This is a genomic window from Pseudomonas sp. NPDC087817, assembly GCF_044742875.1.
GTDB lineage: Bacteria > Pseudomonadota > Gammaproteobacteria > Pseudomonadales > Pseudomonadaceae > Aquipseudomonas.
Map to the genome: position 1 here is coordinate 251,312 of NZ_JBIUVJ010000002.1, position 97,985 is coordinate 349,296.

Consider the following 97,985-nt stretch of genomic DNA (forward strand, 5'->3'; position numbering starts at 1 on the left):
CAACGGAGGTGTGGCCGAGTGGTTTAAGGCAACGGTCTTGAAAACCGTCGACTGTAACAGGTCCATGAGTTCGAATCCCATCGCCTCCGCCATCTTATGTACGACAAAGCCCTGATTATTCAGGGCTTTGTCGTTTCTGGCTGTTGAGATTTTCGCTGAGCTCACGGAAGCGTTACAAAACTTTTTGATACGCGTTACAAAACTTTCTGGCTTTTCTCCCTTCTCTGGCGTCCTGCCAAACGTAAAACACTCTTCATGTAACACGGTGCTAGGCTGGGCTCTTTCACGGAGGAACGCCCATGCCAAATTCCGATCTGCTCCCTTCCCTGCTTTACAAAATCAATGAGAACCAACTCGCTCTCGAAGCCGCCATCATGGAGCTGACGAACTGGGTCGAGCAACGCGGCTCTGCGGATGTTGCCGAGAACGTCCGGGGCGCCCTTTGGGCCATCGACAAAAACGAAGAGTTCATCAAAATGAGCTTGGCCGTTTTGATGGCCCCCGACTGACTGCTTTCGGCAAGAACAGTCTTAACGCCTGGCAATTTCGGCTAATCGCGGTCACATTCCCGATGGAGCACTCGGGCCACTGATCAAGTAGGTAGGTGCATCCTAACCGCTCGATGCAGCGCATCCAGATTCCATGGCTTGCGCAAGAAGCAAGAGTGGTAAGGCATCACTCATCAGGTACGGTTTTATCACCTTATGTGAGGATGACTTGCAGTGATGGCCACTGTGACCCGATCAGTCGTGCCAAATTCAGCCCGTCCATTGTGCTCAGCATACAGACGTCGGTCATTACCAAGTCGATTGAACATACGATCTCGAGAACAGCCAGAGCTTCATTAGCGGACCAGAGGCTTATCATAGATATAGCAGAAAAATCAGAATCGTCTGATGTCGATTCGAAGCTGGTATAGATAGCCTACCTACCGATTTCAGACCGTACGAAACGTCAGCAGAAACACACAATCTTTAATTAACGCCAATAAATCAACTGGAATTTAATCTCACCTTAACCACAGACCGCCTTATAGAAATGCAAGAATACAGGCAAAAATCAGAATAGAATCTAGAAAGCGAATCAATCTCTAATGATGCGAAATAAAACACCACTTTTACTCTTCGTAACATGTCTTTTCGCGTGCTGCTTAGCCAATGCCGCGAACTGCACCCCCTACAATTCATTTAAAACACAAGAGCTCAAGAGCGCAATTAGCAACATTAAACTTGACATACCCCAAGATACTCCTGAAGGTACAATTATCTATGAGCAAACGATAGGTACCCTTGGTAACTCCGCCTATTACAGATGTCTCACTGCATCCAACTCGGGCCTTATTGCGAACCCATCTTTCAGCACTCACGTAACACCGGGGCCATTGTTTGCTATTCCCGGCACTGGTCTATCCTGGTATATGAAGGGGTATGGTGGATATAAAGTACCTTTTTATGACGAAAATATCGAGCGCACAACAGGAGACTACGTATATAAGTTCGGAGCGACTTATGTATTAGGCCTAGTTAAGACAGGCGCAATCCCGTCTAATACCAAAGAAATTAATGGGCTTCTCGCCTCATATAGACATGGCGGCCTGGACATAATGAAATTCTACGTCAATATATCCATTACACACCAATCGGCCTCCTGCAGAAGTCCAGACATAAAAGTCAATATGGGTAGCGACTACACTGTCAGCGATATTTACGAAATCCCGCCTAAAGTACCCTTCCACATAGCTTTGCTTGATTGCCCTAAATCCATCAACAAAATCCACTATACATTCAAGCCAAATACCCATGTTATTGATGCCAATATGGGTATTGTAGAGTTGAGTAGGGAGTCCTCTGCCCGCGGGCTTGGGCTTCAGTTATTTAACGATAACAATCAGCCCGTCGCACTCGACAAAAATCAGGTATTCACAGACAACACTGGCAACGCTGGAGGAAGCTTTCAGATTCCACTAAAGGCGGCATATTACCGGATTCCAACTCAATCGCTCGAGCCTGGAACGGCAAATTCAAGTGTTACCTTCATCATGAGTTACTTTTGAATACCACGCTCAACGGCGCACTGAAGAATTGAATCCTCCTTACCAACAGAGCGCAACCAATAGTGATTCTAGAAGGGGGTCGAATCCCTATCCAGACTTTGGAAGTTGGCTGGCCCTAATGTCGTGGGGATGCTGCAAACGCATTGAACCTATCACCGCTTACAGTTCTACACTGAACTCACTGAGGCCGACGCTTTCGGCAAAGCGCCCCACCGCGGTCAAGCTGGCCCAACTGCCCAACTGCGCAACGGCTCACGCCGCGAGCGCACCGGCACCCAGCGCGCCCCACTGCCGCCCAAGCGAATCGACAGGCCCCAGTCGGGGCCACCCTCGATCCTGGCCACCAGGCATTCGCGCACCGCGTGTTGTTCGACCAACGTGCGCAACACCTCTTAGTGGATGCCTTCGCCGATCACTGTTCGTGCTCCTGACGCCGCGCCGTGGCTGCTGCCTCGAAGATCTTATACAAGCCTTCGATACTGGCCGCGTTCAGCACCTTGACCGTCGCCAGGCCCAGCACAAAACCGTCGGCACGATCACTGGCGCGAAACAGATCGTCTGCCGTGTGCGCCAGTTCAATTTGGTGCAGAAGTTTCAAAGTTTGAACCTCCACCGCGTTCGGCAGGTTCAATGCAGACAGTGCCTTATTCATGCTGACCCTCGTTCGATTCCGCGCTGTTCGCTGGTGGCGCAAACCCCTGCTTGCCAAATTCAACATCGATCCACAGCCAGCCGCCCAGCGGTTGGTTGCAGGCGCAAATGATCTGCCACTACACCATCAAATGGCAGACAAAAAAAGGCCCCCACACCGGGATCGGGTGTGGGGACCGATCGAATATAGGCTGGAATTCCATGTATCAGTCGTCCAAGGCCGCTATCGGCCAGAAGCTGCCGGTCACCAAGCGGCCGCGCGAAAAAGAAGTGAACAGTCAAGCCTTTATCTGATGCCCTAATGCAGGTCATTTCTGTCGCAATCAGCCAGCCAGGGCTATTTCTGCGGAGCTTTTGACTGAAATCAATCGCAGCGGCTGTAGAAAGCATAAAAACAGTTATTGTATTTTTCAACGGCTACACTTATACGTTAGTAACGTTAATTAACTATCTCTTCTAGATGGTGTGTTCTCTTAAAACAACTCCCCTCCATTCAATCCTATTAACGGAATTTTTATGAAGATTGAAATTCTTAAACAGGCAGTTATGGATTCGCGAGATGGCATCACGATCTCCGATAATTTTATAGACGACAATCCGCTGATTTTTGTAAATCCTGCTTTTGAGCGTATGACCGGTTACTCGTTTGAAGAAGTCACTAATATTAACTGCCGATACCTACAAAAAAACGATCAAGAACAGCCTGAACTTGAAATTATTCGCAACGCCGTTAAACAAGGTGAGTACTGCCTCGTAACCTTGCGAAACTACCGCAAGGATGGAACGATGTTTTGGAATGAGCTAAGCATATCTCCAATTTATGATGCAAATGGAGTTGTAACCAATTTTTTAGGCATACAAAAAGATGTAACAGCTCGCATGCTAATACAACAGCAACTTCGCGACGAGCATCGATCTCTCGAAGAAATGAAAGTACATTTTGAACAACTATCCATAAAAGATGGACTGACAGGAATTTACAATAGACGTTTTTTTGATACGCAATTCGAAATTCAATGTAAAATTGCATGTCGCAACAGCGACTCGTTGACTCTTGCCATGATCGATGTTGATCACTTCAAGTCATACAATGATATTTATGGGCATCAAGCTGGCGACGAAGCGTTAATACGTGTCGCTGATAGTTTGAATAAGTCTTTCCAGCGAGGCTCTGATTTTGCAGCCAGGTATGGCGGTGAAGAATTTGTAATTCTTTCCAATGGCATGACGAAAGGCCAGTCAGCTCGGCACGCCGAAACTCTATGCCAACTAGTGCGAGACTTGAGAATACCGCACTCCGCTTCCAACACAGGATACTTAACTATAAGCATTGGTTTTTCAGTACATAAATTTGGTCCACTGCACCCGTATAACGTACTACTGGCCCGAGCTGACAAGGCGCTCTATATAGCTAAAGAACGGGGTAGAAACCAATGTTTTAATCTTTAGGTTCTGTACGGAATTCTGGAAAAAATGGCTGAATTCAACTTCATATCGCCCGAAAGGCCTGTTTGGGGGTCAACCAAGTCCGTATGCGACCGGCAGCAATCGGCTAATCGCGGGCCATTAATTAAAGGCGCTTTTTCCCGAAAAGCACCATTCAAAAATATCTGAAGCACGACGCGCAGGCACCGACCTCAAGGACGATGTAGCCCTGTCGCATCCCGCCAGTACATGGTTTGTTCGAACTGAAAGCTAACTAGAAAGAAAGCTGAACAGGACTGAGATATTGATTGGGCGACTTTTCCCAAATCTTCCATAGCCGACTCTCCCTCTGGCTCAGGCCCTTTAATTCTGATGGTACAACGCACAGCGACAGGAAAGTCGATACCCATTGTATTCTCAGCATAAATCGTGGGACCACCGAAGGCGTCATCGGTACTTAATTTAAGTCCTGAGCTAAATTCAGCGTATAGCCCATCTTCTGTTACCTCGACTTTTCGAGCACCAGCATTCTCAAGGGCATTGCTCAATGTCAAAATTGTGAGCGTACTATCAGCTTCCAAGCACAGATCAAGACTCATCAATCCTCCCTTTTTCCCGCTGAACACTTGCACCAAACTTGAATGCGGTCGTCGCGACAGTCTATTTGACTAGCGGTATGAATGCCCGCTTCTGGCCGAAAGCAGTCTCATGGCTACAGTTCGTCGCTTCATCCTCGCCCGCAAGTCACACCTCGATTACTGTACATACATACAGCACTTGTACAGCGATCGTTTTCATGAATTTCGACCAGGCCAAATACCTCCGACTCCAGCGATGGCGCGACACACTCGACGACCAGGACTTCCGCATGCAAAACCCTGAAGGCCACCGGGAAACGCTCCATGAGATGGCCGCAGCTCTCCATGGCGAAGGACTGATTGATCAGCTAGAGCGGTTCGACATGGGTGAAATGGCAGACGCCGCGTATTGGCACGCAGTGGAGGAGTTGCAGAACTCGCCGGGGCAGTACCGCGGAGCGTCGACCTATGACGTCGTGCGGATCGACAACGGAGAGCTGATGGGCACGATCAGCCGCTCTATCTTCGACTTCGCAACGACCGAGCCGCGCGGCGCATCATCTACTTATGACGGCAAGGTTTACTCGGGCCCAGAAGGGATACACCTGAATCTAGGGCTTTCCCGGAATGTCGGCACTATCACGGGGCTGATTTTGGAGATGCACGGGCGGCGGTACCAATTGATCGAGACGCAGCGGATGATCCGCGGCATTTGCCACAACCCCATCGACGACCCGGACACTTACCGAGCGCTGGTTGATGCGGCTCAGATTGCCCAGGAGGACCGGGATCTGCGCGTCATTGAAAAGGTGCGACCTCACATCGAGTCAGCCGCCTTCTGCATCTGCCCTGCCTGCCTCGATCGCTTTGGTACGCGTGACGACTGCACCACATGCACCGGAAAAGGTTTTGTGATGAAGCCGGCGCCAGCGGGTCTACGCTGAAGGAACCATGCGAGGAACGGGCAATGTGCGGACGACTCTCCCAGTACAGTGGCATTCACGATTTCGTGGCGGCGCTCAGCATGCCGAACGCGCTGGTCAACTCGACCGGCGAGCAATCTTTCGAGCGGTACAACGCCGCGCCGACCGCTCAACTCGCCCTCTTCCACCAGGAAGGCCTGTTCCTGCACGCCGACATGGTTCGTTGGGGGTGGCGGCCGCACTGGGCCAAGGATCGCGCTGCACCGATCAATGCCAGGGTAGAGAAAGTTGCCCACGGCCCATTCTTCCGCGCGATCTGGCCACACAGAGCGATCATCGCAATCAACAACTGGTTTGAATGGGTCGACGAAGGCGGTCCGAAGAAGCAGCCCTACCTGATCAGACACCGGGATCAGTCGCCGATACTGTGCGCCGCCATCGGCCAATACCCAAATGAAGAGCATCGCCCCGGCGAGCATGATGGCTTCGTGATTATCACCGCCGACAGCGCCGGTGGCATGGTCGACATCCACGACCGACGGCCGGTGGCATTGTCACCGGAGCTGGCTCGGGAATGGTTGGACCCGGCAACGCCGAAAGAGCGCGCCGAGCAAATGCTATTGCAACTGGGTGAACCGACGGGGGTATTTGAGTGGTTCAAGGTTGACCGGGCCGTGGGGAATGTACGGAACCAAGGCCCGGAGCTGATAAAACCAGTCGACTGAATCAGCCCTTCGTCAGCGTTTTCAGGCGCTCCACCAACGCGGCTTCAAAAATGATGTACAGATTTTCAGCATCGCCGGGGCGCAAAGCACCGCCGGTTTCCAAGCCAAGCACGAAGCCATCTGCCCGTGCTCCCGCCTTCACAGCGATGATCATCGAATCAGCCCGGACAATCTGCGCCAGTAGGCGATCCGCCTCTCGCTGCATCTTCTGGCTTAGCACCACGCCTTCCACGTCATCCCCCATTACCTTCACTACGACATCCAATAAATGACTGCAAGAACTACTGAAACCCAGATAATCGTCATCACGATTGAGTAACCAGCCAGTTGTTTGTCCATTCCACCAGTCATCCAGTTCGAATCTGAATGATGGTTTACGACCGGTGGCATCGCAAGAATGGCTCGGCGCCATCACTGCACCAGGTTCCGTACATACGCCTGGCACGCCTGCAGAGCGATCAGCCCCCGGTCGCCGGTGTCGGTGATGGCGATAATTCGTTGAGCATGCGCTGGGTCAAGTCGGGCTCGTACGGCTGCATGATCCACGCCGCCGGCGCCGGAGGTGGCTGGCACCCCACAGCCTTTGGCAACGTCGGTTGCGTCGAGGAGGACTGACAACCGGACATCAGCAGTGGCAAGGCGATCGCGCAGGCGATTTTGGTCACGTTGGGCATTGCTCATTTTCCTGAAGTGGGTTTGCTCACTGGACGCCAGCCGCTGCTCGAGCGCCAAACGCTTGTCCTGCTCGGCCTGCTGCGCGGTGGCAGCGGCCTGGGTCAGTTGATTGAGGGTTTCGGTTTGCTGCCGCGCCTGCTCAGCCAGCTGCTGGCCGTAGCGCCAATCCTGAAACTGCCAGGCGCTGCCGGCGCCGATCAGCACCAGCGCCAGCATTCCGGCCAATTTCCAAGGCACGACCATCACGGGACATCCTTGAAGAAGACGTGCCCGCCCAGCTTCAGTGTCTGTTTCGCCTTCGCCGCCCAGGCAGGTGCCTTGATGCTGGTCGCGTAGTAGTGCGTCGCTCCGCCGGTGGGATCGGGCACCTTGCCGTCGATCACCTGGTCAGCAGCGATCCGACATTGCGCCAGTTCGCGAAAAGGGATCTGCTTCACGCCGATCAGGAACTGATAGTTCGGGTCGGCCTTGTTCCAGCAGCTGAACTGGTATGGTTTCTGGCACACACCCGCGTAGCCCTCCCCCCACCAAGAATTGGTCTTGCCGTCGTTCACGCGGTTGCGGATCGCCCAGGCCACGGCGACCTGACCGGCCGTACCTTCGCCGCGAGCCTCGCCGTAAAGCGTACGGGCGAGGATGTCGCGGTCTTTTTCGGTTGCAGTCATCACTTTTCTCCAGGCAAAAAAATACCCGCTCGATGGCGGGTTGTTCTCGTTCAGTCGGCGTCAGACCGTTTCTTCGGCGGCCAGCATTGGGGCGGCAATGATTTCGGGCGTAGCAGGCTCGACTGGCCAGGCCGGGGACTCAAACCAGCCCTCTTTGGTGGTGACCTTTCCCAGTGCGTACTTGTAGGCTTTCCACGCTTTCAGGCTGAGCGTCAGTGTGGCGTGCTCTGCCTCGTCTTCCGGAGTGGCATCCCCAGCCTCCGTGCCGTACCCCAGAGTGGCGACTCGATCAGCGATCCGATCAATCTGCACGACGGCGGAAGAGTTGCGGGTGGCAAGCTCCGCCCTTGCAGCGGCCAAGCGCGCGGCAGCGGCTTGCGCGTCCTTCTGGGCAAGGGTTATCAATTTTCCCCAATCGATAACGCCTTCCCGCGCAGGCCAGGGTACTTGCGCAGATGGCGGCTCATCGCTCGGGAGCGGCTCAGGCAAGACCACGGGCCCGTCGGCAACATTCACGAGCGGCACGGGAAATGCCTGAGCCTGGCTGTAGTTCTGTGGAAGAGGAAGAAGCAGGTTCAGCGTCAGCTCGCCGTTCTGCTTGTCGACATCGCCGGCGATCCACATGCAACTGAACGCCCCAACGGGCAGCGTGTCCCCGTCGGACATTCGCGAAAAGTTGAATTGCTCGCCGTTGATGGTCAGCGTATCGCCAGCCTTGGAAACGTCGAGCGTACCGTCCATACGGCAAGGAGACAGGTTAATGATCATTAGTACCACCGCCCGGATGCGAAAAAGTTAAGCCATGCAAAACCGCCAGTAGCCGTCGGGGAGAAGGCTACCCATCCGCCCCACGCGCTCTGCGTCTGCTCCACGTAATTGCCAGCCCACGAAAAAGCTACGCCGCTCGCCGCTGCGATGACTACAGGCAGGCCGACAAAGGCTGCCGGGAAGTTTCCCGGGTAAATCGCCGCACTGTTGAAAACACTGCCGTTCAAGTTACTCACGGCAGTTGTTGACATACGCGTCCAGCAATGAAGAGTTCCGTCAGCGTATTTGATGTAGCTGCCTTGCGCGTTCGCGCCCCTTTCGAGAATCGCACCGGTAGGAATACCGGACGCCTGAGAGACGGTGCCAATGATGTTCGCTCGCTTGTAATTGACGGCATCGGCGGCATAAAGCTCGTCGAAGTTGCTTTGTGTCTTGGTAAACGCGCTACGCGGCGTATCGCCGCCGACGCCTGTGGGTGCAGTTCCGAGATTAATTGTTTGTTTGGCCATGGTTATTTCCGTAATTGAGCGATGTGTCTTTACTAGAATTTCTAGGCAACGGGCTTGGCGTAGACGGCAGGCAATGAAAAGTTAAAGGGGTTATTCAGCGCGGTAGTTGTAAACCAGAGCTGAGAAGCGGCGAAGTCGTAGATTATCCCTGTCCCCCTGCCTATGTTGTCTCCGGATAGCATCCGCATCCCTGCATTGTTGAACAGCAGGTATTCATCGGGCGAACTACTGAACGGCGATGAGTACCAGTTCGTGTAGTAGCCCTGGACGTCTTGGGTGGATTTTACGTAGGTCCAGTTTTGATAGAATCGAGTGAATACTGCGGCCGGCTTGCCACTGTCGAACACGAGTTTCGAACCCCCATCCCACAATCGAAGCCCGAAGGAGGCAGTTGGGGTTGTTGCAAAACCGCCAACGAAGTACTTGCCGTTCGGAGCATAGTTTGAAGGGCCCACGATGTTCATGCCGGTCCAGTTGCCCGCAGAGCCAAGAACGGCGCAGCCAATTGTGACCAAGCCTCCGTTGTTGTTTGGCCTGAGAAAGATCAATGGCGGTTCTTGCGTGGTGATGACCGGGTTGAAGCTGACAGATGCATTACCCGCCCCTCCTGAGAACGTCCCAATTTGAAGAATGCACAACCTGGCGTACTCAGAGTCAATACTGATTATTCCAGCGTCATTTACAACTGACAGACCAAAACCCGCCATCAATACCACCTCATGACTATTAGCCGCATCGCGCTTTTCGAAGTTTTAGATGCGGCGTAGCCCTTGATGAAGTTGCGCACATATACAATTCCGTCCGCCATTTCGGTTTCCAACTGACGATCCTCAGTACCGGGAATGGAAATCGGAATAACCATCGCAACCGCGTTACTGGGGTTGCACCCTGGCACACTAAATTGCTGAGTGGCCGCCGTTTGACCTGAAACAAGCGTGGATAAAACGATCCGCCATGTTGCGGAATCCGTGTTGAACTGGAGAGCCCCATCGCTACCCCAGATTCTTAGTCCATGACTCATGCGTCGAGATCTCCCAGTTGCACACGCTTCACGTTGTTGGCGTCGTAGACCATGATCGCCCTGTTGGTCATCGTCAGTCGTCCGCCTCCCGGTGCCGGGCCGTTGAACTCAAGGTTGCCGGCCTTATCAAGGCGCCAACCTTGCACGCCGGGTATGTAGTTGTCCGACTGCAACGCTTGGCCGATCTTCAGCATCGTGATGCTGCCGTCTGCAATGAACGCGGAGCTCATGAACGTCTGCCCGTTTTGCACCACGAATGGGGCTGTTGGACTGCCGCCCAAGCCGTTCACGACGGCGAACCGATCCGCGCTCACGAGGAACTGGCTCTGCAATCCCGCCGGTCCGTTCTCGATGCCCAGACCAATACCGGCAGCGACGTATCGCCCGTTTGCGTCGATCTGCATCTTCACAGACCACATGGCCGAAGCCTTGCCATCTGCGGCAACCTGCGCCTGACTGACCTGCTGAATCGCGGCGCTGTTTTTGCCCATCTCGACTTGAACGGTATCGACACGCTTGCCGGTGGCGACGTCGCCTTCGATCACCGCGGACTGCAATGACCACACGCCGACGAAGGCTTGCGTCGATCCCGCGTAACCTTCGGTTTCACCCGCCAAAGGCGGATTGACCTGCGCGAATACGCCGTCGACCTTTTCCGAGATCGCATCGACTTCGCCGCTCACCACCTGGATGCGGTTGTTGACCGACCCGGGCAAATCGGCAGGCCCATCAATAAGCTCAATGCGGTCACCCAGGTGTTTGCCCAGCGCCGACTCGCCAATCTGGCCGGAGAAATATTTCTCGTACTCCGTCTGATCCGAACTGGCTTGGCCGTAGACGCCGTTACCCTGCGGATACCAAGGCCCGATGTTGCCGGTTCGATCCACCAGGCGCGCCCAGAAAAAGAAGCTGGCCCCTGCAAGGATGTTTTGCAGCTCGTGCGACGCCTGCGGGTAAGCAAAGTCGCCGAGCTTTATCGCGTCATCCCGCGAAGTCGTTTTGCTGTACCAAATCTCGGTGCGCTGTGTGTCCTCTGCGCCAGGCGGGAAACCCCACGCCATTCTGATGCCGTAGACAAGGCTGGTTGGAGTCAGGAAAGACACCGCCGGCGGTAATCCCTCCTTCCCTTTCAGGTTGGTCAGGATCGAGTTGCGCCAGATCGACGAGATGTCGAACGCACTCACCGCCCGGACGCGGGCCACGTAAGCACCGGCGTAAATGCCGACCACGTCGACGCTGGTCATACCGGTGCGTTGCAGCTTGATCCAGTTGCCACTGTCCTTGCGCCACTCCACGTCGTAACCGACTGCGCCGGGTACAGCGGGCCAACTGATGGTCATGGTGGCCACGGATAGCCCCTGCACAACCGATGAAGTCGAAGACAGCGACACGCTTGCCGGCGCCGGAACGACAGTGATCGGTATCACACTGATTGGACGCTCTTCCAGGCGTGCGCCGGTATCGATGAATGCGAATTTGCTTGGCTCGAATTGAAGCGCGCTGATCTCGTAGTCACCTTCAGTGGTGCGTCTGGTGCGAAGCACGCGATACAGCGGAATCGCCAGATCATCAGCATCGAGCGCCCATTGCAACTGCGGGACCGATGGTTCGCTGTAGGCAACCGTGACGGTCACGGCGCGGCCGTTGACGCTTTGCACGGTGCGCCCTTCGGCTCGGCCGCCCGGCAGGTTGATGATTAGCCGATCGCCGGCCTTGGCCTGGGTATCGCGATCGAGCGTGATCACCCGCCCAGCCGCAGCCGAAATCCGACCGCCGATTTCGCGGCCCGCCAGCAAAGAGTCCGCCACGGGGATGATGTGGCCTGGCAGCGGGATTACACCTTCCATGCCAGTCTTGAAAGAAACGGTTCGATCCTGGTTGTTGCTCAAGATCGCCCACTTGCCGCGGCGCTGCGCCTCGGAGGCGCGGGTGCAGCCAATAGCGCTCAGTTCGGTCGGACGGTCACCGTAGCGGCGCTGCAAGTCCAAGTCAGCAAATGGGATAACGTCGGTGTCGTAGTTGTTCGCCGGGTTGTCGTAGCTGACCAGTGCCCGCGTGTACCGGGTTTTCGCCGAGGCGCTGCCGTACGAGAATTTGCCGTCGATGACGTTTGCCCGGGTGAAGACGTAGTCGAAGTCCTGTGCCCGCGGCATGTCTGCTTGCATCACCAGTTGGCCCTGCGCCCAGTAGGTCATGCCCCGATATATCGCCGAGATATCGCGCAGCAACGACCAGGCATCAGCCTTGCCCTGCAGGTTCATGTCGCAGAGGAAGCGCGGCTCCTGCCCGCCGAGCCCGTTCGGCACCAGCTGGTCGCAGTATTGGGCGATCCGGTACAGCTCCCACTTGTCGACCATGAACGGCTTGATGCGCTTGCCGAGGCCGAACCGGTCTTCGGTGCAGATACCGTAAGTAATCCACGCCGGGTTATTGGTCCAGGCCGATTTCATCGAACCATCCCACGTGCCGGTGTAGGTGCGCAGGATCGGGTCGTAGTTGCTCGGTACCATCCAGCGCCGGGCTTTGCACTTCACCGTTACAGCCGGGATGTTGGTGAACTGCTCGGCGTCGAACTCGATGTAGAGCAGCGCAGTATTCGGGTAGCGCAGCTTCGCGTCGATCACTTCGGTGTAACCGGCCACCAGCATGGTGTCGGCGATCTTGTTGGTGTTCTGGTTCGGCGTCAGGCGGCGCACGCGGATCTGCCAACCAGTGGTGGCGTCCGGCAGATCGATACGACGCGATCGCTCGTAGCGCGTGGTGGTCTTGCCGTCAACCGCGTCCACCAGCACCTGCTGATACGCGCCTCCATCGGTGGCCACGTCGATCGCGTATTCGATGCGGTATCCGCCGACATTGCCCTGGTCATCAGAGCGTTGCAGTGCCGGCCATGCCAAACGCATGCGCACGGCGGAAAGCTGGGTATTGGTGATTGAGCGCACCCAGGGAGAATCGCTGCGCAGTTCGATGTTCAGCGACGTCTCGTTCTCCACGGATGGAATGCCCGGGATGTACGTCTGATCCACCGAGCCCGGGCGCCAGTCCCACTTCACGTTCGGGAAGTTGTAGTTGCCGCTGGCATCGCGGATGGGTGTGTTGTCCAGGTAGATGTCGTAATCGGTCGGGACACTATCGAACTCACCCTCTCCAACGGCGATCAGCAGTTTCGCCAGGTTGGTCGAGCGCAGGCTGTCGCTGGCTTCGGTCGGCGACTTCGGCTTACTGCTGCCGCCCTTCTCGCCGCTGATATCGATCTGTGCTGCTGCGCCCATGCTTTCCTCCAGGCAATAAAAAACCGCCTCGCGGGCGGTGTGGGTGTCCATACAGCGTGGATGAAATGCCAGTAGCGACCACGCGCTGTGGAGTAGTAATTTCCTGACCTCTCACAACCAAGGAGCGGTCATGTCCATCAGAAGTCTCGCGAAGAATTTGCCGAAAGATCCCGACAACTCAGGCTGGGTGCTTGGCTGGGGCGTTATTCAATCAGCGCCTTGGAAGTTCATCGACATCTACGCATCAAAGGATGCTGCTGAGTCTGAAGCCGCGAATCGCGGATCTGGATATCAGGTGGAGTACGGCTCTCACGAACTTGGCACCGACAACTTCATGGGCGGCGTTCAGCCATAGTGTCAGGCTGTTGTACTGAGAACTCGATCTTGCAGTGCCCAGAAATCAGCGAGGCGGTTAGCCCGGGCTTGCCCAAATAGGTGCGCCGGAAGCCATCTGTCGACGAGCATTTCCCGGCGAATCGAAGGCGGTCGATTTCCTGTCCCTGAGACTTGATGGCGACGATCGCTTCGTCGCCGCAAACGACCCCATTCTCGATCCGATACAGGTCGCGAACGGTGATCTGGTAAGTCGAATGGTTGGTCATGCTTTGTCCTCCGCCAGGATCGAGGCTGAAATGATCATTCCACCCCACCGGCGCTCTCCGATGCAGATCGGTACCGGGTTGCCGCTTGCCGTGGTGTTCTTGGCGCTTCCGAAGGCGTAGGACGGTGAGTTTTCTGGGGATGCGCTTTGCTTCAAGCCTGAGGCCTGCGGGCTGAGCATTTGGATCACGCCGCCGATCGCCATAGACGCGCCGGCCGCATACAAAAACGGCGATGCGGCTGCAAACGGAGTGAATGACAGTACATAGGCTGCGGCGATCATCACAGTGCCGATAATGGTCTGTAACCCGCCGGCGCGCTTGCTGCCACCAATCACTGGAACAATGCGGATTTCCCGTGTACCGCCGAGATCGAATCCGTCCACTCCGATGTTTGCGCGATTGCGGAAGATCGCAAACTTCAGTCCAAGGCGCTCCAGTCGTTTAATTTCCTCGGCGAACCCATCAATGGTCGCATTGAGCGCACGGAACACCTCCACGGCCGATCCGCCGTCGAGGAGGAATGGCTTGCTTCGGAAAAACTTCTTCGCAAGCGAGCCGGACAACATGACTTTCGTCATTGGCGTGTAGGTAATTGCTGAGCACATGCCATTCTCCAGGCAATAAAAAACCGCCCGGAGGCGGTCTGTTCAGAGAGTCGTGGGCAGTATGTCGATCTGCCCATCGCCCCCGGTGAAAACTCGGTATTTCTTGATCGCGCCGTCTTTCACGATCGCTTCCCGCTCCACTCGGGCTGCACCCATGGAGCAGATGCCAGAGCCGGTGTAAGCGGCGCCCACTGAAACCGAATCAGGCGGCAGATAGAAAGATGCCTTCTGACCCGGGTCGAGCCTGGCAGCTTGTTTGCCATCGATAAAAACGGCCATTGAACAAAGGCTTCCGGTCTGCCCAGAATCGCGGATGACTTGCAGTGTCCCATAAGCCCCGGATGGCTTGGCCTGGTAGGCCGACAACTGACTGACCGGCGCCTGTTTGGCTTCATTGGAAGGCGTCGGCGAAGTCGCACACCCCGCCAACAGCGCTACCGCCAAAGCTCCTATCAAAATCCGCATATTTACTCCTCTTGGCTTTGCACGCTGAAGGTGCAGAAATAGAACGAGATTTTTTCGTCCTCAATATCCCTCAGCTCGTACCGGATTCGATCCAGACCGTCGTCAATGCGAGTCACGACGAGGTCCATGAATTGGGTTAGTCCGCCACCGAAGCCGCTTAGGTTCAGTGCGCTGACGTCTTGGAAGTTGACCGTCACCGCGCCTGTCTCTGGATCGTCAGAAGAAGACATCGTCAGTGCTAGGCTGTACTTAAAATCCTGCATTTCGACTTTCATTGAGACGACACAGTTGTGCTCGAAGAGAAGCTCGTTTAAACGAGAGACGCCATCCATGCAGGTCACTCCTGTGGAAATCTGGGCAATGTAGAGCACCCGATGAACCGATGCCAAAAGCCCAGCGCAAGACAGGGCTCAGCGATACGCCTCACCTGTGCCTGGTGGGCTCTGACTTCTCCGTCAACAATGAGTCGATGACTCTGCCTGAAGAATCAAACCGCGCGGTGAACGCTTGACTCTTATAGCCGACCCCTAAAAAACCCGACCGAACATAGACCCAGCCAACCATCTTGTTTCCACTTGCGTCTTCGGTAAGTAGATAGGGTGGCCCAAAGCGATTCAGGAGCTCTTCCCGAGTGGTTACCCCTTTGGTTATTTGATCGGTGTCCGAATGGGATATAGGTCGTCCGACGGTCTTGCAAGCCGACAATACGCATACCAAAGCAAACACAAGAAACTGACGCATCAACTGCTTTTTCCGTTTTTGAAGATAGCCTCTCATCATACCGAGAATGCTTGCCCTGGCCATAGATACTGTCCAGGCATCCAGCGTGGATGAAAGGACAGTGGAAGAATTGGATCCATAAGTAGTAGCGTTGTGCCTTATTTTTCCAGAAGGATTGTGGATGGATCTCGCTACTGATTTGCCTAGTTACAAAGATCTGTATCTCCCTGTTCTGGTCGCTCTGGCTTTTTGGGGCTTCAAAAAAGCTTTCGTTCCCGCACAGTTCGCCACGCGGAGAGCCTTCCGACGGTCTCGATGCAAAGAGCTGAGAAAGGCGAAAGCGATTCGTGTCGATGCCTTCGCTGTACAGCGACAGCTTCAAAAAGAAGGCGCGCTTTTTGTAGCTTTCATGTTGTCAGCGATCGTATCGATGGGGATCATGTTAGTCGCGCTTCAAACTACCACTTCAACAAGTCGAATCATTTACCAACTTGTTTACATGGGTCCACCGCTCGCGCTAGAGGTGTGGTGGTTATCGCAGAAAACGTTTGTCGAGACGCTCCTTCAAGAAGCAGGTCGCCTTGGGCATGGTTTCACGAGAACCATCCCCTCCAGATATCTCTCTCTGAGGCGAGCAAAAGATCGCGAAGTACGGCAAGAACAAATCAGGATCGCGAAGAAAACGGCGACCACTTGGAAGCAAATCAAACAATGCTGATTGACTACAAATAACCAGTCCTTTGCCTGCAAGCCCAAGGACTGGGATTGCGCCAATTTCGGCGCGTTTATGACCTGGAGGTCAAATGCAAACTGTGGATGAACGTTTAGCTGCACTTGAGCAAGCTGCCAACACAATTTCGGCCGCGACACTCAATGCCATGGGGGCTGTTATCAAGGCCGTAACCAAGCTTGATACTGTAGATAGGCAAGCCCTGTGGGATGATCTTGAGGGTGCGAAGTCTGTATCAGTACAAAACGGCAATCAGGCCAACTACTTACAAATTCTTTCCCTGTTCCAAAAAAACATTTCCTGATTTTGAGTTTGGCGTCGGCGATCTCCTCGTTGACGCCTTAATGTCTATGCCCAAGCCAAGACCGGCAACGAGCGTATCCCCACGATCGGTGGTTACGATAACGAGTTTCATAGAAATCACTCCCGCGACGAAGTCGCATCATTTGGTTGTCGTGCATCTTTATGCCTGAGAATCAGGCGTGTCCGGTCTAGCCAAGGGCCGCCGAACACAATCACCTCAGACGGGCGCCCATACAGGTGGTGCAGTAGGAACGGCCCGGGGCCGAACGTTTCGGCATCCTCACCTGGCAACGCAGGCTCAGTGCCGAGGAATATCCCGGCGTGGTTCGGGTAAACCGTCCGCCCCACTTCCATCACGATCATGTCGCCGCGCTGCGGCTGGTCGACGCGGTAAAAGCCGGCGGCCTCGTAGTTCGCCTCGTACAGACTGGTGTTGTCCTTTCTCTCCCACCAGCCATCTGCACGCTTGAATGCTTCGAACTCCAGCCCCCACTCGCGCTTGTACCAATCTGCGCAGACTTGCCAGCAGTCCCACGCTCCATGCACGAATGGACGCTTGAGCAGCGGCACTTCGCCGGTGGGCACGACCGTTCTGAGATCGCCTTCCGGCCAACTGAGGATATGCCAAGGCAGCGCGGTGGCCTCACACATGGCCAAGTCGCGCGGCGACGGCCTGCTGGTAGCGTCCGGATGCGAGTGAACCACGCCGATTACTTCGCCGGCATCCTCGGCGGCTGCGTATTGCTCCGGGCCGATCCGAAACTCTTCGTTCGGCTCGGTCGAGACATTGATGCAAGGGAAGTATTGCTGCTTGCGACCGATCGCAAGCAGCAGGCCGCAGCATTCTTTCGGGTACTCCGCTGCCGCGTGCGCTTGGATCGCATTCAAAATGTGCTTTCGCATGTCAGCTCCGTGCGATCAGGGAAACGGCCGGGAAGCCACCAAAAGGCAACGGGTTACCTTCTCCGAAGCGCGGAATGCAGCCTTTACCCAGCGTGGCGTCGCATTCGTCCAGTTCCGGGTTGTCGGTCACTACGCCGTCTTTCGTGACGTACGGACCGGTGTAGCCGCAGTTCGGTCCACGGTAGCCTCCGGTGAGGCACCAGTGGCAGAGCGTTGTCGCCTGCCGGCCGATTGATTCATTGCCGACGTCGCCCGGGCTGGCCAACTCCCAGCTGACCGTCTCCCCGTCTTCGTTCGTTTTCTGGTCGATATACCAGACCTCGATCGTCTCCTGGGTAGGATCTGCCGTTGGGTTGCCGGCGGGGAAGTTCGCCGCGTCGAGGTAAGTGCCCAGCGTGTGACGCATCGTCAGCTTGAACTCGAGCAGATCCTCGAATGCCAAGCACAGCGCAGTGATGCGCCCGTTGACGTTGCCCACTGACAGTGTCGGCCGAACAGCCGTGCCGTCGCCGTTCGACTCGATGCCGTCGATTTGCATCGGCCAGGCGCTGTACTCGTTGCCCTGCCAGTAGATCGCCTTCGCCGGCAGTTGGTCGGCATCGTCGCCGGCGGCAATCAGCTCAGCCGCTGTATGCGGGATCGCGTGACCGTGGAAGCGGAGAACGTCTGCGCCGTAGTCCGTGCCGTCCAATTCAAAGAGCAGCACTTCACTGCCAGGCTCAAGCACCTGGATATCACTGATCAGCGACATGATCGCTCCTAGGGTTGAAAAGCACGCTCGAACGTGGCTGTGAGTTTGAACACGCCCCCACCCATTGGGGTTGGAGCGGGATTTTTACAGGTGAACAGGCCCAGTTGGCCGAGGGGCGTTGTCCAGAGAAACGCCTTGGCGCCGGCGTGCCGATCGAGGAAGTCCATGATCTCCAGCACCTTGGCCTTCTGACCGGTGAAGGTGATCGGATAGGAGTCCTCTTTGTTGTTGGGTCCGTCACCGACGTTCTGCGCATATCCGCCGCCGAATTGGGCGGTGCGCACCCGATAAGTAATCTCAGGTGTGCCGCCGCGCTCGGTTGGCCAAGTGAATTTTTCGATGGCCATCAGCCTCTCCCATTTGTCAGGCGCCAGATCGAACCGCCTGGCTGTAGAGCTCGGGCAATTGCAGTTTCCGCTTCAGTTTTTGCAGCCTGCTGGATGCCTTTGCCGAGTTGGGTCGATGCCTCTTCCGAGACCCCGCCGCCCTCGCTGCCAGACGTTTGCACAGAGACCGCTACAGGGAAGTTGTAAGTATTGCCGCCGCCGGTACCGGACATTGCAGCAAGCGCGGGCCCGCCACCGGAAGTCAGAGGCGTAACGCTACCGCCACTCGCGCCAGTCATGAGGTAAGACCTGCCGCCCTGATTGAACAGCTCTGGCCCCTTTTCATTCACTTCGTAGAAAGTGTTCGGTTCAACACCGCCACCAACAGCACGACCACCACCGAAAGACACGGATGCAGAGCTGGCATCAAACTGACTGCCAAAACTTTGGGCCCCTGCATCAGCCGCACCTGCCGTTGCAGAAGCCGTCGCCCCACCTCCCGTGAAGTAGCTTGTGGCAGCACCCACCAAACTGCTCAGCAATGCCGAACTGGCCTGACGAGTCGCAATCCGCGCCATGTCCGCCAAAATCGACTTGGTGAAGTCGGCAAACGACAGCTTCCCGGTCATGGCGAAGTTGACGATCGCGTCTTCCATCGAGCTGAAGGCGTTGGTGAACAGGCTTTTGGTTTGACCGGCGACATCTCGCGCAGAATCGAGGTAGTTCTGCCACGCCGACGATGCGCCAGCGCTCCAGTCACCTTGAGCCGCCGTCATCTCGTCGTAGTTGGCTTGAACAGTGTCGTGCAGATCCTGTTGCGTGGCTTTCAGCGCCGCCAGCTTCTGGGTGTACTCGTCGAGGTTCATGCCGCGCGAGCCATCGCCGTACTGGTTGGCCAGATCAAGCTTTTGCTGGTTGAAGCGGTCGTCGATTGCGTTCTGCTGATCCGTCAGCCCACGCCCCCGATCACCCTGGCCAAGTCCTGCCGCAGCTCGTTGGCCCTGCTGACGCAACGTGTCGACTTGCTGCTGCAACGCGCTGGTGTAGGTTTGAACGGCCTGCTCCTGCTTCCTCAGCCTGCCCTGTTCATTCTTCGCCAGTACATCGAGCTCGCTATCCGCCGTTTTCTGCGCCTTGACCATATCGGTGCGCGCGTCGGCGATCTTTTGGTCGAGTTGAATGCGCTGCTCGGCAGTAGTGCTGGACTTGGACTTCGCGGCTTCAAGCGCTGCGATCTCCGCCTCGTACGCAGAGGTAATCTCGTCTCGCTCGTTGCCGATCAGCGCTTCCCGCTTCAGCAAATATTCCTGCTGCGAGATCAACCCAGCCTTCTGTGCGGCATCCAGTTGTTTCTGGGTGTTCGCATATTCAGCTTGGATTTCCTTCAGGGCATTCTGCGCCGCGTTGTAACCGGTGAGGTCGACGGCGCCGGCCGATGGTCCCTTCTGATCTTTGTTTTTGTCCTTGATGTTCTGCAGCGTTTTGGCGACGAAATCAGCCTGAACCTTTGGGTCGTTAGGGTTGGCCTTTCCCAAAACCTCAACGTCACGGAGGTAGGCTTTCGTCAGCTTGTCGCGCTTCTCGGCATTGGTCAGGTTCGAGTCGCTGATCTGCTTGAGTCGCTGCTCAGCCTCGACCCCCTCTTTCTGCACCTTTGCACGATCAGCCTCGATCGCCGCGTTTTCAGCGAGCGCAACCTTCCGCTTCTTGAGCTCTGCAAGCTGTTGCTCAAGAAACTTTGTCGAGTTGCTGGATGCCCCCAAGTCTTCGGGGAAAAGCGAGGTGAGAAAGCCACCTTTGCGTTCACCGACGATCTTTTCGAGGTTGACGATCTGGGCGTCGATGGACTGCACCCTGCCGACGTCCAAGATTGAATCAAGGGCACCGCTCGCAGAGTCCTTCACGCCCTTCCAGGCTTTTTCCCACAATCCGAGATTCTGCGTGACCTGCCCGGAGCGTTGCTGAATGGTGTCGGCATAGGTTTTGGTGAGTAGATCGGCAGCCCCGACCGTATCGCCCTGCTCCTTGAGCGCGACGATCTGCGAGTACACCGACGCTGTCAGAAACTGGTATTGGCCGTTGAGTTCCTTTGCTGCCGCTACCGGATCCTTTGCGATCTTGATGAATTCGGCAATGGTTGCATCCACCGACTTGCCGGTGGCGTCTTCCATCGCTGCGGCCGCATCGGCGATTACCTTGAAACTGGAGCCAGCAATAACCCCACTGGCGGCCAGCGTGGTCAACGCTGCCGCTGCCTCACCGGTCGTACCATTCGTTGCGCTGACCTGCTGAGCCAAATTGGCCAGTTGGTCGGCCGATGTACCCGCAGCATTGCCGGTCAGAATGAGGGCCTTGCTGTATTCGTCTGCTTCTTTGCTGCCTTGGCTGTATCCATAGATCAGCGTTGCGGCGGCGGCAGCTGCGATCGCCACCGCCGCTGCCATACCAAGCAAGCTCGCTGATGCACCAGTCACGCTGGGAGTGATCGCGCCGACAGCTCGTTGTGCGTTCTCAGCGGCTTCTGCCGCAGTGTTTGAGCTTTCGGCCAGATCAGACAGGCTTTCGCCCGCATCACCTGCGTTGTTGGCAACATCCTTGGCATTGGTGGCGATACCGGCAAGCGATTCGCCCAGCACAGCTGCGCCAGCACCACCGGTGAACAGCGAGCGGAACTTGTCCCGCAGCGCCTCAAGGGTTGCACCAACACCGCCGAACGAGTCTTTGATCTGCCCACCCTGCTGGATGAGCACCAACAGCGGGTTTTGCCCGCCGGCCAGGCTAGTGAAAATGTCAGTGAATTGCGAAGGAAGCTGCCGAAGCGCAGCCTCGGTTTGTTTCGAGCTGGCACCGGTCTTTTTCAGCCCTTCATCGAAGTCGCCTAGCTTCTGCCGAGAGGCGTCGATTCGAGCGGAGTACTCCCGGAAAGTATCAGCGTCGATCAGTCCTGCAGCCTTGTACTTCTGCAACTGCGCCTGTTGCTGGTCCAGCTTGTCGAGCGCGGCAATGGCAGGATTGATCTTGCCGAGCAGCGCTTGCAGACCTTCGGCCTGAACGCCAGTGGCAGCCGCCGCCTTTTTCGCCGCGTCGGCTTGCTTGTCAGTTGATCCAACCAGCGCATCTGAATCAGCCTTCAGGCGACGAGCGAGCGCCGCCAAACTGCTGGCCGAAGAACCGGAAGCATCCATTGCCGCCGAATTGGTCTCCATGCTGGCAGTCAGCCGCTGGTAGTACTCGCTCGACTCCAAGGACGATTTGGCCATCGCCAAAAGACGACTTTTCGCGTCCTCCGATGACTCTCCCAGCTTCACTTCAGCGGTAGCGAGCTCAGTAGTGGCCGCAGTAGTGGTTTTCAGCCCCTGTGTGGCTTCCGCAAGCGAACGGCCCACCGTCGCCATCAGTTGAGCGGTGGTGTCCTGCCTGGCGTTCAGAGCCTGTAGCTCTTTCACGATTTGCTTGGTGTCACCTGCCATCCCGGTGAGGGCTTGCTCCCAGGCTGAGCCAGTTCGTTTTGCTGCCTCCTCCGCGTCCTTGCCCGCATCGACCAATTTATCCAGGTCGGTTGCAGCCTTGACCGCATCGCCCGAGTCAACCTCGATGCCTAACTGCGCGATAGTGCCCGACATGAGTGCTCCATTACTTTGATTCGCTCATGACGAGCAGGGCCTCGACCTCCATAGCCTGAAGGTCTGGGAAGATCTCTCTGAGTTGTTTTCTGGATGTGCCGACAAAATCGGAGACGTCTCGAAGAGCCGTGTAATCAAGGCCGGTAGCCCCGCCCATGCCCGTGCGCCACTGCGTGGACATGGCGTTAAAGAGCACGAAGGTCGGCCAGTTTTCGGCCAGCACTTCGCACTCTTCCTCGGGAATGTCAGAGATGGACAAGCCGAACGCCGCCAGATCCGCCTCAGACGGCCCAGGCTCGTACATCAGGCGGGCGACCTTCGTCAGTTTCCCAGCCGGACCGCCGAGAAGGCCTTCTGGTAAGCATCGACAATCGCGTCACCGGCGCCGGCCGAGGTTTCCACCAAGGCGCGAATCGACTCGGGGCTCAGCTTGTCTTCAAAGCCCCAGCCCGTGACCAGTTGAGTGACCTGCTCAATCTGCCGTTCGACGTGCGAGTCGGTGATCTCGATCAAGGTGAGATCATCCCCCTTCGCCTTGAAGCGCTCCTGGTCTTCCTTTGCGCTGTTCTGCCAGCCTGCGAACAGCACCGCCAGCTCCTTGCGATCGCGGTACTTGAATTCAAACGGCACCTTGATCGTGGTACCGCCGACGCGAGGAATATCGACGTCGGCTTTGAAGGTAGGGTTTTGAGCAATCTTGAACTTGGCCATGAGTTACACCACCGCTGCATAACGAGTCGGGCGAGCAGCCAGCGACAGGGTGATGGTGCGTGTCATGATGTTGTTGCGGGACAGCGTCGGAGTCGAGGTGATCGACACATAGGCGTTGTAGTAGATGACAGACGCATTAGGCAGCGTCAGGCGCAGCACTCGAGGAGCGCGGTCTTCGTCGGCAGTCTCCACCACAGCCACGTACGGCAGATTCGGATCATCTGCAACGGTGATGGACATGCTGATTGGCGATTTCGTGGTCGGCAACTGACGGTCGTCCGATTCCTCCAAGAAACCGAAGGTCGTGAATTGCTGCTCGCCACCAGAACTCGAGCTATCGGTGATCTGGCTGATTTGCGCCCAACCACTCGCTGACCGCACCGAGCCGGTGCCTGCGCCCGCAGTGTAAACAACGGTGTTAGTGGTGTTGATGCCTTCAAGTTCGAAAGTGCCAACGTCCGATTCCGCCACTCGTGCGATCTTGTCATTCAACCGAGTCCAGCCGGATGTAACGACGACGATGTCGCCATCGGCAAGTCCGTGAGCCGCCGAAGTAGCGACCGCTGGATTGGCGTTGCTGATAGCGGTTACAGGCTTCAGTGCGCTGAACGTCGCAGCGATTTCGAGAATGGAGCCGTTGGGGAGAATTGCGCTCATGGGTTTTCCTCTTTGCAAAAATGACAAAACCCGCTCGACGGCGGGTTCTGAGTTTGCCCAATGGGCGGTTTAGTTGGTGTCGGCCCGGTACTGGAACGACACCGGCACGGTGAAAGTTGTGTTATCCGGCATGCCCGGGCCTTGATCGACTGGTGTCATGGTCACCACCGTCAGCGCGCCCTTCGTGTTCCGCTCGTACAGCGGAAACAGCATCGTAATCTGGTCGGCCAATGCACCGGCCGCGCCCCGGTACTTGCCCGATGGCGTCACAATGCTGATTTGAAAGACGCCGGTGTAAAGCCTGTGGTCGCCGCCGAGCGTGTTGCTCGCGGTGTCGGCCGGCAACGTGTAAGCCCTCAGGTAGGTAGCGTCGGCAACGGGCGTGAAAGCCTCATTTTCGACGACAACCTTCAGCGGTACCGGCAACGCTTTCGCCCATGCAATCAGCCTTGCCTCGTAGATCGAGGCGATGAGGTTATGGCTCATACCTGGTTGTTCCTGATGGCTTCCAGCACGATCTGCTGGAAGCGGGCCACGGTGACGCGGACCATGCCGCCCGGTGCCTGGGTCGAATGCCCGAACTCCAGCGGGATCGCATATCCGAGGCTGTTGGTGATATAGCAGGTATCGCCGGCCTTGAACTCGATCGCGCCGGCAACGATTCGCGCCTTTGATTTGGCTCCGCTCGGGTCGACCTCTTCCGTGGTGGTGCTGTCGGGTGCGCCGATGCTGAACATCCAGTTGCCACGGAACCGGCCACCGACGTAGCCACTTGGCGCAGTGATATCCATGCCGTCTTTCAGCTTGCGCCCTGGCTTCAACCTGCCCGCCTTTGTCAGGTTGGTCGGATCGTTGCGCAAGCCGCTGTTGTGGTCGTCCACCGCCTTGTTGTACTGGCTCGCGACGGCGTTCTGCGCCCAGATTTCAGGGCTGCCCACCGGAGACATGCGGATGACGCTGTTGCCGAGCTCGATGATGATCTCGCGAAGGCTGGCATCGATGGCTTCCGTGGCTTGGGCCGCGAATTCGGCGAGGCTGAGTGCAAAGCTGCCGGACTGGCCGGCGCCCGCGCGGCTCATGATCGCACCTGCAACTCGTAGAGGATCGGCGTTCCGGCGGGATTCACCTCTTTCAACGGCGGCACAATTGACCAGCTGCGCCCCTGAATAATCACCTTATTCAGCAGATCGGGAACCCAGTCCAGCCCCTGCGCGGCGATTTTCAGCTTCTTGTCGCCCTGCTTGATGAGGCTGTTGGTCTGGAATTCCTGACCAGTGAAATCTAGCAGGACGCCTTGGGCGGTCTGCTCGATGGTGGCGCCCGGTGAATCCCCACCTGTTTCTGGATCGTACTCGCCCGGCTCCGTCTTGCTGATGGTCACGGGTTGGCCGAACTCTGTGATCATCTCCAGAGCCATAACGGCCATTTCGTCGTAGAAGGCCATTGTGGCTCCAGATGTGAAAAGCCCAGCTCGATGGCTGGGCAGTTTGAGTTAAAGCTTGAGAGGCACGCTTCGAGCCGTCGCCTTTTTCTCTGGGAACAACTCTCTCCGCTCGTTGAGTAGCAGAGTAGCGAACTGTGCGGCCTTTGAAGCCGCCAGTTTATTTGGCTCGCTTCCTATAGCAACAAGCGAGGAAAGAGCAGCGCTGGCATAAGCATCCCAAGCGTCTTTTTCATCCTGAGTCGGGTGTTTTCTAACTATCTGATGCTCTGCCATATCGACTTCCTTTTTGATGGAGTCGTAAGCCTACGCTCGATTATGCCCGCACCGCAAACAGCCCCCTTTTCTGGAGGTAATCAGCAAACTGAGTGGCGCTCGGCCGATCAGGCGCAGCCGGCAAAAGTCGGCCACTGGTGTTTGGGATGGTCGCGTACTCGCGAGTTACCGCGCCCTCGACACGCTCAAGTGTTACCGCGCCCTTTCGCTTCTCGATCGGGTCGACGTCGTCGGTGTGGATCTCCGCAGCCAGCGCCATTTGCCCGTACTGGATCCGCGCCGGCAGGTAGTTGTCGGGCTTGATCTCGCGGTCCAGCTCAACGCCCCTGCGCGGCCAGGACAGGGCCTGCTCGCTATTGGTCTTCCGCCCTTTCCACGTCATGCCATCCATCGCCAATGCGGCACGACGCAGCAGCGCTTCCTGTGCTGGCACTTCCGCCGGGATGACCACGCCGAACTTCACGGCGTACATGGCCAAGTCTTCGGCGGATGCGTAGCTTTCGGCGTCAGGCTTGCCGGTACCGTCCTCAATGATGAGAGTCATGAATCAGCTCGCTGTGGTGTTCTGGATCGGGCGCCGCGTTGACGGGCACCCGGATTATTACGCCTGCTGAAGATCGGCAACTGCCTTTTCCAGCGATTCTACCGAAGCATTCGCCCGATACGTCACATTGGCGGCGTCGAGCTGCGCTTTGAGGCTCGCGATCTTCTCAGCATTGTCGACGGGCTCCGCTGCCGCCTTGAGGCGTTCAACTTCAGTGCGGAGCAATTCAACCTCGCCCGCCAGACCGTCGCGTTCGCCCTCGATGGTGATGACGCCTTCATGAATGGCCTTCAATGCATCGAACAAGCGGATCGGCAGTTCGCCGGCGCCCGGGTGTTCCAGCTCCGACAGGCCTTCGGCGGCTTCGATCAGTCGCTGGATTCCGCCACGCTCGGCGCGGAGTGTGGCGTTGTCCTGTTCCAGGCTGGCAAAGGTGTCAGCAACATCTGAATCAACTGGCTGGCTGATCAAAGACTTCAACACCGATATTTCGACGCCCAGCGCCTCATAGGCGTCGACCACCTTCGGCCAGTCGCCAATCACAACTGCATGCGTCACACCCGCCTCAGGCCGATCAAAGTGCGCTGGATTGCGGTAACGCTTTTCCGGATCGAAGTCTGAGTTCTGAGTGGAGTAAACCAATTCCATAAAAGTCTCCGTAGCGGCCACTGCTGGCCGCTGTCAGGGCCAGTATCAGCCGCCAGCTGGTGGCGTAGTGGTCAGAGTGATCAGCACGCCAGCAGTCACCTTGTTGCTGTTGGAGTGCTTGACCCAGTTCGCAGCCGAACCAACTGCGGCAAGCGTCGGGTTCGCGCCGCCCGCGGTTTCCTTCCAGCTGTAGCCGAGAACATCGATGTTGACGGTGCCTTCAGCGCGGTAGCCGATACCCAGGTTCTCTTCGTCGTTCACCGCGTACGAGCGGAAGCCGGGGGCCTGAGATTCAGTGATCACCACAGCGTTTGGCAGCAGGCCGAAGATCACATCTGCGGGCGCGGTATCGGTGACCAGCACCGGCTTACCGAGAGTGCCAGGCAGACCGCCGTAGATGACGACACCCGCCTCTTCGTAGACTTTGTTCGCGATCGCCTCGTCGACGATGTCGAAGTAAGCGCTGGAGTGCATGACCCACAGCGCGATACGGCCGAACTTGTCGCCGAACTTGCGCATGCCTCGGGTCAGGGTCTTCTTGCCGTCGGTCTCGATGTTGGCCGATACCACCATGTCAGCGTTGGAGCTGATGGAGGCGCGCAGCGCAGCAGTGGCGTACTGGATGAAACCTTCCAGAGTGGCGTCAGCAACGTCGGCGCCGATGATCTGGGAGAACTCGTCGACCGGACGACCACGGCGCTTGAATGCCTCTTCGGTGGTCTGATACGGACCGTATTTCCACGGCGCCTTGACGCCAACGGCTTCGCCCGCGCCGATCTTCTTCGCGGTCACCTTGCCGGTGGAGTTGACGTCGCGATGCTCCAGCGAGCCGCCGATCTTGTAGAACGAGCGCTTGCGGAAGTCACCTTCGATCAGCTCGTTATCGAGCACGATCGCCCCATTGGACGATGCGTTGAACACATCGAGGTTGTCCTGGACACGCTCCAGGTATGCGGTTTGCGCCTCATCGTTGTAGATGATCAGGTCGCTGTTCACAGTCGTTGCCATGGGTGAATCCCCTTACTTGGGCAATTGCAGGTATGCGGTTTGGCCGTGCTTGCGCTGGTAGTCGCGCTTTTGCTCGGCAGTCATTTCGGAGCGCTTGAATGCAGCCTGGCCGCCACCCCCGCCCGGGGCTTGTGTCCCTGAGGCCCTTGGCCACAGATGGGGTGCGCTTTCGCGCAGGGATTCCGCCCATTCGAGCGGAGTAAGAGGGGTCTTGCCGTCTTTACCGAGGATGACCTGGCCGGATTCATCAACGGCGACCGCTTCACCCTCTTCGTTTAGCGAGAACACGCCTTTGGCGCGCAGGATGATGTCGTCGGTGGCTTCCGGCAGAGCGCCGGCTTTAAGTGCTGCACCGCGAACCGAATCGCCCAGGACTTTGCCCTGGAACTTGGCGGCAAATGCTTCGGCCTTCTCCGCGCGTGTAGTGACGGTCTTCAACTGCTTGTCATAGTCACCGCGCAGGCGCTCGGTGCGGCGGTTGAAGACTTCGTCTACCTTGCCCTCAGTCAGCAGCTTGGTTTCTTCGTCTTGACCGGCCCGGCTAAGCAGGCCTTTGACGGCGTCAATGTCGATGCCCTCGAATTGCGTTTCGAACTGGGTCAGCTTGCCGGTGGTTTCCTTCAATTTGCCCAGCAATTCGGAGTTCTTGGTTTTCAGACCAGATACAGATGTCTCAACGGCAGTCGCGATAGCGGCCTTGATTGCCGGATTGTCCAGGTCGATTTCGTTTTCTTCTGCCACGTTGATGCACCCCTTGGGTATGTGTTGCCCGCTTTGCAGGCATAAAAAAGCCCCGGAGTGTGCCGAGGCTGTAATTCATTCGAAACCGAGGTTGTCAGACCTAGCTCTGCTCTTTTGGCCCATTGATGTGGATACATTTGCCATTAAGTGACAAATCAAGCTGCACCCACCCGAATCCAGCATCATTTGCTGCATCTCTGACTTTCCGTATCAACTCGTCTGGAAACTCAAGTGCGCAATCGTCTACCGGTATTTCTGCCGAAATCCATAGTCTTCCGGACATAGCTCGAAGAGCGTTGACGGTCAGTTCAACCGCGATCCTGGTGCTTCGTTCTATTGCTCGTTCCATATTTGCTGCCTTTCTGTTTGATGGTTCAACAGAAGGCTACCACCTAAAAAACACGTCATTTGGGTGGGGTTTGCATACTTCCTAGATCCCTGCACGCTCGAATGCCAGAGGCTCGAGCCCCTTCATTTGTGCCAGCGTCAGCGGCGAAAAGCTGCGATCAAGCTGCAGCTCTGCGAAGCGCTCAACGGTCAATCCACCCTCCCGGAACAGCTTTGCCCGCACCGGACCGATTGCCACGTCCTGAAACGACGCAGGCTGTTGCTGAAGCCAGTGGTAATAGTCGAGGCTTGCACTGACCTGCCCGGCTCCATCTGCGCCCACCGAAGCCCGGGTAGCGCCCTTGGCGAACATCTCGCTGAGCTTGGTAAGCAGGACGAACGCGGTCCGGCAATTCGGGTGAAACGGTGGGCGCGGCCCGGAATCGACCGGAAATCGGCGCTTATCCATCGACCGACACTGCTGGCTGGTCTTGCTGTCCAGCGTGGCGACCATTTCGACTTCGGACACGATGTCCATGTTGGCCTTGGCCACCTCCATGCGCGCCTGAGACGACACATGCTGAATCGCGGTGTGTACGACAGTGCTGGCATTGCGGTTGGTGGTGGCGAGAATCCCGTCCTTGTACCCAGCTGCCTTGGTGCCGCGAATGTTGCGGATGATCTGGAAGTTCGTCTGCCCCTCGAAGAAGCCCTGCCGTATCGTGCCGGTGACGCGCTCGCGCTCGGCACTGGTCCAGCCCTTGATGAACGACTTCAGCAGCTTACCGCCGCCGGTGCCGCGCACACTGAGAGGATTGGTCAGCACCGCCGTGCGGATAGCCGCTGCCGTTGGCGCGACCACATCCAACGAGATACCAACCGGCGCCGACCGGGCCAGGCTAGACGCCTCAAACTCGGCCTCATAGTTGGCGATATCGATCAGGTCCAGGTTCAGTTGCGAGCTGTAGCGATCGAAGATGCCCAGAAGCAAGCTATCGACCTCCTTGAGCAGCGCCTCCAACCGCTTCACGTTGTACTCGGTCAGATCCGACTGGGTGAGCCTGTCGCGAATCGAACGGTCGATCTCCTTCAGGAAAGGGGCAAACTTGCCGACCTCCCCTGCCTTCAGCTTTTCGAGGAAGACCGCGTGACGAATCGTGGCGTCAAGGATTGCTTGGTTTGCCGCCATCTACTTTGTCCTCGTCATCCAGACCCAAGCCGTCGCCCTGCTCTGCCAGCTCACCGTCGATTTGCTGGTCTGTGCGCTCGGGCGCGATCAGGCCCAACTTACGCAGATAGGCTCGAAGATCCGCTTTGGCGAATCCACCGTTCTGCCAGAGGCCGACCAGTGCGGTGATCATTTGCGGATCAGCCGTCAGTTCCACGAACTCCTGGTTGATCTGGTAAGCGACCTTCGCGTCGTCGACGCCCATGTAGGTACAGCACCACATGATTGCCCGGGTGTACGCCTCGCTGACATTGGCCACGCAGCCCGCGAGCACCGACGTCGATGCGGACTGATCACCGCGTGCTTCGGTCGCCGTCTTGGATGAGAGAGAAGCCACGACCATCCGGGCGCCAAGTTCGATCATCATCTGGTTCTTGTCCGCCATGGCCTCCTTCACCAGTGTGTTCGGCAAAGGCTGGGCGTACCCGAACTGGCCACCGGCAGGCAGCATCATCGGTGCGCGGGAACCAACGTAGACGCCGTTCTTTTCCATCCAGTCGCGCCACTGTTCGTCCAGACCGGAAATCCATGGCTGGGCCTGACCACACCAGAAGACGCTGTCTTCATAGTCGGCACTGTTCCGGTAATGGCCCAGGTTGATCATTGCGATGTCGTACAGCGGCGACTCGTCGATGCTAGGGTCGTTGTTCTGTGCGCCGACGAAGGTGAACGGGATCTCCTTCAGGCGGCCGGCGGCGCCGGTGGGCTTGAACTCCTGAACAACGGCCAACGGCCCGCCATCTTTCGGCCCGGACCGGCGCCAAACACGGCAGACAAAGCCATCATCCTCGAGAGCCAATTCGCGATACTGCTCGATCACCTTGAAGCCGAAACCGTCTTCGATCTCTGGCGACTCGCGCAGCACCACCAAAGTGAGCACGCTGTGCCCGCTTACCATCCCTGTACGCCAGTTGATGATGTCCTCGGCGCAATACGACAGGATCACGGAGTGGCCACCGGCGCCATCGTCTTGGTGATAGTCGACATACAGACCATGCCGTCCAGCCTCAAGCACCTTTTCGAGTGTGCCTTGCGAGTGCTGGTAGATGCTCACACCAGAGCCGTTGGCGTTGTCCTGCAAGTACTCCATCTTCTTGGCGACCGTCAACGTCGGGTCTTTGTGAAATGCCAAACCGAGCAAGCCATTGCGCGTGTGACCGGTGGCGTTCTTGAAAACCGCCCGTTCGCGATAGGCCTTGTTTCGGTCTACGTTCTCCGGCGACTTGTCGTGAGCATTGATGTACGGCAGTCGGTCAACAACCCTGTGCTGACCAGCGCAAACGTCGCGCACGGTTGCCCAGCGATCCAGCACTTCGATGTAGTCCGCCCGCTTGAAGGAGACGTCGTTGCTCATCGGGCGTATCCCATTTTGATAGCGGTGACCGGTTTGATAATCGGGTACTCGCGGTGAATGAAGTAACCGCCGCCGTCGTTGGCGTGGTCGTTGCCTTGGCTCTTGTCGGGCTCACCGTTGGGCGCCCAGATCTGCTGTTCCAGGCCATCGGCGTAGGTCGGGCATGTGAACGGGTTCACAAGGTAACGCCGCTCGCCCTGCGCGTTGCAGAACATGGCGTTCATGGCGTTGATCCGATCCTTCACCGGCGGGTTGGCCGCCGGCGCGATGACCGTGAAGCCTGCCTGCTTGAGCATGGCGATATCGGTGATGCTGGCGTTGACCGACTTGCGCGAATCGCCGGAGGCATCCGGATAGATCCGGATCTCGCAGGTTTTCCGGAAGTCGTTGCCGGTGTGTTCCCAGTAGCGCTCTTTGATGCGTCGGATCATGTCCGGCGTGTCGTAGCCATCCATCAACTCGTCCACGGCGCGCGGCAGGCCCTGCTCACGTTTGACGTGGGTGATCGCCGCCATCTTGCCGACGTTGAAGTCCATGCCGATAAACAGCGGCTCACCGGGCTGCACAGTGTCGAAGCACTGGTTCAGCTTGCGGTCGTAGGCGTGGTAGATCGACCCTGACGTCAGGTTGACGAACTGGCCATTCAGGTACGCGCGGATCAACTGCTCGGGATACGACTCCATCAGCGAGGCGATGTAGTCGTCAGGCAGGTTCAACTCGTTGTCGAAGGTGCTGGCCTGGATCAGCCCATACATCTCCTTCAGCGCCGGCTTGTCGCGCAACTGCTTCACGAACTGGAGAAAGACGAACTTGAAGCCTTCCGGCGTCGTGGTTACGTCAACGCCATTTTTCAGCCCGGGCAGGTTGTAACGCATCCGGGCAATAATCTTGCGCCAGGCCTGCTGCGCCTTGATCGACGTCAACACATCCAGCTCATCGACCAGAGCGTGACCGATCTTGAAGCCGACGATGGTCTGCGGCTTCTCCATGGACCGGCAAATCACAGTGCCGCGATATTGCCGGCCGCTGTAAATGTGAACCTCATGGTTCGCCTGGTTGATCTTGGTCTTCAGCCCCCAGTCGTATGCCACCTCCTCCATCGTGGGATAGAAGATGTCGCGGATCTGCGGGTAAGTCGGCGCGAAGTAGCCAGCATTGACGCCGGGCCACTCCATGAAATGCTTGCTCAGTGCTGAGCATCCGACCCAGGTCTTTCCCGAACCGAACCCAGCAACGAATGCGCGAAACTTGTGAGGCAACAGGAGGAACTGCGACTGCGGAACGTTAAGGCTCGGCATTCGGTTTCCTCGCATCCACTACGTCGACCTGAATGCGCGTCGGGATTGCCGGCTCATCGTCAGGTTCATCCTTCCGGTTGCGATTGACGTAGACGTCACCGACTTCCTTCGCGGCCTGCTCTAGGATCTGCATGGCGAGGCCGATGTTCTTCATCGTCTCGGCCCGCTCGACAAAACGGTTCATTGCGCGCAGGCGATAGGCACGGTTGGCGATCGGGATCTCGGCTGTCTCCTCGCGGAAGCGCTTGCGGGTATCTTCAAAAACCGCCTTCCACTTCACGCCAAGGTCACGGCCAGCGTGTTTCGTTGGATCGTACTGTTCGCACTGCTGGCGAGACACTTCGACGCCGAATGTTTCCTTGACCGCCTGCACTACCTGAGTCGGCGTATCAAAGCAGGCCAACGCCTGCACAATGAAGCGCTTCACCTCATCTTTCAGGGCTGCCATATGGGTTTATTCCGTCAAGGTCCTGTCAAGGATCAGGCCGACTTGAGCAGACAGGTTCCGCAGGCCCTCGATATGTTCAATTTACCCACCTCAGCAGGATTGTTTGCAGCGTCCACCAGCTCTTGCACTTGAGGGCTCGCGCCATAGCGACGCACCACACCGACGAACTCTTCAACGTCGTGTCCGCGCATCTCAAGCTTGGGCAATCCTTCCTGGGTGAACTTGGGTGCGCCGTACTGATCGGTCGCTTGGGCGATGTGGTACAGCTCATGTTCAACCAGTGCGCAGAACTCAGCGTCTGAGCAATCCGCGCAGTAATCGGCAGCCAGGGTGATGATGTAGGCCGGCACGTCGCCGAACCAGTCACGCATCTGCTGCTCCATCCGGGCTTTCTGCCATCCGCCAGCGCGGAACGCTACCTGCTCGGCCTGGCCCAGGACTGTACGACCCTGCCTATTGAAGCTCGACGACGCCCACATGACCCTGATGTCTGCATCCAGTAGGTGGGCATGGTCTTCGTTGTGAATGCTGCCGGTGTCGGCAAGGATCTCGGTTTGGAGCCATTCCCATACTTCGGGGGCTGGCATCAGGCGGGTGCCGAAATCCGAAAGATCGGATAGCTCGACCAATGACGCAGGAGGGCGCGGCCGATTCATACCAGAAGAACCTTTTGAATTCAGAGTTCGCCCCCAAAAGGGGGGCAGATTACCCGCCTATTTGCGAGCCAGCCCGGCCTAATGAGCGCTCACTAACCAACGAGGCTCGAAGGATGAAAAACACAATTTACTTAGTGCTTGCAGTAGCAGTCGTCATTTTGATGATCGCTCCGGAATGTGTGAAGCCCGGGATCGTTGCTTGCCTGCTCAGTAAGCACTGATGTTTGCAACCTCGGCTGGGTAGGCTCGTTCGATCGCCTCCCAGTCGGGTTACTTGGTTGTCATAGGCTTAGTCTGATGCTTGAAATGATGGCTGGATGCCGGTATTGGTGAGGATCAACTCAACGAAAGGAAGCAGGACATGTCGTCATCCATCGCCGAAGCGATCGCTAGCTCGCAATCCGCCGTGATAAACAGCAAGCCTAGAGTGGCCCGCGGCCACGCAGTAGCAGCCGCTCTAGAGACCATTGCAGCGTTCGCAGCAAGCGGGAATACATCTGTGGATCTGGAAAAAGAGTTCTCCAAACTGTCTGCCTACGCCGACAAGGTTCAAGAAGCGCTCGCGGCTAAGTGATTCACCCATGCCGCACTCACCTGCGGCACACCTACCTCGCGTAACCACTCATCAGCAGAGGGAATGGCAGAAGATGCCTATCGAAGAGTTTGGCGGTAAGAACAACTACAAAATTACTCCACCGCTACCACAGCACCTTGAGCACCAACCGATTTACGCAATGCCATACCAACCTTTCGATGGCATGTATCGTAAGAACACTGACGCACGATATCTATCAGTCGGATTGTCGCAATGGGGGCACGAAGATCTATCCCTGAAAATCATGCGCTACAGGGACCAATGGTCACGTCAGTCTGAGGAGATCCCACTCCATAGAGTTATCGATTCGACTGTTTTTCTTGCGAAGGTTTTGCTGGATAGAGACCAGCAAAGCGTAGAGATAGAACGAAATCTTTTTGTAGATCAGCCAGAAGGATTTCGAGTACGAGAGGAATCCGTAGCTGCTACTGACATCCGGAAGTTTGAGGCTTTTTTAGAGAATCACAACGACGAACTGAAAGAACGCTTCAACAAGCTTTTTCAGCTGCTCAGTAGCCTCAAAACACAGGGTAAGCTCTAACTATCCAGTTTCAGATCGCGACACAATTTTCTCGTTCGCGTAACGTGTCGCGACTACTTGGATCGGCGCTCTATACCGCCGGGCGCCTTATCACACCGCATGCAATGCTCACAGTTTAGCGTCCGGCACAGCCAGGCTTTAACCCGCTGCCACCAGATGACCATGAAGATATGGCGCATTCCGGCCAGGGCCAGCGAAACGTGAAGCGTGATCCCGGCTGTGGTCGGGCCCATCATGAAGATGTTCTGCTCCCGGCTCATCACAACGAAACCGCTGATTGCGATCGCCGAATAGATCAGCTTGCCGATTACACCGTCCCGCACTCGACCGCTCAGAACACACCAGGTAGCCCACAAGGCAATCAAGCCGCAGGCGATGGAGTTGATCAGTTCAAGACTCATGGTGGATTGCCTCCCCCGAACCGCTGGCGAATGAGCGCCCAGAGGTCAGCGGCTTTGATGGCTCGGTTGATGGCCGCGAGCAGTGATCCGCCGAAGGTGCCGAGCAGAAAGCCAATACCAGCGACGATCTTCGGCTCGGTCACACCCAAGTAGGTGCTGACCATGCTCGTCAGATACAGAGAGCAGGCAATGCCGGTGACCAAGAAGATCATCCAAGCGCGCCAGTCGGCCAGATCGTCTTTGTGCCACCAACTCGCGACGACAGCGCCGACCAGTCCTGCGATCAGCAATTCGAACCTGTCGATCTTGTCGAGCAGGCGCTGCAATAACTCCATGCGCTCGACTCCGTAGTAGGCATGTAAAAAAGATCTGAGAATTTTTAGACTGCACCCCAGTGCAATATGGGGGTTACCAGATTTGCGCTATCTTGCTCATGGCTCGCAACGAGCCTTTGGAGAAATCACACGGCCACAGTAGCTGGCAGCATTAAATGGAGATTCGCATGACTACAAACATCGAAAAATTTGAAGAGATGGCACACAAAATCTTGAGCTATCTCAAGGCTCAGTTCCCGCTTTACTCTCGTGTAGGCCCAGAATCACTCGGTATTGAGAAATCGAGCGGAACATACTTAAGTGGCGAGTGGGTTGGATCAGAGCAAACTGAAGACGAGCTTTACTTTGCAGCTACCTTTCAATGGTTGAACAGAGAGGGTTACGTCTCTGGTGGAGAGCAAGATGGCTCCATACCTGTAACCAATGCCGTACTGACAGAAAAAGGCCTGGCTCTAGCCAGGCAACCAATTTACATCGGGGATTAAGAAGCGAGCTTGTCTCGCAGAATAATGCGCTCGTCTTTCCTAGCTGTCCGCCAAAGACCTTCTCAACGTCGACGCCCCAATGCATCGATCTCGCTGATCCAGTCTCGCGCTACCCCGAAAGCAAGTATCAGGTCAGGGTGCGCGGGCTGCCGGTGTTGATTCCGTACGTCGCACTATCCGGCTATCGACGTCCAAGCCTCCCCGAGGGCAGCCCTGGCTAAAGGTAAACTTGGGGCATAAAAAAGCCCCGCTCGGTGGCGGGGCCAATGCTAAAGGTGTTTCACCAGTGCCAGCGTTCAGGCACGAAATGCGAGCCTATTAGACCTGCAATTGAACCGATCAGAACCCCCCAGAAATCTGCGTTAAACAATGCACTGGCAGGAATCATCTGGCGCGCCTCCAACAGCAATGCAAAATCTCGCGGGTCAGTTCCGAAAACCACGCGCCAGCCATGCGGCACGATTAGCAGGAACAGCGCGAAGCCCCCAGCAACCCAGTACGGCCAGGCACCATCGAGCCGGAAGTGCTTTTTCGCGGCGAGCATCCCGCCAACCAACAGAAAAGCCCCAAACCCGGTGCAAATGGTTTGCCACAAAAGACTTGCACCATCTACTAATTCAGAAATCATCGAACCCCCGTCAATTTATTGAATACGAATAAAGAACAATAAATTGACGGATGCAGTAATAGCAATACGCCACAAACAAAAAACCCGGCTCAGTGGCCGGGCTCAGGAATCCGCGTGCTTTTCGCGTTACTTGTGCACTATGAGAAAATTACCGTATAAACCCCAACATAGCAACACCTTTATGCCGCATTTTCAGAATTTTCGTTAAAAATGACCTGCCATACAGGCTGCAAAGCCTGAACATCCACTTCTGAAATAGCTTCACGCAGCAAATTCCAGACATCCTTCCAGTCGCGATCCCAGACTTTCGGCTCGATGCGCACACCGTAGAGCTTGAGCATTCCTTCAGCTACTCGCGCCGGCCCCCATTGCTCTCCGCCATGCGCCTCAATCTTGTAGGACTGCAACGCCATGGTGATCATGCAGTGCGCCTTCGCAGCCTTGGCATCTGTCAGCGCGGAAAAGTCGACATCGTTCCAAATCAGCTTCTCGGCGTTGAGCACGTGAACCATCGTCATGCACGGGTGATACAGGTAGTGCCCGAACTGTTGCACCTGGAACGGCAGCGTGTCGATCGCGCGCAGCACTTTGCCGATCATCGCCAAGTGTGCGGCGCGGGCGGTAGACCGGCCAACCGGAGTGCGGCGAGTCTCGCTGATACTGATCCTTTGACGAACGATCTCTATACGCTCCTCCTTGTCATCACCCAGCGCCGCGAACACGGCTTCATGCCGGCGCATGCGGGTGCCCTTCTTCACCGGTGCCGATTCACCACGCTCAATTGCCACAGCGCTGATCGACGCGTTCGATTCGTGCTGAGCCTCAGTCCATACCTGCCTTGCGTTGATCAGTTTCATGCTGCTTCCTTTTTTAGTTCTCTGGTCTTTGCCCGATATTCGGCCTTGATGGTTTTGATTTCTTCGACGGTGTGCTTGCAGGCCGGGTGCGGCCCTTCCAGCCAATCGACCTTTTCCGGGCCGATCAGCTGCGCGAGCGAAAGCCGGTAATTCACCAGGTTGCCGGAGAGGTGCGTGTTGCATGGCGCGCATTGCTTCCACACGTTGAGCGGTTCGAATCGCAGCTCGGGGTTCGCTCCCACAGAGCGATAGTGCCCAGCGTGGTATTGGCCTTCATGGTGGCGACCGCAGCTCACGCAAGGGCGATCGGAATCACGCAGGCGGACCCACTCGTTGAACGCGGCTTGGGCTTCGCGCATGTGCTCCGCCCTGCTCTTCAGCTTCTCCTTACGGACTTTGATCTCGCGGCGCTCGCACTGGTCGATTGCCTCGCGAGCTTTCTCTTGATGACGCGGTGCATCAATTGCCGCACAAGCTGGACTGCAAACCGCCTGCCCCATCCGCGATGGAACGAATGAGGCCCTGCAGGTAGCGACGCGGCATTTCTTGGGCTTTGGCTGCTTCCTTGCGATCGTCATGCAGCCTCCTGGCTCAGCAGATCATCGAAGTACACGCCCTGCTGTGCGAAGCGCGCGGCGATCCGATCGGTGTAGGCAATGCCCTGAGCGCGATTGAACAGACTGGTGACCGGGAAGCCGTCCGGGCCGAAAAGTTTGCAGCCACCCATCATGGCCAGCTTCGTCTCGTATGGCAGGTGACGCATGACGCGGTACCACTCCGCCTGAAACCCGGAATCTTCGTTCAGCAGGATCTGCACGCCGACATGCAACTTGCAGTACCGGCGAGCGTCGGCCTCGTCGCCGATCTGGGTCATCTCTGCGATGCGCTTGTACATCGCAAACCACAGCCGGTTCTGATCGAGAGTGCGGTCCTTTCCCGGGCGCAGCGGTACGACGACGAACTTCTTGTCACGGTACATGGCGCTAAGCTTCGTGATGGCCTCGGAGAGTTTCGCTTGACAGTTCACGGAGATTTTGTCAGCCATGAGAAGCCTCCTTGTTCGGCAATCCTTCGATCAGCTGGCCAAGTTGCTGTGTCAGCCACTCGTTCTCGGCCAGCAGCTCCAGCGCCACCTCCTCCACTGTCTTTTCGCCGAGGAATTCTTGCAGCGCCTCGGTGTTGCGCTTCCACTCAGCACAGTCCGCGCTCCATGAGGCAGCCTCGGCCCAGAGCAGCTTTTGTAATTTCTGTTTGTCGATAGTCATCTGCTCGTTTCCTTTCCTTGCAACGATTCGACCTGTGCGCGGAATCGGCGCAGGCGCAGGTAGGTATCGACTCGCGCTGCTTGAGCTTTTTTCAGTCTCTGACGGGCCTGCTGTTTTTGGTTGTCCTGAACAATCGAACGCACTACTGCCAACTTTTCACGCAACCTTGGAGACGCCTCGACCGCATTACCTGTGAGCAATCCGGCAATTGCCTGGCCGTCGGAAGTAACTGGAGCTATACGCAGATCTGTCAGGTACTGGGCACCAGCCTGATGGGTAATTAGCTGCATACGAACTGCCGACTCAATCGCAGTGACCCTCCGCACTGGGTCATGACCGAGCGATACGTTCCAACTCGTCGGAATCGCTTGCGCGCGAGCCTGGGTCACCAGACGCTCGTAAGCACTCATGAACGCCATGCGAGCCCCTACCTTGTCTCCGACTCGAAGGATCGGCGCTGCGGCGGTCATGGCTTGCTGGATCTCGGTGGTCAACACGACAGTTTCACTCTCATCATGTCCGGACAGGGCAATCGACCATGCTTCGTCCTTACCCGGGCGTCCGTCGGAGGACTGAACCCGCTGCAGAATGTCAGCCATGGCCAGCTTGCCCTTCACCTCGAAACGGCAGGCCTTTAGCGCAGCTTTCACGGTAGGCACTGAGTAAGCGCAGAGGTCTTCCGCCATCATCGCCGCGGTGCCTGGGTTCATTTCCTGACCCATGGCCTCGGCGGTGGCGCAGATCGCAGCTGCGAGCCCGGCAACCTGCTGATCGTTCATTTCAAAGGTATTCATTGCGCTCTCCCGCTTGGCGCTTGGCCAAGACCATTTGCGCGGCCCGCTCGGCGGCGGAGACGTTCGCCTCGGTGCGTTCCATCTGGCGTGCGGTCGTCTCGTTGATACGCTGACCAGTCACCCACTGGGTGTGGTAGCTCTCGGCGTTGGCCAACAGTTCGTTGAGGCTGTGGCACTTCCGCAGCACCGCGGCATCGCTGGTTTTCAGGAAGTGTGCAGCGACGTGGTGAGCGACATCGGCGCCGAGGCGGTCGACCAGTTGGCCGAGCTGGCCACCGACCTTGGCGTTCCACACAGGCCAGGTGCTGTAGCGCTTGCGATAGGCCATGGCGTAGTTCGCCCAGACCTTGAAGGTCTTGCAGGACCGGTCTTTGGGGCCTGGCATGTCGGCGGGAATCTCAACCCGCGGCGCATCGGTGCGATCAACCACCAGCACCAGGTTGCGGGCCGGCTTGCCGGAACCGCTCTGCAAGTCCTGACTGGTTTCCTGATTGGTATCCTGATGATTGGTATCCTGATTTGTCGGAGATTTTTCCGACCCTCGCTCGGATTTTTCTCCGACCTTGCTCGGATTTTTTTCCGGGGTAGATCGGATTTTTTTCCGACCTTCGTTCTTCGGAGGGGTCGGATATTTTTCCGACCCATCCAGTTTCTGGTTCCACTCAATCGCCTTCTCGGTCAGGCGGAACAGCGTGATGTTCGAAGTGCTGGAAAGCTCAATCAGACCGGCCTCTTCCAGGGCCTTCAGCATGCGGTAAGCAGTGTCTGGCTTGTCAGTGAGCAGTGGCAGTTCCTCGATGATCTTGGCCTTGCTCAGCGCGAAGAAGATCCCGTCGTCAGTCTTGATTGGCTTGGTCCAGCTCGGGCAGCCGTAGACGAAGGCGAACAGCAGAGCCTGCTGAGAATTCAGCCCCCACTCCAGCGCCTTCACCTGATTGATCGTGACGGTGAATTGCATATCAGGCCTTCCCGACCAGTTTGGCCAATTCAGAGAAACGATCCACGTACCAGTGAGGCTGTGTCTCGCGGGGGCATTGAGGACTGGTGAGGTTCTTGCCGTAGGCCAGACCCTTCTCAGTCACCGACCAGAAGTCGACCATTTCTTGCTTTGAGTTCTTGCGCTGGAGCTGCTTGAGGAAACCATGGGCTGCCAGCAGTTTGTTAAAGGCTGGTGCGGACGTGCGCAGGTCGAAGTCTTTGATGAGAGCAGTAACGGCCTTGGTCGGCATGGAGGTGCCGCCAGTTGCATCGGGCGCAGCGTCGACGGCGTAGCCAGGCAGGAACTTGGCATCTAGTCCATTGTTGGCGGCGATCTGGGCGAGCATCATCATCTTGCTGGACGCTGCCGGTTTGAGCAGGCGATCGAAACACTCGAGGATTGCCAGCTCGCCAACGATCTTCGAGTTGTTCGGCGCCGGCGCCGAGTACTGTCCTGTTTTGCGGATGCTCGGCAGCACCTGGCCAACAACCCACTCTTCGAACTGTTCGGCTGCCGGAAGCTTCGACTTCATCACCAAACGGTAGAGGTCCCGCTCGGGGATGATCTGCACCGCACGAACCTGACCTCCCATTTCGGTATGGCAGGTGCTAACGGCTTTGCAGTGGGCGTTGATGGCTTTGGAGGTGTTCGCGTAACCCAGGGCTTCGGCGACATCCTTGGCAATGAACAGCGGATCACCGCTTGCGTCGTTGACGACGCGGACGAGCAGCCCGTGGAAGCTGAATTGAGTTGGAATGCGCGACACGTTTTCAGAATTCGAAAAACGTGTCGCGACATTCGCAGGGGTATTGACGAGAGAAGATTGTGTATTCATTATTGCCTCGCTGAAGTAGCAATGAGCCAGGCCACGAACCTGGCTTTTTTGTGCCTGCGATTTATGCGCGGGCTTTGTGCAACTCAATCACCGCCCCGATAGCCTCAAGGCTCGCCGACATGTACTTGGCGTGCAGGGCGCGGATCTTCTTTGCTTCGTTCGAATCGATTTCGCCGTCTTCCAGGGCGGAAGCCACCATCTGGTCAAGCGCACCACGCTGTGCGGATGCAGCCAGTGAGCGCTGATACAGATCGACGTTGTCCAACTCCCCCGCTTCCGGGATCTTCACGAACACGCCGCCGTACATCGCGCAGATGTAGTCCGGCAGGTGCTCGGTCTTCGTTTCGCTTTCCAGCACGAAGATCTCGGCATCGCTCAGCGGCTTACACCCGGCGGTTTCATAGATCTGGTTCTCCAGGCGCTTGTCCTTGATGCCAAGGCGAGCAGCTGCGCAATCCATCCCGCCAGGGAAAGCGTTGGACACAGCCGCCATTACTTGGCGGCGGGTCTCTAGTACGGGCGTTTTCATGTCCTAGTTTTTCCTTGGGTCGGTTGCGGTCAAGATTGCTTCGTCGCTGGAATGGCCTGGGGGCGCTCATATCTGGTATGAGCAAAATTCCGGACCTTTTAAGGGCGGAAGAAATGCGTTAAGCGGCGATCGGGTAAATATCTGGACGAAGCTCATGGCGTGGAATGCCGGTGGCTTGCTCTACTGGAATAACTCGCTCAGCTGGGATGCGACCTGTTGCGCACCACTTCTGAACGTTTTGAGGCGTACAGCCAAGAACGCGAGCAAGGGCGGACTGGCTTCCTGCTGCTTCAGCTGCACGCACGGCTGCGTTCTGGTTCATAGGCACCTCTAAAATTTGACTTACAACGCAAAGTTACAACCTTTGCCAAAAAACTACAACTGAGAATTGCAATGCTGGCTACAACGACTAGTTGTAAAGTGTCTCTATGAGCACAATCGGAAAAAGAATCGCTGCTGCACGAGAGGCTGTCGGGCTGAACCAGTCGGAACTCGCTCGTCTATTGGGGGTTAAGCCTCAGTCCGTCCAGGCTTGGGAGGCGGACAAAAATGTTCCCCGCCCGAAGAAACTTGAAGGAATTGCAGGCGCGCTGAAGGTTTCAATCTCCCACTTGATGGGCGAAACGGGCTCATTTAGCACTCCACACTTCACTCCTCTGACGGGCTCCGAAATCAAAGGCGCTGCGGCCAAAAACCTGAGGATCAGCTCGTCCGGCGGAGTGGAAAAAATCCTCCGTGATGTAGTGTCCCGCGCGCTTCAAAAAGGGGAGCTCGGAGAGAGTGATGTGTCACTTCTTACAGCCATGGCAAATGTCATGATTGAAAGAAACGTTTCCTCCGGGGAAAACGTGCCAAATCTTCCTGATGAATTGGATGCACTCGCAGAATCCGCGTTTAAAAATGCAGACGCTGGCGGTGATTCGGGAGATATGGTGAAGATGATCGGTCATGGAATTAAGAAGTCAGTAGCCAAGGAAAGCGGCCCTACACATGCAAAACGCAAAACCGGAACCGATTGACATTCCACTCGCCCTTTATCTCCAGGGCGAGGCTGTTGTTGACCCAGACGTGAAGGGTCAGCACCCACTTTTCTACGGCACCATCAGCGGGCTGAAAGGCTACCGTAGAGACCTCCATGCATACATAAAAGTATTGCCTGCCGAGCGATTGTTCGCCGAAACCATGAGCGCGAGCATCGGGAGATATTTTGGCCTACCTATTCCCCTAACTGCTCTTGCGGTTGCCCGCGGAAAAGACGTTGGGCGAGGACAGGGTAAGTGCATCGTATTGGCGAGCGTGGACACCAATGCGGTGCCTATGAGCCGCGTGATCAATTTCGACAAGGTCTCACACTTACTCAATAAGTGGTCACACCTGCATGCCGCCATTGTCTTCGACGAACTCCTAGCTAACACCGACAGGAATTTGCGCAACCTCCTTATCGGTGGCGATGGAGCTATTTGGCTTATCGACCACGAGGAGGCGCTGTCAGCACCAAGCCTCCAAGCGAGCGAAAATATCCGGAACCATCTTCTGGGGATGGTCATCGGAGAGGTGTCTGAGTTTGAAAGACACCAGGCGTCCAAAAAGCTGAAAGATCGATCTGCCCCAGCATATACTGCTAACTTCAGGAAACATGCTGCGGCGAGTCAGCCGCATTACTGCCAAGTCGACCAGGCACATGTCGACAAAGTGGTGGACTTCCTCGAGTCACGCGTAAAACATATGAGCGCTCTAATGGATGGGGCTCTCGGCTTCAAACAGAAAACCATGGCGGTCTAAAGGATGCTCCCAGATCTCTCTGAATTCCCCAGCTTTCCTGAATATGAGGCGGATTGGGCCCCTGTTTACCTGGAGCCCATCGTTCAGTCCGGCGAGCGTCTAACTATTGCAGTGGTCGCAGCTTCTGGCGACGAGGTCAACGGCTGCCTCACTATTAGTGAGAAGGCCTTGAAATGCCTATATGGCAGCTCGGCGGTAGGCATGCAACGAATGATGGGGCTTGCGTTGTCCCGCGCTCTGGAATTTGCCGAAAGCGGCTTCGAGGGGCAGTTCTCATGCGGCATTCACGGAGTAGTCATCGGCAAGACCCGCAGGGGGTTGGGCAACAACATGACCCATATCCTCCAACAAGCATCCAGCCTTACCTCAAGCCTTTCCACCGTTCATGCCTCGGCTCTGATGGAAGAGGACGAAGAGTCTGACGATCCGGTAGCCTACGAGGCAAATCTTGGGCAGCTACGATCTGACATACAGGATCGAGTGCTGGGCATTCTCCCCCGCCTGAGGGATCGCTTTAACTTGCCTTTGCATACTCAAGCAATTCAGGGAGCGCGTGGCAGCCTGTTCTTTGCTGGCAATCGCATGGCAGCCAGCCTGGCCAAGATAAAACCATCGAAGCAAATAAGTCGCCACGTAGACGGCGCCAAGAGCCGACTATGGGATCTGCATTTCGTTAAGCATAAGGTCGCCGACGCCCCGCAGAATAAATGCACGCTATTCATCTGGACGCCAAAGGAGCTAGACAGATTTGATCCCTCGCTCATAGCGGAATACGAGCAAAGTCTTGAAGATCTCCAGCGCCAGAGTCTTGAAGACGGCATTGAGCCACACATTTTTTACGGCGCCGAAGAGGCAGCCGCTGCCATCATTGATTATGAGCGTGCTGCCTAGTTAGGCCTTCCCGTAACGCTCACCCCGCCATCTAAGACCACCTATAAGCCCCTGATTCCTAAGGGGCTACAATTTTCATCGCCCACAATTACAATTTAAAGTTGCGGATTACAATTTTCGGTTGTAGATTAAACCCATCGAGTCACCCAATATGGACTCGCCAGGGCCTCAGGGCCCGCCGCTCTTTAGCGACACCGCTTCACCTTGCCGGATCACCACCGGCCCAGATTCAAAGGCAGCGATGAACCGGCCTAAACGGTTCAGAGGGTTGGCAACTGACCCGGGCGTGCAGCGTAAAACGTCGAAAGCAGTTATCCAGCGGGAGACCAAGCCGAAAGGCCCGCGGCTGGAGGAACAATTTGAATGGATCTCTACCGCGCCAGTAGCGCCGAAGGATCAGCGGAAATTTTCACTGATGCACCTGGTGACGGGTGCATTGGGAAAACAACCGAACGGAGCAACACCATGACTCGCGCTGAATTTGAAGACAAAGAAGGCATCGCCATCGCGGCAATGCTGGGCCTGCTTGCAAACCAGACACCTTCTTCTCCTGATGAGGTCGCTGTGAACGCATTTGACTATGCAGAGGCGCTAGTGGCTGAGCGCAAAAAGCGCCTCGGTGAAAAGCCAGGGTTCAACGACTGATTTCACTGGCTGGCCTTGGCGACAGGGCCAGACGGGAAATCACCTGAGACCGATAGCGCTTCCCGAAACGCTCAGTTAGAAAAATTGAATTAGCCAGTTGCCCGCTCGGTCAAGAATTATGAACGCAGTAAATCTGACGAGGTGACAGCAATGACTATCCAAGCAGAGACACTCGTACAACTGACCGAAGCGCTCCAAGAGCGAGGCATGAATATGGTTTCAGATGTGCACTTCACTCGCGCTCCTTACCGTTACAACCACCGCTGGATCTGCATCGTAGAGTAACCATGCTCATTGCCGGCGGCTCGGACTAAGACTCCACCGCCGGCCCCACTTCCCCCGCTACTCCGTTTTCCCTTCCTTATCCTCCGACACCACCCGAATGCACTCTCCTCCGCGCCCAACGGCAACCAGCGGAGCGGATGAGTGCATCCGAGTTTTGTTGGATCAACACCCCGCCACTCTGGAGACGACCATGTCAGCTCTACGCAAGCTCATCCCGGAAGACGACTTTCTCGACACGGAGGCAGGTCAGGAATGGCTGACCGAGTCGGTCGACGATTTACTTTATCGGCGCCATGTAGAGGCTCCAACTCCGGTAGGACGAAGCAAGGTTCTGGTCAACGCCGACCACTTACCGGAGGCGCTGGCGGATTACATGGCCGCGAACCCTGATCCTGATCGGTACATCGAGAAGATTCTGATCGAGCTGATCTGTCGCGGGGATGGCGGTGTACTGCACAAGTGGGCCATCGAAGCCGTCGGCGGTGATCCGCAGATCGTTCGGTCGCTCGCCAACGACCTGGTCGCGGTGCACGCCAACAAATACCGAGACGCCAAGCGCGAAAGCGATCGCGTAGAGCGGGAGTGTGGGTTTTGAGCCCTCACATCCTGATCGACCAAGCCCTTGATGGTGTGTCGGCGCCCGCCGGCGAAGAAGACATCAGCCTGCTGGTGCAGGGCCTGATCACCCGCCTCTTCACTGACGGCGCGATCACCATCGACGAGTTCAACCACTACTGCAAACGCCTGCGTGACACCTGTCAGCGGCGCAAGGAGGATGCATGAGTACGGCACCGGTTAAATCGCTCATCGACGAGCAACTCGACGACATCGAACAAAAGATCGCTCTGCTCGGCTTCGGCCTTCCCTTCAATGAGGTGATCGGCCGCAAGCGCGAGGATCTGGTCGCTAATCTCCCGCAGCGCCTCGCTCCTTCGATGAAGGGCAAACGGATTGCCGTGAAGGTTCGGCCGTGACCGCTCGCCAATGGGCGCGCCGCCTGATCATCTGGCGTGGCGCGTTCTCCTCCCTCGGCGTTTTCACCTTCCTGATGCTTCTCAGCGCCCTCGCGGATCGCATCACTCAATAAACAAAGAATTCAATCGCTGCGCACCGCGCGGCAAGGAACAGTCATGTCCGCTCAAAGCGTGGCGCCGGTGGCGCACGACCGAAACCTCCACGTCCTTCCGCACGCCGCAACCAGCACCAGCGCTCTGGTATTGGACGGTGACAGCCTGGACAAGATGATGCGCCTGGCAGAAGTCATGGCCACCGGCCGCGCCACGTTACCGAAGCACTTCAACGGCAACCCGGCGGATTGTCTGGCGGTCGTCATGCAATCGATGCAGTGGAAAATGAACCCGTTCGCCGTGGCGCAGAAAACGCATTTGGTGAACGGCGTGCTGGGCTACGAAGCACAGTTGGTGAACGCAGTTATCACCACCTGTGCACCAGTGCTAGATCGCCTGCACTACGAGTGGTACGGCGCCTGGGAAAAGGTGATCGGCAAGTTCACCATCAAGAATGGCGACAAAGGCGAGTACCGCGTCCCGGGCTGGAAGTTTGAGGACGAGCAAGGGCTGGGCGTGAAGGTCTGGGCGACCTTCCGGGGTGAAGACGAGCCTCGGGTGCTTGAGCTGCTGCTCGCCCAAGCCCGCACCCGCAACAGCACGCTCTGGGCAGACGATCCTCGCCAACAACTGGCATACCTCGCCACCAAGCGCTGGTCGCGACTCTATTGCCCGGACGTGATCCTCGGCGTGTATAGCCCGGACGAGCTGGAAGAAACCGCGCCGACCATTCGCGACGTGTCGCCAGCGCGCGGCGCGGCACCGATAGAGCTCCCGCCCTACCCCGACGAGAAGCTCGCGGAGAACCTGCCCAAATGGCAAATCGCGGTCGACGCCGGCCGCTCCGCCCCTGATCACCTAATCGCAACCGTCAGCAGCAAATTCACCCTGAGCGAAGAGCAGATCGCCAAGATCAAAGCGCTCGCGCCGATTGAAGGAGACCACGAATGAAAATCCACAATGTCGCTCAGGGTTCCGAAGCCTGGCATGCGCTCCGCGCCAACTACTTCACCGCCTCCGAAGCGCCAGCAATGATGGGCGCATCGAAACAGATGAAGCGCACCGAACTGCTGCACGCGAAAAAAACCGGGCTCGATCGGGACGTGTCGTGGTGGGTGCAGAAAAACCTCTTCGATAAAGGACACGAAGCGGAGGCACTTGCTCGACCGATTCTCGAAGGACGAATTGGTGAAGACCTGTTTCCCGTTGTCGGTACCGAAGGTGATCTGCTTGCATCCCTGGATGGGTGCACAATCCTCCGTGACGTGCTGTTCGAACACAAAATGTGGAACGAGCAACTTGCTGCCGACGTTCGCGCCGGCAGCCTTGATCCGCACTACTACTGGCAGCTCGAACAGCAACTGCTGGTGAGCGGCGCCGAGAAGGTAATCTTCGTCTGCTCCGACGGCACTGAAGAAAACTTCGTTTCGATGGAATACACGCCGGTATCGGGGCGGTCCGCGACACTCGTCGCAGGCTGGAAACAATTCCAAGCTGACCTGCTGGACTTCACTCCAGCCGAGGTGGTGCCGGAAGCTGTCGGCAAAACGCCGGAGTCATTGCCAGCGCTGCGCATCGAAGTAACCGGCATGGTCACCGCCAGCAACTTGGAGCAGTTCAAAGCTCATTCGCTGGCAGTCTTCGGCGCGATCAACACTGAGCTGGAAACCGATCAGCACTTCGCCGACGCAGAGAAGGCGGTCAAATGGTGCGGCGATGTCGAGGAGCGTCTGGAAGCTGCAAAGCAGCATGCGCTAAGCCAAACCGAAAGCATCGACGCGCTGTTCCGCACCATCGACGAAATCAGTGCCGAGGCGCGTGCCAAACGCCTGATGCTCGACAAGTTGGTGAAGGCTCGCAAGGTGAGCATCCGCGAAGATATCGTCATGACCGCAGCCAAGGCGCTTCAGACGCACATCGACCAGATCAACGCTTTGCTTGGCGGCAAAGCGCGCATGCCGACGGTGCCTGCGGATTTCGCCGGAGCCATCAAAGGCAAGAAGACGATCAGCAGCCTACGCGACTCTGCCGATTCTGAGCTGGCCCGGGCGAAGATTGCCGCCAGCCAGATCGGCGACAGCATCCGGAGTAACTTGGCCAGCCTGGACGAGCTTGCCGCCGACTACTTCTTCCTGTTCAACGACGTTCAGCAACTAGTGATGAAGGCGAACGACGACTTGGTCGCGCTGATCAAGGTGCGCATCTCTGAACATCAGAAGGCCGAGGAGCAGAAAGCCGAAGCACAGCGCGAGCAGATCCGGCAGCAGGAGCTGAAGCGAATCGAGGACGAGGCAAAGGCCAAGGTGCCGGTCGAACAGGCTCCAACTGCCAGCCCAGCACCGGTTAAGGCTGCTGCGCCGGTCCAGTCTGCCTCGAAGCCAGCGACTACAACCGGGGTGCCGGTGAACCTGCAGGCTGAAGTGTTCGATCTGGAAGCGCTGATCAAAGCCGTAGCCTACGGCCAAGCCCCTATTTCGGCGCTGACTGTGGACTGGGAAGCACTCGACGCGATGGTCGCAGCCCAGGGCGCCAAGTTCAGTATGGCCGGCGTGAAGTTGATCAAGGTGGCGGCATGATCAGCCTGAATCTCAACGCAGTTCGAGCAAAGCAAACTGAGTCGGATGAAATTGACGCTGCGATGGCAGACTTCTGGACACGGCCCGGCGCCAGCTTCAAAGAGTTGCCGGCGCCCCGGATAAAGCCCAGACCTGCGCGGCGGGACTGGGTAGACCCTGAAACGGTCCTCAAACGTCGCCCGAAGCCGATATCGGCCTCTGACCGCAAGGCCCTGCGAAAAATGGCGGACTCGATATGAGCAAGCGCAAACCATGCAATCGTCGGGTGCAAATCGAGCGCAGCATGCGCGCCCTGGTCAACACCCACCACGCAGCTGTGATCAACATCGATCCAAGCGCCCTTCAGGTCATGATCAACTGGAAGAACGGCAAGCAGATCCTGTCGAGAGCGGTTTCCGACGCGCTCTGCGATGTCGCGCACCGCTGGACGATCTACATCGCGGGCATCTGCGTCCGTCAGGACGGCGCCCAATACATCAAGTCGATCGACATCAAGCCCGACGGCGTACACCTGGTGGAAAGGCTCTCGGATGTCCTTGAGCATTTCTACGAAGAGGTGAAGGCCGACTGCAACCCAAATCACCGCCTCGGCATGGGCTGGCTGGCCGTGCCCGGTGACACGCCGGTGCCCGAAGCACGGTTATCGGCGCTGCTGGCATCGGTCGGCGCCTGGCATCAGGTGAAGGTCGCAGCGTGAGACGAACCATCAACCGGGCGCACCAGCGCCGCCGACAGACCTGGCTGGACTTGCCGGCCAGCGGAATTGAAGAGGTAGGCCATGGCCAAGAGCAATGCAGAATTGCAGAAGGACAAGAGGGCAAAGGAGAAGGCGCTGCTCGAGCGGATCGGCGCCGAAAAGCGTTCGCTGATTGTTTCGAAAGCGCTTGATGATGCGCTTCAGATCCTCGGCGAGCGCCACTCTTTCGAGGAATGGCAGGAGACGGTTTCTACGCTGATCATCAATTTGGCCGCGGCGCCGGCTGAAGAGTCGGAACGCTTCGCAAGCATGTCGCGACCGGAAATGGTCATTAAGGATAAATGGTCGAGGCGGCTTGAAGATTTTGCAAATACAGGCACCGAGAATTTCCAGTGAATCCATTCGGTGCCAGTCGACTGTATTACCTTGGGCCGGGCATCGATCTTGGTTTGCTTTTCGAGTCGAGATCATCAGCTGCAGCAATGGCTGAATTCAGATCATAAATCCAAGTTGAGTCTGCGCCAGGGCCAATCAATTGATAGCCCACGACCTCTCTCGTATTGTCGAGGTGAATCATCACCCTTTCGTACACGGTGAATTTCCCTTTTGTGTAAACCGCAGCGCCTCGTTGCATTACTTACTCCTTGATCCGACCCCATGCCGGTCACCCGTAATACCCCAACCCAAACCAAATTGCCACCACCGGTCACGGAGGGCGGCGCCTGACTCAAGGGAGAGACGGATCTGGCGGGTACGGCCCCATCAGTTTGTGTATGTTTGGCCAAACCATAAACGCTTGGGTAGCCCTTCCACCGCGAAGGCAGTACACCAAAAATTCTGAATTGCTCCCGCTGCTGATCCGATAGCGGTATTTGCCGCACCCTTCGATATCAGCTTCAGAGAGAGCTCGACTGATACTTGGATTATCAGCTTTTATCCAAGGAGCCGGATAAAGCTCTTCCAGTGATTGCGCCAATGCCGTCATAGGCAGCAGACCAAAAAACACCAACGCCATTCGCTTCACGAAAAACTCCTTCCGGCTTCATGCCGGGCCGAACACAAATACCGCAACGATCGGGAATACGCCAGATCAGACGAAGCTCGGCGACTCAACGACTCGGTGCGCCGACTCCATATAGCTGGCCAAGTCGATCACCTCCCGAAGGAACACGACCACCTCCAGCTTCACTGCATCATCCGGCAGCCCTATCCGTTTCAGCATCGCTTTAGCGTCCTCTTCGATAGCCGCTAGCGCATCTACATCGCTCTGCAACCTCATGTCGGCCTCCTGCCAGTGTGAGATTGCAGATAAATACCCCACTTCTACGAATCACGCCAGCCGGCGAGGCAGGCGTATGCCTGGAGAATGCTTATGAGCACTTTCGCTGTGTTTGGAATGACCATTGATGTCGCCACCGCCGAGGCGCGCAAGAAAACGAGCGGCACCCGCAAGAATCTCAAGGCTCCGGGCGGCGTCGAGCCAATACCGGAGCCTGAGTGGCTTGAGCTGGTTCGCAAGCGTGCTGAGAAGATCATGGGGGGGGGCTACGGTGCGTCAGCTCTCGCCATTGTTCGACGCGCCGCAGTACGCCGAGCAGTTCATGGACCTGGCTCGCAAGACTTTGCGCTGTCGTGATCTGAAGATCAGGGCAAAGGCGGTACTGACTGACGCCAAGGGAAAGCCAATCCTCAATCCGAAAACCAAGGTGCCGAAAGTTGGTTTTTCCGAGTGGCCACAGAAGCCTGTTGAGCAGCAAGAGCAGGCCGCGTGACCTGCCCTCACCGATTGCGCTGAGGGCAGGACGAAACCTTACGCTTAAAAGTCAGCCTTTCTTTCCAGGTGCTGACGGAGCATTACCTCTATTGCCTCCAGACACTCCACCCGTGGTGCTCGGCCAATTACCGCCTGGTCCGGGATGACTTGAGGGGCCTCGAGATGAGCCGCCTCCTTTACCCGCCCCACCAGACCCGCCCGCGCCTTTACCGCCGCCACCTTTAGACATTTTGACCTCCTTGGATATGGGAACTGCTCCTCAAGAGTAGGTCATGCAAAGCGAAACCATGCTCCGCGTGTCTGGAGCGCTCACCGTCTACTAACCACGCCAGCCGGCGAGGATCCCCATATGGAAATCAATTACGGCTCGGTCTGCTCCGGCATCGAGGCGGCAACGCTTGCATGGAAGCCGCTCGGCATGCGGGCGACCTGGTTCGCCGAGATCTGAATGGGTCTTCACTTTCGAAGGAAGACCCAAAGTATCAGCCAAAACTAACAGCGCTATTACCGATCATCCGGACCAAAGCCGGAGCAATGCAGCAATCAAAGTCAAAACTGCAATCAATACGTCAAGCCATTCACATACCTGCGCCATCCGACACCTCAATAGTTGTTTGGTCTCCTTGCCTTCGGGGATGTCGAACGCGCGCTCATATTTTTTGACCGGCCGGTGACGGCCCGGCGAGGCCCTCCTATGTCCGCACAACAGATCGATGAAAAGAAACTCGAGCGCGCGATCCGCAAGATCAAGCACTGCCTGGCACTGGCCCAAAGCGCTAATGAGAACGAAGCTGCAACCGCGCTTCGGCAAGCGCAGGCCCTGATGCGCGAGTACCGGCTGACAGAAATGGATGTGAAGTTGAGCGACGTCGGTGAAGTCGAGTCGGATCTACACCGCACCAAGCGTCGGCCGGCATGGGATCAGCAACTGAGCATCGCCGTAGCAGATGCATTCAACTGCACGACCCTTCGGCGCAGGAAATGGAGCTCTGCGAAAGAGCAAGTCATCGAGTGCGCGACATTCGTCGGCGTTTCTCCCGCTCAGAACATCGCCCTGTATGCGTATGAGTCCCTGCACAGAAAGCTCACCCAGGCGCGCAAGGAATACTGTTCATCAGTCAGGTCTGGGTTGCGGCGCAGTGAGTATTCGGCAGAAACCGCCGGTGATCACTTCGCACTGGCGTGGGTTTGGGAGGTGCAGTCGAAGCTGAAAACGCTTGTTCCGCAGGATGACGATGATCCGCTCGAACAGGCCGGCACTGGCCGATATGTGATTGCGATTCAAGCGCAGGACAAAGCATTGATCAGTGAGTACCTCGCCAACCTAGACATCAAAGAGTCACGGAAAAGTAAGTGCGTCGAGCTGGATATGAACGCGCAAATCGCCGGGATGCTCGCCGGCAGCAAAGTAGAGCTGCACGCCGGCATCGCGCGCGGCGGCGACGATATTCTGGCCTTATCCGCAAGCGCGTGACCTCTCCTCCCTGATATACCCGGCGCGGGCCGGTAAGGATTCCGCATGCTCACAGCAATTGACTTGTTTTCTGGTTTCGGTGGTTGGACCCGCGGCGGCAAGGACGCCGGGCTTAATGTCCTATGGGCCGCCAACCATTGGCCAGCAGCAGTCGAATGGCATACCCGCAATAATCCGGACACGATTCACGCCTGTCAGGATCTGCACCAGGCGAACTGGGCCGACGTGCCGAAGCACGACGTCATGCTCGCCTCTCCCTGCTGCCAAGGGCACACAAAGGCTCGCGGCAAAGCTGCCGGCAACCCTCAGCACGACAACTCCCGCTCGACAGCTTGGGCGCCGGTGCAGAACGCCGAGGTCAACCGTCCGGAGTTCGCCATAATCGAAAACGTACCGGAGTTCATGGACTGGATTCTGTATCCGGCGTGGGCTGATGCGATGCAGAGGCTGGGCTACTCACTGGCGCCTCACATCGTGGACTGCGCAGATCTCGGCGTTCCGCAGCACCGCGTGCGCTTGTTCATGGTCTGCTCGCGCAGCAAGGCACCGTTGCACCTGCACCTTCCACGGTACCAGCATGTGCCCGCCCGCGAGATTATCGACTTCGAAGCCGGCAAATGGTCGCCGATCAACAAGCCTGGCCGCGCCGCCTCGACACTGACCCGTGTGAAGAATGGCCGCGAGCGCTTCGGCGACCGCTTCGTTATGCCCTACTACGGTTCAGGCTCTGGCCTAACCGGCCGCAGCCTGGACCGCCCGATCGGCACAATCACCACGCTGGACCGCTGGGCAGTCGTCGACGGCGACATGATGCGCATGATCAGCGCTGACGAAGCCATGGCTGCTCAGTCCTTCCCGAAGGACACGCTGCGTCCGGACAATCACAAACTGACCATGCACATGACCGGCAACGCCGTGCCGCCGCTTGCTGGTCAACGGATTCTCGAAGCGCTCAAGGCTGCAGCTTAGAGATCAACGGAGATTAGCAACGTAGCTCGTGATTAACGGAACCCCACCCTTTGCCGCCTCCCGTTGTACGTAAAGCCTCATCTGCTCCACGTCGAATTTTCGGTTCAAAGTTTCCAACTGGGAAACGATGGTCCCGCTCACGCGGTAACGGCCACATTTCGCACACACCCTTTCTACGTAGTCTCCGGTAGACGGGATTATTTCGGCCTCACCTTCGCATATCAAACAGCTCATGACCTTCTCCTTTGGTTGATCGATGAACTGTAGCTGATCCCTCACCACCCTCCACTGACCGGGTGTGCCCGGCATAGGAATTACTACTTGAACATGGACTCCACTCCGTTCGCTTCGACCACATCTTTAACCACTTTATCGTTCAACAACTGACCTTTTTTCAATACCATATTTCGTACGTAGTCAAATAACTCAATCCACGAAACTCCTTCATCACCGTTATTCCAAACCAAATCAGGCTGCTCTATTTCTGAAAGCATCATGTATGGTGTGCGAGTTCCTTCCCTTATTTTTTCTGGCGCGATCAAAACCACTCGAGCTGTTTCGAGCTTTTCAGCCCCGCTATGTGCCGCGAAATTGTGTCTATATGAAATGCCGATATCATGAAGTTCATGATACCTTTCATCGAGCTGCCTTCTTTCTAGTTTAACGGGTCTACCATCACATTTAGAAAAACACTTCCCATAAAAAGTGAGTGAGGCAACAAACAATCCTTTCACAATATCGTAGGACTCTCTTTCCTGCCCGAAGTGGAATTCGCCATCAACCTTTGGCAATGAAGACCGAATCCTATCTATCTCTTTCATCCATACAATCGCACTCTTCAAATCCTTTTGAATAAGTGCATAGCCTGCCATTTGATCGCAGATTTTTGAATCCAATATAACTCTCTTACAGGGACGCCCCTTATATTTGTAAATCCTATACTTTTTTCCGCTTTTGCTATCAACAGAAAATTTATGACTCCATTCTTCGCCCAAAACACTTCCCCTAAAAATTCATCAGCCATCAATTTCAATAGGCAATCATAAGTCTAAAATTTCCTTATAAATAATATCACGATTGACCTATGAGTCGTAAATCAAGAACTTTGCAGTAACCTGCTTCGACCGATACGAACAACCCTACCTCCCCCTTCAAAGTCAGCCGCTATAGCGGCAAGGACGAAGTTTTCAGGAACAAGGAACAAAATCCCCTAAGCGTTCTCGGGCGATTGGTACGGCGTATTCAAGCAGCTCAAGCGGTACATTCTCTACGAACAGGGTCACTTCAAAGCGGAGTGTCTCGTCATTTCGAAAGATCTCAAATAACAGCCCGTTGTTACCTCTCCAGCATTCAAGCGAAAGGCCATCGTGTCCTTCAACAACGCTTGAAGCGCAGCAAAACCGATACTCGACTCCGTGAACGACCACTTCCCACCTCCATTTTTTAATGGCGGCAACGATACCTCTCCCTCATGTGAATTTGATAGCCGCTATAGCGGCAAGGAACTCCTATGCTTGATGCAAACTTTCACCACTCACTGAACACGCTCACTGCAAGCCAGATGGCAAAGCTGCTCGTCATGCGCAAGGGGCTTGAGTTCGGCTACGCCTACACGTTTACCGATGATGATGGGCAGGACAGCAACATCGACAATGCGTTTCTGTCCGCCGCGCCGGGCGAACTACTCGACACCCTGTTCGAGGAAAACGAGCATGACGACGCCATCAACGAAGTGCGTTATGAGGCTGAAGTAGTTCGCGGCATCCCTGCTTGGTGCCACTACAGTTGGGAGCGCAACTACGAGGTCGATGTGAAAGCCTTCATCCTGCCCGATGGTCGAGCTCTCGCCTTTTGTGAGATGAGCGGCGGCGGCAAACACGGCGAGCCAGACGCCTACCCTTGGGTTGAAGAGGCCAAATTCATCAGGGTCTCTAGCGTCGAAGAACGCGTCATCAAGACTTACAAGTTCGAGGAGATTCCAGAAGCGTCAAAGGTGACGCCATGATCGCCCTAGCCTGGTTCACCTACGTCTACTGCTACAAAGTCCGGCGGCCTTGAGCCGCTTGGTCAGCGTCCGTACCGAGGGACTGGCCGGCCCGGCGCTTGATTGGGCAATCAGCGCGATCGAGGGTGATCAGCAGCCGACCGCCGGACAGCTGCAACTCTTCGCAGTGCCCGACGCCGAGCAACTGATCACGAAGTACGGCGTCTGGGTCGATGATGGCCACCGCAACCCATGGCTGGCAGACCTTACCAACGATCCGTTCAATCGCCAGTCCGGCGATACCCGAACCATCGCGGTGTTCCGTGCCGTGGTGTTTGCGAAGTCCGGCACCACCGTGAAAGTCCCCGCCGAACTCATCCAGCAGTAACCCTACCGAATAACCACCTTCTGCCGCCACGCGCGGCATGGAGCAATATCTCATGGAAACCGAAATCCTCTCCGACGAGGAACTGGCCGAACTCACCGGCTACAAGGCCCGTGCCTACCAGCGCCGCTGGCTGATTGATCGCCAGTGGGTGTTCGTCGAAAGCCGCGGCAAGCGCCCGCTGGTGGGCCGCATGTATGCTCGCATGAAGCTGGGCATGATCAGCCCTACGATTGCCGATCCGAACCCGCCGCTGGCTGCACCGGTATGGACACCTGACTACTCGCGAGTGAATTGATATGCGCCCCCGCAAGGCCGACACACGCAACTTGCCGCCTCGTATGTACCAATGGACGCGAACACGAAAAAGCGGAAAGGTTTGGATCGCCTATTACTATCTGGACATGACAGGCAAGGCGATCCCGTTGGGCAAGGATCTGGACTTGGCCAGGGTCAAATGGGCGGAGCTGGAGGCGAAGGAAAAGCCGCTTGATCTACGCACCATGAAAGGCATCTTCGACCGATATATCCGCGACATCGTATCGAAGAAAGCGGCACAGACGCAGAAGGACAATTTGGCGGAGATCAAGCAGCTTCGGCCGATGTTCGACAGCGCTCCCATCGACTCAATCACCCCAGCAACTATTGCAGGGTACCGCGACGCGCGGACCGCCAAGGTTCGCGCGAATCGCGAGATTGCTACCCTCTCCCACGTGTTCAACATTGCTCGGGAATGGGGACTGACGACCAAAGAAAATCCCTGCCAGGGCGTGCGCAAAAACAAGGAAACGCCGAGGGACTATTACGCGAATGATGTGGTTTGGGGTGCTGTTTACATGAAGGCAGCTCAAGAGCTGAAGGACGCGATGGACTTGGCCTATCTGACCGGGCAAAGACCGGCAGATGTCCTGGTCATGAGGAAGGACGATGTCGAGGGAAATTACTTGGGTGTGCAGCAGAACAAGACACACAAAAAGCTGCGTATCCAGATGACTGACGGTGATGAGCCAAACAGTCTGGGCCTGTTGATCGGGAAAATGGCCGAGCGCAATGCTCAGCACATTTGCAGCTATTTGATCGTGAGCGCACGCGGCAAGCGGATGACCGCGAAGATGCTTCGCGATCGATGGGACGACGCCAGAGACAGGGCCAAGAAAGAAGCTGAAGAAAAAGGCGATGTTCAGCTGGCTGAGAAAATCGGAGGCTTCCAGTTCAGAGACATTAGGCCGAAAGCGGCGTCGGAAATCCTCGACGTCGGTGATGCGAGCCTACTCTTGGGCCACACTAAAGGGGACATCACCGAGCGCGTGTATCGACGAATTGGCGCCATTGCAAAGCCATCGAAATAGCCCGAAAAACCGTTACAAAACTCAAATTTCGCCCCTTGTAGAATGCGGGCTGTAGAGGTGGCGAAAAATAAACGTATCGTAACGAAAATCGGCTACAGGCCCCGGTTTCATTGGATTTGCATATCGGTCTTGAAAACCGTCGACTGTAACAGGTCCATGAGTTCGAATCCCATCGCCTCCGCCATCTTATGTACGACAAAGCCCTGATTTTTCAGGGCTTTGTCGTTTCTGGCGTTCAGGAATTTTGCTCCTCTCTTTATGGATCGTTTCCGCATCTTTTCGGTCATTTCCGCAACCCTGCTCTTCTGCCACCGCTGCGTCCCCCCTCCGCCGCCAGGTAGCCGACCACGAGACCCATGCGTTTGAGCAAAGGCACTGCCACTACGGCGGCGGCAAGCGAAGTGACGACACTCAACACTTGTCCTGCATTGCCTTCAGCGACCATGGCATTGACCCTCATACCACATCAGGATCGGTAATGCGGCCACGGCCAGGCGTGTTGAGCGGAGCTTGGGTCTAAAGCACTCAGTTCCCCAAACGCTTCTGGACCCAGCAAAAGATCCGAAGCGCCCACCAAGAACGCTCGTTGCGATTGGGGGAAGGTCTTGCTTTGAAAGCCTGGACGAGTATTCATGGTGATTCCTGAAGACTCTCGATTCGTCCGCTCTTCAGAGAGCCAGAAACAGTGGCGGGCCGATCACTGTCCACTTGTGCGTCAGATATACACTCTATTGAGCGTTGACCCGTTAAAAACAGACTCAGATCCAACAAAAAAGACAGGATCGGCTTGGCATCACCCGCGTCGTAGCTATGGGTAAACAATCGGGCTTGAAAATCGCAGCGTTCAATCTGGCCACCTGCGGTGCCGTGAAGGGCCGTAAAAGGGGGGTGAAATTGCCACAAGTCGAGAAAGCGAAGTCAGCCAGACGGATATCTGTTGGTGCAGATGCATCACAGCCGTGTAAGACCTCTGGAAACCCTCTTTCTCCTAGACGCCGTCAGTGGTTCACTCGGGGGAGTCTCATTACGAACTCACTTCCCTGCCCCTCTCCCGCACTGGTACCAATCACCGTTCCGCCGTGTGCTTCGATCAACTCACGCACCACGGTCAGACCAATACCCAGCCCTGCACCATTGAAACCAACCGCGTGAACATCCTGTACAAATGGCTCGAAAATGAACGGCAGTGCTTTCGGAGTTATACCTATCCCGGTATCACGAATGCGTATCTCCAGATGTTCGACTTCAATCGTCGCAGTAAGGGAGACCGTGCCATCAGCAGGCGTATATTTGGCGGCGTTACCCAGTAGATTGCCAAGAATTTGAGCGAGGCGCGCTGGATCGCCATTAACCATCAATGCGCGTTCCGGCAGTTCCGAGCTGAAAGTCAAACCGTGAGCAACCATGACCGGGGCACAGGCATCTATCGCCTCATGAATGATTTGAGCCATATCGACACGTTGGCAATCAAGGCGAAACTTGCCGGTGCTGGCGCGGGCGATGTCGAGCAAGTCTTCGACCAACCGGGACATCTGCTTCACCTGCCCCTCTATCAGCATCTGCATGCGCGGTAGTTCTTCACTAGGTACACGTACCAGCCGGCCAGCAATCATGCTGATGGGGGTCAGAGGGTTGCGAAGTTCGTGTGCAACCAGGTTGAGGAAGTTGCGTTGCTGTTCCAGCGCATGTTCAGCGGCCGCCTGCAGTTCCTGGGCACTCAGTGCGGCTATCACCAACTGCTCGTTTGCCTCGCGCATCTCGAGGTACATTTGCTGCTCTGCCTGGGCCATTGTCGGATTTTCCGCATCCGACTGCGCCGACAGAATTGACAGCACCAACTGCTGATTGGCTTCAATCAATTGCTCAACATGGTGACTATCGACGAGTTGGGCATTGGCCTGGTTGAGTTCCTTATGAACCGCTGCCAGCACCGCACGCGCCGCGACCGTTTTCTGGCCGAGAAGGAACAGTTCGCGTGCTGCAGTAGCTATGGCTTGCTCATTCTTGCCGTGACCCTCGCTCATGATATTTCGCTCATCCTTCGAATGTGACCGTACGCTGCTGGGTAGGTCGCCCCCCTAACAAGCCTTCCCTGTCCGGCAACATTTCGCCGATCTGCAAGCCATCATCATCTATCTGGTACAACCTCAGCTCATCAGAATGAGCGCTGGCCCGAACCTTGACCACGGCCATGATACGCAGCAAGCGGCTCTGCACTTCTATGTAGCGCTGTACGATGATGGCGTCGGTGAGAAACGCCGTGCCGTAAGGACTGAAACGCAGATCGGTGTAGCGATCCTCCAACTCGGAGGTCATCAATACACTGACACCTGCACTAGTAAGAGCGGTCACCATGCGAGACAGCGACTCACGAAAGTCTTCTCGAAATGTCGGGGCCAACGCCAGTTCGAAGCCTGACAGGGAGTCAATCACTACCCGTTTAGCCTTCAGCCGATTGATCTCACTCAATAGCAAATGGACGATTTCGTCGATGGATAAGTCCGGCGCGCGGCTATCGACCAAACCGACCTTCCCGCTCTCAATCAACCCGGCGAGGGTGGCGTTCTGAGAGTGATTGGGGCGCTGCTCAAATACCGCGATCACGCCGGTCTCGCCATTGCGCGCACCCTCTGCGAGAAAGGTCGCAGCAAGAATGCTTTTGCCCGAGCCCGATGGCCCGGCCACCAGTAAGGAATAACCACGGGGCAAGCCGCCGCCGAGCATCTCATCGAGTTTGGGCACACCCATTTTCAGGCGCTGGACCGGAAAGGTCAGAGGGGCTTCGATCGGGTTGAGTTGGGCAGGCGCAAAAACCTTGATGCCCGACGTGGCGATGCGGAAGGTGTGCAGCCCCGGCAGCGTCGGCTGGCCGCGCATCTTCATGATTTCCATCTTGCGCACCATGGAATTGCGCTGAACGCTCTGACGCAACCAGATAAGGCCATCGGCGACAGTGAAAATCGGATTGGTGTCGGTTTCGCTGAAGTACTCGCCAATCAGGAAGGTTGTTGCCTGCCAAGTGGTCATCAGCATGCCCAGTTGCTGAACGAACTGCGGCAGATTGTTGTTCGGGTTGTCCTGTGTCTGGCTCGCAAGCACAACTGAACGAAACGAGTCGACGAACACCAGCGCCGGAGAGTGTGCCTCGACCTCAGCGACGATTCGGCGTAACACCTCATCCAAATCCCCTGCCAGGGTGTCACTGGCCAGGTTGATGTAACGGATCGACTGATTGATGGCTTCGTCGTCGAAAAAGTCGAATTGCTGTTGATACCGCAGCATTTTCAACGGCGGTTCGCCAAGCACGGTGAAGAACAATGCCGGGCGCTCGGGAGTCGCCAGGGCGAACATCATTTGATGCGCCAGGGTTGTTTTGCCACAGCCAGGCGGGCCGGCGATCAGGTTGAACGAGAACTCCGGCAAACCCCCGCCCAGCACCTCGTCCAGTCCTGGCACTCCGGTGGCCAAGCGCTTGATAGTCACTTTGGTGTTCATGGCGAGTTTTCCTGCGCAGATGTGTCGCTCAAAGAAGGTTTCCACACGTCACGAAGCAAGCGTGCGGTGAGCGAGGGCCCGATCAGGGTAGTGAGCAGTTCGTAGAAGGTGGTCAGAATCACTTCACCAAACAACAAGGCATCTGCTTCGCTTTCTGTAACGAGTTCAGAATTAAGAGCGCTCAGATCCAACGCTGTTTGCACACGTTCAGATATGTTGGCCAAGTGCGGCTGACGTGAGGCGCAGAGATGAAGGCTGCGTCGATACAGCGCTGCAACCCCCTGCTGACCAATGATGGGGGTAAGTGCTGTGTGCATAGCCTCCAAAATCGAGACAGTCGCTAGCGCGATGCACGCAGTATCAGCATTGGGGCCAACCCGGTGCGCCAGAGCAGCTACGATCTGGCGGCTCTCTTCGTTTAGCGCGGACATGGCTAGCTGATTTCTGATGGGCAGGTCTCGATAGTACACCCTATATCGCATCGCAGAGACTCAATTGGCCAGAGAGCCTTCTTTACTTTCAATTCCTGTAATTTATCGACCATATTGAGGTTTTTGGGCTGCTGATTTAAGAGAACGAATAGCTTTACCGGCACTGCTGCGTGAAACGTCAGTGAAGTGTCGATAGCCCCAGCGCAGAAATGGCGTTAGCATCCTACGCATTCGGTTTAACAGCATGTTTTCAGATCAGGGTCGCATTGTGGAAAAGTTGAATCGCCTTCAGAGTGGAATCGAAGGCCTGGATGCTCTGCTTAAGGGGGGGCTGGTCTCAGGTGCTTCCTACATTATTCAGGGGCGCCCAGGGTCTGGCAAAACCATCCTCGCCAACCAACTTGGATTCCATCATGCGCGCAACGGCGGCCGTGTTCTGGTAGCGACACTCCTTGCCGAATCCCATGACCGACTTTTTCAATTTCTGTCCACCTTGAGTTTTTTCGACTCGTCTAAAGTTGGCGCTGAAATCCAGTTCGTCAGCGCATTCGATACCCTGGAAAACGAAGGCCTGGATGAAGTGGTTAAACTGCTGAGGCGTGAGATCAGCCGACAGAAGGCCACGGTCATGGTCGTGGACGGCTTGCTCAACGCGCGTTCCAAAGCCGACTCGCCAATCGACACCAAGAAGTTCATCTCTGAACTGCAAGGCCACGCCGCATTTGCCGGGTGCACCGTATTGTTTCTCACCAGTTCCCGACTGGATGACGGCAGCCCCGAACACACCATGGTTGATGGTGTGATCGAAATGGGAGAAGAGCTTTATGGCACACGCTCGGTGCGTCGTATTCAACTGCGTAAAACTCGTGGTAGTCCAGCACTGACCGGACTGCACGAGTGCGAGATCACCGAGAACGGTCTGGTGGTTTATCCGCGCCTGGAAAGCCTCTACAGCCACCCTACTTCGCCCGATAGCGCCAACATGACGCGTATCCCCAGTGGCATTCGTTCACTCGATGCCATATTGGGTGGCGGGTTGCACAGTTCCAGTGTGACCTTGGTCATAGGCCCGTCAGGAATCGGCAAGACGACGCTGGGTCTCAAGTTCCTGAGTGAGTCGACGGTGGAGGCACCGGGCCTGCATTTTGGTTTTTATGAAAGCCCGGAGCGGTTACGCCTGAAGGGTCAATCACTCGGGATCGACATCAAAAGCATGGAAGAAAGCGGTGCGTTGAGCATCGCCTGGCAACCAACCACCGAAGGTCTCCTGGACGGCCTGGGCGCAAGACTGTTGAGCCTCGTTGAAGAAAAGGGCATCAAGCGGTTATTCATCGACAGCCTGAGCGGTATGACACGGGTCTCGACGAATCCGGCCCGAATTACTGACTTCTACAGTGCACTCATGAACGAACTGCGCTCCAGGGGCGTGACAGTTTTTGCTTCCTGGGAAATGCGTGATCTGTTCGGGTCCGAGGTCAGCGCGCCGAACTCTGATCTTTCCAGCATCGTCGATAATCTGATGCTGATGCGCTTCTACGAGAATCATTCTGAACTAAGCAGGACTATTTCCATTCTGAAAGTAAGAGATAGCTCTTATGACCCTTCGCGATTTGAAGTGGTCATCCGTGACCAAGACGTTGATCTGAAAAAGGCTTCAAGAAATGAACCGCCAGTTTCTATTCCTACAGCGCTGCCAGGTTCATCTTCCTAGGTTTTTGATTCAGGCTGAATTCCCATGACCACCATCTTGGTCGTCGACGACGAATATTTGATTGCTGATATTCTCGGCTTTGCGCTGGAGGATGACGGCTTCATGGTAGTGAAAGCCAGCAATGGCAAAAAAGGGCTCGAGGTGCTTGAGCGAGAGCGGCCTGACCTGATCATTACCGACTTCATGATGCCTGTCATGGACGGACTCGAATTTGCCAAGGCCGTTCGCGCCTTGCCGTCGGCCAACCTCTTGCCGATCATTCTGATTAGCGGCGCGCAAGCGCACCTGGGCATGGAGAGGTCTGATCTGTTCGATGCTGTCCTGGAAAAGCCATTCAACATCGATTCGATCCTTGCCACTGTAAGGCGACTTCTGGCGGCACAATGACACCGGATCAAATCCATCTTCAAGACTGAGTTTACCCACACTCCCCTGCACGCTTGATGGTATGTGGCAACCTTTGAGGAAATCCGCTTGAGACGTGGCTTCGACACCTTCGGCGACCACCGTCAGACTGAGGTGATGGGCCATGGCAATAATGCCTTGGTCGATCGCTGCATCGTGACAGTCGGTGGCAATTTCCTGGATGAACGAGCGGTCGATCTTTTCGACGCAGCGATCCGACATTGCGCCAGCTCTCGGAAAGGGCTTTCTTTCACTAAGGTCAGGAACTGACAGTTGGATTCGGTTTTGTTCCAGCAACTGAACTGGTACGGTTTCTGACAAGCGCAGACTGAGATTGATAGTGTCGCGACCGAGCAGCGACTTGGTCGCGTAATCCTCCGTCGACGGAAGATAACAGGGGGGAATGGATTTTTCGGTGGAATCGAGAATCAGGGCGGAGCGGCAACGCTCATAACTCAGGAAACTACATGAGCCTCGCCCTGTCCGCCCCTGCCCTCATTCACTCCAGCGCACCACAATTACGGGATACCGCAAAAGTTTCATTTGGCGCACGAAGAGTGAAGAGGATGCACTGATGACAACTGATGCTTAAACTGCGCGCTTCGGAGTAGGCGCATCAATGACGGACTGCAAGATCGTTGCGAAAATCTTATAGCTGTAACGATCTTCCTCCGGACTGACGAGAACCGCCCCGTCAGCGTTCAATACTGCCCCGTCATGACGAATGCTGAATCTTCCAAGCTGCGATCTTTCTCCTCCTTGACACAAAAACAAAACAGCTTCCGCCAGCCCGGCTTTCTCGGAAGAAATCGGATTGAGCTCAATCGAAAACTGTTTGCCCAGCACCTCACCCTCGATGCTGCGTTCTTTCGCAATGACAGAAGTCATGCCCATAAAATGATGAGTCGACAAATCTTGCCAATGCCCAACCTGATCAAGGATATGAGCGGAAGCACGAGTCCAATCCCTGTTAACGGTTGAGATGTTACGAAGAAAGTAACTAGGGTCCTGCATGAATTCCACTGCGTCAGCTCCGATTGAGTCCGTTTTAACCGAAAAAATTAAAACATTTCCGTTGTAACCGAAGTGTAACCAATTTGACATCACGCCGCACATATCCAATCACGAAGACCAACCTTCAAAGGTCGACACGAACCAATGATTCTGAAATCGAGTGATACGCAAAAGTTCGCCCGGCTCCTGAATAAGGGTTCTAAACACTCTAGTCATTGGGTTTCGCTTCGACTATGGACACGATTGGAGCAGGGCACGATCTTCCGGGTGATTTTGCCTATTCGTGAACGCCCCTGATCTGATCGTTCAACGTGCGCCCGTGTGTGCGAAGACGTCCCCACACTGCCTGAGCGCTGCCGGAACCCAAGGCAAGTGCCAGCAGGACCAGCCAGATCAAGGCCCAATTGAACGGACTCGGTTTTTGACCAAGAATGACCATTGAACTGGCGATGCCAAATACCGGAATCAACAATGACAGCGGTGCCACCCGTGACACCGGATATTCCCGCAACAACAGATTCCAGCCCCAGTAACTGAAGTGCGTCGCGGCATAGACCTGGAACGCCAGGGAAAACAGCGTCATCGCATTGAGCTGCGCGGGTAACGCGGTAAACGGCGCCGAGCCATGTAACAGCCATGTCATCAGCAACAGGGGAATGGGTGGAAACAGACTCGCCCAGACCACGAAGGCGAAGATCTCGCGCACCTTCGACACTTTGATAATGATGTTGCCGATGCTCCATGCCACGGCGCTGCCAATGACCAGCGCAAAACCTGCCGTCGATGCGTCACCGGGCCTGCACAGCACAATCCCCATCAACCCTGCGGCAGCCAGCCCACTCGCCAGCCATTGCAGTCGTCCCACGCGCTCGCCGAACAACAGCACACCCCAGCCCAGAGTGAAAAATGCACTGAGCTGGATCAGCAGCGATGCCGTACCGGGCGGCACGCCCCATGCAATCCCCTGGTTGATCATGGCCCACATGGCGACGCCAAAAATCAGTCCGTAAGCGGCCACCCAACGAAAGGCTACACGGGGTCGCTCGACGATAAAAACCCAAGGCAGCGCCGCCAGCGTGAAACGCAACGCAGTCAGCAAAAGCGGGTCAATGCCGGCCAGACCCAGTCGAGTCACGGGGAAGTTAATCCCCCAAACGGCCGTCACCAGCACGGCGAGTAATAAATGTTTTTTCTGCATGGTCAGGCATTTTCCAGAGTCGAGCGTCATTGCTCGTGCCTGAAGAAATATGCCGACAATCAGCCTGGCCCGCTTTCAACCACAGGCCAGACTTCATTAGAATCGGGCCATGCGCAAAATAACCCTGCCTCCCTACGAAAACACATCGCACGACGCTGTCGTGACCGCACGTGAATATGCGGACGGAACACTGTTCCCGACCCACGACCATCCGCGTGGACAATTCGCGTACGCGGCGAAAGGTGTCATCACCGTGTTCACCGAACAGGGCAACTGGGTGGTACCGCCCCAACGCGGCATATGGGTTCCGGCGCAACTGTCGCACGCGATGCAGATGCGTGGCCCAGTGACCCTGCACAATACCTATATCGACACCGCTGCCGCGCAGCGACTCGGTTTGTCGGCGCATTGTCAGGTCTTGGAGGTGTCGCCGTTGCTGCGGCAGTTGCTGTTGAAGGCAATCGAAGTCCCTGCGGGATACTCCGCCGAGGGCCGCGATGGCTTTCTGATGGGATTGTTGCTGCATGAAATTGCCGCCATGCCGGCCCTGTCACTCAATGCCCCGCTCCCGGCCGAGCCACGTCTGGCGTTGGTCTGCCGCGAGTTCCTCGCCCGGCCTTCGCTGGAGGTGGGGATCGACGATATGGCGCGACGCACGGGAATGAGCCGCCGCAGCTTCACCCGCCATTTTCGGCTGCACACCGGTATCAGTTACGTCGAATGGCGCCAACAGGCGTGCCTGCTCGCGGCGATCATTTTGTTGGGGGAAGGTCAGTCGATCACAGAGGTCGCCATGGTCTTGGGTTACAGCAGCTCAAGTGCTTTTGCGACGGTTTTCAAACAGGTGCTGGGCGAAGTGCCGAGTCGTTACTTTGCGGGTCAGCCGCAATAGAAACCACTGAAAACCCAAGGGATCGAGGTGGCCAGATAAACACCTGTCAGTGGTAATCCTCTCCGGCGACTGCGCGCTGGTAGGCGACATCGGCCTCCCTGCGCAGATCGCGCCATTCGGCCCAACTCACCATGCCCAGCCGATCCATCTCATCTGACTGACGCAACAGTTCGTCGTGATAGGCGTCCGGGCAGTCCATGCGCAGCTGCCTGTTCTCCAGCGCACGATGCCAGGCATCGAAGGCGAGCAACCGTGAGGCTTGCGCTGGCGTCAGTTGATTCTTGAAGGCATTCATTTCACTCACCCCGAATATTTCCCGGTTGAGCAAGCGATCTCGAAATAGGTTCAAAGCGTCTGATGAGAGACCACTGGACGTGTGTTCGTGACCTTCGGCTGACCGCTCAGGCGCCGAAGTTGAACGCAATGGAAATTCGCGGTCTGGCCCCTTGAAATCGCTGGACCGAATGCATCAGCCACGACGGAAACATGAGAAAAGTTCCACTTCTGGCGGCGCACGTACAGCTGAATCCGGCCGTCAGGCAATCTTCAACTCTCATGCGCAGAGCCGGATTGTAGGTCGATGCAACCATGCCGCGTGGATCTATAAACTCAAGATCACCGCCAACGTCCGGGTCATCCTCGCGGCCGCCATCATCGACCCAGTACACCCCTGACCAGAACGCACCGGGGTGACCGTGGAGTGCATTGCTGTGGCCAGCCTCGTTGACGTTGGCCCAGGCGTTGAGCTTCCATTCGAAAGCGGGCTCGGTCAGTCCGTATTGATCGCTGTGCACCGCTGTCAGTTGAACGGCAAACTCCGTGGCGAATCTGACCAGAGCGTTGCAGGCTTCCCCGCCCCACGCCGGGAAATCACTCGAGGATTGCCAGCCGCCGTCATTGCTGCGCTGTGCACCGTTGCGATCTTTGGCCATTCGACGGGTGATCAGGGTTTTCAGCTCGGCGTTGAGCTTTTCTGCATCCGGATACTGAATACTTGCCAGCGGCGTTGTGAACAGTCGACGAATCTTTATCAGTTGAGGGTCTACCCGATTACAAGTCGACGGCATTGGCGATTCTCTACAGGACATTCGTTACAACAAACTATATGCGGCGCCCTGTAAGACTGAAGTAAACCTTTGTTAAAAATAGCGTTGAAAAAGTTAAATAGCGGATGGTGCAACTATGCTTTCAACTGCACCGCAATCCGCCATCGTGCTAAAACGCCAGCCTCCAGTCGTACAGGAAAGTCTCTGAATGCCCAAGAAACAGCCAGCCACCCGAGAGGCCGCAAGCGCCGCTGACATCGAGCGTTCTATCCAGGCCTTGAACAAAATGGCCGAACGCCTGTGGGGCGATGGTCGAGAAGCGGAAGCCAAAGCGCTGCTCGACGCGCTTGATGCGTTAAACCGGGCGCTCGACCGGATCAGAATTGGCGAAAGCCGCCGAGCGGCGACACTCCATTGAAACGCCAAAAAAGCGCAGTGCTACGGCTTGAGAATCAATAACGGATCGCCTTTCTTCACAATATACGTCGCCAACTCTGAGCCCTTGTCAGTGCCTATGTTTCTGGCGATATGCGCAACACCCTCCGGGATAAACAACGAATCCCCAGCCTTCAGTGTCACGGGCGCCCTGCCCTCAAGTTGATATTCGAAGGTGCCGCTGATCACGAACGCCACCTCGACACCGGGATGCGCATGCCGTGGCGAGGTCACGCCCGGTTCGAAATCGACCCGCGCCTGAATCACTTCGCGATCGGCGGCGCCGAGGTCCTGGCGTACCAGATCCGTACGGCTCAGGCCTTGCTGCCAACTCTTGGGTGGTGTGTCAGCGGCATGTGCGACGCCGGTAAGGGACGCGAGTATTGCAGCGGTTGCCAGAAATAATGGACGGCGCATGATGTTGCCCTCTCGAACGTAGTGGTGGTGTGACCGCTACTTTGCGCAAGGCATGTAAGGGTTATGTGTCGTAAACCTGCCGTTTGTTATTGGCGTGTGTCCCCGGCCGGGATTGATACACGCTTATACAAACGTTTCGCTGCTCTGCTGCATTGCCAGCAGCCATGTTCTCAGGGCGACGATTTTCTTCGAGTCCGCTATTTCATGCGGCGTCACCAGATAGAAACCCAGATCGTCTTGCAGACGCAGATCAAACGGCGCCACCAGTCGGCCCGCCCGCAGATCATCATCCACATAGGTTGAGCGCCCGATGCATACGCCCTGCCCGTCGACGGCGGCCTGCACCGCCATCATTGCCAGATCGAAGGTCAGCCGTGGCGCTTCGGCCAGTCGCGGTGGCTGCCCCGCCGCGCGCAACCAGAGGTTCCAGTCGCCTGCGGTCATGCCACTGACTTGCAGCATCGTGTGGTTGATCAAGTCGGTGGGTGTGTTCAGTGCCTTCGCGCCGTTAAGCAATGCCGGACTGCACACCGGAAAGATTTCATCGGACATCAGGAAATCAGCGCGCAAGCCCTTCCAGTCACCTCGACCATAGCGAATCGCCGCATCAATACCGCCGTGACGAAAATCCACCAGATCGGTGGATGCACTGACCCGCACATCGATTTCAGGACAGGCCTTTTGAAACGCCGGCAGGCGCGGCAATAGCCACTTGGACGCCACTGACACCAACGTGCTGATGGTCAGCACATCGTTGTTGCGCACCGCCAGCAACTGCTCCGTCGAATAGCGCAATTCATGGAACGCCGAGCGCACGCCCGGCAAGTAGGCGTGCCCGCTTTCAGTCAGCGCCAGGCCGTCCTTGAGCCGCAGAAACAGCGGCACACCCAGTTCTTCTTCGAGTCGGCGGATCTGGTGACTGATGGCGGTCTGGGTGACGTTCAGCTCTTGCGCTGCCATGGTAAAGCTCATGTGGCGAGCGGCACATTCGAAGGCTCTCAAACCATTGAGAGAAGGCAACCTGACCACCATGTGACGCTCCATGCTCATGAGATTTTGTCATACGCTACCACTCGAAATGACCTTTGCGAAAGCTTCGGCGACGGTGGATTCTGGCACCTTCTTTCAGCAAGGAACCGCCATGAAACTGTATTTCGCGCCGATGACCTGCTCGTTGTCACCGCACATTGTGCTGCGGGAACTCGACCTGCCCTTTGAACTGATTCGCGTGAACAACCAGAGCAAACGCACAGCCGATGGCCGCGATTTTCGCGAGATCAATCCCAAGGGCTATGTTGCTGCGCTGGCGCTGGATAACGGTGAGGTGCTGACGGAGGGGCCGGCGATTGTGCAGTTTCTCGCCGACCAGGTTCCCGGGAACGCATTGGCGCCGCCTCAGGGCACTTGGGAGCGCACTCGTTTGCAGGAACACCTGAATTTCATCAGCAGTGAAATCCATGGCGGCAGCGCGCCGCTGTTTAACAGCGAGATCCCACAGGCGGTCAAGGCGATCTTCAAACACACCCTGTTCAAGCGGCTGGACTTCCTGAGCCAGACGCTTGCGACGCAGGATTACCTGATGGGCGCATTCGGTGTCGCCGATGCTTATCTGTTTACCGTGCTGCAATGGCTGCCGGTGTTCAAGATCAACATCGAGCAGTGGCCGACACTCGCTGCCTACATCAAGCGCATTGCCGAACGCCCGAGCGTGCGCGCGGCCATTGCTGCAGAAGAAGCCACACTGCCGGTCTGATCTGTGCCGGTTGCCTTAACGGGCCATGTCGCCCGTGAATCTGTAAACTGGCGCGATCCTTACTCACTCGAACAAGAGATCAGCATGGCCAACCAAGACATCACCTTTACCCCCGATCCGGACGCCGACTCCATTTCCTCCGACGTCGCGACCTTCGGTGGGATCATGGTCTCCACCCAGATCCCGACCCGGGCTGATGGCAGCCTGGAACTGGGCGGCATCACCGAGCAAAGCGAATGCACCCTGCAAGCACTGAAGGTTGCGCTGGAACGCGCCGGCAGTTCGATGGATCGGGTCATGCATCTGACCATCTACCTGACCGACATGGCTGACCGCGCAGCATTCAACGAGGTGTACAAGCGCTTCTTCGCCAAGCCGTGGCCTGTGCGTGCGGCGGTCGGCGTTGCCTCGCTGGCCGTTGAAGGCATGCGCGTGGAAGTGACTGCGATGGCCGCCAAGGCCTGACCCGATGTTGTAAACCACTGTGGGAGCTGGCTTGCCAGCGACGGCGTAGGCACATCACACATTGATGTCGCCTGATACTCCGCTATCGCTGGCAAGCCAGCTCCCACAGGTTCTGGTGTCGTACGCAAGGTTTTGTGGCGGTACAAACATTGTGGGAGCTGGCTTGCCAGCGATGGCGTCGGCACATCACACATTAAAGTCGCCTGATACTCCGCTATCGCTGGCAAGCCAGCTCCCACAGGTTTTGGTGTCGTACGCAAGGTTTTGTGGCGGTACAAATCATCGTGGGAGCTGGCTTGCCAGCGATGGCGTCGGCACATCACACATTGATGTCGCCTGATACTCCGCTATCGCTGGCAAGCCAGCTCCCACAGGTTTTGGTGTCGTACGCAAGGTTTTGTGGCGGTACAAACATTGTGGGAGCTGGCTTGCCAGCGATGGCGTCGGCACATCACACATTGATGTCGCCTGATACTCCGCTTTCGCTGGCAAGCCAGCTCCCACAGGTTTTGGTGTCGTCCATTGCATCTGTGCTTGGCACAAGACACGGCAGGAGCAGCAGGATCAGGCCTGCAATGGCCATCGGGCAGCGCAGGCGTGCCGGGCGCGCGTTTCGCGGCTACAATGCGCGCCTAACCGTGACAGCCTGACTAAAAAAACTATGTCCTTGCCCAAGCATCATCTGGAATTGCTCAGCCCTGCCCGCGATGTCGCCATCGCCCGTGAGGCGATCCTGCACGGCGCCGACGCCGTGTACATCGGTGGCCCGAGCTTCGGCGCCCGCCACAACGCCTGCAACGAAGTGAGCGAGATAGCCGATCTGGTGGAATTCGCCCGCAAGTATCACGCGCGCATCTTCACCACCATCAATACCATCCTCCACGACAACGAACTGGAGCCGGCGCGCAAGCTGATCCATCAGTTGTACGACGCCGGGGTCGACGCGCTGATCGTTCAGGATCTGGGCGTGATGGAGCTGGACATTCCGCCGATCGAGCTGCACGCCTCGACCCAGACCGACATCCGCACGCTGGAGCGGGCGAAGTTCCTCGACCAGGCCGGTTTCTCGCAACTGGTGCTGGCCCGTGAGCTGAACCTGCAAGAAATCCGCGCGATCGCCGACGAAACCGACGCCGCCATCGAATTCTTCATTCATGGCGCGTTGTGCGTGGCGTTCTCCGGCCAGTGCAACATTTCCCACGCGCAGACCGGGCGCAGCGCCAACCGCGGCGACTGCTCGCAGGCCTGCCGTTTGCCGTACACCCTCAAAGACGAAAAGGGTGGCGTGATCGCCTACGAAAAACACCTGCTGTCGATGAAAGACAACAACCAGAGCGCCAACATCCGCGCCCTGGTTGAAGCCGGCGTGCGTTCGTTCAAGATCGAAGGTCGCTACAAAGACATGGGCTATGTGAAGAACATCACCGCCTATTACCGCCAGCGCCTCGACGACGTGCTCGAAGATCGTCCGGACCTGGCCCGTGCTTCCAGCGGCCGCACCGCGCACTTCTTCCTGCCCGACCCGGAAAAAACCTTCCACCGTGGCAGCACCGACTACTTCGTCACCGATCGCAAGATCGACATCGGTGCCTTCGACTCGCCGACCTTCACCGGTCTGCCGGTGGGCACCGTCGAGAAAGTCGGCAAGCGTGACATGCAGGTCGTGACCCACGAACCGCTGTCCAACGGCGATGGCCTGAACGTGCTGGTCAAGCGTGAAGTGGTCGGTTTCCGCGCCAACATCGCCGAGCCAAAAGGCGAGTTCGAGGAAGACGGCGAGAAGCGCTATCGCTACCGCGTCGAGCCGAACGAAATGCCCGAAGGCCTGTTCAAGCTGCGCCCGAGCCACCCGCTCAATCGCAACCTTGACCACAACTGGCAACAGGCGCTGCAAAAGACCTCTTCCGAGCGTCGTGTGGCCCTGAGCTGGTTCGCCCGTCTGCGCGAAGAACAGCTGGAAATCACCGCTACCAGCGAAGAAGGCATCAGCGCCAGCGTCACCCTCGCCGGTCCGTTCGGTGTGGCCAACAAGCCTGAGCAAGCGCTGGAGCAATTGCGCGATCTGCTCGGCCAGCTCGGCACCACGCAGTACCACGCCACCGACATCAAACTCGATGCGCCACAGGCGTTCTTCATCCCCAACTCGCAGCTTAAATCCCTGCGCCGTGAAGTGATCGAAGCCCTGACTGCCGCCCGTGTTGCCGCGCATCCGCGTGGCAGCCGTAAAGCTGAAACCAGCCCGCCGCCGGTGTACCCGGACTCGCACTTGACGTTCCTCGCCAACGTGTACAACCAGAAGGCCCGCGACTTCTACCACCGTCATGGCGTGAAGCTGATCGACGCTGCGTACGAAGCGCACGAAGAGCCAGGCGAAGTGCCGGTGATGATCACCAAACACTGCCTGCGCTTCTCCTTCAACCTGTGCCCGAAACAAGCCAAAGGCGTGACCGGCGTGCGCACCAAAGTCGCGCCGATGCAGTTGATCCACGGCGATGAAGTGCTGACGCTGAAGTTCGATTGCAAGCCGTGCGAGATGCACATCATCGGCAAGATGAAAGGCCACATCCTCAACCTGCCGCAACCGGGCAGCGTGGTCGGCCACATCAGCCCCGAAGACCTGATGAAAACCATCCCGCGCGCACCGCACTGAGTGGTTGGCGAGTACGGTGCTTCGGCGCCGTACCCGCTTGCCCCGCTTTGCCTGGCCAAATCGCAGGCATAAAAAAACGCCAACTTCTTGCGAAGTTGGCGTTTTTTCGAATATGGCAGGGGCGGCTGGATTCGAACCAACGCATGGCAGGATCAAAACCTGCTGCCTTACCGCTTGGCGACGCCCCTACTGCTCTTTCCAGCGCCTCGTTGAGGTTCGCTGTGAGAACGGGGCGCAATTTACCAAGGTTTTTTTACTTTGTGAAGCGCGAAGTGAAATATTTTTTGTTTTAAAACAGCGACTTATTATTTTTGACCGATTCAGGTCAATGATCAGCCTGTTTCGCGGTGTGTATCACACTGTGTACGAACCCCGCCGCGATACATCGCCATTCAACTACGCCCCTCTTCGACACAGCCCAGATACGTCCCCGCGCTGAAATACAACCAAGGTTTGAAGGATTCATTCAGAACCCTTGGCCAAAGGCTCGCACAGGAGACGTCACCATGAAGATGGCACTGCACACCCGCAAAACCGCTTTCGGACTTTCGATTCTGGCGCTGTCGCTGTTCGGCGCTTTTGGCACGGTTCAGGCGCAAACCACCGAACCTGCTTCGGTCAGCTACTCCGCGCCCTCGCCCTTCGGCGCGTTGAAACATGTGAAGGCCGGCGTGCTCGACGTGGCCTACGCCGAAACCGGCCCGGCCGATGGCCCGGTGGTGATTCTGCTGCACGGCTGGCCCTACGACATTCACAGCTACGACGAGGTCGCGCCGTTGCTGGCAGCCAAGGGTTACCGCGTGCTGATGCCATATGCGCGGGGTTATGGCGATACGCAGTTCCTCTCCAAAGACACCCTGCGCAACGGTCAACCGGCAGCGCTGGCCAGTGACGTCATCGATTTCATGGACGCACTGAAGATCAAGCAGGCGGTGCTCGGCGGTTATGACTGGGGCGCACGTTCGGCGGACATCGTCTCGGCGCTATGGCCGGAACGCGTGAAGGCGCTGGTCTCGGTCAGTGGTTATCTGATCGGCAATCAAGCCGCCGGCAAGAATCCGCTGCCGCCCAAGGCTGAATTGCAGTGGTGGTATCAGTTCTACTTCGCCACCGACCGTGGCCGCGACGGCTACAAGAAAAACACCCACGACTTCGCCAAGCTGATCTGGCAACTGGCGTCACCGCAGTGGAAATTCGACGACGCCACCTTCGACCGCTCTGCCAAAGCGCTGGAGAACCCGGATCACGTCGACATCACCGTGTTCAACTATCGCTGGCGTCTGGGCCTGGTGCAGGGCGAAGCGAAATACGCAGCACTGGAACAAAAACTGGCCACCGCGCCGTCGATCAGCGTGCCGACCATCACCCTTGAAGGCGACGCCAACGGCGCACCGCACCCGGCGCCTGAGGATTACGCCAAGCGTTTTACTGGCAAATATCAGTTCCGCTTGATCAACGGCGGGATTGGCCACAACTTGCCGCAGGAAGATCCGCAGGCGTTTGCGAAAGCTGTGATCGACGCCGATCACCTGTAGAAAAAAAGCAGTCAGCCGCAAGGGCTGACTGCTTGATTATTTGAGGGCGGGATTGAGGCCTGAGGGATGGTCACGTTTTGCAGATTCTTTGCCTGAACTAGCGTTATCGCGAGCAGGCGAAGGCCTACATTTGAAATGCGTTCCCCCTGTAGGAGTGAGCCTGCTCGCGATGACGCCCGGCCAGACACCATCAACCCCGACTAACGTGCGCGATCACTCGATCGGCACAACAAGATCCAACGCCTTGTTCACTGCCAACTCTCCCAACATGACCACTTGCGCAATGCCCAGCAGCGTATGGCGATTTGATCCCTCTAGCACCCCGGCAAAATTGCCGAGCATGACCGAGGCGGACGCCAGGGACCCGCAAGCATTGGTCAGCAACGACTCGGTGTCTGCTTGCGGGTTGGGCATGAACAGAGCGTTGGGCGTATAGGGTGTGGCCACGATCGCGGCAGGCAACAGGTAATGATCAAGCGCACGCTCAGCCGCTTCGTGGAGCTTTCGTGAATTGGGCGATGCGTACGGCGACGCCGGATCGGTGATCGGTGGTTCGGGTGTCTTGGACATCAGCTGAAACTCCAGACAAGAACCGTTTGCGGTTCTTTGATAGAAGGCGTGAAGCGTCGCGATCGCGGACGCTTCTGTGCAATCAGGGGGCAAGCCCCCTCACCCATCTGCGTTGCGACTAGTTCGGCAAGCGCTGGTTATCCAGGACTCGACCGATCACCAACTCGCTGAGCATGATCACCTGTTGCAGGATCAGCATCTTTCGGCGTTGCGAACTGTCGATCGAGTCGGCAAGTTCACGGGCCATGTCACTGGCGGAAGACAAGGTTTCAGTCGCCTCGACGAGCAGTGTTTCGTCATCCACCGTCGGGTCGACGAGGTAGATCCTGCCGGTCTTGCGGGTGGGGATTGAGGTCTTCAGTGCTGAAGGATTGAGGTAGAAGTTGATCGCGCGTTCTGTGGCCTCTTTGATGTTTTGAGGTTCGAGCGCGGCGTCGTAGGGGATTGGATCGGTTTCTGGTGGGTTGGGCGTAATTTTGAACATAGATGACACTCGCTTAGCAAAAAAATAAGGAGCCATCACTCACGCTACCAAACGAGGGTGGTGACCATTACGCAGGTTGGTAGACCGGTCTAAGCGAGTAAACCCCGGCGCTCCCGAAGGAGCCCCACGCATGGCCACCATATAAAACCGAGCCCCGAAAGGAGGCTGCATATAGCGGCGCATAACGCTTAGAAGACGGGCTACCAAACCCGATCACTGTTTTGCAGTGACAGGGAAACGATACAGCCCGCCTCAAGGCGCGTAAGCCGGCGGATTCTGGCGTACGCGTAGGTAACGGCGCAAGGTGTTGTAGCCGTTATGGCGTAACAGTGCGTGTAAGTTAAACGCGTTCGCGAAATGGCGTTTAAGCAGCCTACATGTCCTGGTGCTAGGGTGCCTTGGCAAAGAGTTAGGCCAGATCGCGTTATTGCCATCGGTTCATTTTAAGTGTGGGCCTGATAAAGCGTAGCGGCTTGCCTCTGCCATCAAGTCATCGCACATAGGATTCGCCTTGAGGACGTGTGCAGCCGGGTCGATTATCGACAAACCCAGCGACGTCTCTTCTGTGGTGCAAGTCCAGACTTCTCCCATAGGCCCGACAATCTGGCTTTCACCTCGGAATGTCGCCTCCTCCCCTTCATACATTTCCACACCCGTACGATTGGCACAGATAAGCGGGGTAGCGTTTTCCATGGCGCGAATGCGCGCAAGCTGAGTTGTCCAAGGCCCACCATAGTTGGCTGGACAACACAGTAACTGCGCACCTTCGCGCACCAACAGGCGAGCGGCTTCTGGCATCCAAAGGTCGAAACAGGTCAGAACACCGAAACGGCAGAATCCGTCATCGAAACACTCCAATGAATCGCCTGGGGTGAAGATCAGCTTTTCTATACGAGACAGGTGGCACTTGCGTTGCTTGCCCAGCCAGCGTCCTCGCGATACGACAATCGCCGTATTGTAGATTTGATCGCCGTCACGCTCGGCGATACCCGCAATCAGCGTTGCATTCTTCTCCGCCGAAAGTTGCAGTAAGAATTGCGCCGTCGGCCCATCGAGCGGCGATTCAGCATGAAGAGACAATGCCTCACGCGAGTCGTGAAAGTAGCCGATGGTGCAAAGCTCGGGCATTACCAAGAGATCAAATTGTGCCGAGCCAACCGCATCGCGAATTTTATTGAAATTTGCGGCTGGGTCACCAAATGAAACCGGGTACTGCAAAAAAGCGGTCAGCATGAATTCTTCCAACCATTTTGGGGAGGGATCTGAGCCCGGGATTATCTTCCCTTGGAAGGCGTCAAGTTTGGACTATTTCTTTACCGAATGTCAGGCAAGCCACCCAATTCGCATCAGATCAGTCGACCGCCTGGAAATACCGAAGTGAGCTCGGGCTGGCAACGGCGAGGGTTATTTGACGAGGCGTTTTTCTTTTGATGGGCGATAGCCGAAGTAAGAGCTGTGGCATTTGCTGAAATGGCTTGGCGAAACGAACCCGCATGCAACCAACACTGCCACCTGCGACAACTCGCTCAGGCTATCATCAGCCTGCTTCACCGAGTCCGGGTTACTCGTTGTGCAGCAACGGCTACCCGTTATGGTTGTATTAAAAACTTTTCAACTAACCTAACTGGAGAAAAAACGCACCACACCCGGTTCCTTTCTTATCTGAAAAATCATCATCCAGAAAAAGATATCCCATACCATCGGACAATATACCTTTGTTATTGGGCAGAGAGATGTCTATATCCCCACCATAAATAGACAACCGTCTGCGTCCTATATTTGATGACATGGATGGCTGCAACCACGCGTCTATGCCATCAAGTTTAGACGCCAAATTTTCATCATCATCAGAGTCAGGATTCGACGAAAGTAGAACTCTTCCACAATCCAATAAATTATTGGACGCTCCTTTTCGTTCTTCGCTGGATCGGACATATCCTATAACAACAGCTTCAGACACTCCATTCAGAGCTCTTAGCTTCCTGTAATGGCCCACCTCTCCCGGCAGGTACGGTATAAAAATCGAGATCCAATAATCTTCATTCATTAGCGCATCTGCAAACCATGAACCAGGAAAGGAGATTAGATGTGTAAGTGGCTGTCCATCTGTCGAGTGAGGCCAAACTACATCGCTCGGCAGATAGACTCCTCCGCCAGCATAGGCGTCGGCTTTCGTAGGCACTTCTTGGGTAAAAACCAACTCATTAAACATCTGTATCTCTCCGCTAATTTATTGGTCACAGCAGCAGTTAAGCGAACTTACATATTGGCCAGAGCGTTTGCGCAGGCGCCTGGCCTGCGAAGCCGACATTCGAGACTGACGGACGGCTCGTTGCCAAACGTCCATTTGCCGTTTAGAGGGTTTATCCGTTGCAGCATTAACGTCAGTTATCCAAGAATGTTAGTAACTGTGTAATCACGGATTCACCAGAAGAGGCCAATACCACCCTAATCTCGGCAGAACTTCCACTAGCAGACACTATGCCCCTACCAAGCACTTCTCCACCGGAAGTACACAAATCCAAGTAAACAACAAAATCCCCGGCATCAATCTCCTCTCCATCGAATACAAGTTCTACTTCACCAGGAAGAAACGTGACATAGGCGCTGAATTTATCGCCCGAATACTCGTAGTGACCATAATTCCTTTTTAGTACTATGCCTAGACGTTTCGAAGCCTCTTCGTGAATATCGCCTAAAAACTTATCAAGAACGTCAAGTATTTCCTGTCGCTCACTCATTATTTTGTCACCCTGTGGATAATCGATTTCAGTACGCCATTAGTCAGTGGGGGATTCTCTCTGGTACTCGCCCACTCTTTCAGTTTAGAGTCGGGATCAACCTTTTCTCCTTTTCCCTTGCATGACTTTGGAACTGTAGGCTCGGCTAGATCTACACGAGGGGCAGCACCATAGCTGATCAGATTTTGAGTAGGTCACCGTAAAAAAACATATCATCAAATGAGAAAATGACTTTCGAACTCTTGGGAATTAGCAGTAATGAATTTTCATCAGAAGGGTAAAAAAAATCATTCCAGGATTTTAAAAAAACTTCACGCGGGACAATTCCTGCCGAGGACCGCCCCCAAAAAAACCATATGAAATCAGGAAAGCTCAGTCGTTCCACAAAGAATTTTAAAGGCTCAGACTTACATTCAAAGTCCAAAGCAACCTTCTCTTGCAGTTTGAAAGCATTGTTATCCAGCCCCATCAAGTCTTTAACTGGAATGAACGTATCCCACAGTCGTTGTGATTCTAGAGTTTCAAACAAGACTATCCTTTTCTTATCACTATCAGATAATAGGCAGTCCAGAGCATTGAAACGCCAGGCGATCGGATAGACATCTTCATCTATTTGATATTTATTCTTACTCATGAAATATATGTCCTGCGCCGTCTGTTTTTTTACCTTCACGCCAGCTCTTCCACTTCGTTAAAGGTGACAGATTTATATAATGAAAAATGATGCAGAAATAAAAAGGACAGGAAGCAAAAATCGTATTCTGCGACTACTTGCCCGAATTTCAGAAGGCGACTTCGAGAAAAATATTTTTTTCAAGTTAATAAATTGGAAGTTTAGATGGATCATCAACCATTATCCACTCTGCGAACTCTCCAGCAATACCGCCAAACTCGTCAAAAAAACAACTTAAGTCACCAGAAAAAACATCAAACGCGCCATGTCCATATTCGCCTGAAATTTTCGCGATCACGACATATTGGCAGGTATTTTTGAAAAAACTGTATACATCTTGGCATATGGACAACTCATCATTCTGCAAAAAAACAGTCAGTATAGGAGGCGTAGGTTTTTCCACGCTTCGATGCCTTGAGAGTATTTCATATTTTTTGACATCTATTTCGTATCGTCTATGCGCATTCACTGCGCGCTCGAACTCCCCTTCTTTATCTCTAAACATAAAGAGCGGCATATAACGAAGCTCTTTATTTGATGGCGATTGCAGTTTTCCATTAATATCAATGTAGTAACACCTGGCAATTAACGACTTAATCGCCGCGACGCCCTGTGTAGTTTTATCGAAACCAATGGAACCATTTTGATCTACAGAGGCTAGCAGTGCGAAATCGTCATCAATTCCTCCCGGGATACTCCTAATACGACTGCTAGTGAACTTTTTGAAAGTATCGAATTTTGCCCGATAACAAATAATTTTGTAGTTCTTCACACTACCCCCCCGGACAAATGAATATTCTCAACTCGCTCTTTCTGTTCTTTGCATGAATATGTGGACACTGGAATCTATCAAAGACAGACTGGATTTAAATAGTATTAAAAAACGTGATCTACCCCTTAAAAACTCCACCACATACATCATTCGTAAAATTGCTTCATGGCAGGCCTGACCAGCAGTGCGTAATCCTTGTTTATTTTCTCCATTTCCAGAAAAGCTTCATCTTCAATAGCCTGAATCAAGGTCAAGAATTGATTTGACGGCAATTTATCCCTCCACAGATATAAATGACTTAAAGACAGCGGAGAGTTATAAAGCTCATTGAAACTCCCACAAAGCGCATCAGGAACATCCGACATTATGCCCTTCATATACTTATCCCAATCAGTTGAAGCCTCCTTCCACAACTCATCAATGTCGTCCCAATCAAGATCTGTTTCTGCCTCGAGAGGCAACTCCAGATTTTGGACCTGCATCACTGCTTCGATCAGAGCGTCAGATACTTCAATCTGAAATTCATCGACGTTCAACCAATACAGCCGAATAGATACATTCTTTATAAGCCTAATCGAATTGGCGTTTTCGTTTAATATTTGTTTACTGGTAACTTCGTAAAGCTCGGAAAATTTACTGAGGATAAAACCGGAATCCTTCAGAACTGCAAGCCTCTGAAGAAAATCGTTTTTCGTCTTGGCGACTCTAACTTCAGAAAAGTCTGCATCATAATAATAATCCGACCCTCCCTTCATTATCTCAAGGGTTTCTGCTCTTGCTGCATACTTTATATCATCTAGATTTGCAGCAAACCGTTCACCAAGCAGCTCCCCAGAAAAACAGTCCGTGCTTGCAATAAATATAACGTGATCAAAATTCATTTAGCGACCTGCTGAACACATAGGAGCCGAGCCTTCCTGGTGTTGATAACAACTGATAAAGCATTCACACCTCCTTCGCAGAGCTAATCCACAACACTTTTTCGACTTAGAGAAAACACATCGACAGACGAATTCTCAAGTAGCGCCTCAAAGGCATCAACTCCGTTATCTTTTATATAACTAAGCTCAGAATCAAATATCGGAACAAGCCACGCAAAAATACAGCTGACATCATCCCTGCCAACACCTTCATGAGAAAAAGATTCATCTCCAAAAAAAACTGGGGGCTTGACCCATACGGCGGAAAAAAGGTGATTCTTAAAAACAACTCCTTCCCTTTGGACCAATTGATTATTCAATAATGCATAATTCGAAGCAAGTGCATCGTCTGCAAACTGTTTCACTATTGCTACCGCGTTCTTTGGAACCTCATGCTGATCAACAGATAGCAATAGCTCATGAAATATTATTTGTGGGGAAACGGCGGACTTAAGTCCTACATTCGAAAGTCCTAATGTGCAGAATGATACGACACCCTCTACACTCCCATCCCGACACTCAACGATTTGATAGGGATGCGCATCTTCAGAAAAACTCCATCCTTTTGAAATTTTTCCAAAATTTTTCTCGATGTGCTCAACAATGCTCATTTTCGATTTCCTTCTCTGCGGTTGCAGAATGGGCATTTTAGAATGACGCCCGCCGAATAATTGTCGAGAACCTCTTTTCGACTCGCGCCGTCCGGGAAATCCATTATATTAAAAGTTCGGAATGGTAAGCCCATGACCATCAGCGGACCATCCGAACTCAAGACAGAACCTGAAAAGCCTAATCCACTAATAACGTCAACAATAAATACGACGCCATTTAAAAGCTAACAGAGACAGTCCTTTCACGAGGTTTGAATTACAAACTCTCCCGCCAACAAATCTTCACCGACAATATTGCTTTTCAATAAAATATACCCCATATCACCGACAAAAATACTCTTATGGCTAAGTGCCGCTTTATTAAGCCGAGAATTATTGATCTGAAGAACATAAGTCAAGCTATCTCGACTCTCATCATCTTGAATCCATGCAGGAATGCCGGCGATCTTAGCGACTCCATTTTCATCGCTATCTTCAAAGCAGCTTTTTCATATATATTCCTTTAAAGATGAAGCGAGTAGAAGTGGCTTATCCCAGAAGGAATTTCATTTTCAGTGGTGACTGGTTAAAAATCTAGGGTTGCTCATATTTCTTTATACAGCACTCGAAAATTTTCTCGCCGCAAGTTTCACTATAATCAATAGAGACCTGCGTAGAAAAATCATCACTAATTAATCTAATTTCGTCGCTTCTGGTTTTATCAAAGTCAAACCCCGTACAAAGCAAAACTCCGCTCTCGACCACGTATGCTCCGCAGTATTTCCAATCCTCATCTACAAGCAAATAGTATTTTTGATTTTCGATTGCCGAAAAAGCAAAGCTAAGCGCTTCAACGGATAACGAATACTCTTTGCGCACGCAAGAAATTTCGCGCGCAGCCATCAATACTGCAATTATACTATCTGTTTCCGGCAAACTTAGAAGCAGCGACTCATCAAAAGATAACCCGACAAGAGAAGCCATCTTCATTTGATACTGACTCAGCACCTTTTTCCCTTGAGCCTTTCTATAAAGAATTTGTCTTTTATAAGGATCTATGTTCATTTGCAGCACCCTTGTTTATAGAAGGCCTTTCCTTTACCGTTGCGCAACTGAGGGCGACCATGCTTACTCATCCTTGGGCTTCCGTTATCCTCAAGCTTTACTTTACCTGCCTCCCAATGTGGTTTATCTGGATGACTTACGTCCATTGTTTGCTGCTGCACGGATGATTGTCCTTTACCTCCACCTGGTTGTGGTGAGTCGTAACGATACTCCCATCCTGATTTATTTTTGGATTGGCCACTGGGTTGCTGGCTTGTGGGTATACCGGCTTGCCTCATAGCTTCACGCCGAGCTGCTCTAGATGTACCAAGGGGATTATTTTCGCCACCTAGGGGTTCGTTACTTAGGCCCCATGGATCTGTCCACAGTACCGGGTTTGGCGCATAGGTATAAAGGTTGATGCCACCCGCGTAGCTGATAGGGTCCTTACTAATAAACCGCCCAACCCCCGGATCATAGTACCGATACCGGTTGTAATGCAGCCCCGTCTCATGATCGTGATACTGCCCCTGGAACCTGATCGGGTTCATCACGCCGTGCTGCCGTGCCCATTCCGAACGCTGTTCAGTCACCCGCCCCCACGCCTTGTACTGTGCGGTCCAGGCCATATTGCCTTGTGAATCCGTAAGTTCCTGCGGGGTGCCGAGGTGATCGCACTGATACCAGGCCAACGCGTCAAACGGTAATGCCGTTGCCTGGTGATTCCACAACGGGTCCTCATCCAGACTGTACTCACCGCTATAATCCGGCAGGCCAATCAGATCGATCGGCGCATGCCGTACAGCCTGCGCTACTGGGACAAAAGTCCCCGGTTCGAAGACGTAGTGCACCGTGCGGCCCGGCTCGCCATCGCTCTGCGCCGGGCTGCTTTCCCAGGCGAGGTTATCGCCATCCCAGCCGTATAAGGTGAAGCCGCAGCCCAGCTCCCGCTGTTTGCGCGCGTGTTCGTTTCTGTTCCAGAGAGAGCCTGCTTCTGGACGTTGCTTGTAATGCGCGCGCGAGTTTTTGTGCAGGCGGCGTCCCAGTGCGTCGTAGGCGAAATCCACGCTCAGGCGCGGGTCTTCGAAATTCACCAGTCGATCAAACAGGTCCCAACGCAGATCGCTGCGTTGGCCGTTGTGCCAGCGCTGAATCTGGTTGCCGCGTTCGTCGTAGTCGTAATGCGTGCCGGCGTATTCGCGCAGCAGGTTGTCGACCAGTTTGCTGCGCGGTGGAGTCAGGTCCAGTGGGCGGCGAATTTCTGTCGCCTTGTCGTCGAGCAGGTTGCCGGCGGGGTCGAAGGCGAAGGTTTCCACGCTTTGACGTGTGGTGGCGCTGAGCAGTCGGCCGACAGGATCGTAGCGATAGGCGAGCGGCCCGCGACGGCTGTCGTTGATGTCGGTGAGTTGGCCCGCGGCGTCGTAGGTGTATTCGCGTTTGAGCAGTGTGGATTTGTCGTCGCTGCGGCCCAGCAGTTGCTCTTGCAGGCGCCCGGCAGGATCCCAGCTCTGGATTTGCAGCAGGTGGTTGCCTTGATGGCGGGCGACCTCGCGGTGAAGGTCGTCGCGTTCGTAACCGATCAGTTCGTGGTCGTCCAGGCGCAGACCGAGCAGGTGGCCGCTGCCGTACGTCAGCCAGCTGACGCGGTGGCCGTCGGGGCGCACGGTGGCAACACGCTGATTGAGCACGTCGTACTCGTGCTGCCAGATCGCGACGGTGGGTTTTTCCAGTCCGAGGTAATGTTGGTGTTCGCGCAGCAGATTGCCGGCCGGGTCGTGGAACCATTGCAGGCGGCTGTCGGCGTTGTCCGCGAGCACCATGTTGCCGTTGCCGTCATAGGCAAAGGTTTCGCTTTGCGACTGGTCGCCCAGGGTGGCGCGACGTTCGGTCAAGCGGCCCATCGGGTCGAAACTTACCGAGATGACGCGCTGGCCATTGATCGATTGGGCCAAGCGACCCGTTAAAGGGTCGTACTGATAACGTGTGCTGCGACCATCGAAGCCGCTTTCTTCCAGCAGGCGTCCGACCGGGTCGTAGTGGAAGTGCGCGCGTTGCTCGTTTTCGTTTTCCAGGGCTGTTAACCGCCCGAGACGGTCCCAGCGATAGCGCAGGGTTTGTTCGGCGGCATCGACGCGCTCGGCGATCATGCCGGCTGCGCTGTAGCTCCACGTGGTGCAGCGATCAAGACCATCGACATGGGCCAACAAGCGACCTTCGGCGTCACGATCAAAGCGCTCTTCGGTCTTGTCCGGATGCTTGATCAGCACCAGGTGGCCGGCCATGTATTCGTATTCGGTGGCGTTGCCGGCGGCGTCGGTGAAGCAGACCATCTGCCCCAGCTCGTTGTATTCCCAAGCGCTGGTCTTGCCCGAGCAATCGACGTACTCGACCAGTTGCCCAGCGTCGTTGTAGTCGAGAGTTTTTTCGTTGCCGTTGGCGTCCTTGATCGCGGTGGGCTGGCCGGATTTGTTGTAGGCGTATTCGGTTTTGTTGCCGAGCGGATCGAGCGCTTCGACCAGATTGCCCTGGTCGTCATAGGCACGCTGCCACTGACCACCCTCGGCATCGCGGATTTTGATCAGCAGATCCTGATCGTCGTAGGCGTAATGCATCACCGTGTGATCGGCGCGGATGTGCTCGAGCAGGTTGCTGCGCTCGTCGTAGCTGTAGCGATCGGTGCTGCCGTCGGCATTGACGCGGCGCACGATGTTTTTCGCGTCGTCGCGGAAGAACCATTCCGAACGTTCATCGGCGTAGCGAATGCGATAGGTGTAGCCAAGGATGTCGTAGTAGTGCCAGGTCTCGTTACCGAGCGCATCGGTGACGTAGGTCAGACGGATGTTTTCGTCCCACTCCAGGCGCGTGTCGAAGCTGCCGTCATCGGCCCATTCGCGGATGGCTTTGGCCTTGGCGCCCGAACCGTCCCACTGCAGATTCATGCCGCGGCCGGTGCGGTCGGTGTAACGGGTGATCAGGTGATGCTGGTACTGATACGACCAGACTGAACCGTTCTCGTCTTGCGCCTGAATCAGATCGCCATAGGCGTCGTACTGGTAGGCGCAGAGTTGTCGCAGTGCAGCACCGTCAACGATTTGCCAGAGGCCGGTCAGGCGGCCGTGATCGTCGATCATCGTGCCGAGGTGCAAATGGACTTTAGTGAAGTCGTTTTCCTGATAGGTGATCAGATCCGAGAGCAGTGACTGTTCGCCGTGCCGATGCTCGTAATGCAGCATGATCCCGGCGCCGTTGCGCAGGGAAATGTTGCTCAGTACAAAGCGCTGGCCAAGGCGGACGTAGGTTTCCTTGCGCTCGAAACCACGGCACAGCAGCAGTTGATCTTCGCTGTTGCGGACCAGGGTGATGTTTTCGATCGCGTCGTAGTGGAACAAGCCGACCTTTGGCAGTGGGTAGCTGTGGTCGCGGCCGTCAGCGCCGTAGAACGTCAGCCCATCGTCCGCGCAGTCAAAACGCGTGGTGAATTCGTTGATCCAGCGAGCGCCGAGTTCGCTGTGATCGTAGGCGTCGAGGCGTGAGTTGTAAGTGCGTGTCCACTCGACCGGAAATGGGCCGGGCAGGCTGAAATCGGTATGGCTGAGGCTTTCCGAACCCAAGGCGAAATTAATGCTGTGACCGGTACTGGAACAGGCGCAGTTTTTCTTCGGCTCGGGCGCGCCTTTCGCCGGAGCCTGTTGACCACTGGATCCCAATTGACCATCGGACGCCGTGTGCTTTGCCTGACCGGTTTTATCTGGATGGACCGCGGTGCTCTGGCCATGAGCATTGCGCTTGCGCCACAGGGTCACGGCACTGGAGAGGATCAGCAGCAGCCAGCCGATGGAGTTCTGCACCGATTCATCGTCGAGCTTGCTCAGTTGGGTGCGCAGCTCAGGCCCCATCGCACGCAGTTTTTTGGTTTCGTCGGAAACGGTTTTTTTGAAGTCGTCGGGCACCAGGTTCTGCGCCACGCTGTTGGCCAGGCCCTTGCCAGCCGCTTTATAAGCACTCGCGGCAGCCCCGAATACATTGCTGAATGAGGCCAGCGGATCATTCTTGAATTGGTCGACTGCAGCGCTCGCCTGAGCGCTCGCCGCATTCAAATCACCTTTGGCATCCAGATTGCCGAAAGCCACCGCTTCGATGCCTTTGGCTATCTCGTTGATGACCTCTTCGCCGAGCTTGCCAGCGTCCGCGAGGATGCCGGGCAATTTACCTTTGGCCTGTTCAACAAAATCATCCAGAGTGCCGACAATCGAAGCGTTCAGGTGCCCGACCAACACTTCGATCACGGAGGTGCTGAGCAACAATTTGCTGCCGGCCTTCATCTCCTGGCGTACCAGAAACAGCGTCGGGCGCAGGGTCATGCGCGCCGCTGCCATCGCCGGCGGCAACGGCAAAACGCCGATCAGGTTGATGCCAAGGCTGGCCCACGCGAGCAAGTCGCGTTGCTTGGCGTTCGACAAGGTGACGATGTCACCCAGCGCATCGACCAGCGCCATGATGTTGCCCACCACCGGCACGAAGCCCGCGTAATTTTTGATTCGGTCAAGCGTGACCACACCATCCGTGGCCGATTGCAGCCAGGCATCGAAGGTCGCCGCACTGCTGGCGACGTCCTGAATATCGATGGCATTGAGTGGAACGATGGCAACTTGGGGCTCACGTTTTGCGACAGCAGTTTCAGTGGTCATTCACAGCATCTCACCCGCCAAAAAGGCCTGGGCATGGAGGAAAAAAGGTCAAGGATTCAGCAAGAGGGCGACAAAAAGCCGCCTCTCTGAGGCACGCATCAAAGAAAAAATCCGGATTAGCTGACGACAGCCCCTTTCGGGCCACTGGCAATCAACGCGGCCCCGCAGGCGGTTTTCATGCCGTCGAGGGCGATGGGCGTGCCATCGACGGTGTAGGTGCTGCTGCCCTCGGCAATCGGGAATATCCCTTTGCACAGAGGGCAACTGACCTTGTGACCGAGCCCGGCAATCGGCTTGCCGTTGAGGTCGGTCCGGGAGAAGGCTTCGAGGACTTTGCCACCGTGGGTGGTGGAGTCGCCGAGGCGAATTGCGTCTTTCATGGTGTCACTCCTTTGACGGTCCGACGGGGCGCCGCTCTCGACTTCGACCCCGACAGGCAGCGAGACAGCCGTTGCGCTTTTTCAGTTGCTCAACTTCGAATCACGAAAACAGGGCGATAAAATCTTCGAAACTGTCGGCGATTTTTCGCCAATGATCATCCTCCCACCAGATGACGCTCGGATGCTTGCGATCGTCTCTGTAGTCGAAACAAAACGGGCTACCGTCACCCGCCATGCCAAAACAGATAATGTTCGAGAAGTCGGTGATGTCGGCAATGGCACCCGGCTCATCACTGACATCGCCGGGTTCACCGTAATAACCATCACAGACAAAGTCTTGCTTGAGCGCCTCGGACTTTTCCCGCAACTGTGACTCGCTCACATATACCTGCGCGAGCTCGGTCTCCAGCGTTTCGTCGAACGCGTCTTGCTCGTTTATCAGTCTGAGATTACAAAAGCCGTCTAACGCTTGATACTTGGAAGCGAAGGCGCTGTAAGCCTCGGGAAGGATCAGATCTTTGACTTTCATAATGGCTTTCTCTTTTGATATTCGGGTCTTGTTTTCGCGTACGCAATCGCCTTCAACGACGCGCTGTTGCACTTGGTGCCATAAAGCTTTCTCAAATCCCTGACGTCCAGCGCCAGTCGCTGGCGAGCATTCAATTCAGCCTCTCCGTCCTTTCTCATCGACGCTTTGCCTCTTCCCGAGAAAGTCCGTGTTTCGGCATGAGTTTCTGTTGTCATCAACACTGCCGGCCCATCATTTCGGGATACGTCGATGGTTTTGTTGTAGGCATTCTGAGGCATGTGGTGCCCCACTTCGTTTGCCTGACGCTTGGCATCTATATCGCGGAAACTTCCGCCATCCAGACAAGGGCATCGCGCAAGTCCAAGTGGATCAATCCACCAGTGCCAGCACAGTGGTCATTCACAAGCATCTCACCCGCCAACAAGGGCCAGGTCTGGAGGAAACAAGGTCAAGGCTTCAACGAGAGGCGACAAAAAGCCGCCTCTCTGAGGCACACATCAAAGAAATCCGGATTAGCTGACGACAGCCCCTTTCGGGCCGCTGGCAATCAACGCGGCCCCGCAGGCGGTTTTCATGCCGTCGAGGGCGATGGGCGTGCCATCGACGGTGTAGGTGCTGCTGCCCTCGGCAATCGGGAATATCCCTTTGCACAATGGGCAACTGACCTTGTGACCAACCCCGGCAATCGGCTTGCCGTTGAGGTCGGTCTGGTGGAAGGCTTCGAGGACTTTTCCACCGTGGGTGGTGGAGTCGCCCAAGCGAATTGCGTCTTTCATTTCGTCCCTCCTTTGACTATTGGTCGCTAGCTCACACTCATTCGGGCTCAGTCCGCGTTTATCGAGCACGGCAACTCCATTCAACCCTCTCGTCGTGATCAACTGCAAAGACGACAGACCACAGGTGCTGCAGACAACTAGTTAGTCCGAGAGAAGAGCGGCAAATTTTCGATGTACTTCTGCAAGTTCCAAAGCTTCTGATTCAAATAACTCGACCGGGTCGTCGTGTTCAGTAATTGCCTTGATCTGGATAGATATTTTCACCAGGCACTAACTTACATCAACTCGTGCATAGGTGATTTTCTTCAGAGACCAGTTTAGGGCTAAATCGCATGACGACGCTCCCATTTCTCACTGCTAGCGCGCCAAACGCTAACCCCATCAATTTTTGGTTCATCACGCTCTACGATCACGGTGTATCGATAACGTTGTTTCAGCCCTTTTTTTCTGACTGCCTGAATATTCGTTTCCTCATCTAGCTGTTCTTCGGTGTCAGTCAAAATGGTCTGTTCATACTCCGGAGGCTGTCCAGTACCTAATGTATCGAGCCTTGCTGATCCAAGGGCAATTGAAGCTTTCACACTCAGATTTTCAGAGAATATCGCTTCCAACCTTGATTTTGCTGCTTCATTCGCCTTAGTCCGATACCCCGAATCCGTCTTATATGCGTCGCATCGCTTCTCGGCATGAAATCCCACCTCCCACTCATGCATCTGCGAAAGAAAATTTTGTAATCGCTCACTAGGTGACATAAAACGCTCCTATCAACAATCGCACGAACAAGGGTTGTGGAATAGCCGACTTTCAGTATTCCCGTCAACTCTCGCCTGGTACAAAACAGAATGAGGTCGAGTGGCACCTTCATCGTACTGAGGGGTGACACGTACTATTACGTTACTACCGCCTTTAACAGCTTCGGCAATATCTCCCTCAAAGTCACGGAACTCACCACGGTTAACACTAGGGGCTTGAGGAAAAATGTTCCCCTTACCACCGCTTCCACCCAGTCGATTTCCGATGGCATGGCCAGCGTCGTCCGTATTACAGCCCAAGTTACGCGCAAACCCCCGTGAACTAGTGTTGGTATTTGTCCCAGTTCCCAAGTCTTCCGGTCGAATTTTCGCGGTTACGCTCTTCAGCGATCCGTTCTCATTGTGACGATATTTTGTTATCGGGTTTGAGCCCCAAAGGCCCAATGGATCCACCCACTCAACCGGATTCGCTGCATAGGCATAAAGGTTAATGCCTCCGGTATAACTTATCGGATCTTTGCTTATGAACCGACCAACCCCCGGATCATAGTACCGATACCGGTTGTAATGCAGCCCTGTCTCATGATCGTGATACTGCCCTTGGAATCTGATCGGGTTCACCACCCCATGCTGCCGCGCCCATTCCGAACGCTGTTCCGTCACCTGCCCCCACGCCTTGTACTGCGCGATCCACGCCATGTTGCCTTGTGAATCAGTCAGCTCTTGCGGGGTGCCGAGGTGATCGCACTGATACCAGGCCAACGCGTCAAACGGTAATGCCGTGGCCTTGTGATTCCACAACGGGTCCTCATCCAGACTGTACTCACCGCTGTAATCCGGCAGCCCAATCAGATCGATTGGCGCGTGCCTTACAGCCTGTGCAACAGGGACAAAAGTCCCCGGTTCGAAGACGTAGTGCACCGTGCGACCCGGTTCGCCATCGCTCTGCGCCGGGCTGCTTTCCCAGGCGAGGTTGTCGCCGTCCCAGCCGTACAAGGTGAAGCCGCAGCCCAGTTCACGTTGTTTGCGGGCGTGCTCGTTTCGATTCCAGAGAGAGCCTGCTTCAGGACGCTGTTTGTAGTGGGCGCGGGAGTTTTTGTGCAGGCGGCGTCCCAGTGCGTCGTAGGCGAAATCCACGCTCAGGCGCGAGTCTTCGAAATGCACCAGTCGATCAAACAAATCCCACTGCAGATCACTGCGTTGACCGTTGTGCCAGCGCTGGATCTGATTACCGCGCTCGTCGTAATCGTAGTGGGTGCCGGCGTATTCGCGCAGCAAGTTGTCGACCAGTTTGCTGCGCGGTGGGGTCAGGTCCAGTGGGCGGCGAATTTCCGTTGCCTTGTCGTCCAGCAGGTTGCCGGCCGGGTCGAAGGCGAAGGTTTCCACGCCTTGACGTGTGGTAGCGCTGAGCAGTCGGCCGACGGGATCGTAAAGATAGGCGAGCGGGCCACGACGACTGTCGTTGATGTCGGTCAGTTGGCCGGCAGCGTCGTAGGTGTATTCGCGTTTGAGCAGTGTGGATTTGTCGTCGCTGCGGCCCAGCAGTTGCTCTTGGAGGCGACCGGCAGGGCCCCAGCTTTGAGTTTGCAGCAGGTGGTTGCCTTGATGGCGGGCGACTTCGCGGTGCAGGTCGTCGCGCTCGTAACCGATCAGTTCGTGGTCGTCCAGGCGCAGACCGAGCAGGTGGCCGCTGCCGTAGGTCAACCAACTGACGCGGTGGCCGTCCGGGCGCACGGTAGCAACACGATGATTCAGCACGTCGTACTCGTGCTGCCAGATTGCGACCGTAGGTTTTTCCAGACCGAGGTAATGCTGGTGTTCACGCAGAAGATTGCCGGCCGGGTCGTGGAACCATTGCAGGCGGCTATCGGCGTTGTCAGCGAGCACCATGTTGCCGTTGCCGTCGTAGGCGAAGGTTTCGCTTTGCGACTGGTCGCCCAGGGTGGCGCGACGTTCGGTCAAGCGGCCCATCGAGTCGAAGCTCACCGAGATCACACGGTTGCCATTGATCGATTGGGCAAGGCGACCGGTTTGCGCATCGTATTGATAGCGTGTGGTGCGGCCGTCGAAGCCGCTTTCTTCCAACAGGCGTCCGACCGGATCGTAATGGAAATGCGCGCGTTGTTCGTTTTCGTTTTCCAGCGCCAATAGCTGACCGAGGCGGTCCCAGCGATAGCGCAGGGTTTGCTCGGCAGCGTCCACGCGTTCGGCGATCAAACCGGCAGCGGTATAACTCCAGGTGGTGCAGCGATTCAGACCATCGACATGCGCCAACAATCGACCTTCGGCGTCGCGCTCAAAGCGTTCCTCGGTCTTGTCCGGGTGCTTGATCAGCACCAGTTGGCCAGCCTTGTATTCGTACTCGGTGGTGTTCCCAGCAGCGTCGGTGAAGCAGATCATCTGCCCCAGTTCGTTGTATTCCCAGGCACTGGTCTTGCCCGAGCAATCGACGTACTCGACGAGTTGCCCGGCGTCGTTGTAATCCAGGGTCTTTTCGTTGCCGTTGGCATCCTTGATCGCCGTGGGCTGGCCGGCCTTGTTGTAGGCGTATTCGGTTTTGTTGCCGAGCGGATCGAGCGCTTCAACCAGATTACCTTGATCGTCATAGGCGCGCTGCCACTGACCACCCTCGGCATCACTGATTTTGATCAGCATGTCTTGATCGTCGTAGGCGTAATGCATCACCGTGTGATCGGCGCGAATATGTTCGACTAGGTTGCTGCGCTCATCGTAAAAGTAGCGATCCGCGCTGCCATCGGCATTCACGCGGCGCACGATGTTTTTCGCGTCGTCGCGGAAGAACCACTCTGAGCGCTCATCCGCGTAGCGAATTCGGTAGGTGTAGCCAAGGATGTCGTAGTAGTGCCAGGTCTCGTTACCGAGCGCGTCGGTGACGTAGGTCAGACGAATGTTTTCGTCCCACTCCAGACGTGTGTCGAAGCTGCCGTCGTCGGCCCATTCGCGCACGGCTTTGGCCTTGGCGCCTTGGCCGTCCCACTCCAGATTCATGCCGCGACCGGTGCGGTCGGTATAACGCGTAATCAGGTGATACTGGTATTGATACAACCAGACTGCGCCGTTCTCATCCTGCGCCCGAATCAGGTCGCCATAGGCGTCGTACTGGTAAGCACAGAGTTGTCGCAGTGGGGCACCGTCAACGATTTGCCAAAGGCCTATCAGTCGGCCGTGATCGTCGATCATCGTGCCGAGGTGCAGGTGCACCTTGTTGATATCGTTTTCCTGATAGGTGATCAGGTCGGAGAGCACCGATTGTTCGCCATGGCGATGCTCGTAATGCAGCATGATCCCGGCGCCGTTGCGCAGAGAAATATTGGTCAGCACGAAGCGCTGGCCATGGCGGACGTAGGTTTCTTTGCGTTCGAAGCCACGGCACAACAGTAACTGGTCTTCACCACTGCGAACCAGCGTGATGTTTTCGATGGCATCGGAGTGAAACAGGCCGAGTTTGGGCAATGGATAGCTGTGCTCGCGGTCATCGGCGCCATAGAACATCAGGCCATCGTCAACGCAGTCAAAGCGTGTGGTGAATTCAGAAATCCAGCGAGCGCCGAGTTCGCTGTGATCGTAGGCGTCGAGGCGTGAGTTGTATATGCGCGTCCACTCGACAGGGAAAGGCCCCGGCAAGCTGAAATCAGTATGACTGAGTCTTTCAGAACCCAAGGCAAAACTGATGCTGTTGCATGTGCCCGTGCAGGCGCCGTTTTTCTTCGGCTCGGGCGCGCCTTTCGCAGGAGCCTGTTGACCAGTGGCTCCCAATTGACCATCGGCCGCCGTGTGCTTTGCCTATCCAGTCTTGTCGGGATGGACCGCGGCGCTCTGACCATGGGCATTGCGCTTGCGCCACAGGGTAACGGCGCTGGAGAGGATCAGTAGCAACCAGCCAATGGAGTTCTGCACCGACTCATCGTCGAGTTTGCTCAGTTGGGTGCGCAGCTCCGGGCCCATTACCCGCAGTTTTTTGGTTTCTTCGGAGACGTTTTTCTTGAAGTCATCGGGCACCAGATTTTGCGCCACGCTGTTGGCAAGGCCCTTGCCAGCCGCTTTATAAGCACTCGCGGCAGCCCCGAAAACATTGCTGAATGAGGCCAGCGGATCATTCTTGAATTGATCGACTGCTGCGCTTGCCTGGGCGCTGGCCGCATTCAGATCACCTTTGGCATCCAGATTGCCGAAAGCGACCGCCTCGATGCCCGTGGCAATCTCATTGATGACCTCTTCGCCGAGCTTGCCAGCGTCCGCAAGAATCCCGGGCAACTTGCCCTTGGCCTGTTCAACGAAGTCGTCGAGGGTGCCCATGATAGAGGCGTTCAGGTGCCCGACCAGCACCTCGATCACGGATGCACTGAGCAGCATTTTGCTGGTGGCCTTCATCTCTTGGCGTACCAGAAACAAAGTCGGGCGCAGGGTCATGCGCGCCGCCGCCATGGCCGGCGGTAATGGCAATACACCGATCAGATTGATGCCCAGACTGGCCCACGCCAGCAGGTCGCGCTTCTGGGCATTCGACAGGGTGACGATGTCACCCAGCGCATCGACCAACGCCATGATGTTGCCCACCACGGGTAAGGCGCCGGCGACGTTCTTGATCCGATCAAGGGTGACCACGCCATCCGTGGCTGATTGCAACCAGGCATCGAAGGTCGCTGCGCTGCTGGCAACGTCCTGGATGTCGATGGCGTTCAGTGGAACGATGGCAACCTGAGGTTCACGTTTTACGATTTCAGTGGTCATGACAGCATCTCACCCGCCAACAGGCCTGGGGTTTTCAAGGAAGGTTTTGGAAGCGTTGGCGCGGGAAGCGTCGGTAGCTGTCCGCCCTTGCTTGCTGCGCCGAGGATGCTCGACGCACTCGGCATGGCGGCACTCGCCAGTTTCGGCAATCCAGCCACTCCGCCCTGCACAGCGCCTTTCACCTGCTGCGCCGTTTGCATTGCGCCCTGCGCGGTCTGCATCGCACTCATCCCTGTTTGTGCCATGTCCTTACCCTTCTCCAGCATGTCCCAGTTCTTGCTCGGCAACACTTGAGCGACCATTGCTTGCACCTGACTCGGCACGTCTTCCGCGCCCGGCGGGTTCAACGGCCATTCCGGTTTGCCGATGTAGCTGCCATCGCTCCAGGTGTCCGCCGGGTCCTTGCCGAACAGCACGCGCGCCGGTCCCGGTGCGGCACCGGCGACGCTGGCGAAACCTTTGCCGTCGAGCTTGCCCTTGATGCTTTTGCCCAGTGCGTCGATGACTTCGTAATCGCCTTCCTTGATGCCCTGACGCCCGGCGTACTGGTTGAATAACTCCAGATTGCCCTTGCCCGGTTTCGGCGGTTCCGGGAATACCCCGGCCAGACTTTTCGCCCCGGTGTAGGCGAAGTTCGCCGCATGCGCGGTGTACGGACCGCTGGTGGCGTGGGTGATGCCGCCGGCGTTGTAGGTCGTGGCGCTGCCGCCGCCCTGAATCACCAGTTCGGTTTTCGCGGTGATGGTGATGCGGTCGGCGTTAGCGGTGATGTTGAGCTTGGCCAGCAGGTTGATGCTGTCCTTGAGTGCGCGCACATCGATGTCGCCGGAGGCTGCGACCAGCCGCCAGCCCATGCTCTGCACGAACAGGCGCATGCCACGGCTGGCACTGGCGAGCAGGCGTTTGCCGATCGACAGACTGGTGTGGCCGGTGCTGCTCAGCGCCAGGTGTTCGCCGGTGGCGATGTGGCTGGAACGCGGCGTGGTCAGGGCGATGCCGGCCGGGCTGGCGAGGACTAGATGCGGCTCGGTGAATTCGGGGAATTCGTTGGCGGTCATGTTCGCAGGACCTGAGCCGAGCACGCCTTGATGCTGGGCGTGCAGCGCCTTGGCCACGTCGTCCTGATCGCCGGCTTCCTGAGCTTGAAGCTCCTTGGCTTGCACCGCAAAACCGTCCTGCTGATCGCTGGCCGTGGCGAGGCGTTCAGCGGTCTCCGGCAAGTCTTTGTGGTGCTTGGATTCGTTCGGGCGCGGCTCGGTGGTGATCAGCAGACCGGCAGCAGCACGTACGGCACCGTGGCGGTCGGTGCGCAGTTCAAAACCTTCGCCGCGTGGCTGACCGCCACTTGGCCGCGGATGGGTCAGGTAACCAAGGTTGATCGCGCTCGCACCGTGGTCACTGCGCAGCGCAATACTGATCTCGCTGGTGGTGTCGTCGATGCGTAATTCGTTGGCGCGGCTGCCCTTGTATTCCTTGCTCTTGACCGTGGCCAAGGTCTTGAAGTCCGGCAGTTTGTACGGCGGCAGGTTGGCGCCGTGGTACAGGCAACCGGTGATCAGCGGCTGGTCGGGATCTCCTTCCAGGAAGGTGATCAACACTTCCATGCCGACTCGCGGAATGTTGATGGAACCGAAGGTCTCGGCCGCCCAGCTCGACGCCACGCGCATCCAGCAACTGGTCATGTCGTCGTGCTTGCCTTCGCGGTCCCAGAAGAATTGCACCTTCACTCGGCCGTACTGGTCGCAGTAGATCTCTTCACCTTCGGGGCCGCAGACCACGGCGCTTTGCGTGCCGAGGACTTTCGGTTTCGGGTGATCGAGCGGCGGACGGTAAGGCACGTCCCACGGGATCGCGCTGAAACGGTTGCGGTAGCCCTGGTGGAAATCGTCCTTGTTGTCGGTGGTGTCGCTGGTCACCGACTCTTCCAGCACCTGCGGCTGTTTGCCTTCGTGGAAGATTTCGGTGAGCAGCCACAGGTCGTTCCACGTCGGGTTGGCGTGCTCGGTCAGGGCGAGGAAATGCCCGCTGACGAGGATCGGCTGATCGCTGTTGCCTTCGGCCAGACGATAGTCGCTGCGATGGCGTTCCAGTGCGCGATTGGCCAGGTGCTTGCCACGCTCGCGGTCGACGAAACGGCCCGGGTAATCGTAATCTTCGAGGTCCGGTTGGGCGCTGCTTTTGGCGTCGCTTTCCAGCTCGATCTTCGGTTTGACGAAGTCGTAATCGCGCCGCGTGGTGCGACTGGTACGGGTCGCCAGACGCAGCCCGAAACGCTTGACCACCGGTTTGTCGGCGACCAGTCCGGAGTCCTGCTGATAAGCCACCGGCGCCAGTTTCGGGAACACCGTCTGGTCATCGCCAAAGATCAGTTTGTGGCCGCTGGCGGTGTGCTGGAAGTGGTAGTGAATCCCCTCCTCCTCGCACAGACGCTGGATGAAATCGAGGTCCGACTCGTCGTATTGCACGCAGTAGATACGCTCGGGGTAAATCGCGCTCAGCTGGAAATGGTAATCGCTGGCGAGGATGCCGTGCTCTTCCAGCACCTGACTGATGATCTGCTGCACGGTCATCTGCTGGAAAATGCGCTGATTGACCCGATGCGCCAGGTACGCCAGTTGCGGGCGCAGGGAGATCTTGTAGCGCGTCAGGCGCTTGCCCGCCTCGCCCTGGGCGATGCTGTAGACCAGCCCGTGAATACCCGTGCCGCTCGGCGACAGCTGAAGAAACGCCAGTTTGTGCAGCACGCTTTCGAGGTTGATCGAAGCCTTTTCGCTGACCAGTTCCAGCTCGAATTCGAACGGCGTGTTGAGTGCCTCACGACCGGTGAAGGACAGCACCTGAAAATCGCTGTCGATGCCATCGACGGTCAGATTGAAATGAGGCTGATTGGCCGGTGAGAACATTCCCTTGTCCCTCGCGCAGTGCTGCGACGCGCAACAGCCCGTTGAAGGGCTATTGGCAAAATTTCTTTAGTAGTGAGTCCGCCCCGACCGGTCATGCCGGCCCGGGGCGGTACAACAATCAGCCGTAATTAAACGACTGGAGCACGCCAGTCATCGGAACCCGAAGTACCGGATACTTCGTGGGTCCAGGTGATTTTGCGGTAGGTGAACTG

At 56.1% G+C, this 97,985-nt stretch carries 115 protein-coding genes, 2 tRNA genes and 5 pseudogenes; 39 read left to right on the top strand and 83 right to left on the bottom strand.

Features of this window, described 5'->3' with window-relative positions; all coding sequences use genetic code 11:
• The first annotated feature begins 4 nt into the window (after window positions 1–4).
• The 3 genes from ACIONG_RS03110 (at window position 5) to ACIONG_RS03120 (ending at window position 2,053) form a co-directional block, all read left to right on the top strand.
• Window positions 5–92 (top strand) — tRNA-Ser (locus ACIONG_RS03110).
• Window positions 93–299: 207 nt separating this feature from the next.
• Window positions 300–509 (top strand): hypothetical protein, encoded by a 210-nt coding sequence (locus tag ACIONG_RS03115; protein WP_401296610.1) that lies wholly within the window; start codon window positions 300–302, stop codon window positions 507–509.
• A 584-nt stretch (window positions 510–1,093) separates the two neighbouring features.
• A complete protein-coding gene (locus ACIONG_RS03120; RefSeq protein ID WP_401296612.1) occupies window positions 1,094–2,053 on the top strand; it encodes a fimbrial protein in 960 nt (319 codons plus the stop codon).
• A 159-nt stretch (window positions 2,054–2,212) separates the two neighbouring features.
• Here ACIONG_RS03120 and ACIONG_RS03125 read toward each other — a convergent pair.
• Together ACIONG_RS03125 and ACIONG_RS03130 are read right to left on the bottom strand one after the other, a co-directional pair.
• Window positions 2,213–2,442 (bottom strand): annotated as a pseudogene (locus tag ACIONG_RS03125) (hypothetical protein).
• Between the two features lie 23 nt (window positions 2,443–2,465).
• Entirely contained in the window at window positions 2,466–2,705 is a 240-nt protein-coding gene (locus ACIONG_RS03130; protein ID WP_401296614.1) for a hypothetical protein, read from the bottom strand.
• 515 nt (window positions 2,706–3,220) lie between these two features.
• On the opposite strand from ACIONG_RS03130, the gene ACIONG_RS03135 reads away from it, so the two are divergent.
• Window positions 3,221–4,153: a diguanylate cyclase gene (locus ACIONG_RS03135; RefSeq protein WP_401296616.1), complete on the top strand. Its 933-nt coding sequence runs from the start codon at window positions 3,221–3,223 to the stop codon at window positions 4,151–4,153.
• Window positions 4,154–4,341: 188 nt separating this feature from the next.
• Here the strand turns inward: ACIONG_RS03135 and ACIONG_RS03140 are convergent, their stop codons facing one another.
• Window positions 4,342–4,728 carry a hypothetical protein gene (locus ACIONG_RS03140; RefSeq protein WP_401296618.1) on the bottom strand — a complete coding sequence of 129 codons (387 nt, stop codon included), beginning with the start codon at window positions 4,726–4,728 and terminating at the stop codon, window positions 4,342–4,344.
• A 197-nt stretch (window positions 4,729–4,925) separates the two neighbouring features.
• On the opposite strand from ACIONG_RS03140, the gene ACIONG_RS03145 reads away from it, so the two are divergent.
• Together ACIONG_RS03145 and ACIONG_RS03150 are read left to right on the top strand one after the other, a co-directional pair.
• Complete coding sequence (locus tag ACIONG_RS03145) at window positions 4,926–5,651, top strand: hypothetical protein (protein ID WP_401296620.1); 726 nt, start codon at window positions 4,926–4,928, stop codon at window positions 5,649–5,651.
• A gap of 23 nt (window positions 5,652–5,674) precedes the next feature.
• Complete coding sequence (locus tag ACIONG_RS03150) at window positions 5,675–6,355, top strand: SOS response-associated peptidase family protein (RefSeq protein WP_401296622.1); 681 nt, start codon at window positions 5,675–5,677, stop codon at window positions 6,353–6,355.
• 1 nt (window position 6,356) lies between these two features.
• Here the strand turns inward: ACIONG_RS03150 and ACIONG_RS03155 are convergent, their stop codons facing one another.
• From ACIONG_RS03155 to ACIONG_RS03185, 7 genes are all read right to left on the bottom strand, one after another.
• Window positions 6,357–6,770, bottom strand: coding sequence for a hypothetical protein (locus ACIONG_RS03155; RefSeq protein WP_401296624.1), 414 nt, complete (start codon window positions 6,768–6,770; stop codon window positions 6,357–6,359).
• The gene (locus ACIONG_RS03160; RefSeq protein ID WP_401296807.1) at window positions 6,767–7,273 is read right to left on the bottom strand and encodes a lysis system i-spanin subunit Rz; all 507 of its coding nucleotides are present in this window, start codon (window positions 7,271–7,273) and stop codon (window positions 6,767–6,769) included. The genes ACIONG_RS03155 and ACIONG_RS03160 overlap by 4 nt, the downstream gene beginning before the upstream one ends.
• Window positions 7,273–7,695: a cell wall hydrolase gene (locus ACIONG_RS03165; protein ID WP_401296626.1), complete on the bottom strand. Its 423-nt coding sequence runs from the start codon at window positions 7,693–7,695 to the stop codon at window positions 7,273–7,275. Before ACIONG_RS03165 ends, ACIONG_RS03160 begins: the two co-directional genes overlap by 1 nt.
• Before the next feature lie 60 nt (window positions 7,696–7,755).
• A complete protein-coding gene (locus ACIONG_RS03170; RefSeq protein WP_401296809.1) occupies window positions 7,756–8,115 on the bottom strand; it encodes a phage tail protein in 360 nt (119 codons plus the stop codon).
• Window positions 8,116–8,462: 347 nt separating this feature from the next.
• Entirely contained in the window at window positions 8,463–8,972 is a 510-nt protein-coding gene (locus ACIONG_RS03175; protein ID WP_401296628.1) for a hypothetical protein, read from the bottom strand.
• A gap of 41 nt (window positions 8,973–9,013) precedes the next feature.
• Window positions 9,014–9,679 (bottom strand): hypothetical protein, encoded by a 666-nt coding sequence (locus ACIONG_RS03180; RefSeq protein WP_401296630.1) that lies wholly within the window; start codon window positions 9,677–9,679, stop codon window positions 9,014–9,016.
• A gap of 310 nt (window positions 9,680–9,989) precedes the next feature.
• Window positions 9,990–13,265 (bottom strand): host specificity protein J, encoded by a 3,276-nt coding sequence (locus ACIONG_RS03185; protein WP_401296632.1) that lies wholly within the window; start codon window positions 13,263–13,265, stop codon window positions 9,990–9,992.
• A 130-nt stretch (window positions 13,266–13,395) separates the two neighbouring features.
• Between ACIONG_RS03185 and ACIONG_RS03190 the strand changes: the two genes are divergently transcribed.
• Window positions 13,396–13,620, top strand: coding sequence for a hypothetical protein (locus ACIONG_RS03190; RefSeq protein ID WP_315446137.1), 225 nt, complete (start codon window positions 13,396–13,398; stop codon window positions 13,618–13,620).
• Here ACIONG_RS03190 and ACIONG_RS03195 read toward each other — a convergent pair.
• From ACIONG_RS03195 to ACIONG_RS03210, 4 genes are read right to left on the bottom strand one after another with little or no spacing between them, the layout of a single operon-like run.
• A complete protein-coding gene (locus tag ACIONG_RS03195) occupies window positions 13,598–13,867 on the bottom strand; it encodes a hypothetical protein (RefSeq protein ID WP_315446138.1) in 270 nt (89 codons plus the stop codon). The genes ACIONG_RS03190 and ACIONG_RS03195 overlap by 23 nt on opposite strands.
• Window positions 13,864–14,472 (bottom strand): tail assembly protein, encoded by a 609-nt coding sequence (locus ACIONG_RS03200; RefSeq protein WP_401296635.1) that lies wholly within the window; start codon window positions 14,470–14,472, stop codon window positions 13,864–13,866. Before ACIONG_RS03200 ends, ACIONG_RS03195 begins: the two co-directional genes overlap by 4 nt.
• 42 nt (window positions 14,473–14,514) lie before the next feature.
• Window positions 14,515–14,937, bottom strand: a complete 423-nt coding sequence (locus ACIONG_RS03205) for a hypothetical protein (protein ID WP_401296637.1) — start codon at window positions 14,935–14,937, stop codon at window positions 14,515–14,517.
• Between the two features lie 2 nt (window positions 14,938–14,939).
• Window positions 14,940–15,269, bottom strand: a complete 330-nt coding sequence (locus ACIONG_RS03210; protein ID WP_401296639.1) for a hypothetical protein — start codon at window positions 15,267–15,269, stop codon at window positions 14,940–14,942.
• 569 nt (window positions 15,270–15,838) lie between these two features.
• On the opposite strand from ACIONG_RS03210, the gene ACIONG_RS03215 reads away from it, so the two are divergent.
• Together ACIONG_RS03215 and ACIONG_RS03220 are read left to right on the top strand one after the other, a co-directional pair.
• A complete protein-coding gene (locus ACIONG_RS03215; RefSeq protein WP_401296641.1) occupies window positions 15,839–16,375 on the top strand; it encodes a hypothetical protein in 537 nt (178 codons plus the stop codon).
• 85 nt (window positions 16,376–16,460) lie between these two features.
• Window positions 16,461–16,691: a hypothetical protein gene (locus ACIONG_RS03220; RefSeq protein WP_401296643.1), complete on the top strand. Its 231-nt coding sequence runs from the start codon at window positions 16,461–16,463 to the stop codon at window positions 16,689–16,691.
• Window positions 16,692–16,807: 116 nt separating this feature from the next.
• Here ACIONG_RS03220 and ACIONG_RS03225 read toward each other — a convergent pair whose 3' ends face one another.
• The 20 genes from ACIONG_RS03225 to ACIONG_RS03320 form a co-directional block, all read right to left on the bottom strand.
• Window positions 16,808–17,593 carry a C40 family peptidase gene (locus tag ACIONG_RS03225; RefSeq protein WP_315446143.1) on the bottom strand — a complete coding sequence of 262 codons (786 nt, stop codon included), beginning with the start codon at window positions 17,591–17,593 and terminating at the stop codon, window positions 16,808–16,810.
• A gap of 1 nt (window position 17,594) precedes the next feature.
• Window positions 17,595–18,344: a phage minor tail protein L gene (locus ACIONG_RS03230; RefSeq protein ID WP_401296645.1), complete on the bottom strand. Its 750-nt coding sequence runs from the start codon at window positions 18,342–18,344 to the stop codon at window positions 17,595–17,597.
• Window positions 18,345–18,352: 8 nt separating this feature from the next.
• The gene (locus ACIONG_RS03235; protein WP_401296647.1) at window positions 18,353–18,691 is read right to left on the bottom strand and encodes a phage tail protein; all 339 of its coding nucleotides are present in this window, start codon (window positions 18,689–18,691) and stop codon (window positions 18,353–18,355) included.
• Entirely contained in the window at window positions 18,691–22,293 is a 3,603-nt protein-coding gene (locus ACIONG_RS03240) for a phage tail tape measure protein (RefSeq protein ID WP_401296649.1), read from the bottom strand. The genes ACIONG_RS03235 and ACIONG_RS03240 overlap by 1 nt, the downstream gene beginning before the upstream one ends.
• 10 nt (window positions 22,294–22,303) lie before the next feature.
• Complete coding sequence (locus tag ACIONG_RS03245; RefSeq protein WP_201203880.1) at window positions 22,304–22,597, bottom strand: DUF1799 domain-containing protein; 294 nt, start codon at window positions 22,595–22,597, stop codon at window positions 22,304–22,306.
• 17 nt (window positions 22,598–22,614) lie between these two features.
• Entirely contained in the window at window positions 22,615–23,004 is a 390-nt protein-coding gene (locus ACIONG_RS03250; RefSeq protein ID WP_401296651.1) for a phage tail assembly chaperone, read from the bottom strand.
• Window positions 23,005–23,007: 3 nt separating this feature from the next.
• Window positions 23,008–23,661: a phage tail protein gene (locus ACIONG_RS03255; RefSeq protein ID WP_401296653.1), complete on the bottom strand. Its 654-nt coding sequence runs from the start codon at window positions 23,659–23,661 to the stop codon at window positions 23,008–23,010.
• A gap of 69 nt (window positions 23,662–23,730) precedes the next feature.
• Window positions 23,731–24,147 carry a phage tail terminator-like protein gene (locus ACIONG_RS03260; protein ID WP_401296655.1) on the bottom strand — a complete coding sequence of 139 codons (417 nt, stop codon included), beginning with the start codon at window positions 24,145–24,147 and terminating at the stop codon, window positions 23,731–23,733.
• On the bottom strand, window positions 24,144–24,740 hold the full coding sequence (locus ACIONG_RS03265) for a hypothetical protein (RefSeq protein ID WP_401296657.1): 597 nt from the start codon (window positions 24,738–24,740) through the stop codon (window positions 24,144–24,146). The genes ACIONG_RS03260 and ACIONG_RS03265 overlap by 4 nt, the downstream gene beginning before the upstream one ends.
• Window positions 24,737–25,105 carry a hypothetical protein gene (locus ACIONG_RS03270; RefSeq protein WP_401296659.1) on the bottom strand — a complete coding sequence of 123 codons (369 nt, stop codon included), beginning with the start codon at window positions 25,103–25,105 and terminating at the stop codon, window positions 24,737–24,739. The genes ACIONG_RS03265 and ACIONG_RS03270 overlap by 4 nt, the downstream gene beginning before the upstream one ends.
• A gap of 48 nt (window positions 25,106–25,153) precedes the next feature.
• Window positions 25,154–25,378: a hypothetical protein gene (locus tag ACIONG_RS03275; protein WP_401296661.1), complete on the bottom strand. Its 225-nt coding sequence runs from the start codon at window positions 25,376–25,378 to the stop codon at window positions 25,154–25,156.
• A 40-nt stretch (window positions 25,379–25,418) separates the two neighbouring features.
• Window positions 25,419–25,922, bottom strand: coding sequence for a DnaT-like ssDNA-binding protein (locus ACIONG_RS03280; RefSeq protein WP_401296663.1), 504 nt, complete (start codon window positions 25,920–25,922; stop codon window positions 25,419–25,421).
• Between the two features lie 57 nt (window positions 25,923–25,979).
• Window positions 25,980–26,570, bottom strand: a complete 591-nt coding sequence (locus tag ACIONG_RS03285) for a hypothetical protein (protein WP_401296665.1) — start codon at window positions 26,568–26,570, stop codon at window positions 25,980–25,982.
• Window positions 26,571–26,615: 45 nt separating this feature from the next.
• Window positions 26,616–27,578: a major capsid protein gene (locus ACIONG_RS03290; protein ID WP_008076958.1), complete on the bottom strand. Its 963-nt coding sequence runs from the start codon at window positions 27,576–27,578 to the stop codon at window positions 26,616–26,618.
• 12 nt (window positions 27,579–27,590) lie between these two features.
• Window positions 27,591–28,319, bottom strand: a complete 729-nt coding sequence (locus ACIONG_RS03295; protein WP_401296667.1) for a hypothetical protein — start codon at window positions 28,317–28,319, stop codon at window positions 27,591–27,593.
• A 430-nt stretch (window positions 28,320–28,749) separates the two neighbouring features.
• Window positions 28,750–29,835: a minor capsid protein gene (locus ACIONG_RS03300; protein WP_401296669.1), complete on the bottom strand. Its 1,086-nt coding sequence runs from the start codon at window positions 29,833–29,835 to the stop codon at window positions 28,750–28,752.
• Entirely contained in the window at window positions 29,810–31,228 is a 1,419-nt protein-coding gene (locus ACIONG_RS03305) for a DUF4055 domain-containing protein (RefSeq protein WP_401296671.1), read from the bottom strand. Before ACIONG_RS03305 ends, ACIONG_RS03300 begins: the two co-directional genes overlap by 26 nt.
• On the bottom strand, window positions 31,225–32,526 hold the full coding sequence (locus ACIONG_RS03310; RefSeq protein WP_401296673.1) for a terminase large subunit domain-containing protein: 1,302 nt from the start codon (window positions 32,524–32,526) through the stop codon (window positions 31,225–31,227). Before ACIONG_RS03310 ends, ACIONG_RS03305 begins: the two co-directional genes overlap by 4 nt.
• Window positions 32,513–32,974 carry a DUF2280 domain-containing protein gene (locus tag ACIONG_RS03315; RefSeq protein ID WP_401296675.1) on the bottom strand — a complete coding sequence of 154 codons (462 nt, stop codon included), beginning with the start codon at window positions 32,972–32,974 and terminating at the stop codon, window positions 32,513–32,515. The genes ACIONG_RS03310 and ACIONG_RS03315 overlap by 14 nt, the downstream gene beginning before the upstream one ends.
• A 32-nt stretch (window positions 32,975–33,006) precedes the next feature.
• On the bottom strand, window positions 33,007–33,630 hold the full coding sequence (locus ACIONG_RS03320; RefSeq protein WP_401296677.1) for a putative metallopeptidase: 624 nt from the start codon (window positions 33,628–33,630) through the stop codon (window positions 33,007–33,009).
• 361 nt (window positions 33,631–33,991) lie between these two features.
• On the opposite strand from ACIONG_RS03320, the gene ACIONG_RS03325 reads away from it, so the two are divergent.
• Window positions 33,992–34,204, top strand: coding sequence for a hypothetical protein (locus ACIONG_RS03325; RefSeq protein WP_401296679.1), 213 nt, complete (start codon window positions 33,992–33,994; stop codon window positions 34,202–34,204).
• A gap of 73 nt (window positions 34,205–34,277) precedes the next feature.
• Entirely contained in the window at window positions 34,278–34,766 is a 489-nt protein-coding gene (locus ACIONG_RS03330) for a DUF6530 family protein (RefSeq protein ID WP_401296681.1), read from the top strand.
• Window positions 34,767–34,819: 53 nt separating this feature from the next.
• On the opposite strand, the gene ACIONG_RS03335 is transcribed toward ACIONG_RS03330, so the two are convergent.
• Together ACIONG_RS03335 and ACIONG_RS03340 are read right to left on the bottom strand one after the other, a co-directional pair.
• On the bottom strand, window positions 34,820–35,167 hold the full coding sequence (locus ACIONG_RS03335) for a hypothetical protein (protein ID WP_401296683.1): 348 nt from the start codon (window positions 35,165–35,167) through the stop codon (window positions 34,820–34,822).
• Window positions 35,164–35,502 carry an MFS transporter gene (locus tag ACIONG_RS03340; RefSeq protein ID WP_097090027.1) on the bottom strand — a complete coding sequence of 113 codons (339 nt, stop codon included), beginning with the start codon at window positions 35,500–35,502 and terminating at the stop codon, window positions 35,164–35,166. Before ACIONG_RS03340 ends, ACIONG_RS03335 begins: the two co-directional genes overlap by 4 nt.
• 167 nt (window positions 35,503–35,669) lie before the next feature.
• Between ACIONG_RS03340 and ACIONG_RS03345 the strand changes: the two genes are divergently transcribed.
• Window positions 35,670–35,987, top strand: coding sequence for a hypothetical protein (locus tag ACIONG_RS03345; protein ID WP_034152703.1), 318 nt, complete (start codon window positions 35,670–35,672; stop codon window positions 35,985–35,987).
• A 280-nt stretch (window positions 35,988–36,267) separates the two neighbouring features.
• On the opposite strand, the gene ACIONG_RS03350 is transcribed toward ACIONG_RS03345, so the two are convergent.
• The 10 genes from ACIONG_RS03350 to ACIONG_RS03395 form a co-directional block, all read right to left on the bottom strand.
• A complete protein-coding gene (locus ACIONG_RS03350; protein ID WP_401296685.1) occupies window positions 36,268–36,615 on the bottom strand; it encodes a hypothetical protein in 348 nt (115 codons plus the stop codon).
• A 179-nt stretch (window positions 36,616–36,794) separates the two neighbouring features.
• A complete protein-coding gene (locus ACIONG_RS03355) occupies window positions 36,795–37,472 on the bottom strand; it encodes a hypothetical protein (RefSeq protein WP_401296687.1) in 678 nt (225 codons plus the stop codon).
• Window positions 37,469–38,050, bottom strand: a complete 582-nt coding sequence (locus tag ACIONG_RS03360) for a recombination protein NinG (protein ID WP_401296689.1) — start codon at window positions 38,048–38,050, stop codon at window positions 37,469–37,471. Before ACIONG_RS03360 ends, ACIONG_RS03355 begins: the two co-directional genes overlap by 4 nt.
• Window positions 38,047–38,517 (bottom strand): hypothetical protein, encoded by a 471-nt coding sequence (locus ACIONG_RS03365; RefSeq protein ID WP_401296691.1) that lies wholly within the window; start codon window positions 38,515–38,517, stop codon window positions 38,047–38,049. The genes ACIONG_RS03360 and ACIONG_RS03365 overlap by 4 nt, the downstream gene beginning before the upstream one ends.
• Window positions 38,510–38,737 (bottom strand): hypothetical protein, encoded by a 228-nt coding sequence (locus ACIONG_RS03370; protein ID WP_401296693.1) that lies wholly within the window; start codon window positions 38,735–38,737, stop codon window positions 38,510–38,512. Before ACIONG_RS03370 ends, ACIONG_RS03365 begins: the two co-directional genes overlap by 8 nt.
• Window positions 38,734–39,531: a hypothetical protein gene (locus ACIONG_RS03375; protein WP_401296695.1), complete on the bottom strand. Its 798-nt coding sequence runs from the start codon at window positions 39,529–39,531 to the stop codon at window positions 38,734–38,736. Before ACIONG_RS03375 ends, ACIONG_RS03370 begins: the two co-directional genes overlap by 4 nt.
• Window positions 39,518–40,489, bottom strand: a complete 972-nt coding sequence (locus ACIONG_RS03380; RefSeq protein WP_401296697.1) for a phage replication protein — start codon at window positions 40,487–40,489, stop codon at window positions 39,518–39,520. Before ACIONG_RS03380 ends, ACIONG_RS03375 begins: the two co-directional genes overlap by 14 nt.
• 1 nt (window position 40,490) lies before the next feature.
• Entirely contained in the window at window positions 40,491–41,345 is an 855-nt protein-coding gene (locus ACIONG_RS03385) for a Bro-N domain-containing protein (protein WP_401296699.1), read from the bottom strand.
• A gap of 61 nt (window positions 41,346–41,406) precedes the next feature.
• Complete coding sequence (locus ACIONG_RS03390) at window positions 41,407–41,874, bottom strand: YmfL family putative regulatory protein (protein WP_048365773.1); 468 nt, start codon at window positions 41,872–41,874, stop codon at window positions 41,407–41,409.
• A gap of 118 nt (window positions 41,875–41,992) precedes the next feature.
• Complete coding sequence (locus ACIONG_RS03395) at window positions 41,993–42,196, bottom strand: YdaS family helix-turn-helix protein (protein WP_082152922.1); 204 nt, start codon at window positions 42,194–42,196, stop codon at window positions 41,993–41,995.
• 106 nt (window positions 42,197–42,302) lie between these two features.
• Between ACIONG_RS03395 and ACIONG_RS03400 the strand changes: the two genes are divergently transcribed.
• From ACIONG_RS03400 to ACIONG_RS03455, 12 genes are all read left to right on the top strand, one after another.
• Complete coding sequence (locus tag ACIONG_RS03400; RefSeq protein WP_401296701.1) at window positions 42,303–42,893, top strand: helix-turn-helix domain-containing protein; 591 nt, start codon at window positions 42,303–42,305, stop codon at window positions 42,891–42,893.
• Complete coding sequence (locus ACIONG_RS03405; RefSeq protein ID WP_401296703.1) at window positions 42,865–43,656, top strand: HipA family kinase; 792 nt, start codon at window positions 42,865–42,867, stop codon at window positions 43,654–43,656. The genes ACIONG_RS03400 and ACIONG_RS03405 overlap by 29 nt, the downstream gene beginning before the upstream one ends.
• 3 nt (window positions 43,657–43,659) lie before the next feature.
• Window positions 43,660–44,547, top strand: a complete 888-nt coding sequence (locus ACIONG_RS03410) for a hypothetical protein (RefSeq protein ID WP_401296705.1) — start codon at window positions 43,660–43,662, stop codon at window positions 44,545–44,547.
• A 363-nt stretch (window positions 44,548–44,910) separates the two neighbouring features.
• Complete coding sequence (locus ACIONG_RS03415) at window positions 44,911–45,192, top strand: hypothetical protein (RefSeq protein ID WP_401296707.1); 282 nt, start codon at window positions 44,911–44,913, stop codon at window positions 45,190–45,192.
• Window positions 45,193–45,667: 475 nt separating this feature from the next.
• Window positions 45,668–46,072, top strand: coding sequence for a hypothetical protein (locus ACIONG_RS03420; protein ID WP_401296709.1), 405 nt, complete (start codon window positions 45,668–45,670; stop codon window positions 46,070–46,072).
• The gene (locus ACIONG_RS03425; protein WP_210555436.1) at window positions 46,069–46,260 is read left to right on the top strand and encodes a hypothetical protein; all 192 of its coding nucleotides are present in this window, start codon (window positions 46,069–46,071) and stop codon (window positions 46,258–46,260) included. The genes ACIONG_RS03420 and ACIONG_RS03425 overlap by 4 nt, the downstream gene beginning before the upstream one ends.
• A complete protein-coding gene (locus ACIONG_RS03430) occupies window positions 46,257–46,451 on the top strand; it encodes a hypothetical protein (RefSeq protein WP_401296711.1) in 195 nt (64 codons plus the stop codon). The genes ACIONG_RS03425 and ACIONG_RS03430 overlap by 4 nt, the downstream gene beginning before the upstream one ends.
• A 156-nt stretch (window positions 46,452–46,607) precedes the next feature.
• Window positions 46,608–47,495 carry a recombinase RecT gene (recT, locus tag ACIONG_RS03435; protein ID WP_401296713.1) on the top strand — a complete coding sequence of 296 codons (888 nt, stop codon included), beginning with the start codon at window positions 46,608–46,610 and terminating at the stop codon, window positions 47,493–47,495.
• Window positions 47,492–49,120, top strand: coding sequence for a YqaJ viral recombinase family protein (locus ACIONG_RS03440; protein WP_401296715.1), 1,629 nt, complete (start codon window positions 47,492–47,494; stop codon window positions 49,118–49,120). The genes recT and ACIONG_RS03440 overlap by 4 nt, the downstream gene beginning before the upstream one ends.
• Window positions 49,117–49,359, top strand: a complete 243-nt coding sequence (locus tag ACIONG_RS03445) for a hypothetical protein (RefSeq protein ID WP_401296717.1) — start codon at window positions 49,117–49,119, stop codon at window positions 49,357–49,359. The genes ACIONG_RS03440 and ACIONG_RS03445 overlap by 4 nt, the downstream gene beginning before the upstream one ends.
• Window positions 49,356–49,817, top strand: a complete 462-nt coding sequence (locus tag ACIONG_RS03450) for a hypothetical protein (protein ID WP_401296719.1) — start codon at window positions 49,356–49,358, stop codon at window positions 49,815–49,817. The genes ACIONG_RS03445 and ACIONG_RS03450 overlap by 4 nt, the downstream gene beginning before the upstream one ends.
• An 81-nt stretch (window positions 49,818–49,898) precedes the next feature.
• Window positions 49,899–50,213 (top strand): hypothetical protein, encoded by a 315-nt coding sequence (locus tag ACIONG_RS03455; RefSeq protein ID WP_401296721.1) that lies wholly within the window; start codon window positions 49,899–49,901, stop codon window positions 50,211–50,213.
• Between the two features lie 25 nt (window positions 50,214–50,238).
• Here the strand turns inward: ACIONG_RS03455 and ACIONG_RS03460 are convergent, their stop codons facing one another.
• The 3 genes from ACIONG_RS03460 to ACIONG_RS03470 all read right to left on the bottom strand — a co-directional run bounded on the left by ACIONG_RS03460 (window position 50,239) and on the right by ACIONG_RS03470 (window position 51,096).
• Complete coding sequence (locus ACIONG_RS03460) at window positions 50,239–50,451, bottom strand: hypothetical protein (protein WP_401296723.1); 213 nt, start codon at window positions 50,449–50,451, stop codon at window positions 50,239–50,241.
• Window positions 50,452–50,544: 93 nt separating this feature from the next.
• Window positions 50,545–50,841 carry a hypothetical protein gene (locus ACIONG_RS03465; RefSeq protein ID WP_401296725.1) on the bottom strand — a complete coding sequence of 99 codons (297 nt, stop codon included), beginning with the start codon at window positions 50,839–50,841 and terminating at the stop codon, window positions 50,545–50,547.
• Between the two features lie 66 nt (window positions 50,842–50,907).
• Window positions 50,908–51,096: a hypothetical protein gene (locus ACIONG_RS03470; protein WP_401296727.1), complete on the bottom strand. Its 189-nt coding sequence runs from the start codon at window positions 51,094–51,096 to the stop codon at window positions 50,908–50,910.
• A gap of 271 nt (window positions 51,097–51,367) precedes the next feature.
• On the opposite strand from ACIONG_RS03470, the gene ACIONG_RS03475 reads away from it, so the two are divergent.
• From ACIONG_RS03475 to ACIONG_RS03485, 3 genes are all read left to right on the top strand, one after another.
• On the top strand, window positions 51,368–51,589 hold the full coding sequence (locus ACIONG_RS03475; protein ID WP_401296729.1) for a hypothetical protein: 222 nt from the start codon (window positions 51,368–51,370) through the stop codon (window positions 51,587–51,589).
• 696 nt (window positions 51,590–52,285) lie between these two features.
• Window positions 52,286–53,065: a DUF2786 domain-containing protein gene (locus ACIONG_RS03480; protein ID WP_401296731.1), complete on the top strand. Its 780-nt coding sequence runs from the start codon at window positions 52,286–52,288 to the stop codon at window positions 53,063–53,065.
• 45 nt (window positions 53,066–53,110) lie between these two features.
• The gene (locus ACIONG_RS03485; RefSeq protein WP_401296732.1) at window positions 53,111–54,034 is read left to right on the top strand and encodes a DNA cytosine methyltransferase; all 924 of its coding nucleotides are present in this window, start codon (window positions 53,111–53,113) and stop codon (window positions 54,032–54,034) included.
• A gap of 317 nt (window positions 54,035–54,351) precedes the next feature.
• Here ACIONG_RS03485 and ACIONG_RS03490 read toward each other — a convergent pair whose 3' ends face one another.
• A complete protein-coding gene (locus ACIONG_RS03490; protein WP_401296734.1) occupies window positions 54,352–55,029 on the bottom strand; it encodes a hypothetical protein in 678 nt (225 codons plus the stop codon).
• Between the two features lie 515 nt (window positions 55,030–55,544).
• On the opposite strand from ACIONG_RS03490, the gene ACIONG_RS03495 reads away from it, so the two are divergent.
• From ACIONG_RS03495 to ACIONG_RS03510, 4 genes are read left to right on the top strand one after another with little or no spacing between them, the layout of a single operon-like run.
• A complete protein-coding gene (locus ACIONG_RS03495) occupies window positions 55,545–56,039 on the top strand; it encodes a hypothetical protein (protein WP_401296736.1) in 495 nt (164 codons plus the stop codon).
• A 49-nt stretch (window positions 56,040–56,088) separates the two neighbouring features.
• The gene (locus ACIONG_RS03500) at window positions 56,089–56,406 is read left to right on the top strand and encodes a hypothetical protein (protein ID WP_401296738.1); all 318 of its coding nucleotides are present in this window, start codon (window positions 56,089–56,091) and stop codon (window positions 56,404–56,406) included.
• 52 nt (window positions 56,407–56,458) lie between these two features.
• Window positions 56,459–56,701 (top strand): DUF4224 domain-containing protein, encoded by a 243-nt coding sequence (locus tag ACIONG_RS03505; protein WP_401296740.1) that lies wholly within the window; start codon window positions 56,459–56,461, stop codon window positions 56,699–56,701.
• 1 nt (window position 56,702) lies between these two features.
• Window positions 56,703–57,752 (top strand): tyrosine-type recombinase/integrase, encoded by a 1,050-nt coding sequence (locus tag ACIONG_RS03510; RefSeq protein WP_401296742.1) that lies wholly within the window; start codon window positions 56,703–56,705, stop codon window positions 57,750–57,752.
• A 107-nt stretch (window positions 57,753–57,859) separates the two neighbouring features.
• On the opposite strand, the gene ACIONG_RS03515 is transcribed toward ACIONG_RS03510, so the two are convergent.
• The 4 genes from ACIONG_RS03515 to ACIONG_RS03530 all read right to left on the bottom strand — a co-directional run bounded on the left by ACIONG_RS03515 (window position 57,860) and on the right by ACIONG_RS03530 (window position 61,678).
• The gene (locus ACIONG_RS03515) at window positions 57,860–58,039 is read right to left on the bottom strand and encodes a hypothetical protein (RefSeq protein WP_401296744.1); all 180 of its coding nucleotides are present in this window, start codon (window positions 58,037–58,039) and stop codon (window positions 57,860–57,862) included.
• 711 nt (window positions 58,040–58,750) lie between these two features.
• Window positions 58,751–59,776: a sensor histidine kinase KdpD gene (locus ACIONG_RS03520; RefSeq protein ID WP_103302252.1), complete on the bottom strand. Its 1,026-nt coding sequence runs from the start codon at window positions 59,774–59,776 to the stop codon at window positions 58,751–58,753.
• 10 nt (window positions 59,777–59,786) lie between these two features.
• Window positions 59,787–61,247, bottom strand: a complete 1,461-nt coding sequence (locus tag ACIONG_RS03525) for an RAD55 family ATPase (RefSeq protein ID WP_401296746.1) — start codon at window positions 61,245–61,247, stop codon at window positions 59,787–59,789.
• The gene (locus ACIONG_RS03530; protein ID WP_401296748.1) at window positions 61,244–61,678 is read right to left on the bottom strand and encodes a hypothetical protein; all 435 of its coding nucleotides are present in this window, start codon (window positions 61,676–61,678) and stop codon (window positions 61,244–61,246) included. The genes ACIONG_RS03525 and ACIONG_RS03530 overlap by 4 nt, the downstream gene beginning before the upstream one ends.
• A gap of 265 nt (window positions 61,679–61,943) precedes the next feature.
• On the opposite strand from ACIONG_RS03530, the gene ACIONG_RS03535 reads away from it, so the two are divergent.
• Both ACIONG_RS03535 and ACIONG_RS03540 read left to right on the top strand, forming a co-directional pair.
• A complete protein-coding gene (locus tag ACIONG_RS03535) occupies window positions 61,944–63,389 on the top strand; it encodes an ATPase domain-containing protein (RefSeq protein WP_177431356.1) in 1,446 nt (481 codons plus the stop codon).
• A 24-nt stretch (window positions 63,390–63,413) separates the two neighbouring features.
• Window positions 63,414–63,776, top strand: a complete 363-nt coding sequence (locus ACIONG_RS03540) for a response regulator (protein ID WP_103302255.1) — start codon at window positions 63,414–63,416, stop codon at window positions 63,774–63,776.
• 69 nt (window positions 63,777–63,845) lie between these two features.
• Here the strand turns inward: ACIONG_RS03540 and ACIONG_RS03545 are convergent.
• From ACIONG_RS03545 to ACIONG_RS03555, 3 genes and pseudogenes are all read right to left on the bottom strand, one after another.
• Window positions 63,846–63,995 (bottom strand): annotated as a pseudogene (locus tag ACIONG_RS03545) (EAL domain-containing protein); the annotation flags it as partial.
• A 387-nt stretch (window positions 63,996–64,382) separates the two neighbouring features.
• Window positions 64,383–64,817 carry a hypothetical protein gene (locus ACIONG_RS03550; RefSeq protein WP_212809062.1) on the bottom strand — a complete coding sequence of 145 codons (435 nt, stop codon included), beginning with the start codon at window positions 64,815–64,817 and terminating at the stop codon, window positions 64,383–64,385.
• Window positions 64,818–65,085: 268 nt separating this feature from the next.
• Window positions 65,086–66,006, bottom strand: coding sequence for an EamA family transporter (locus tag ACIONG_RS03555; protein ID WP_401296811.1), 921 nt, complete (start codon window positions 66,004–66,006; stop codon window positions 65,086–65,088).
• A 109-nt stretch (window positions 66,007–66,115) separates the two neighbouring features.
• Between ACIONG_RS03555 and ACIONG_RS03560 the strand changes: the two genes are divergently transcribed.
• Entirely contained in the window at window positions 66,116–66,898 is a 783-nt protein-coding gene (locus ACIONG_RS03560) for an AraC family transcriptional regulator (protein WP_401296751.1), read from the top strand.
• 46 nt (window positions 66,899–66,944) lie between these two features.
• Here ACIONG_RS03560 and ACIONG_RS03565 read toward each other — a convergent pair whose 3' ends face one another.
• Window positions 66,945–67,193, bottom strand: coding sequence for a hypothetical protein (locus ACIONG_RS03565; protein ID WP_401296753.1), 249 nt, complete (start codon window positions 67,191–67,193; stop codon window positions 66,945–66,947).
• 106 nt (window positions 67,194–67,299) lie between these two features.
• Window positions 67,300–67,965 carry a TIGR02466 family protein gene (locus tag ACIONG_RS03570; protein WP_401296754.1) on the bottom strand — a complete coding sequence of 222 codons (666 nt, stop codon included), beginning with the start codon at window positions 67,963–67,965 and terminating at the stop codon, window positions 67,300–67,302.
• Between the two features lie 187 nt (window positions 67,966–68,152).
• Here ACIONG_RS03570 and ACIONG_RS03575 point away from each other — a divergent pair, with 187 nt between their 5' ends.
• The gene (locus tag ACIONG_RS03575; RefSeq protein WP_103302260.1) at window positions 68,153–68,362 is read left to right on the top strand and encodes a hypothetical protein; all 210 of its coding nucleotides are present in this window, start codon (window positions 68,153–68,155) and stop codon (window positions 68,360–68,362) included.
• A gap of 20 nt (window positions 68,363–68,382) precedes the next feature.
• Here the strand turns inward: ACIONG_RS03575 and ACIONG_RS03580 are convergent, their stop codons facing one another.
• Complete coding sequence (locus tag ACIONG_RS03580; RefSeq protein ID WP_401296757.1) at window positions 68,383–68,796, bottom strand: cupin domain-containing protein; 414 nt, start codon at window positions 68,794–68,796, stop codon at window positions 68,383–68,385.
• 123 nt (window positions 68,797–68,919) lie between these two features.
• Entirely contained in the window at window positions 68,920–69,828 is a 909-nt protein-coding gene (locus ACIONG_RS03585; RefSeq protein ID WP_401296759.1) for a transcriptional regulator GcvA, read from the bottom strand.
• 109 nt (window positions 69,829–69,937) lie between these two features.
• Here ACIONG_RS03585 and gstA point away from each other — a divergent pair, with 109 nt between their 5' ends.
• The 3 genes from gstA to ACIONG_RS03600 all read left to right on the top strand — a co-directional run bounded on the left by gstA (window position 69,938) and on the right by ACIONG_RS03600 (window position 73,664).
• Entirely contained in the window at window positions 69,938–70,549 is a 612-nt protein-coding gene (gene gstA, locus ACIONG_RS03590) for a glutathione transferase GstA (protein ID WP_401296761.1), read from the top strand.
• A gap of 84 nt (window positions 70,550–70,633) precedes the next feature.
• Entirely contained in the window at window positions 70,634–71,014 is a 381-nt protein-coding gene (locus tag ACIONG_RS03595; protein WP_123464338.1) for a RidA family protein, read from the top strand.
• 661 nt (window positions 71,015–71,675) lie between these two features.
• Window positions 71,676–73,664, top strand: a complete 1,989-nt coding sequence (locus ACIONG_RS03600) for a U32 family peptidase (RefSeq protein ID WP_103302264.1) — start codon at window positions 71,676–71,678, stop codon at window positions 73,662–73,664.
• A gap of 113 nt (window positions 73,665–73,777) precedes the next feature.
• Here ACIONG_RS03600 and ACIONG_RS03605 read toward each other — a convergent pair.
• A tRNA-Gln gene (locus tag ACIONG_RS03605) sits at window positions 73,778–73,852 on the bottom strand.
• A gap of 318 nt (window positions 73,853–74,170) precedes the next feature.
• On the opposite strand from ACIONG_RS03605, the gene ACIONG_RS03610 reads away from it, so the two are divergent.
• Window positions 74,171–75,199, top strand: a complete 1,029-nt coding sequence (locus tag ACIONG_RS03610; RefSeq protein WP_401296763.1) for an alpha/beta fold hydrolase — start codon at window positions 74,171–74,173, stop codon at window positions 75,197–75,199.
• A gap of 213 nt (window positions 75,200–75,412) precedes the next feature.
• Here ACIONG_RS03610 and ACIONG_RS03615 read toward each other — a convergent pair whose 3' ends face one another.
• The 21 genes and pseudogenes from ACIONG_RS03615 to ACIONG_RS03715 all read right to left on the bottom strand — a co-directional run.
• Entirely contained in the window at window positions 75,413–75,769 is a 357-nt protein-coding gene (locus ACIONG_RS03615; RefSeq protein ID WP_401296765.1) for a DUF6124 family protein, read from the bottom strand.
• A 118-nt stretch (window positions 75,770–75,887) separates the two neighbouring features.
• Window positions 75,888–76,253 carry a DUF6124 family protein gene (locus ACIONG_RS03620; protein WP_401296767.1) on the bottom strand — a complete coding sequence of 122 codons (366 nt, stop codon included), beginning with the start codon at window positions 76,251–76,253 and terminating at the stop codon, window positions 75,888–75,890.
• A 438-nt stretch (window positions 76,254–76,691) separates the two neighbouring features.
• The gene (locus ACIONG_RS03625; protein ID WP_401296769.1) at window positions 76,692–77,486 is read right to left on the bottom strand and encodes a nitrilase-related carbon-nitrogen hydrolase; all 795 of its coding nucleotides are present in this window, start codon (window positions 77,484–77,486) and stop codon (window positions 76,692–76,694) included.
• A 171-nt stretch (window positions 77,487–77,657) separates the two neighbouring features.
• Window positions 77,658–77,780, bottom strand: a pseudogene (locus ACIONG_RS03630) (GlxA family transcriptional regulator); the annotation flags it as partial.
• Between the two features lie 88 nt (window positions 77,781–77,868).
• The gene (locus ACIONG_RS03635; protein WP_401296771.1) at window positions 77,869–78,465 is read right to left on the bottom strand and encodes a hypothetical protein; all 597 of its coding nucleotides are present in this window, start codon (window positions 78,463–78,465) and stop codon (window positions 77,869–77,871) included.
• Between the two features lie 172 nt (window positions 78,466–78,637).
• Window positions 78,638–78,994, bottom strand: coding sequence for a hypothetical protein (locus ACIONG_RS03640; RefSeq protein WP_401296773.1), 357 nt, complete (start codon window positions 78,992–78,994; stop codon window positions 78,638–78,640).
• Between the two features lie 178 nt (window positions 78,995–79,172).
• Window positions 79,173–79,628: a hypothetical protein gene (locus ACIONG_RS03645; RefSeq protein ID WP_401296775.1), complete on the bottom strand. Its 456-nt coding sequence runs from the start codon at window positions 79,626–79,628 to the stop codon at window positions 79,173–79,175.
• A gap of 184 nt (window positions 79,629–79,812) precedes the next feature.
• On the bottom strand, window positions 79,813–80,439 hold the full coding sequence (locus tag ACIONG_RS03650) for a hypothetical protein (protein ID WP_401296777.1): 627 nt from the start codon (window positions 80,437–80,439) through the stop codon (window positions 79,813–79,815).
• Window positions 80,440–80,585: 146 nt separating this feature from the next.
• Window positions 80,586–81,320, bottom strand: coding sequence for a hypothetical protein (locus ACIONG_RS03655; protein WP_103302272.1), 735 nt, complete (start codon window positions 81,318–81,320; stop codon window positions 80,586–80,588).
• A gap of 83 nt (window positions 81,321–81,403) precedes the next feature.
• Window positions 81,404–81,970, bottom strand: a complete 567-nt coding sequence (locus tag ACIONG_RS03660; RefSeq protein ID WP_401296779.1) for a suppressor of fused domain protein — start codon at window positions 81,968–81,970, stop codon at window positions 81,404–81,406.
• Between the two features lie 242 nt (window positions 81,971–82,212).
• Window positions 82,213–82,368: a hypothetical protein gene (locus ACIONG_RS03665; protein ID WP_212809081.1), complete on the bottom strand. Its 156-nt coding sequence runs from the start codon at window positions 82,366–82,368 to the stop codon at window positions 82,213–82,215.
• 175 nt (window positions 82,369–82,543) lie between these two features.
• Complete coding sequence (locus tag ACIONG_RS03670) at window positions 82,544–83,014, bottom strand: hypothetical protein (protein ID WP_212809082.1); 471 nt, start codon at window positions 83,012–83,014, stop codon at window positions 82,544–82,546.
• Window positions 83,011–87,681: an RHS repeat-associated core domain-containing protein gene (locus ACIONG_RS03675; RefSeq protein WP_401296782.1), complete on the bottom strand. Its 4,671-nt coding sequence runs from the start codon at window positions 87,679–87,681 to the stop codon at window positions 83,011–83,013. Before ACIONG_RS03675 ends, ACIONG_RS03670 begins: the two co-directional genes overlap by 4 nt.
• 116 nt (window positions 87,682–87,797) lie before the next feature.
• On the bottom strand, window positions 87,798–88,061 hold the full coding sequence (locus tag ACIONG_RS03680; RefSeq protein WP_123462276.1) for a PAAR domain-containing protein: 264 nt from the start codon (window positions 88,059–88,061) through the stop codon (window positions 87,798–87,800).
• 100 nt (window positions 88,062–88,161) lie between these two features.
• Window positions 88,162–88,590 carry an SMI1/KNR4 family protein gene (locus ACIONG_RS03685; protein WP_212809085.1) on the bottom strand — a complete coding sequence of 143 codons (429 nt, stop codon included), beginning with the start codon at window positions 88,588–88,590 and terminating at the stop codon, window positions 88,162–88,164.
• Window positions 88,587–88,868 (bottom strand): hypothetical protein, encoded by a 282-nt coding sequence (locus ACIONG_RS03690; RefSeq protein ID WP_401296785.1) that lies wholly within the window; start codon window positions 88,866–88,868, stop codon window positions 88,587–88,589. Before ACIONG_RS03690 ends, ACIONG_RS03685 begins: the two co-directional genes overlap by 4 nt.
• Window positions 88,869–89,102: 234 nt before the next feature.
• The gene (locus tag ACIONG_RS03695; protein ID WP_095191119.1) at window positions 89,103–89,366 is read right to left on the bottom strand and encodes a PAAR domain-containing protein; all 264 of its coding nucleotides are present in this window, start codon (window positions 89,364–89,366) and stop codon (window positions 89,103–89,105) included.
• A 323-nt stretch (window positions 89,367–89,689) separates the two neighbouring features.
• The gene (locus tag ACIONG_RS03700; protein ID WP_401296787.1) at window positions 89,690–90,118 is read right to left on the bottom strand and encodes an NTF2 fold immunity protein; all 429 of its coding nucleotides are present in this window, start codon (window positions 90,116–90,118) and stop codon (window positions 89,690–89,692) included.
• A gap of 12 nt (window positions 90,119–90,130) precedes the next feature.
• Window positions 90,131–94,870, bottom strand: a pseudogene (locus tag ACIONG_RS03705) (RHS repeat-associated core domain-containing protein).
• The gene (locus tag ACIONG_RS03710; RefSeq protein WP_401296789.1) at window positions 94,867–97,773 is read right to left on the bottom strand and encodes a type VI secretion system tip protein VgrG; all 2,907 of its coding nucleotides are present in this window, start codon (window positions 97,771–97,773) and stop codon (window positions 94,867–94,869) included. The pseudogene ACIONG_RS03705 and the gene ACIONG_RS03710 overlap by 4 nt, the downstream one beginning before the upstream one ends.
• Before the next feature lie 128 nt (window positions 97,774–97,901).
• Window positions 97,902–97,985, bottom strand: a pseudogene (locus ACIONG_RS03715) (type VI secretion system tube protein Hcp); the annotation flags it as partial.

What these genes read in the sequence shown, in the direction of transcription:
- ACIONG_RS03115 (WP_401296610.1), top strand. Translation starts at nt 300, where the DNA reads ATGCCAAATTCCGATCTGCTCCCTTCCCTGCTTTACAAAATCAATGAG.
- ACIONG_RS03120 (WP_401296612.1), top strand. Translation starts at nt 1,094, where the DNA reads ATGATGCGAAATAAAACACCACTTTTACTCTTCGTAACATGTCTTTTC.
- ACIONG_RS03130 (WP_401296614.1), bottom strand. Translation starts at nt 2,705, where the DNA reads ATGAATAAGGCACTGTCTGCATTGAACCTGCCGAACGCGGTGGAGGTT.
- ACIONG_RS03135 (WP_401296616.1), top strand. Translation starts at nt 3,221, where the DNA reads ATGAAGATTGAAATTCTTAAACAGGCAGTTATGGATTCGCGAGATGGC.
- ACIONG_RS03140 (WP_401296618.1), bottom strand. Translation starts at nt 4,728, where the DNA reads ATGAGTCTTGATCTGTGCTTGGAAGCTGATAGTACGCTCACAATTTTG.
- ACIONG_RS03145 (WP_401296620.1), top strand. Translation starts at nt 4,926, where the DNA reads ATGAATTTCGACCAGGCCAAATACCTCCGACTCCAGCGATGGCGCGAC.
- ACIONG_RS03150 (WP_401296622.1), top strand. Translation starts at nt 5,675, where the DNA reads ATGTGCGGACGACTCTCCCAGTACAGTGGCATTCACGATTTCGTGGCG.
- ACIONG_RS03160 (WP_401296807.1), bottom strand. Translation starts at nt 7,273, where the DNA reads ATGGTCGTGCCTTGGAAATTGGCCGGAATGCTGGCGCTGGTGCTGATC.
- ACIONG_RS03165 (WP_401296626.1), bottom strand. Translation starts at nt 7,695, where the DNA reads ATGACTGCAACCGAAAAAGACCGCGACATCCTCGCCCGTACGCTTTAC.
- ACIONG_RS03175 (WP_401296628.1), bottom strand. Translation starts at nt 8,972, where the DNA reads ATGGCCAAACAAACAATTAATCTCGGAACTGCACCCACAGGCGTCGGC.
- ACIONG_RS03180 (WP_401296630.1), bottom strand. Translation starts at nt 9,679, where the DNA reads ATGGCGGGTTTTGGTCTGTCAGTTGTAAATGACGCTGGAATAATCAGT.
- ACIONG_RS03185 (WP_401296632.1), bottom strand. Translation starts at nt 13,265, where the DNA reads ATGGGCGCAGCAGCACAGATCGATATCAGCGGCGAGAAGGGCGGCAGC.
- ACIONG_RS03190 (WP_315446137.1), top strand. Translation starts at nt 13,396, where the DNA reads ATGTCCATCAGAAGTCTCGCGAAGAATTTGCCGAAAGATCCCGACAAC.
- ACIONG_RS03195 (WP_315446138.1), bottom strand. Translation starts at nt 13,867, where the DNA reads ATGACCAACCATTCGACTTACCAGATCACCGTTCGCGACCTGTATCGG.
- ACIONG_RS03200 (WP_401296635.1), bottom strand. Translation starts at nt 14,472, where the DNA reads ATGTGCTCAGCAATTACCTACACGCCAATGACGAAAGTCATGTTGTCC.
- ACIONG_RS03205 (WP_401296637.1), bottom strand. Translation starts at nt 14,937, where the DNA reads ATGCGGATTTTGATAGGAGCTTTGGCGGTAGCGCTGTTGGCGGGGTGT.
- ACIONG_RS03210 (WP_401296639.1), bottom strand. Translation starts at nt 15,269, where the DNA reads ATGGATGGCGTCTCTCGTTTAAACGAGCTTCTCTTCGAGCACAACTGT.
- ACIONG_RS03215 (WP_401296641.1), top strand. Translation starts at nt 15,839, where the DNA reads ATGGATCTCGCTACTGATTTGCCTAGTTACAAAGATCTGTATCTCCCT.
- ACIONG_RS03220 (WP_401296643.1), top strand. Translation starts at nt 16,461, where the DNA reads ATGCAAACTGTGGATGAACGTTTAGCTGCACTTGAGCAAGCTGCCAAC.
- ACIONG_RS03225 (WP_315446143.1), bottom strand. Translation starts at nt 17,593, where the DNA reads ATGCGAAAGCACATTTTGAATGCGATCCAAGCGCACGCGGCAGCGGAG.
- ACIONG_RS03230 (WP_401296645.1), bottom strand. Translation starts at nt 18,344, where the DNA reads ATGTCGCTGATCAGTGATATCCAGGTGCTTGAGCCTGGCAGTGAAGTG.
- ACIONG_RS03235 (WP_401296647.1), bottom strand. Translation starts at nt 18,691, where the DNA reads ATGGCCATCGAAAAATTCACTTGGCCAACCGAGCGCGGCGGCACACCT.
- ACIONG_RS03240 (WP_401296649.1), bottom strand. Translation starts at nt 22,293, where the DNA reads ATGTCGGGCACTATCGCGCAGTTAGGCATCGAGGTTGACTCGGGCGAT.
- ACIONG_RS03245 (WP_201203880.1), bottom strand. Translation starts at nt 22,597, where the DNA reads ATGTACGAGCCTGGGCCGTCTGAGGCGGATCTGGCGGCGTTCGGCTTG.
- ACIONG_RS03250 (WP_401296651.1), bottom strand. Translation starts at nt 23,004, where the DNA reads ATGGCCAAGTTCAAGATTGCTCAAAACCCTACCTTCAAAGCCGACGTC.
- ACIONG_RS03255 (WP_401296653.1), bottom strand. Translation starts at nt 23,661, where the DNA reads ATGAGCGCAATTCTCCCCAACGGCTCCATTCTCGAAATCGCTGCGACG.
- ACIONG_RS03260 (WP_401296655.1), bottom strand. Translation starts at nt 24,147, where the DNA reads ATGAGCCATAACCTCATCGCCTCGATCTACGAGGCAAGGCTGATTGCA.
- ACIONG_RS03265 (WP_401296657.1), bottom strand. Translation starts at nt 24,740, where the DNA reads ATGAGCCGCGCGGGCGCCGGCCAGTCCGGCAGCTTTGCACTCAGCCTC.
- ACIONG_RS03270 (WP_401296659.1), bottom strand. Translation starts at nt 25,105, where the DNA reads ATGGCCTTCTACGACGAAATGGCCGTTATGGCTCTGGAGATGATCACA.
- ACIONG_RS03275 (WP_401296661.1), bottom strand. Translation starts at nt 25,378, where the DNA reads ATGGCAGAGCATCAGATAGTTAGAAAACACCCGACTCAGGATGAAAAA.
- ACIONG_RS03280 (WP_401296663.1), bottom strand. Translation starts at nt 25,922, where the DNA reads ATGACTCTCATCATTGAGGACGGTACCGGCAAGCCTGACGCCGAAAGC.
- ACIONG_RS03285 (WP_401296665.1), bottom strand. Translation starts at nt 26,570, where the DNA reads ATGGAATTGGTTTACTCCACTCAGAACTCAGACTTCGATCCGGAAAAG.
- ACIONG_RS03290 (WP_008076958.1), bottom strand. Translation starts at nt 27,578, where the DNA reads ATGGCAACGACTGTGAACAGCGACCTGATCATCTACAACGATGAGGCG.
- ACIONG_RS03300 (WP_401296669.1), bottom strand. Translation starts at nt 29,835, where the DNA reads ATGGCGGCAAACCAAGCAATCCTTGACGCCACGATTCGTCACGCGGTC.
- ACIONG_RS03305 (WP_401296671.1), bottom strand. Translation starts at nt 31,228, where the DNA reads ATGAGCAACGACGTCTCCTTCAAGCGGGCGGACTACATCGAAGTGCTG.
- ACIONG_RS03310 (WP_401296673.1), bottom strand. Translation starts at nt 32,526, where the DNA reads ATGCCGAGCCTTAACGTTCCGCAGTCGCAGTTCCTCCTGTTGCCTCAC.
- ACIONG_RS03315 (WP_401296675.1), bottom strand. Translation starts at nt 32,974, where the DNA reads ATGGCAGCCCTGAAAGATGAGGTGAAGCGCTTCATTGTGCAGGCGTTG.
- ACIONG_RS03320 (WP_401296677.1), bottom strand. Translation starts at nt 33,630, where the DNA reads ATGAATCGGCCGCGCCCTCCTGCGTCATTGGTCGAGCTATCCGATCTT.
- ACIONG_RS03325 (WP_401296679.1), top strand. Translation starts at nt 33,992, where the DNA reads ATGTCGTCATCCATCGCCGAAGCGATCGCTAGCTCGCAATCCGCCGTG.
- ACIONG_RS03330 (WP_401296681.1), top strand. Translation starts at nt 34,278, where the DNA reads ATGCCTATCGAAGAGTTTGGCGGTAAGAACAACTACAAAATTACTCCA.
- ACIONG_RS03335 (WP_401296683.1), bottom strand. Translation starts at nt 35,167, where the DNA reads ATGAGTCTTGAACTGATCAACTCCATCGCCTGCGGCTTGATTGCCTTG.
- ACIONG_RS03340 (WP_097090027.1), bottom strand. Translation starts at nt 35,502, where the DNA reads ATGGAGTTATTGCAGCGCCTGCTCGACAAGATCGACAGGTTCGAATTG.
- ACIONG_RS03345 (WP_034152703.1), top strand. Translation starts at nt 35,670, where the DNA reads ATGACTACAAACATCGAAAAATTTGAAGAGATGGCACACAAAATCTTG.
- ACIONG_RS03350 (WP_401296685.1), bottom strand. Translation starts at nt 36,615, where the DNA reads ATGATTTCTGAATTAGTAGATGGTGCAAGTCTTTTGTGGCAAACCATT.
- ACIONG_RS03355 (WP_401296687.1), bottom strand. Translation starts at nt 37,472, where the DNA reads ATGAAACTGATCAACGCAAGGCAGGTATGGACTGAGGCTCAGCACGAA.
- ACIONG_RS03360 (WP_401296689.1), bottom strand. Translation starts at nt 38,050, where the DNA reads ATGACGATCGCAAGGAAGCAGCCAAAGCCCAAGAAATGCCGCGTCGCT.
- ACIONG_RS03365 (WP_401296691.1), bottom strand. Translation starts at nt 38,517, where the DNA reads ATGGCTGACAAAATCTCCGTGAACTGTCAAGCGAAACTCTCCGAGGCC.
- ACIONG_RS03370 (WP_401296693.1), bottom strand. Translation starts at nt 38,737, where the DNA reads ATGACTATCGACAAACAGAAATTACAAAAGCTGCTCTGGGCCGAGGCT.
- ACIONG_RS03375 (WP_401296695.1), bottom strand. Translation starts at nt 39,531, where the DNA reads ATGAATACCTTTGAAATGAACGATCAGCAGGTTGCCGGGCTCGCAGCT.
- ACIONG_RS03380 (WP_401296697.1), bottom strand. Translation starts at nt 40,489, where the DNA reads ATGCAATTCACCGTCACGATCAATCAGGTGAAGGCGCTGGAGTGGGGG.
- ACIONG_RS03385 (WP_401296699.1), bottom strand. Translation starts at nt 41,345, where the DNA reads ATGAATACACAATCTTCTCTCGTCAATACCCCTGCGAATGTCGCGACA.
- ACIONG_RS03390 (WP_048365773.1), bottom strand. Translation starts at nt 41,874, where the DNA reads ATGAAAACGCCCGTACTAGAGACCCGCCGCCAAGTAATGGCGGCTGTG.
- ACIONG_RS03395 (WP_082152922.1), bottom strand. Translation starts at nt 42,196, where the DNA reads ATGAACCAGAACGCAGCCGTGCGTGCAGCTGAAGCAGCAGGAAGCCAG.
- ACIONG_RS03400 (WP_401296701.1), top strand. Translation starts at nt 42,303, where the DNA reads ATGAGCACAATCGGAAAAAGAATCGCTGCTGCACGAGAGGCTGTCGGG.
- ACIONG_RS03405 (WP_401296703.1), top strand. Translation starts at nt 42,865, where the DNA reads ATGCAAAACGCAAAACCGGAACCGATTGACATTCCACTCGCCCTTTAT.
- ACIONG_RS03410 (WP_401296705.1), top strand. Translation starts at nt 43,660, where the DNA reads ATGCTCCCAGATCTCTCTGAATTCCCCAGCTTTCCTGAATATGAGGCG.
- ACIONG_RS03415 (WP_401296707.1), top strand. Translation starts at nt 44,911, where the DNA reads ATGGATCTCTACCGCGCCAGTAGCGCCGAAGGATCAGCGGAAATTTTC.
- ACIONG_RS03420 (WP_401296709.1), top strand. Translation starts at nt 45,668, where the DNA reads ATGTCAGCTCTACGCAAGCTCATCCCGGAAGACGACTTTCTCGACACG.
- ACIONG_RS03430 (WP_401296711.1), top strand. Translation starts at nt 46,257, where the DNA reads ATGAGTACGGCACCGGTTAAATCGCTCATCGACGAGCAACTCGACGAC.
- recT (WP_401296713.1), top strand. Translation starts at nt 46,608, where the DNA reads ATGTCCGCTCAAAGCGTGGCGCCGGTGGCGCACGACCGAAACCTCCAC.
- ACIONG_RS03440 (WP_401296715.1), top strand. Translation starts at nt 47,492, where the DNA reads ATGAAAATCCACAATGTCGCTCAGGGTTCCGAAGCCTGGCATGCGCTC.
- ACIONG_RS03445 (WP_401296717.1), top strand. Translation starts at nt 49,117, where the DNA reads ATGATCAGCCTGAATCTCAACGCAGTTCGAGCAAAGCAAACTGAGTCG.
- ACIONG_RS03450 (WP_401296719.1), top strand. Translation starts at nt 49,356, where the DNA reads ATGAGCAAGCGCAAACCATGCAATCGTCGGGTGCAAATCGAGCGCAGC.
- ACIONG_RS03455 (WP_401296721.1), top strand. Translation starts at nt 49,899, where the DNA reads ATGGCCAAGAGCAATGCAGAATTGCAGAAGGACAAGAGGGCAAAGGAG.
- ACIONG_RS03460 (WP_401296723.1), bottom strand. Translation starts at nt 50,451, where the DNA reads ATGCAACGAGGCGCTGCGGTTTACACAAAAGGGAAATTCACCGTGTAC.
- ACIONG_RS03470 (WP_401296727.1), bottom strand. Translation starts at nt 51,096, where the DNA reads ATGAGGTTGCAGAGCGATGTAGATGCGCTAGCGGCTATCGAAGAGGAC.
- ACIONG_RS03480 (WP_401296731.1), top strand. Translation starts at nt 52,286, where the DNA reads ATGTCCGCACAACAGATCGATGAAAAGAAACTCGAGCGCGCGATCCGC.
- ACIONG_RS03485 (WP_401296732.1), top strand. Translation starts at nt 53,111, where the DNA reads ATGCTCACAGCAATTGACTTGTTTTCTGGTTTCGGTGGTTGGACCCGC.
- ACIONG_RS03495 (WP_401296736.1), top strand. Translation starts at nt 55,545, where the DNA reads ATGCTTGATGCAAACTTTCACCACTCACTGAACACGCTCACTGCAAGC.
- ACIONG_RS03505 (WP_401296740.1), top strand. Translation starts at nt 56,459, where the DNA reads ATGGAAACCGAAATCCTCTCCGACGAGGAACTGGCCGAACTCACCGGC.
- ACIONG_RS03510 (WP_401296742.1), top strand. Translation starts at nt 56,703, where the DNA reads ATGCGCCCCCGCAAGGCCGACACACGCAACTTGCCGCCTCGTATGTAC.
- ACIONG_RS03515 (WP_401296744.1), bottom strand. Translation starts at nt 58,039, where the DNA reads ATGACCGAAAAGATGCGGAAACGATCCATAAAGAGAGGAGCAAAATTC.
- ACIONG_RS03520 (WP_103302252.1), bottom strand. Translation starts at nt 59,776, where the DNA reads ATGAGCGAGGGTCACGGCAAGAATGAGCAAGCCATAGCTACTGCAGCA.
- ACIONG_RS03525 (WP_401296746.1), bottom strand. Translation starts at nt 61,247, where the DNA reads ATGAACACCAAAGTGACTATCAAGCGCTTGGCCACCGGAGTGCCAGGA.
- ACIONG_RS03530 (WP_401296748.1), bottom strand. Translation starts at nt 61,678, where the DNA reads ATGTCCGCGCTAAACGAAGAGAGCCGCCAGATCGTAGCTGCTCTGGCG.
- ACIONG_RS03540 (WP_103302255.1), top strand. Translation starts at nt 63,414, where the DNA reads ATGACCACCATCTTGGTCGTCGACGACGAATATTTGATTGCTGATATT.
- ACIONG_RS03555 (WP_401296811.1), bottom strand. Translation starts at nt 66,006, where the DNA reads ATGCAGAAAAAACATTTATTACTCGCCGTGCTGGTGACGGCCGTTTGG.
- ACIONG_RS03560 (WP_401296751.1), top strand. Translation starts at nt 66,116, where the DNA reads ATGCGCAAAATAACCCTGCCTCCCTACGAAAACACATCGCACGACGCT.
- ACIONG_RS03565 (WP_401296753.1), bottom strand. Translation starts at nt 67,193, where the DNA reads ATGAATGCCTTCAAGAATCAACTGACGCCAGCGCAAGCCTCACGGTTG.
- ACIONG_RS03570 (WP_401296754.1), bottom strand. Translation starts at nt 67,965, where the DNA reads ATGCCGTCGACTTGTAATCGGGTAGACCCTCAACTGATAAAGATTCGT.
- ACIONG_RS03575 (WP_103302260.1), top strand. Translation starts at nt 68,153, where the DNA reads ATGCCCAAGAAACAGCCAGCCACCCGAGAGGCCGCAAGCGCCGCTGAC.
- ACIONG_RS03580 (WP_401296757.1), bottom strand. Translation starts at nt 68,796, where the DNA reads ATGCGCCGTCCATTATTTCTGGCAACCGCTGCAATACTCGCGTCCCTT.
- ACIONG_RS03585 (WP_401296759.1), bottom strand. Translation starts at nt 69,828, where the DNA reads ATGGTGGTCAGGTTGCCTTCTCTCAATGGTTTGAGAGCCTTCGAATGT.
- gstA (WP_401296761.1), top strand. Translation starts at nt 69,938, where the DNA reads ATGAAACTGTATTTCGCGCCGATGACCTGCTCGTTGTCACCGCACATT.
- ACIONG_RS03595 (WP_123464338.1), top strand. Translation starts at nt 70,634, where the DNA reads ATGGCCAACCAAGACATCACCTTTACCCCCGATCCGGACGCCGACTCC.
- ACIONG_RS03600 (WP_103302264.1), top strand. Translation starts at nt 71,676, where the DNA reads ATGTCCTTGCCCAAGCATCATCTGGAATTGCTCAGCCCTGCCCGCGAT.
- ACIONG_RS03610 (WP_401296763.1), top strand. Translation starts at nt 74,171, where the DNA reads ATGAAGATGGCACTGCACACCCGCAAAACCGCTTTCGGACTTTCGATT.
- ACIONG_RS03615 (WP_401296765.1), bottom strand. Translation starts at nt 75,769, where the DNA reads ATGTCCAAGACACCCGAACCACCGATCACCGATCCGGCGTCGCCGTAC.
- ACIONG_RS03620 (WP_401296767.1), bottom strand. Translation starts at nt 76,253, where the DNA reads ATGTTCAAAATTACGCCCAACCCACCAGAAACCGATCCAATCCCCTAC.
- ACIONG_RS03625 (WP_401296769.1), bottom strand. Translation starts at nt 77,486, where the DNA reads ATGCTGACCGCTTTTTTGCAGTACCCGGTTTCATTTGGTGACCCAGCC.
- ACIONG_RS03635 (WP_401296771.1), bottom strand. Translation starts at nt 78,465, where the DNA reads ATGTTTAATGAGTTGGTTTTTACCCAAGAAGTGCCTACGAAAGCCGAC.
- ACIONG_RS03640 (WP_401296773.1), bottom strand. Translation starts at nt 78,994, where the DNA reads ATGAGTGAGCGACAGGAAATACTTGACGTTCTTGATAAGTTTTTAGGC.
- ACIONG_RS03645 (WP_401296775.1), bottom strand. Translation starts at nt 79,628, where the DNA reads ATGAGTAAGAATAAATATCAAATAGATGAAGATGTCTATCCGATCGCC.
- ACIONG_RS03655 (WP_103302272.1), bottom strand. Translation starts at nt 81,320, where the DNA reads ATGAATTTTGATCACGTTATATTTATTGCAAGCACGGACTGTTTTTCT.
- ACIONG_RS03660 (WP_401296779.1), bottom strand. Translation starts at nt 81,970, where the DNA reads ATGAGCATTGTTGAGCACATCGAGAAAAATTTTGGAAAAATTTCAAAA.
- ACIONG_RS03670 (WP_212809082.1), bottom strand. Translation starts at nt 83,014, where the DNA reads ATGAACATAGATCCTTATAAAAGACAAATTCTTTATAGAAAGGCTCAA.
- ACIONG_RS03675 (WP_401296782.1), bottom strand. Translation starts at nt 87,681, where the DNA reads ATGACCACTGAAACTGCTGTCGCAAAACGTGAGCCCCAAGTTGCCATC.
- ACIONG_RS03680 (WP_123462276.1), bottom strand. Translation starts at nt 88,061, where the DNA reads ATGAAAGACGCAATTCGCCTCGGCGACTCCACCACCCACGGTGGCAAA.
- ACIONG_RS03685 (WP_212809085.1), bottom strand. Translation starts at nt 88,590, where the DNA reads ATGAAAGTCAAAGATCTGATCCTTCCCGAGGCTTACAGCGCCTTCGCT.
- ACIONG_RS03690 (WP_401296785.1), bottom strand. Translation starts at nt 88,868, where the DNA reads ATGCCTCAGAATGCCTACAACAAAACCATCGACGTATCCCGAAATGAT.
- ACIONG_RS03695 (WP_095191119.1), bottom strand. Translation starts at nt 89,366, where the DNA reads ATGAAAGACGCAATTCGCTTGGGCGACTCCACCACCCACGGTGGAAAA.
- ACIONG_RS03700 (WP_401296787.1), bottom strand. Translation starts at nt 90,118, where the DNA reads ATGTCACCTAGTGAGCGATTACAAAATTTTCTTTCGCAGATGCATGAG.
- ACIONG_RS03710 (WP_401296789.1), bottom strand. Translation starts at nt 97,773, where the DNA reads ATGTTCTCACCGGCCAATCAGCCTCATTTCAATCTGACCGTCGATGGC.